The sequence below is a fragment of the Acidithiobacillus sp. TH-A117 genome (genome assembly GCF_057473465.1).
The window spans coordinates 57,672-172,162 of the sequence record NZ_JBYCKQ010000029.1; the positions used below are offsets into that span (position 1 = coordinate 57,672).

Sequence of the window (114,491 nt, forward strand, 5' to 3'; positions counted from 1 at the left end):
GACGTTTTGGGCCGTATTTCCACGCGGATTATCAATGAAGTGGCCGGTATCAACCGGGTGGTTTACGATATTTCTTCCAAGCCACCGGCAACGATCGAATGGGAGTGATTGGGCGACTGGCAATTTCAGCTGCTGCTTGACGGTATGGCGCAACAATTTCATATGTTGACGTCAGGACGATTTCTTCAAAAAACTATGGTATCTTAATAAGATGTTAACTGTTTATTTGGGTAATCATGAAAAATAAATCACCGGAAAAATCACGGAATTTATTACAGATAAAGGCACAGCGCTGGGTTATAAAAATAGGGAGCAGCCTGCTCACGGATGACGGGCGGGGGCTGGACAGGAAGGCAATTCGGGCCTGGGTTCAGCAGATTGTTGCCCTGCGACGTGCGGGTATTGAGGTCATTCTGGTTTCCTCGGGGTCTGTCAGTGCCGGGGTGCAGCGTTTGGGTTGGACACAGCGCCCGGCGAATCTGAAAGAGCGTCAGGCTGCCGCCAGTGTGGGTCAGTCGGCCTTGATTCACACCTATGAAGAACTGCTCCGGGAGGAGGATGTTCCCGCTGAAGTGCCGGTCCATTGCGGTCAGGTACTGTTGACGCATGATGATTTGCGCAGTCGGCGACGCTATTTGAATGCGCGTTCAGCACTGCTGACGCTGCTGGAAATGAATGTTTTACCCATTATCAATGAGAATGACACGGTATCCTACAATGCCATTAATCTGGGTGATAATGACACCCTGGCGGCTGTGGTCAGTAATTTATTGGATGCCGATCTGCTGGTTATTCTGACGGATCAGGATGGCCTGTTTGATGCGGATCCACGCAGTAACCCCGATGCGAAATTGCTCACAGAGGTCAATGCCGGCGCGGCCATGCTGGAAAAAGTAGCGGGTAGTGGTGGCTCCGGAGTCGGGACCGGCGGGATGTTGGCCAAGGTGCGCGCCGCCTCTCGTGCAGCCCGTTCGGGGACCTCTACCATCATTGCCAATGGGCGCTGCCCGGATGTTTTGCTGCGAATTCGGGATGGCGAAGCCCGGGGTACCTTTATTCATGCCCGGCTTCCCAAGCTGGATGCACGTAAGCGTTGGTTGGCTGGACATCTGCGTGCAAGAGGCGTGCTCTATTTGGATGCTGGAGCTGTTCTCGCCTTGAAGCAGGAGGGGGGGAGTCTTTTGCCGGTGGGAGTCACCGCCCTGGAGGGCAATTTTCATCGTGGTGATCTGGTATTGTGCAAAGATCCCGAGGGAAATGAATTCGCCCGAGGGCTGGTCAATTGGGATGCGAGCGTAGCGCAACGCTGTCTGGGCAGGAAAAGCGGTGAAATCGCCGATGATCCGGATGCCGCTGAAGGCATCCTGATACATCGCGATAATTTATTGATTCATTGAGGACCGGATTCCAGAGGATCCTGGGCTTTTCCCGTGGTCCCGTTGATCGGCAGAATCTGGCTGGGAATGATATGCACATCCTGTTGCTGATGGGCCAGGCGGATATGATGACGCAGCAGGCTTTCTACCACGGATGCCCGTAAATCGGTTTGTACATTGAAGCTTTTATTGCAATCATCCAGATAGACGCGCAAATAAAATTGCAGGGCATTTTCACTGACATCCAGTAACAGGGCGGTTGGTGGAATACCACGCGGATCATCCTGCAAAACATCGGGATGATTTTGTCCTTCCTTGACCAGCAGTTCCTTGACCAGCTCAATATCCGCACTGTGCGCCACATTAAAGGGAATCATCAAGCGCAGCACATTGTTGGTGTACATCCAGTTGGTGACCTGTCCGGAAATGAGTTCGGAATTGGGTACAAAGACCTCCGTGCGATCAAAGGTTAGAATCAGGGTGTAGCGAATGCTCATTTTTTGGACATATCCCTGAGTAGTGCCCACCTGAATCCAGTCGCCTACACGGATGGGCCTTTCCAGTAATAAAATCAATCCGGACACAAAATTATTGACGATGTTCTGTAATCCGAAACCAATACCGACTGATAAAGCTCCGGCAATGATGGCGAGATTATGCAGTGCTACCCCTGCGGTGGAGAGGCCGACCAATATGGCGATAATGAAGCCCGTATAGCGAATAATGGAGAGTATGGAGTGTCTTGCACCACTTTCCATGTGACCGATGATGCGAGAATTGTCGGAAAGATATCTTTGTATGAATGCGTTGATGTTAAAGAGCAGTATCAGCAGAGCAATGGCGATAATCCAGCGAAATGGCTGAATGTGAAAAGTGCCAACGGTAAAACCGGTAATAAAATATTTCCAGATCAGGGAAAATCCGGTATGAGTTAATCCCCAGGCATAGAGAACAAATGCCGCAATGCCAAGCCAGACAGCAATATGACTGAGAGCACTGAACCAACCGAGCCAAGGCAGCGGCTGTTCATCATTCAGTCCGAGGCGTTGCTTGAGAGCATGCTGCCAGCGCCCGTTTTTGCGGGCGGTGTAATTCCAGAAATCACTGAGTCCCCAGGAAACAAACAAGCCACAACCGAGGGCCAGCAGGGACATTAAAAGACCAAAAAACAGATAGTCTGTGAGATTGCGATAGCCCATCAGGGTAAACAGCGCGGTAGCCAACAGCGCAATCAGAATGATGATCCGTAAAAATGGATAGGCTCGAAAAGGTTTTTTAGCCCCGGCCACCCATACCAGACGGAAAACGGCAGTCAGCATCAAAAGATGATAAATGGACCAAAAAAACGCTTGTTGTTGCGGGTTGAGATAATCTTGTGGATCGGTTATCAACCATGCTGTGGCAAAGGCAGAAAGCAGGGCGATAAAGCGCAGATTGCGTAAGGTGGAACGCAGGGATTTCGGTCCCCAGGCGAAATGATGAAAAACCATGCCACTGGGGCGTAAAGCCCAGGTGACCAGAATGGCCAGCAAGGCGTAAACACCCCAGGTAAACAGGATGATCCGCACCAGTGGAGAAAATACATCTGTAAGATGTGCAACCAGCATTGTGGTCCCCACTCCCGCTATGATGGGCAGGTAGTGATACAGACTTTTTTGTGCAGCGGATAACTGAGTGCCGTGATCGGCGCTTTCCGGCAGTGATTTGCGCACGATCAATAGCAGTAAGAAAACAAATAACCCCACAGCGATAGCTATTTGCAGATTCTTTTGGACGAGAATAAAATGATCATGATGTTGTAGCCAGTAATTTTTTTCCTGAGTCCAGGTAGCGCTGTTGACGGCTGTCAATGTTGTCAATTGAGCCCAGATATTTTGGTCCTGGCGTAACAAAAATCGCGCGTGGAGGCTTTCGCGGGTACTGTCCACCTCTTGATCAAGATCCGTGCTGGCCACAGCCAGCACCTTGCAGGTGGCTATTTCTCCCTGGAGGTTTTTTTGGCGATTACCCAGCTTTATTCTTAGCGCCGAAAGATTGGCAGGTTCACCGGTAACGGCCGGCCCCAGAATTCCCAGTCCGTTATCAGTTTGTTTGAGCTGTTTGTTTTTGTTATTAATGCAATGTTCCGCATTGTCTTTAATAATATTGATGCTTTTATGCCAGTCGAGAAGTTGCTGCATGGAAGCCGGCTGTTCAAGGCCAGAATGGATTTCCTGCAGAGTCTTGCTGTCCTGGGTAATGATTGCGCTAGTGGACGCATACGCAGTAAATGGTAATATCAATATAAAAAAGAGAATAATTTTGACAAAAACTGAGCGAGCAGATAATGATGAAATATAAGTATTCGGTGAAATCGAAAAAGATATTTTTCGTTTTGCCACAATAACTCCCCTGAAAGAAGAATAAATAATGCATAATGCAATAGTGTTTTCCTTGATAATATACCATAACACGCATGGGGCGACCAATCGTTGCCGATTTACTGCTGCAAGTTTTGGGAATCGCCAAGACGTGAGAGAGCATCTTGAAGGGGCTTGATGTCGCTGTAAGGCGACAATAGGTCAGTGTTTTCAGGGTTTGGTGCAGCTGGTTAGGTGCGAAAGTATCCCACTATTAATATTGAAAACCCCATAAAAAGTAGGTGGTTGTCATGGATTATCCGGCAATGAAGCAGTGCTTCAAAAAATTGGCATGCATATTGCTTAATATACTTAAACCGATTGTGCTGAAAAAAAGGATCTGCCATGAAAAAGTCATTGACCCATATGCTCGTTGCTTTTTTGATTGCTACGCCCTTTTTGGCTTTGGGCAGCTTTGTGCATGCTGTCACCCCCCTCCATGGAGGGGGGGCAGCGGTTCAAGCCCATGCTGCCGTGAAGCCGGGCTTTGCAGCCGTTCGTGATGCTCGCCAGACTGTGGCGCATCTGGAATCGGCCAAATGGTTGCAACTGCGCAAACCCCATTCTGCCATCCGTACCTGGTCTCTCTAACTGGCTAATGCCCGACGGGCACTGCGTTTCAATAAAGGCAGTGCCATTTTTTGCAGGGTGGGGGGGAGTGCTACTGGCTTGAGCAGCATTTTAATCGCCATATCAAAGGGATAATGGCGGCTGACCCAGTCACCCATCCGTTCTCGAAATGCCGCAAAATCCTTGCCGGAAAAGGTCTGCCCCGGGTTTTTCACTTCAAAGGCACTTTTGATGGCGAGATAACTGTCTTCCTGATCTGCTTCAGATACTCTTTTCCAGAGTTCCCGTCCAATGCGCCAACGCGAATTTTTCTCGCGGCGCTGGTATTCCTGAAAAAACTTGTAGAAGTATTTGTAATGATGCACTTCATCGGCACGAATACGTCCTGCCAGCAAGCGGAGCACGGGTTCCGGACTGGCTGCCTGAATCATGGTGTAAAAACTTGCAGTACCTGTTTCGACGACACAGCGGGATGCCATTTCCAGGGCCTGGGTGGGTCCCAGTAAATCCGTCTGGCAGTAAGGCTTATAGGCTTTGACGAAGCGCTGATATGCCCGATCCCAGTCAAAATCCGGCCAGACCTCCAGCACATAAGTTTTCAGAGCCAAACCGTGTTGGACTTCTTCCTGTTCCCACTGTTGGTTGAGCCAAGTGGTGGCGGGAAGATTTTCTTGAAAGTACTCCACCAGGTTACTGGCATAAAGATCAGACAGAGTTTCGACAAAGGAGGCGCCAGCCAGCAGATAAAACCAGTCTGTTTGATCTTTGATGCTGGTTTTCTCGATACCGGCATAGGGAATATCCGCAACCGACCAGGTCGGATGTGTTCTAACAGCGTGCATGGATTGAGTCTGTCTCCTGCGCATGAAATACCATCGGGTCAACCATCATAGCCCATATCCGGGTCATTGACTCCAGCCCGAGCAAAAGCGGCCCTTCTTTTCAGGCATTGTGGGCAGAAACCGCAAGCTGGCGTGCGGCCGAGCAGGCAACTGTAGGTTTTTGCCCAGGGAACCCCCAGATCATTACCGTACTGAATGATAGCGTCTTTGCCAAGATGGATGAGTGGTGTTTCCAGTTGTAGACCCAGGCTGCCCAGGGTATCGCGAATGGCGCTTTGAAACGCCGGTCGGGAGCAGGCATCGACTGCTGCATCATCGGCACTCAGTCCCATGACTATACGCTTGATGTTCATATTGCTGGCTATGGCTGCTACCGCAGCAATGGCTACAAAATTACGATGGGGTAGGGGAACGTGATAACGCGCGGTGCGCAGGGCGCCGACGGCATTCCCGAAGGCCGAAAGGTCATAGCGTTGCGGCAGGATACGCAGCTTTGCACTCAGGGTTTGCACCGCCTGCCACTCTTGCCGGGTGGCACGCTGGGCATAATCCAGAAAAACCGGTTGGGGTTGTTCCTGCCGGGCGAGATGAAACAGCAGGGTACTGCTTTCCACGCCGCCACTCATGAGCAGCAGGCAACGGCTGTCTGGTGACAACGGCTCTGGCTGGCGTATGATCGGTGCGGATTCGGAACGGGTATTCATGGGGGCTAAAGATAACATGAGTTCGTGTATAAGGGTGCATCCGGTGAATCCCCAATTGCGCCTGCTGGAGCCGGCGCTGGATGTTCTCCGAGCGGGAGGATTGATCGTTTTTCCGACAGACACCTGTTACGCCTTGGGGTGTATGGTGGGTGCCCGTGATGCCCAGGAGCGTTTGCGGCGGATCCGGCAACTGGATTTGCAGCATGATCTTTCCCTGCTTTTTTCAGGTATTGCTCAACTGGCTGAATATGCCAAGCTGGATGATCGTGCTTTTGCTCTGCTGCGCAAGGCTCTGCCGGGACCCTACACGTTTATTCTGCCGGCTACCAAAGATGTGCCCCGAAGGCTGGCGGACCCCAAAAAGCGAAGTATCGGCGTACGTATTCCGGCTCATCCCCTGTGTGAAATGCTCCTGGCAGAGCTGGGTGAACCCTTGATGAGTTCGACCTTACAGCTTCCCGATAGGGATTTGCCCCTGACAGATCCGGAAGAAATTTGCACGCTTTTGGGAAATCAGGTGGACACCGTCATTGTGGCGGAGCAGGGCCGTGCCAAGTGCTCGACGGTGATTGATATGTTGCAGTGGCCGCCGCAGTTGCGACGCAAGGGGGTCGGGGATCCGGCGGCTTTAGGTATCGATGCCTAGTGGCAGCCCATGGCAGCATTAGGTAGCCATAGCTCCTGCTGATATACTTCCGGCCATGTTTGATCTCACGCATTTTATCCGTACTCTGGCGATCTGGGCGATTCCGGTATTGTTTGCCATCACGGTGCATGAGGTCGCCCATGGATGGGTGGCCTGGAAGCGCGGCGACCCCACGGCGATGCTCATGGGCCGACTGACGCTGAATCCCATCAAGCACATTGATCCTTTTGGTACCATTTTGTTGCCGGGCATTTTGTTGCTCTTTCATTCCCCGTTTCTGTTTGGTTATGCCAAACCGGTACCAGTCAATTTTGCGGGCCTGAAAAAGCCTAAAAGTGATATGGTCTGGGTGGCGATTGCCGGTCCCGCAGCCAATTTGTTGATGGCTATCTTCTGGACGATGGTGTTGTGGTTGGGCGGACATCTGCCCGGGGCTCTGGCTTATGTGGCCGAGCCCATGCAGTTGATGGGCGAGGCGGGTATCATCATCAATGTCATTCTCATCATTTTCAACCTGATTCCGATTCCGCCGCTGGATGGGGGGCGAGTGGCGGTTGGCCTGTTGCCCGCTTCCGCCAGCATCGCCCTCAGTCGGGTTGAACCCTACGGATTCATCATTCTCATCGTGCTGCTGTTCACCGGCATTTTGTGGTCCGTGTTGGGGCCTTTGTTTTTATGGATTTATCATTTTTTTCTGGCAGTAGGTGGCGGATCATGAAAGAAATCATCGTGTCGGGAATGCGTCCTACCGGACGTCTGCATATTGGCCATTACCACGGTGTGTTGAAAAATTGGGTGCGTTTGCAGGATGAAGGAGAATGCTACTTTTTTGTCGCTGACTGGCATGCCCTGACCACCCATTATGAAACTACGCAGGGCATTTCCATGGCCGTCTGGGATATGCTGGTCGAATGGCTGGCGGTAGGCATAGACCCGGAAAAGGCGGTGCTCTTCATTCAGTCCCAGGTGCCCCAACATGCGGAATTATCCCTGCTGCTGGGGATGCTGACGCCCTTGTCCTGGCTGGAACGGGTGCCGACCTTCAAGGATCAGCAGGAAAAACTCCGGGAACGTGACCTGGCGACTTTCGGTTTTCTGGGATATCCCTTGTTGATGACGGCCGACATCCTCCTCTATGCAGCCCAGCAGGTCCCAGTGGGTGCCGATCAGGTGGCCCATTTGGAAATCAGCAGGGAATTGGCACGGCGTTTCAACAGTTTTTACGGCCGGGATGCAGAAACCCTGGAACTGGTCGATAAGGCTCTGAAAGCTATGGGAAAGAGCGCTGCCAAAACTTTTGCGCGCTTACACAGCGTTTTCAACAAGAGGGTGATGTGTCGGCGGTCACGGAAGCCGCTGATTTTCTCCGGCAGCAGGCGGGATTGAGTCCGGCGATGCAGGCCCAGTTGCTGGCCCATCTGGAGGGAAAAGGGCGGGAGATTCTTCGGGAGCCCCAGGCATTGTTGACCGAAGCCTCCAAATTGCCGGGACTGGATGGTCAGAAAATGAGTAAATCCTACGGCAATACGATTCCGTTGCGGGAGGATCCTGCCGTAATACAGAAAAAAATTCGTACCATGCCCACAGACCCTGCCCGCGTCTTGCGCACCGATCCGGGGACTCCGGAAAAATGTCCGGTATGGGGTTTTCATCAGGTCTATTCCAGTCCGGAAACCAGACAATGGGTCAGGCAGGGCTGTACCAGTGCCGGAATTGGCTGCGTGGATTGCAAGCAGCCGGTGATTGATGCCGTGCTGGCGGAGTTGGCCCCCATGCGCGAGCGGGCGGAATACTGGGCGGCGCGCCCGGAACAACTCCGTGAAATTGTCCATGCCGGTGCTCAACGCGCCCGCCACAAGGCCGAGCAGACCATGGAGAAAGTCCGGGCAGCCATGGGGTTGGCCCATGCGCGAGGAATGGGCTGAGTGTTGCGGGCGTGAGCACCGTCCACGTAAGTGTAGGGCAGGGCGTGCAGGTGCATGGCCAGCCTCTGGATGCTTTGCCCGAGGGATTGTTCATTCCTCCCGATGCTTTGGAGCTGCTGCTCGACAGTTTTTCCGGGCCGCTGGAGTTGCTGCTCTGGCTCATCCGGCGTAATCGCATGGATATCCGCGACATTCCGGTAGCCGAAGTTACCCGTCAGTATTTGCTGTATTTGCAGGAAGCGCGGCGGCGGAATCTGGAGTTGGCGGCAGAGTATTTGCTCATGGCCGCCTGGCTCGCGGAAATCAAGGCGCGTATGTTGCTCCCCTTGCCACCGGCCAGTGATGAAGAAGACATGGATCCTCGTCTGGAACTGGTGCGGCGTCTGGAAGCTTTGGCGCAGGTGCAAGCCCAAGCGGAAAATCTGCAGCAGTTACCCCGCTCCGGTCGGGATTTCTGGATGGCTGTAGCCATTGGTCCCGAGCACTGGCCGCTGCCGCCGCCTTTGTTGGCTTTGCAGGATATAGCCGATGCCTGGTTGCGCATTCAGGCGCGCCCGGAGTCTGTCGATGTGCCGACTCACCAGCTCTCCCAACCGCAAATGGGCTTGCGCCAGCGCATGGTGGATCTGCTGCGGCACTGCCGTCAGGATGCTTCGCGCGCCTGGTATCTTGCCGAATTATTGCCTGATCGGAGTCGCCATACCTTGGCCATATCCTTGTTGGCCATTCTGGAGCTGTTGCGGCAGCATGCCTTGCAACTGCTGCAAGAAGAATCGCCTGAATGGCAGGTACAGATCGCAGTCCAGGAGAGTCCGGTCCATGCGTGAGGCCCTGCTGGCACTGTTATTGTCCACTGCGGAACCCTTGTCCCGCGAACGTCTGGCAGCTATTTTAGGGGATGATCCCGCCTATGCAGGGTGGGAGGCGGCACTGGATATTCTATTGGCAGCGGGAGAGGGGCCCTTGCAACTGGTATCTGTCGCCGGAGGCTATCGTCTGCAAATACATCCCCGGCATCATGATCTTCTGGCTCGTCTGCATGTGGATGCCCCCCGTCCTTTGTCCAAAGCGGCGCTTGAAACTCTGGCAGTCATTGCCTATCAGCAGCCGGTTACCCGGCCGGAAATTGAGCATTGGCGGGGGGTTTCAGTAAATGCCCAAATCATGCAGCAGTTACAGGAACTGGGTTGGATTGCGGTGGTGGGGCATCGGGAAACGCCGGGGCATCCAGCCCTATGGGCAACAACTGCTGAATTCATGCAACATTTTGGTTTGGCCTCATTGGAGGATTTGCCTGCGGTCATTGCGGGTAAATAGAAAGATTATTTTAATATTAGAAAAAACTTATTTGACGACTTGATATTATGGTCGCATATTTTCTGGGAATTCGTAGATGACGGATCTGTAAATCGATGCCGACATCCGCACTGGGTAAGATGTAGTCAATAATGTGACGAGGAGCAGACCAATGGCACATGTAGTGATTTTAGGGGCAGGCACAGGTGGCATGCCCGCAGCGTATGAAATGAAGGATGCTCTGGGTTCCGGGCATGAAGTGACGCTCATCAGCGCCAATGATTATTTTCAGTTTGTGCCATCTAATCCATGGGTAGGCGTGGGTTGGACCAAGCGCGATGATATAGCATTCCCCATTAAGCCCTATGTAGAACGCAAAGGTATTCATTTTATTCCCCAAGCAGCTGAAAAAATTGATGCCGAAGGGCAGGAAATCACTTTGGCGGACGGTAGCAAGGTACATTATGACTATTTATTGATCACTACTGGACCCAAACTGGCATTTGAAAATGTGCCTGGCTCCAATCCCCACGAAGGTCCTGTTCAATCGATTTGCACGGTGGATCACGCGGAAAAGGCCTACCAGGACTATCAGGCGCTGCTGGCCGAACCCGGCCCTATTGTGATTGGTGCCATGGCTGGCGCCAGCTGCTTCGGTCCCGCCTATGAATACGCCATGATTGTCGCTTCTGATCTGAAAAAACGCGGTATGCGCGACAAGATTCCGTCTTTTACTTTTGTTACCAGCGAGCCTTACATCGGCCATCTGGGTATTCAGGGTGTCGGTGATTCTACGGGTATTCTTACCAAGGGCCTGAAGGAAGAGGGTATTGAAACCCATACCAACTGCAAGGTCACAAAGGTCGAAGACGGTAAAATGTTTATTACCCAGGTCAATGACAAAGGTGAGGTTGCCAAGGAGTTTACCCTGCCTGTCAAGTTCGGCATGATGATTCCTGCTTTCAAGGGCGTTCCTGCGGTAGCTGGTGTCGAAGGACTGTGTAATCCCGGCGGTTTTGTGTTGGTAGATGAACATCAACGCAGCAAGAAATACGCAAATATTTTTGCGGCCGGTATTGCCATTGCCATTCCGCCGGTGGAAGCCACCCCCGTACCCACGGGTGCACCCAAGACCGGTTACATGATTGAATCCATGGTGTCTGCTGCAGTGCACAACATCAAAGCCGATCTGGAAGGACGCAAGGGTGAACAGACCATGGGTACCTGGAACGCCGTCTGCTTTGCCGATATGGGTGATCGTGGTGCGGCTTTCGTGGCTCTTCCCCAGTTGCGCCCCCGTACGGTAGATGTATTTGCCTATGGTCGCTGGGTGCATCTGGCCAAGGTGGCCTTTGAAAAATACTTCATCCGCAAGATGAAAATGGGTGTTTCCGAACCTTTCTATGAAAAGGTCTTATTCAAGATGATGGGCATCACCCGCCTGAAGGAAGAAGTACCGCCGCATCGCAAGGCTTCCTAATCCTGGTCTGATCGGTTACATCCTCAAGACCCCGCCCCGTGCGGGGTTTTTTTTAGGGATTGTGCGGCTGACAGGATATGATGGCGCACTCGCCAGACCGTTCACCCAAGGGTCTGGCATGTTTGGAGATGAGGAAGACATGGACGAAAAATTACAAAAAGTACTGGCGCGTTTCGGCCTGGGTTCGCGACGCTTGATGGAACAATGGATAGCCGCAGGCCGCATTCAGGTCAACGGCCAGGTCGCAAAACTGGGTGACCGGGTGACCCCCCAGGATAAAATTGCTGTGGATGGGGAAGCGTTGCGGATACCTTCGTGGGTGCGTCCTCGATTGCGTGTCTTACGTTATCACAAGCCGGCCGGAGAACTGACTACCCGCAAAGATCCGGAGGGTCGTCCGACCGTGTTTGATCGCTTGCCGAAATTGCGGGGAAGTCGGTGGATTGCCGTCGGCCGCCTGGATTACAACACCGAGGGTTTACTGTTGCTGACCAATGACGGTGATCTGGCCAATGCCTTGATGCATCCCCGGGCTGGTATTGAGCGGGTCTATGCCGTGCGGACTCTGGGCGTGCTGACTGCAGAGCAGGAAAATACCCTATTGAAAGGCATTGCCCTGGAAGATGGAGAGGCGCGTTTTCTCGAGATTGAAGATGCTGGTGGAGAGGGAGCCAATCACTGGTATCACGTCACCCTGGCAGAAGGACGCAACCGCGAAGTGCGGCGCATGTTTGAGGCTTTGGGCATGGCGGTCAGCCGCTTGATCCGGATACGCTATGGCGTCGTGGAAATGCCGCGCCTGCTCAAAACCGGTTATTTTGATGAGCTGCCTGATGAGGAAAGGGAGAACCTGCTGGCGAGCGTGCAATGGGTGAATCCGGCATCCCGCTCCTGATTCCAGTCACTTTCATCAGCTGGCTGTTAACTTATTGAAACAGGTGTAATGAATATGATAATTTAGTCTCAGGTTATAGTTCTTGTGGGGGCTGTCAATGACTTTTCTAAATTCATCAGTGAGATCGCGTGTATTTGACCCCAGTAAAAGCAAAGCTGAATGGAGCCGACAGACTTCGGACTATGCAGATGCCCCTGTTTGCAGTGAATCAGATTTGCATGTGTCGTGGTTTACATTATTGATATTTATCGTTGTTTCAGAAATTACTGGATTTGTGATGAAATTACTTTAAAGTCTGGTAATAGTCATTTAGTATTTCCCAAGCTCCAAAAATAATTTTAGTGATGACATAAGCAGAAAACCATAAAACCAAAAAACGCAATATATTCATCAGTAAGGGAACCCATACGGGTAATCCGTCTTGTGCGGATAAGGGTTGCGGTAATAAGCCCCACTCAGCCGCAAAAATAGCCAGTAGCCAGGTAATAGCCCAACTTTTAATCGACGCCATTTTTTGGACGCGATGTTTGGGAGTATTTTCGTTACCCAGAGAGGGTTCCGTTTTTTCCTGTTTTTTGGCCATACGGTTCTGAGTCTGGGCGTATCAGTGACCCATAATATGATCACGTAGTTTGTCGAGTTGCTGTTGCACCATGGTGCTCAAGCTTTTCAGCTGTTCAGCGCCCTTGTGTACGGCAGCATTATCGCCTTTTTTCAAAGCGTTGATGATAGCTATACCCAATTTGTGCACCTGCGGATGTACCTGCTGCACGGCAACAAAAGCTTCGGATTGACCGAGCGGTGTATCCACCATGCTATCCATCCATTGTCCCAGACGGCATTGGTGGTGATCTTTCAGAGTACTGTCATCTATTTGCGCATTATTATTCGCTATGGCTTCCAGTATGTGATTGACCCATAGTACATGATCCGCCTTCACCACCGTTAAGCGGGTAGCCAGTGCAGGTTTTCCTTGTATGGCGGCTTCACTCCCTTCGGCAAGCTCTTTCTGAACCTGATCCAGATTGAGGCGGATGCTCTTAAACTGCTGAGTAAATTGTTGCATGGATTGCTGCAAGGCATGTATATGCGTACCCATGGCTTCTGCAGCGGTAATTTCCTGGATGCTGCCATGCACGATACTTTCAATGTTGCCACGCGTTTTTTGAGCGGACTGATTGGCCATGCCCAGCACTTCAGCTACGGTTTCTAAAGAATCTCCACCCCGACGTAAATGAACGATACTGGCACTCACCCCTGATTCGACCTGTATAGCCCCTTTGTTGATGGTGGTGGCCGAACTCCGAATATCCGCAGCAGCCCGCGCAGAACTCTGGGCCAGTTTTTTCACTTCGTCAGCTACCACTGCAAAGCCACGTCCATGTTCTCCGGCGCGAGCAGCTTCAATGGCGGCATTGAGCGCCAGCAGATTGGTCTGCTTGGCTATTTCCTGGACTTTGGCAGCCAGGGTGGTAATAGTCCGGGTTTGTTGCAGAAAGGCCTGTACCGTTTCACCCATGGCGGTCACAGATTGTTCGACGAGATCCATTTCGCCAATGAGTTCAGATAATCTTTCGTTACCCATTTGCACATCATGCAGGGTGGCTTCGGCCAGCTCCTGATTGGCCCCCACACTCTCAGCCATATTGCGTACCGCAGACACCACTGCCTGAGCCTGATCGACCAATGCTTGACTGTCCTGCTGAGCGTTATGCAGGTTTTTGTCAAAATCCATGCCCAGCAGATGGCTGTCAGCGGTTTTTTCCAATGCGGCCACCTGATGGTCAAGAACGCGACAGCCCTGCCAAAGACGCGCTTTTTGCCAGTCGCAGATGGGCGTAATGGTTTTCGCAAGTTCAGAATCTTCTTGAATCAGCCGGGCTGTTTCAGCGTCTCCGTCCAGACAGGCGGAAAACAGTGAGAGTAGCGTTTGGTTTTCAATAGACATGGGATAGCCTCTTCAAGATGTGATTTTTTAGCGAGGATGAATGACGTTGGTGATAGCGCGGGCAAGATCGTCGGGTAAGAATTTTGCGACATAGCCATCGGCATTGACGCTCCGGGCATGGGCCTCATTGGCGGTGCCCGACAAGGAGGAATGAATCACTACGGGTACATCGTGAAGTGCTTCGTTTTCCTTGATGCGCCTGGTGAGGGTGAAGCCATCCATCTCCGGCATTTCCAGATCGGTCAAAACCATGGCCACTTTGTCATGAAGAGGGATACCGGCAACTTTCGCATCCTGGGCCAACTGTTGCAGCCGCTCCAACGCTTCTTTGCCGGTTTTGGTGCCTATAAAGGCCAAGCCCAGGCTTTTCAGGGTTTTCTCTATCTGATTGCGGGCTACACCAGAATCGTCCGCATAAAGAATTACGGCACCTTTGGGAATTTCTACGGCATGTTGCTGTACCAGCTCATCTCCAGCCTTGAAGCGGGAGGGCAGCACCTGGCGGAGAATATGTTCCACATCCAGTACCAGTGCCAGTCGTGCGTTTTCTTCGTCTTCATCCAGTCTGGCCAAACTGGTGACCAGCCCCCCTACGGAGGCCCCTTCCGCCGAAAGTACCCGACTCCATTCCAATCGGACTATTTCTTCCACATCCTCTACGGCAAAACCTTGCACGGAGCGTTCATACTCCGTGACCAGCAGAATATTCAATCCATCCGCTTTGCAACCGACTACGGCAGGTAAGTCAATGACGGGAATGATTTGTCCACGGATATTGGCCACCCCCATAACATGTTCAGGGGCACCGGGCATGGGCGTGATTTTCGGCATCACCAATGCTTCCCGTACCTTGAATACATTAATCCCGAATAACTCACGACTATGGATACTGGGGTCAGTGCCGAGTCGGAAAACCAGCAGCTCGAACTTGTTGGTGCCTGCCAGTTGGGCACGTTCATCCACTTCTCGTAATAGCTGATTCATGACACTGTCCTCACTGATTTTTTTGAAGGGTGGCGTTTAACGCATCCAGTTGTTGAAAAAACTTGTCTCGACTAAGCAGAACTTGCTGTAGCAATTGCTTGGACCGGTCCTTGTCCCCTGCCTGATGGGCAGCGAGCAGTTCTCGGGTGTTTTGATGGAACTGTCGATGTGGTTCTGCCAGTGACATAAATGCAGCTTCCTTACCCAGTAGTTGCCCACCAATGCCGTCATACCAGTGACCCAGCGTGCAGCTATGATGATCCTTGAGTTCTTCCAGACGCATGTCATGCAGATCGCCAAGTACCTCATCCTGCAAGCGCTGTACAACAATTTCATGACTTTGGCGGACTGCAGTCAGAGTCATGGAAGCGGCCAGTAAGCGTAGATTTATGATTTCCTTTTGCAGGTTTTGCGTCACATCCCTGGATTGTTGAGCCTGTGCCTGATTTTTTTGAGCGGATTCATCAATTTTCTGTGCCGTGTTGGTGACCGCAGTAATGTTGTTTTGTACTTCATCTGTGGCTTCCTGCACACGTTTGGATAAATTGCGAACTTCGTCAGCCACTACAGCAAAACCTCGGCCATGCTCTCCGGCACGCGCCGCTTCAATGGCGGCATTGAGGGCCAGCAAGTTGGTTTGATAGGCTATTTCCCGAATGGTCTGGGCGATGCGACGGATTGCACCCACTTCGTCCATGAGTGATTTGGAGGCCAGGTGATTATCATCAACGGTTTTTGCCAATAAGGTCAGGTTTTTGTTCACGGATTCCATAGCCACATATGCTTCCGTTGAAGTATTGGTGAGAATCTGGGCGTTTTGGGTGGCCTGTTCGTAATTTTCGTTCAGTGTCAATCTATCCATAGAGTTATGGCTCCCTGAAGTTCTAGGCGGTAGCCGAGCCGACATTGAGCTTGTCGAACCAGTCGATAAATCGTTTCACATTGTCGCCACTGTAAATGGCCCCGTGCTGGGGACAAAGATACTGAATATCCAGCTGACTGACTCTTTCTATCCAGTTTTTCTTGGCGGCATTGGAAGGCATCCAGCGTTCGTGAAAATATTTGGCCTTGCTGATATGTTCAGCAAAAGCCCGACCAGTTTTGTCACGCCGATCCACCCATGCGTCATGTCCAGGTGGTAGTAAAGCTGCTCCCACATCGCCGGAAAAAAGGATTTTGGCTTCTGGATCGTATACATGAAAATTTGCCGATGAATGTAAGTAATGCGCTGGAATAAATTCCAGACGCCTTCCACCAATGATGACGCTGCCACCTTCATCATCAATGTTTTGCAGGGGAGCATCCAGCGCCCCGTAGTGGCGGATAAAACCTTCCCAGAGTTTGGGAATATGCCATTCCATTTTTTCGTTACAGGCATGCCAGAGAGGTAAGCTGGAGGCGATATCGGGATCCTGATGGGATACAAAAGCCGCCTTCAGGCTGGAAGGAGGCACAGCTTCAACCAGGGCAGCAAACACCTGTGGGAAAATCTCGAAGCCACCGGGATCCAGGATGATACTTTGCTCATTGGATTCCATCACATACACATTGGAATCAATGACGCGATGTTCATCCTGATCATAAATAATCCACCAGCGATGGCTACCTGCTTCAAAGACGGGTGCTGCTTTCATGTTCCAGACTCTCCAATTGATGACGATAGCTGCGAATGGCTAGTGCGACGGTACGGACGGCTTCACCCATATCCCGGGAAACCCGCATCAGGGGGGCCCCGGTGTTTTCTGCCAGTGCGGCTTCAATGCGGCCATTGGTGACTACGTATTCCTGCTCTTCAATGCTTTCCTGGAGTTGTTGCACCATCTCCAGGAGCTGTTCCAGCACCCTTCCTGCTTCTGCTTCTTCTTCAAGCATAATTTTTTGCCATTTTTTTTGGGTGTTGATGAGGCCGGGACAGTGTTTTTCATGGAGTGAGTTGTGCTCTAGCATCTGTGCAAAGGATGCGGAGAAGCGTTGATGTTGCAAAATGCGCATATAGGCTTCGATCAGGGGGGCGATACGTTCTTGAAGGTGTGCTGCAGACTCCTTAAGGATGGCTGCGCGCTCCCGAAAAGCCTGGGCTACGACTCCGTATCCAGCCAAGGCGTTACCATGACGCTTGACCAGGACCATGGCATTGAGGGCACGTCGGTCAATTTCCCGCAAGGCTTTTTCGATACTTTGACGTGCCTTAAAAGAAGCATCGACGACCCCCATGATATGCTGAATATTCATCAGGCAGCTCCTTTGCGGGCCATGTTACTGTTTGCTTGATCGTCATGATGATCAAGCACATGGTTCACCAGGGCATTGGCATCCAGAATCAGCACTACGTTACCCTTACCGGAAATCGTCGCGCCTTGATACCAGTTTTGTTCGGCGAGAAAATCGATGGGTTTTACGACCGAGTCCTCGTTACCCAGCACTTCGGAGACCATGAACAGCCCATGCTCCGTCAATACCCCTTCAATGGGTTCGGAGCCCAGCCGAAGTGGGCGCTCGTGGAGTAAGGCGCCCAGATCGACGATAGGGACGACCTCAGTACCATCCACCCGATAGACGGTGCGTCCACTCATGCGATGAATGCGATTTTCCTGTAAGTCCAGCAGACTTTCGATGCTGGAAACCGGGAGTGCATAAATTTCCCTACGTAAACGCAGGTAAAGTACCGGGAGAACGGCCATGGTCAGGGGGAATTCCATGGAGATACTGGTTCCCAAGCCCGGACGGGTCTGAATTTCCAGACGACCCCGCAGCTTGCGGACGGTTTCCTTGACCACATCCATACCCACACCGCGTCCGGAAATATCCGTGACTTGATCATTGGTGGAAAATCCGGGTCGGAAAATCAACTCTACCGCTTCCTGTTCCGACAGGCGTGCACCCTGTTCTGCGCTGATGACCCCCTTGTCGATGGCTTTCTGCATGACAAACTGGCTATCAATGCCACGACCATCATCAGCAACTTCAATCCGGACCTTGTCACCCAGATGGACTGCCGCCACCCGGATTTTGGCGCTGCGAGACTTGCCAGCGGCCTGCCGTTCCGCAGGGGTTTCGACACCATGATCGAGACTGTTGCGGAGCAGGTGGGTCATGGGACCGGAGAGGGCATCCACGACTGCTTTGTCGATTTCTACATCTTCGCCGACAATTTCCAGGGTCACTTCCTTGGAAAGTTGTCGGGAAGCATCGCGCACCACTCTGGGTAATTGTTGAAAAAGCCGCTTGCAGGGCTGCATCCGCAGGCGCATGACGGTGCTTTGAATATCATTTACCGTGAGATCCACTTCCCGGGCGATGCGCAGCATGTCTTCATTTTCTTCGCCGAGACTGCCTATGGCCGAACTGAGCCGGTTGCGCAGGAGTACCAGCTCACCGACCTGATTCATTACGGCGTCCAGGCGCGCTGCGTCGACGCGCAAAGTAGCATCCGCAGTCTCCTGAGCACCGGGACTGCTACGCACGGCTGCCGGAGCCGCCGGTTGGGATGGTGGAGAAGGTGGAGCGGCTATTGGATTGTCTGGTGTCGCAGTTACCGGCAGGTCTCCTGTATCTTTGGAGGAGGTTTCTATATCAAAACCGGGAGCTTTGTCACCATAGAGCTGATCCAGTACCTGTTCAAATTCTTCCGGTGAAATTTCGTCACTGGCAGCGCATTGGCTTTCCGGAGGAGGAGCATAACCCGGTGCTTGTGTTCCATAGAGTGCATCGAGTGTGGCTTCAAATTCTTCTGCGGAAATTTCGTCTGATCCTGTTTCAGGATGAGGAGCTGAGTCCGATCGCTCCAGAAACAGGCCCGCATGTCCATCTGCCGTGGCACGCTGGCTGACTTTGAGGGTCGCTTCTGGTGCTGCGCAAGCAGGAAGGATGGGTTGAACGGGATCCGCCGGAGTCGTTCCAGACGCCAGTTGACGAATGATACTGCTCAGATCTTCTGGTCCCGGGGCAGGATTTTCCCCATTAGCGAGTTGCTGCAGCATGTCGTCAATAACATCCAGGCCGCGCAGAATAGCATCAATCATCGGGCCGGTTACGACCAGAGTATGTGAACGCAGTTTATCGAGCAGGTCCTCCAGATGGTGAGTCCAGTTGACCAGGTTCTCGGCTTCGAGAAATCCGGCTCCGCCCTTGAGGGTGTGAAAGGCGCGAAATACCGAGGCCAGGACTTCATCATTGCCGGGGTCTGACTCCAGACGCAGGGTGTCATCCTGCGCTTTTTCCAGCAACTCCCGGGCTTCGGGAAGGTAATCCTGGAGAATGTCCATATCCATGCTATCAGATCCCCAATTCTGCCAGTAAGTTGTCCACTTCATCCTGATTGATGCTGGGGTTACTCTCGACGGAGGCTTCGGGCAGCTTATTCTCGTCGCTATCCAGCCCCGTTTCTGCCAGGGTCAGGCGAATCCGTTCTTCAACTGCCTGCAGCAGGGCGATAGCCTTTTTAAGGCGCTGACCGGCTAGATCCTGCCCTTGCTGGCTGGCAAGAATAACCAGTAGGGCGCTCTCGATCTGTTTCAGCGGTTCATCTATGAAGCTGTTATGGGCATTGCGAATATCCGCGACCGCATCCTGGGCTCTTTCCACGGCGGCCAGAGTGGCCATGGTTTGTTCTTCGGTCAGGCGCAGGGCTTCTTCGAGTGGATTTTGTGCGCCGGAGAGTTTTTCTTCGGCGGTATTGGCAATGCGTTTCAAGCCCTCACGCAGCAGCAGTTCGGCTTCACTCAGCAGGCGATTGGGGTCCAACAGATTCTGGGTGTTCATCCCTGACCTCCCTGAGCGGCCTGCAGTCGTTTGAAGACGCTGTCGAGTTTTTCCTTCAGGGTGTCCGCCGTAAAGGGCTTGACGATGTAACCGTTGACTCCTGCCTGGGCGGCTTCGAGAATATTTTCGCGCTTGGCTTCGGCTGTCACCATCAGTACCGGTATGTGCTTGAGTTGCGGATCGGAGCGGATGGCACGAAGCAGATCGATGCCCTGCATATTGGGCATGTTCCAGTCGGAAACCACAAAATCAAAAGGCCGGCTATGCAGCTTTTGCAGCGCCTGGACACCATCTTCTGCTTCATCAAAATTGCTGAAGCCCAACTCACGCAATAGATTACGCACAATGCGGCGCATGGTTGAGAAATCGTCCACCACTAAAATGTGGATACCCTTGTCGACCTGATCAATGCCCATAAATGATGATCTCCTCCTTGAGTCGAATCCCGCCGCTCAGGATATCGGCAAGCAATTCCTGTACCAAGATGCGACGGGGCTTTTAGCAATGTCATATGCTTGCTAACGGCACGTTCACCCCATAACTAAAGGGTGTCTGTTCCAGAATCTTTACAATTCCGGATCAACCGCGCTGACTGATACTCCCGGCCATGATGGGGTCGGTACCGGCCTTGCTGGGGTTTTGCGGCGCTACCACCACAATACTGACGCGCCTGTTCATGATCAGCCCCTTGGCGGTGTTATTGGAAGCTACGGGATGATATTTGCCATAACCGGCGGCCACCAGATGATGAGGGTTGACGCCGTGCTGGATGAATAATTCGACGACCGATACGGCGCGTGCCGCAGACAGCGCCCAGTTGGAACTGAATTGTGCCGTACGAATGGGCAGATCATTGGTGAAGCCATTCACCTGAATCTGATAGGGAATCTGTGCCAGAACCTGGGCAATTTTAGCGAGGGTGCTGGTGGCGTTGACACTGAGCTGGGCGGCGGCCGATGGAAAAAGAATTTTGGCATTCAAGTCGATGACAACGCCCAGATTACTTCTATGAATTGCCACACTCCCCTGTTCAATCAGCGGTTTCAGCAAGGTGCGCATCTGCGCTTCAATTTTTTGCATTTCCGGATTGGCAGGACTGTGAGGATTTTGTGCTCTAGGCGAAACCTGTCCCTGCTGCACATGGGGTACCGGTGCCATAGTGGTCACTTTGGGTAATGCAGGTAGAGCAACCGGCGTTTGGGTGAGGCTGTTGGTGTCGGAGCGAATAGGTACCGGCGACCAGGGCTGGCCACTGAACGCAGACACCAGGGTTTGAGATAATACCTTGTATTTACCTTCGTTGACCGAGGAGATAGCGTACATAACCACAAAAAAGGCAAAGAGCAGGGTGATGAAGTCGGCATAGGAAACCAGCCAGCGCTCATGATTTTCCCATTCTTCTTCTTTCTTCTTACGTGCCATCGGGGATTCTCCTCTTCAGTTGTTCGCAGTTCATCTCTTTAAGTAGTCGGGATATTGCAGTTTGCAGGCGATCAGTGCTTTCCAAGCGAGATTTGTGCCGGACTCATGCCTGTTGTTGGTTCGGCACGATTCCTGCTGGGTTTGCAGGTGTGATCAAAATTTTCCGGCTGTCAAAAGTTTGACAACCGCTGTGCCTCTAAGGGAAACGGGTATGACTCAAAGTGAAACTCTCGTGGATCGATTATTTGCAGACGCCAATCGTTTGACGTTACCGACAGCTGTTGAGCGCTTGCTACAGTCCCTCGTCGCTGTGCAGCAAAATATGCAGGTGCTGGTGGGGCAGCGCAATACGGTGCTGGGCCACACCAGTTTGCTGGATAAAGATGATCAGGAAGAAAGCCTGATTATGGATGCTTTGATGCCGGAAGCGGCCAATATCCATTTGCAGCCCGGAGAGGACTTGCTGCTCTGGACTGTCGATGCCTTACCCATTGGCTTCCAGACGGTAGTCATGGAACAGCTCACCTGGCAACGTTTTGCCGCTATCCGGATTCGGCGGCCAGAAGTGGTTTTTCAGTGGCAGAGACGGGGGAATTTGCGTGCGGTGCTTGATGCTGCTGACAAAACGACCGTGTTGTTACGCCGTTTTGGCGCTCGTGCTGTGGAAGGGGAATGCGTGAATATCGGGGCGGGTGGGATGCGGGTCCGGATTACCGCACCCCATGACTATCCGCTGGCCTCGGGAGAGCTGCTGGCCCAGATACAGTTTCGATTCCAGAATCAGCCGTATTCGCTCGCCGCCAAAGTCTGTTATTCGGGAAATGGAAGACGTCTTCAAGGGGGGGTGCAAGAGCTGGGCTTGCGTTTTATGGATATTCCGACCGCACTGGAAGATAAAATCATGCAGTGCGCTCTGCGTTATGATCGCGAGCGCCTACGCCGTGCCAGTCGGTAAGGGCTGGTGTGGCTGTGTCTTGGAGCCTGGTGCTTCCTGAACAGGAACCACCATCTGGGCACCCAATGCTGCAGGGGGTTCGGGACTGGTCAGTAAAGGTTCAGGGGCTATTTCCTGATGTTCGACAATCCACTGCCCAAACTGCTTTTTGTCGGGCAGAAAATAAAGCGGCGCCAATGCATTACTCTGCAGTTGGCCGTTGTCCTTCTGTGGAAGGATAACCATGACCATGGTAATTCCTTCTTTTTCGGTTTTGGCAAAATGCGGAGTTTGTGAATAGTGCAGATTAAAGTGCTCAGGGGCTATCAACAGAAAGGTGATCAGTGGGTCATCCAGAGACTGAAGCCAGACAAAAGGGCCTTGGCTGTGCAGGTGTAACAAGGCGAACTGACGTAGTTCCGTGAAACCGGGCATGGGGGCAATGCAATGCCAAATATCGTTGGCAGCGATGGTCAAGGGTCCGAAACGGGTATTGTATGTGCTCATCAGGATTCATCCTCAGGATGACCGCTGCCATCCGTATGGTGTTGCTGTTTCAACCAGTGTTCAAAATCGTTTGGCGCCAGGGTCCGGGCGGATTGATTGGCTTGCTTGACGGTTTCCAGTAATTCTTCGCGTAAAATCGTGAGGTTTTCGCTGCTTTCTATGCCTAGCCTTACCTGACCGTCATCAATGCGGGTGACGACAATGCGAATATTATCGCCTATGCAAATGGCCTGACCACGACGCCGGGTAAGTACCAGCACGCTTCAGGCGCTCCCGATCAGATGGCTTGCCGGAGCTGATTGGGCGGTACCAAGATCCGTATAGAGGGGCTGAGTGTGCGCAAAGAAAATATCCCAGGCACCTTGATTGAAACGCATCAAAGCCTGGATGATTTGCCCGTTTAATTGGTTCTTGCGCAGGATTTCTTCCAGCAATGCACGCCCCGTATCAGACCTGAGCGTATTGCGGAGGGTCGGGCTGGCAGATTTCATTTGCTCAACCTGAGCAAAGCAGCGCATCTTTTGGGTGGCGATGTGCTGAAGATCCTGCATTTGCCCTGCTTTCAGGCAGGCAGTCTCATTTTCCAGCAGTAAATGTAGTTGTTCCAACAGCTGAAGAGCTTGAGAAAGTTCGTGCGCGTCCATGGGCATTTTGCTTTCAGACCGAGCGGTTGGGAGGGGCAGGCATGAACTGTTGGTTATCCTGAGTCAGTCCCTGCCCGATTTTTAATGGAGAGATCTGATAGCTTTTATTGCTAATGCTGGAGCGGATGGCCGTCAGCCTTTCGCTGCTGGCAGAACCCTCATTTTGCGCAGCCATCAACTGTCTGGCTTGGGGCGACAGGGTCAGGTGGTCCTGAGGAACCGGTTTGCCAGCACTCGGCTGAGGAGTATTTTTTTCTGCTCCGGCATTATTCACAGATTGCTCCGGATTGCTGCGGGTATCTTTGGATGATATTCCGGAAATTAATCCATTGTAGGGATTGATGGGATTCATGAACGTAGCTCCTGCCTGACTGTGTTCTCTTTGACATTAACGACACAAAAAAGCGTCAACTGAAGGTGTTTGAGCGATTTAATTTTCATTCTACGCCTTAAAAGTTTACCACGACATGACCCTGGGGGGTTACCGTGCCCCGTACTACCCGACCGGACTGCAGATTTCTGACCATGATGCTTTGTCCGGGACGACCGTTTTCGATGGCGTCGGCAATGGTGGCAATGCGAATCCCATCTCCTTGTGCGTAAAGGGTAACTTGCTCACCCGCATGAACGACATCGGGGGCGTTGAGCATGCTGGTGGTGATGGGCTGTCCGGCCAGAGTGCCGAAACGTAAAATTTTGCCGATAGCCGCCTGAGGTGAGCGAATCGTGCTACTGCTCAGGCCACTGGTATTTCTGCGCACGACTGCCAGATCTCCGGCCTCGATGATGGAACCAGCGGTCAAGGGACGGGCGGCAATGACCACCGCTTGATCCACCTGGATTTGCACGGGCAGATATAACTGCCAGGTGGCGGGTGCCTGGCAGAGAACCTGTACGGTCTGGTTTCCATAAGGGTTGCTATAACCGAAGTAACTGACCTCGAGCTTGGCACAGGCCGGAAAATGAACGCCCGGAGCAGGGCCATCCAGGTGAATATGCATACCAGACGACCGGGCAGGTAAATGGGCACGTATAAAATTCAGGGCTGCGCTGCGGATGGTTTCGGGATTTTCCACGTTATCCTGCGCCCAAACGGCAATACTCGTCATGCAAAGCGCGAGGATCAGAAGGATATTCCAGAGTTTTATGATCCTGCAAGAGCCATATTTCATTAATGCCAATGCCCCGTGTGCGATGTCTGTATTCATCCGGGAAGAGTTAAAGCAAATAACGCGCCATAAATCATAGTCAGCAGGTGCTTCATTTCCCAATGTTTGTAAGTCTGCCGGTTGCGAGTGTAAGCGGCATTTTTTTGCCGATGGTCCTGAATAAACAGTAACAGGCGGCGCATGTCTGCCGCTGAAGGCAGGTGGGCAGGGCGCAATCACTCACAAATCAATCCTGAAGGTTGACAGGAGCCGAGCTTGTATTAGTGGCATATTTGTTGCTTTTGAATCGTCGTACAGGTTATGCAGGGGAGGTCGAGCAGATGTCAGATTTATTGGGTCAAGCACTGGATCCTTTGGCGGATGCCCTGAAAGTCACCGGCTATCGGCAACAACTGCTGGCCGCCAATATTGCCAATGCCAATACACCGAATTATCGCGCCGTGGATATTCCTTTTCATCAGACCCTGGCAGCGGTGCAGTCGGGAGATCGTGGAGGGCTTTCGCTGAAAACCAACCAGAACAGACAGTTTACCGCTACTGGTAATGACGCGAGTATGGCAGCTTTTGTGCGATATCAGCGCGGTAGTCAGGTGGGTCTGGATAATAACTCGGTTGATATGAATCGTGAGCAGTCCAGTTTTTTGCAAAATAGCGTGCGTTATCAGGCAGACCTCACTTTTCTGACAGGAAAAATCAAAACGCTGATCTCGGCCATTACGGGAACCACCGCTTAACTGCTGCAGGAGTAAATAATATGTCATTGTTTTCAGTTTTGGATGTGGCGAGTTCCGCCCTGACCGCCCAGGGATACCGACTGAATGTGGTGGCCAGTAACATGGCTAATGCCAATTCGGCCACCAGTTCTGATGGCCAGCCCTACAGGGCGCGCGAAGTGGTGTTTGCGGCGCAGCCCTTTGCGGGTGCGGGCGCTCCGGCAGGAGTGAACGGTGTGCGTGTGGCTGAAGTCGTCAGCAAGCCGGGGCCCTTCAAAATGGTGTATCAGCCTGGCAACCCTCTGGCCGATAAAGAGGGCTACGTCAAAATGCCCAATGTGAATCCGGTAGATGAAATGGTGAACATGATTTCGGCCTCACGCGCTTATCAGGCCAACGTCAATGTCATGAACACCACCAAAGCCTTGCTGCAGAAAACCCTTACCCTGGGAGCCTGAATATGAGCGTCAATTCTCTGACATCCAGTGTCAATCCTTTTTATCAGTCCTTGCAGACCAGTTCGGCAAGCAGTTCGGGGACAGCCAGTAGTGGCGCCAGCGGTCTCGCCAGCGAGAGCACTTTTTATAATTTGCTGGTTACCCAATTAACCAATCAGGATCCGCTCAATCCCCTCAGTAATCAGGATTTGTCCTCACAGTTGGCGCAATTCAGCATGGCCAACGGCGTGCAGGCCATTCAGGGTTCACTCAGTTCGCTGATGGCCCAGATCAACCAGAACCAGGGTTTGCAGGCAGCTTCGTTAATAGGCAAGTCGGTGACCACTTCCGGAAACCAGCTCACTTTGAGTGGAAGCAGCGCCACCGGTGCTTATGATCTTGGCAGTGATGCCGCCGCTGTCAATGTCCTGGTCCAAAACAGCGCTGGACAGACGCTGGCGATTTTGCCGCAGGGTCCACAGTCTTCGGGAATGCAGAGCTTTTCCTGGAATGGTGAGGCAGCCAACGGGAGCGCCCTGCCAGCGGGTAATTACCAGTTTTCCGTACAAGCTGCCGGCGCCAATGGTGATGCGGTGACGAGTACGCCGTATATGTTTGGGCTGGTGAATGGCGTTACCTTGGGAAGTGCCGGTCCCACCCTGCAATTACAAGGTCAGGAAGGCTCCGTGCCTTTTAGCTCCGTGCAGAATATTATTTAAGGAGTTGGTAAAATGGGTGCATTCAATACAGCATTAAGTGGTTTACAGGCGGCCAATTCCGATTTACAGGTGTTGGGTAATAATATTTCCAATGCGAATACCGTGGGCTTCAAAAGCTCCAATGCCGAGTTTGCCGATGCCTATGCTTCGGCCATGGCCAATACTGCGCCCACAGACGGACAGGTAGGTATTGGTACAACGGTACAGACCATTGCCCAACAATTTACCCAGGGCAATATCCAGACAACCAGCAACCCTCTGGATGTGGCGATCAACGGCAATGGTTTTTTTCAATTCAATTATAATGGCTCCACCGTTTATGGTCGCAATGGCCAGTTTCAGCTCAATAAAAATGGCGTCATTGTGGACGCCAACGGCGGCGAACTGATCGGTATTCAGGCGCAGAATGGCAAGTTGACCGGAGCCAGCGGCCCATTGACCATCAACCAGAATGCCATTGCCCCACAGGCTACTTCGGGATTGAGTCTGGGCCTGAATCTGGACTCCACCAATACACCGCTGAGTGGCGCGATTAATATCAATGAACCAAGCACTTATAATTATTCTACGACGACAACGGTTTACGACAGTCTGGGAACCCCACAGTTATTGACCACTTATTATCAATTGCAACCCAGCACTTCCGGTACGAGCAGTTCTGGACAGACCTGGAATGTGGACTACTCTGTTACCGGCACCAATGGCGCCAGCGGGATCACTTCAGGCAGTGTAGGCACCTTGCAGTTTAACAGCTATGGACAGGAAACCAGTTCAACTTCCACTCCTATATCCGGTATTTCCTGGGCAGACGGCGCAGCCTCTACCACCATCAATGTCAGTTTTAGTGGCAGTACCAATTACAACTCCCCGAATTCGGTGATTACCAATAATAGTAATGGCTATAGTGCCGGTCAGTTGTCGGGACTTTCCATCGATTCCGGCGGCAATATTTTCGGGCGTTACAGTAATGGTGAATCGCATCTCATGGGGCAAATCAGTCTGACCCGCTTCCCGGACAATAACGGCCTGCAAAATCTGGGCAACAATTACTGGGCGGAAACCTATGTATCCGGACAACCCCTGTCCGGTCAGCCGGGCAGTTCCAATCTCGGGGTTTTGCAGGCGGGTGCCGTGGAGCAGTCCAATGTGAATATTTCAAAAGATCTCGTCAATCTGATTGTGGCGCAGCAAGCCTATCAGGCCAATGCCCAGACCATTAAGACCCAGAATACCGTGGTACAGACGCTCTTGAGTTTGTAAAGAGGATAAGTCATGGATACCCTTTATATTGCTATGAGCGGTGCCAACGCCATTCTGCAGAAGCAGACGGTCACCGCCAATAATCTGGCCAATGCCAATACCACTGGATACCGCGCCGACGAAGCCCAGTTCAGTGCTTTGCCCGTCTATGGTCAGGGTTTGCCGACCCGCGCCTATACGGCCACGGAAACTCCCAGTGTGGATTTCCAGTCGGGACCCATTGTCCACACCGGCCGACCGCTGGACGTGGCAGTGAATGGCCAGGGCTGGTTGACCGTGCAGGGTCCCGATGGTCAGGAAGCCTATACCCGGGATGGTAACCTGCAGCTCAACGGCCAGGGCATCCTCATGACGGCTACCGGGCATCCGGTGCTGGGGGTCAATGGCTCGCCCATTTCCCTGCCCCCCATGCAGTCGCTGGTCATTGGCAGTGACGGGGTGATCTCCGGGGTTCCGGTTGGCAGTCAGCCCAATGCCATCGTCACCATCAACCAGATCAAGCTGGTGAATCCTTCGGAAAAAGGCTTGCAGAAAAATCCCGATGGGCTTTTTCAGAACAGCGACGGCAAACCCGCCCCCGAAGATGGCAATGTGGTACTGGAACCGGGAGCCTTGGAAGGCAGTAACGTCAATCCGGTCAATGCCATGATCCAGATGCTTGAAGATACACGGCAATTCGACATGCAGACCAAGTTGATGCAGACCGTATCCCAGGACCGGCAAAGTGCCAATCAATTGCTGGTTCTGTCATAATCTATCAGGAGTAATCCATCATGATGCGTTCTCTTTACGTGGCAGCAACCGGGCTGGAAGGTGAGCAGACCAAAATGGACGTGATCGCCAATAATCTGGCGAACGTCAATACCACCGGATTCAAGCAATCCCGGGCCGTGTTTCAGGACCTGCTCTATCAAAACCTGCGCCAGCCCGGCGCCCAATCTTCCCAGACCACCCAATATCCCTCGGGACTGCAGTTAGGGACTGGTGTACGGGTAGTGTCCACAGAGCGACTGATGACCCAGGGTAACTTGACCCAGACGGGCAATGCCCTGGATGTGGGGATCAATGGTCAGGGGTTTTTTCAGATCATGCAGCCCAATGGCACCATTGCCTATAGCCGGGATGGCACTTTCCAGATGAATAATCAGGGGCAACTGGTGACCTCCAATGGGTATCTGCTCCAACCGCCGGTGACTATTCCGCCCAATGCCCAGTCCATCACCATCGGCAGCGATGGTACGGTGTCGGTGGTGTTGCCGGGGCAGGCCCAGCCCCAGCAGGTCGGTACCATTCAGCTCGCCAATTTCATCAATCCCACAGGTTTGCAGAGTATTGGCGATAACCTCTACTTGCAGACCGGTTCTTCCGGAGCTCCGCAAACAGGGCAACCCACCCTCAACGGGCTGGGCTCCGTACAGCAGGGTTATCTGGAATCCTCCAATGTCAATGTGGTGTCGGAACTGGTGGACATGATTGCCACCCAGCGCGCCTACGAAATCAACAGCAAGGCGGTATCCACATCGGATTCCATGCTGGGCTATCTCACCCAGAATCTGTGAGGCTAAGATCATGCGCACTCCAGCCGTAGGTAACCATCGCACTGAATTTCCGGCACCTGCGGGATCCATCGGAATGACCTGGCTGCTTCTGGGGCTGCGTCTGGTGCTGCTGCTGATCTTCGCCATGGGCTTGAGTGCCTGCGCCACCCTGCAGGGGCACCATGATCTCAAACCCCTGAAGCCCTTGCCCATTCCGGCAGAACCCGAGTCTCTGGCGGCCCATGCCCCCAATGGTTCCATCTGGCAGGCGGGCACCAATGTGTCCTTGTTCAGTGATAATCGCGCCAATCGGGTTGGAGATCTGATTACCGTCCTGATCCAGGAAAACTCCAGCGCCAGCAACAACACCAACACGGCCATCAATACTTCGGATTCTCTGAGTGCGGCACTGACCAATTTCTTTGGCATAGTTCCTGCTTTTGGAAGTGTGGCGGGAACACCCTTCAGTCCGAGTATGGGGGCCAATAGTGCCCAGAAATATGGCGGAACGGGAGCGACGACCCAGAGTAATACTTTTACGGCGACCCTGGAGGTGACCGTGGTGCGCGTGCAAGGCAATGGTAATCTGGTGATTGAAGGCTCCAAGGAGGTGCTGCTCAATGGCGGTCATGAATACATCCGGGTCGCGGGTGTTGTCAGGCCCGCAGACGTGACGCCGCAGAATACGATACTTTCTACCCAGATTGCTGATGCCCGCGTCGAATATAGTGGCAATGGCACGATATATTCGGCAGCACGGATGCCCTGGCTGGCACGTTTCTTCCTCTCGCTATGGCCTTTCTGAGGAATGTGATGATGAGCAGGAACTTTCGATCCCTCCTCGCGCTATGCATGATACTAGGTCTGACCATTCTGGTGGGCTTGGAGACTGCTCAGGCGGAAACCATCCGCAATCTGGTCGCCGTAGGTGGGGTGCGGAGTAACCAGTTAGTGGGTTATGGCCTGGTGGTCGGACTCAATGGTACGGGCGATCAGGCCACCCAGGTGCCCTATACCACGCAATCCCTGCTGAACATGTTCCAGCGCCTCGGCATCAACTTGCCCGCTTCTGTAGCCACGAACCTGCAACCCAAGGATGTGGCCGCCGTGATTGTGACCGCCCATCTGCCGCCTTTTGCACAGCCTGGACAGACCATCAATGTCACGGTTTCGGCGGTGGGTAATGCCAGCAGTCTGGCCGGGGGAACCCTGCTCATGACCCCGCTGAAGGGTGCCGACGGGCAAACCTATGCCGTGGCCCAGGGTAATCTGATTGTCAGTGGTTTCGGGGCCAGCAGTAACGGCTCTTCGGCGCAAGTTAACATTACCACCGCAGGGACCATTCCCAATGGTGCCAATGTGGAACGTTCTGTATCCTCCGGCTTCGACCAGGCCGGACCCATGCTGCTGGAATTGCATCAGCCAAGTTTTACCACGGCGGCACGGATTGCCAATGTCATTAATCAGCAGATGGGCTACGGGGTGGCAGAAGCCCTGAATGCCGGTGAGGTCCGGGTGAATGCCCCCGGCACCCCCGGTGCCCGCGTCAATTTTCTGTCACAAATCGAAAATCTGGATGTTAGCCCCGAAACGCCACTGGCCAAAGTGGTGATAGATGCGCGCAGTGGGACGGTCGTGCTCGGGCAGAATGTGACCCTAGGTGCCTGCGCTGTTGCTCACGGTAATCTGTCGGTGACCATTTCCCAAAAGTATCTGATCAGTCAGCCGAATCCTCTGGGTGCCGGGCAGACGGTGGTTGCCCCCCAGGCCAATGTGAAGGTCACTCAGCCCCAGGCTAAGCTCTTGATGTTTGAACCGGGAGTCAGTCTGGAGGCAGTAGTGCGGGCGCTGAACGCGGTGGGGGCGACACCGACTGATCTGATCGCCATTCTGCAGGCCATGAAAGCCGCAGGTGCCCTGCATGCGCAACTGGAAGTGATATGAGTGGCACTGGAATACATTTGACGGCAAACACCACGGCCACTGCCGTCAGCCCGCAGGCGGCCGCCGCGACGGCCAGTGATGCCCTGAATTTTTCCGGGCTGAGTCAGCTGCGCAGTGATGCCGATGCCCATGATCCCAAGACCATTCTGGCGGTAGCCAAGCAATTTGAGGCGGTGTTACTGCAGGAAATGCTCTCGGCCATGTCGGCGACTTCCTTTGGTTCGGATTTGACTGGGAAAAATTCCGGGCCGCTGATGAAATCTCTTTTTAATCAGCAAATCGCCCAAACGGTCAGCCAGGGGCAGGGGATAGGTATTGCCCAAACACTGGCTAAAGAAATTGCGACCCGCTATCACTTGCATTGGGGGCAGCAGAATGGTGTGCAGGGCCAGGACAAGCACCTGAGTATGCCCGCAAGAAATGCCGGCTTGTCGGCACCTGTCATGCCTTCGGAAAGCTGGGCGAAACCTTCACAGTCTTTGCTGGAGCAGGCTAAATCCTTTGTCCAATCCATTTTGCCGGCGGTGCGGGAAGCCGCACAAAAGCTCGGGGTCGCGCCTACCGCTATCATTGCCCAGGCCGCTCTGGAAACGGGCTGGGGCAGTCATGTGGCCGGCAATAATCTGTTTGGCATTAAAGGCGGTGGGGGCTGGCTGGGTGCATCCGTTCATAGTCTGACCCATGAATTTGAAAATGGCGTCAATGAAGTCGAAAACGCCGCTTTTCGCGCCTATCAGAGTGTGGGGCAAAGTGTGCAGAATTATGCCCAGTTGCTGATGCATAATCCCCGTTATCGACAGGCTTTGGGGCAAGGCAACAATATTGCCGGATTTGCTGAAGCTCTGCAGCAAGGGGGGTATGCCACAGACCCGCACTATGCCAGTAAGCTGGTGGCAGTGGCGGATAGTCCACTCATGCAGGCCGTCATGGGAGATTTATCGGATGAAAATGCCGCCGGTTAAACTTTATGGCATTTGTGCCGTTAATCGAATAGGGCCTGATTTGAAGGCGGGAGATTCACGATGAGCGATGCATCCATGCAGCAGGAACTGGAAACCGTTCTCCAGTTGACCCGGGTTCTGGAAAACCAGAAACAGTGGCTGGCGCAGGGTGACTGGACGCAGTCTATGCCCGAAGCCGATATGGCGGAGCGGCTGGGCAAGCGTTTACTGAGCATGCGTAGCAAACACGCATCGCTTATCCCTTCAAATGAGCTGAAAGAAGCGGTATTGGCACTACAGGAGCACTACAGTGCCCTGGACCATGCCTTGCGGGTGGCCGGTTCCGGTTTGGGGGAGGCGCTGACCATGTTGCGAGAACAGACGGGTCTGGTATATGGCAGTGCAGAATCCACCGGTCGCTCTTTGGGGAGTGCTTAACCATGTCGGGTATCAGTGGGTTGGTCAATAATGCCCTGACGGGTCTGCAGGCTGCGCAATCTGCCCTGCAGGTGACCGGTGACAATATTGCCAACGTCAATACCCCCGGTTACAGCCAGCAGAACATCGTGCAGTCCACGGCCGTGCCCACTCTTTTGGGAGGGCAGTATTACGGCAACGGTACTCAGGTCGAATCAGTACAGCGCAGTTACAGCAGTTTTTTACAGGGCCAGGTTTGGACAGCCAGCGCCAGCGCCAGTGGGCAGGCCAGTCTTTCCAGTTCTCTCCAGAATATTCTGGGGATCCTTAATAACGGGGGCATCAGTTCCCAGGTCAGCCAGTTTTTTTCCGGGGTGGCTCAGGTGGCTGCCAGTCCCACGGATATTCCGGCGCGCCAGAGTATGCTCAGTAACGCCCAGACTCTCAGTCAGACCTTTCAGTCTTTGGGACAGCAGCTCGCCAGTGTAGATAGCGGCGTCAATCAGCAAATCTCCGAGTCTGTCAGCCAGATCAATACATTGAGCAAACAGATAGCACAACTGAATGTGCAGATTTCCGCCTCGCAAAGCGGGGTCAATGCCTCTCCCAATGATTTGCTGGACCAGAGGGATCATCTCATCACCGAATTGAACGGCCAGGTAGGTGTGCAGGTCCTGAAGCAGAACAACAATCAGCTGAGCGTGTATCTCAGCAATGGCCAGGTATTGGTAGCGGGCAGCCAGTCCTTTGCCCTGCAAACCCAGCCCAGCCCTTACAATCAGCAAACCCTCAATGTAGGCTATGCCAGCAATGGCGCGGACCTGACGAAAAATCTGACCGGTGGAACCCTGGGTGGCCTGCTGCAATTTCGCAGCCAGTCTCTGGATCCTGCGGAAAATGGACTGGGCTTACTTGCAGACGGCATTGCTTCCGCATTGAACGCGCAGCAGGCCCAGGGCTTGAATCTGAATGGCAGCAGCGGTTCGGCCCTGTTCAGCACTGGGCCGGTCAGTGTGTATGCCAATACCCATAACAGCAGTGGCAGTGTCTCTGTTGTCGGGACCATCACCAATGCCGGTAATCTCAGCGCCAGCCAGTATATTCTGAGCAAAAGCTCCGGCTCGGTATGGAATCTGGAGAACAGCAGCACCGGTGCTGTCGTGGCGAGTACTTCTGGTTCTACGGCGAGCGGGACGACGACCCTGAGTTTTTCGGGCCAAGGTTTTCAATTGCAGGTGTCCGGCAGTGCCGCAGCGGGCGATAGCTTTCTGGTTGAACCCACCCGTCTGGGGGCGATGGACATGCAGACGGTCATGACAGACCCTGCGGGTATTGCGGCTGCCAGTCCTTATGTCAGCAGCCCCGGTCAGCTGGTAAGCGGCAGTCTGGTGAATACCAATCTCGGCAATCTGACTCTCTCGGCCGGGCAATATGTGAGCAGTAGTGGTTCGGGCGCCATTGTAGTTTCCGGTCTGTCTGATTTCCCAACACCTTTACAAATTACCATCACCAGCGGTGCCAGCCAGGAGGGCGGCACGGCCAGCTTCCAGATCAGTTCTGGCGCGGGAACCGGATCTGTAGTGGGTACAGGAACGGTCAGTCTGGGTGGTTCCGGTACCGTCATTGATATACTAAACCCCCATGCGCCGGGAGGATATTGGCAAGTGAATCTCAGCGGTACCCTGGCGGCCTCCGGGGATGCTTTCACCCTGAGTCCGGGGGGGGCAGACAGCAATGGTAATGCCCAATTGATGGCCGGGTTGTCCACCAGCAAGATTTTGAACAGTGGAACCGCGACTTTTAATGACAACGCCGCTCAGTTGATTACCCAGGTGACCAATCAGGCTGCGCAGGCCCAGAATAATGCCCAGGCTCAACTGACAGTACTGCAGTCTGCTCAGGCTGCCCAGCAATCCGTATCCGGCGTCAATCTGGACCAGGAGGCCGCCAGTCTGATTCAATACCAGCAAGCCTACCAAGCGGCCGCCAAAGCCATTTCCGTGGGGAATACCCTGTTTCAGTCCCTGATTCAGGCCTTATAAGGAGCAGATCATGCGCGTCAGCACCCAGGAATTTTATCAGAGCAGCCTGTATTCGCTCTTGAACCAGCAGAGCACGCTGAATAATCTCTCTCAGCAGCTTTCTACGGGTAATGCCCTGATTAATCCCACCAGCAATCCGGTGGCCAATGCCCAGGTGCTGGATCTCAGCAGCAAAATTGCCAATCTCGGCAGCTATCAGCAAAGTAATACCTATGCACAGCAGGATCTGGGCATGAGTTCCAGCACGCTGCAAAGTGTCGGGACCCTCATGAATCAGGTTCAGCAACTGGCGGTGCAGATGAATAATGCCACCGTCAATGCCAGTGATCTGCAAAATGCCGTGACTACCATGCAGGGCAATTTGCAGCAACTGGTGCAACTGGCCAACACCCAGGACGCCAATGGTACTTATATTTATGGCGGTTCCCAGGCCAACACTCCACCATTTCAGCTGCAAAGTGATGGAACGGTGCAGTATCTGGGTGATTCCAGTCAGAAAACCCTGGAAATTGGTCCGGGGCTCACGACACCCATTTCTCAGGCAGGAAACGCCGTTTTCATGAACACCCTGGCGGGCAACGGGACGTTTACCGTCAGCGCCTCTGGCAGCAATTATCAGATTCCTGCGGGCAGTTCCGGGACGTCAGTCAATGCAGTGGGAAACACCACCCTGGGTCCGGGCAGTGTACTGAATTCTGCAACCGCCAACTCGGAATTTGTGGCGAATGGTACGCAATTTGAGGTCACCATCAGCAATGGTGCCAGTGGATTGATTTATAATGTCACCAGCGGGACGGGGGCGGTGGGTAGTGGTGAATGGACGGCCAGCTCCGGCAGTGTTGTCAGTGGAACGTATACCCCAGGGCAAAGTATTGCCATTCCTGCCACAGAGGGAGGAAGTCCTTTCATCACGGTTTCGACCAATGGCGAACCGACCTCCGGACAAACTGTCTCTTTTACCTTGGCCGCCTCCAAACCCCAGAGCCTGTTCCAGACTTTCAGTGACCTGATCACGGCTTTTTCGGAAGGCTCCGGTTCACCCGGCGCCAACACCCGCCGTGCTCAGGACATCAGCAATGCCCTGGCGAATCTCAATCAGTTTCAGACCAGCCTGCTCAGCACCCAGGCACAAATAGGCTCCCAATTGCAGCAAGCCCAAAGTGTGCAGTCGCTCAACACTAACCTGACCCAGCAGTTTCAGACTGCCCAGGGAAATCTCGCGGATGTGAGCTATCCCCAGGTCATCACCCAGTTCCAGGAAAGCTCGACGGCCCTGCAAGCGGCACAGAAGGCGTTTGTGCAGGTGCAGGGGTTGAGTTTGTTTCAATACCTTTGATTGAGTGTAACCATTGAAAATATCAACACAAAACTTCGCATTTGATGCAGATCTCGACTCTCGTCAACTCCATGGTAAGCAAACAATGGCAGTGCTGGCTCGGCAACGTATTGAACTTTGCTCAGCGAGATTTGATGTGCTCTATGAAAAGGATAACCATTCCCCGCATGTAGACTTATATTTTCATCTGCCAGACATTCACCGTTTAATCCCAGCGTTAGCTCTACCACTTGACGCTGGATCTAATCGTGTCATTTGGCCAGAGACTTTTTCAATATGGTCCGATGCACTGTTAGATCAGATCAGCCTGCGCCTCTTAAATCTATGGGGTAATAATCCTGCTTCTGGCCAATTGTTTATGGCCAGTGGTTCCTCAGATATTTTTGGAGAGAATCCAGAGCAACGTCTTTCTGAATTTCCTATTCCCGGGTATCAGAACTACTGGACCACTGTGCAAATGCTGAATCGTTACCGCTGGATAACAGAACGAGTAACCGCAGGCCGCGTGCTGGAAGTTGCAGTCGGCAGCGGTTTTGGAGCTGCTTGGTTGATGGAGAGACGGCCAGATATTGCGGAATATGTTGGTGTTGATATCGATAGTGCGGCTATTAAGCTCGCTAAACAGCTCAACGAACGGCGAGTACACTTCCATCTGGGAGAACTGGAGGGTCTCCCAGATAACAATTTCGACTGGGTTCTGTCGCTAGAGACCATTGAGCACACACCAGACCCGGAGTTGTTCTTGCTTGAGCTTAAGAAGCGGCTTTCTCCTAGTGGGAAAATGCTCGTGTCATTACCTTGTGAACGGTGGCACGGTACCCATTGTAACCCGCACCACTGGAGTGCATGGAACTACAGGCGTATTCGTCAATTCTTGGAACAACACTTCAATCACCTTGAGTTTTATCGCTATTCTCGCCCCACTTTTCTTGAACATGTGTTCAAAACTGCCGTGATCAGCCGCTTGGAGAAAGTTGATCCCGACTGGGACGAGGACTACCTCGTGGTGCTGTCTGCCCCTCGCAATTCCCCGTTGCGTTCCCGCGTGGTTGTCCAACGCCGCTATGCCCGGGGCGACGTGCTCCAAGCGACGCCCATTGTGAGGGCCGTTCGGGAAAAGTTTCCCGACCATACTTTGGTAGTCTCTACTGATGTCAATGAGGTGTTCGCAGGTAATCCCAATGTTGATTTACTGATGGCGACATCGTCTGGATTCCGGCCACGGTCCAATGATGTGCTGATCAATCTTGACGAGGCATACGAGAAGCGCCCGAAACAGCACATCCTGACTGCTTATGCAGAAGAGGCTGGTATCGCGCTGCCCAATCCAGCGCTTGAGCTGCATCTCGACCGGCGCGACTACGCAACTGTCGGCGGACTGCTGGCATCGGCCGGCGAAGCTTGGCAAACAGTGAACCGCATCGTCGCGGTACATATGGGGGCGACACCTGATCGGTCATGGCCAGCAGGTTATTGGCAGACACTGCTTGCCGCTTTGCAGACCGATCCACAATTGGGGGTGATCGCCGTTGGCGCAGGTGCCGACTTTCAGCCACCCGAGGCGGTACGTGTTTTAAATTGGGTGAATCGTTTGGACTTGCGAGAAAGCGCAGCGGCGATTGCTATTAGCGACCTGTTGGTCGGTCCTGACTCGGCGCTGCTTCACATAGGCGCAGCTGTGGGCACCCCAGCTGTCGGCCTTTATGGCATGGCTGATCCGAAGTACCGTGTTCCGTTTGGCGCGGAACAAACGGCACTATGCTCGCCAGTTGAATGCGCTGGCTGTTTACATGATATGCCTGCACCGAATACCAACCCCCGCTGCAAGTTTGGTAAGTCATTCTGTATGGAGGCAATCTCGCCATCGCGAGTCGTCACTGCTGTCATTGAGCAACTCAATCGGCGGCCTGCTGATGTCTGGCGCACGCGCCTGCGTTTGGGCGGTTGCAATGAGTTGCGGGTGCAATCGCAATCACCGTCCTGGGCAGAAACGGCGGGAGGGGCATCTCCTCTAGGGGGACATGCAGGCGTGACTGCGCCGTCAACCAGCCCCACAGCAGAACCTCTGGTATCACTGTCCCAGAACGTCCCCTGGCTTTCCGAAGCCCGTTGGCTGCCGCAGGAAAGCAATTGGGCGCAGGAGACACTGCAGGCGTGGAAACAGCAAGGCTGGACGCCCCCCCGCTTCGCCCTGGCGCAGGTCACAGCAAGCGACGAGCGCACGCAAGCTACGAGGCAAAGCCTGGATGCGCAATGGCTGAGCGGCGATGCAATGACCGTGGAGGACAAAGGTGAGGAGCTGCTGGCCGCCATCAATCTCTGGGTGCTGGATGCTAATGCCGACTGGCTGGGCTTCATCGACACCGGCGACCAACTCGCCCCCGATGCCTTGTTCCGGGTGGCCCACGCCTTGCGGGAGCATCCCGAATGGCAATTGGTCTACACGGACGAGGACTCACTGACTCCCGATGGGCAGCACGTCAACCCTCACTGCAAGCCTGACTTCAATATCGATTATTTGCGCAGTCTGCCCTATATTGGCGGCTTGCTGCTCATCAAGAAGGAATTGTTTGCAGAGCTGGGTGGGTTTGACCCGGCAGCCGACGGGGCAGAGGACTACGATCTGATTTTGCGGGCCTGGGAAAAAATCGGGGACGCTGGCATCGGCCATATACCCGAAGTCCTCTATCACCGCTTGCAGGGGGGCGGCCATTGCAGCAAGTCCGTGGAAGAGATCATTCAGGTCAGCCAGACGGTGCTGCAACAGCATTTGCAGCGCCTGGGCATTGCCGCAGAAGTGTCGCCTGGGCCTTTCCCACCGTCCACGCGAGTGCGTTACCCGCTGCACGAAAAGCCTCTGGTCTCCATCCTCATTCCGACACGCAATCAATTGGGCTATCTGCAGCGCTGCGTGGAATCGCTCATCGAAAAAACCCAGTATCCCGCTTACGAAATCCTCATCATCGACAATGATAGTGACGATGCCGAGGCGCGAACCTATCTGGACATGCTGGCCGCCCAGGAAGAACAGCTTGCAGGTCGCTTGCGCGTGCTGCGCCATCCCGGCCCCTTCAATTTCTCGGCCATGAACAACCGTGCCGTGGAGCAGGCGCGGGGCGACTATCTCCTGCTGCTCAACAACGATACGGCGGCCTTGCACGAAGATTGGCTGGATGAAATGGTGAGCCATGCCCTGCGCCCCGAGGTGGGAGTGGTAGGGGCTAAGTTGCTTTTTCCCGATGGCAAAATCCAGCACGCAGGTGTCATTCTTGGAATGCGCGGGCCGGCAGAACATCCCTTCATCGGCCAGCCGCCGGAATATCGCGGCTATTTCGGTCGGGCCATGTTGACCCAGAATCTGTCGGCGGTGACGGGCGCCTGTCTGCTCATCAGTAAAGCCCTGTATCAAGAACTGGGCGGCCTGGATGAACAGCGGTTTAAGGTGTCCTATAACGACATCGATCTTTGTCTGAAGGTGCGGGAAGCCGGACACAAAATCGTGTTTACCCCCTGGGCCATGCTCCTGCATGAGGGCTCCGCCAGCCAACGCGGCGAGGTGGAGAAAAAGCCCAGCGCCGAAAAAGAGCAGCGCTTTGCCGGTGAAAAAATGGCCTTTTACCAGAAATGGCTGCCACAACTGGCCTTTGACCCGGCCTATAACCGTCATTTGAGCCTGGCCAGCACGGATTTCCTGCTGGAGGATCAGGCGGCCCTGACCTGGGATCCAGAATGGCGTCCGCGCCCCCGTATTCTGGTGCATCCCGCCGACCGGGAGGGTTGCGGAGAGTACCGGATCATCTCGCCCATGCGCGCCTTGCAAAAGGCAGGGAGAGCCCAGGGCTGGGAAACCATGCGCATCTTCGAACCCGCCGAAATGGCGCGCTTTTCGCCCGAAAGCATCGTCTTGCAACGACAAATGGAATGGCCGCAGATCGAAGCCCTGGAACGGCACAAAAAGCTGCTCAAGACCTTCCGGATTTTTGAGATCGACGACCTGATCACCAATTTGCCGGTCAAAAGTCTGCATAAGGCGCAAATCCATAAGGACATCGCCAAGCGTTTCCGCAAGGCCGCAGGTTTGTGCAACCGCCTGGTGGTGGCGACGGAGCCTTTGGCCCAAGCCTACAGAGGCTTCAGCGACGAAGTGCGGGTCCAGCCCAATTGCATCGAAGACGCCATCTGGGGTGCTCTGCAGCCCAAGCGACGCGGCCTAGCCAAGCCCAGGGTGGGATGGGCCGGCGGGGTAGGGCACACCGGCGATCTGGAAATGATCGCCGATGTGGTCCGCGACCTGGCCGATGAAGTGGACTGGGTATTTTTTGGCCTTTGCCCCGATGCCTTGCGCCCCTATGTGAGGGAATTCCACACGGGGGTACCACTACCCCAGTATCCCGCCAAACTGGCCAGCCTGGACCTGGATCTGGCCCTGGCACCGCTGGAAAATAATGCCTTCAATGAGGCCAAGAGTCATCTGCGGATTCTGGAATACGGGATTCTGGGCTACCCGGTGATTGCTTCGGATATTTTCCCCTATCAGGGAAATTTCCCCATTACCCGGGTGGCCAATCGCTATCGCGACTGGGTGCGGGCCATCCGCGAGCAGATTGCCGACCGGCAGGCCCTGGCGGTGGCGGGCGACCGCTTGCGGGAGCATGTACGCGCCCACTGGCTGCTGGAGGAGCATCTGGACGACTGGCTGGCAGCGTGGCTGCCCTGATGGGGATGATGCTACCCGTCGGTCAGCTCCAAACGGCGCTGATTCTTTCCAGGCGCTCCCGGATGCGGTCCATGATATGTCGATCCTGGATAATCTCAGCAAAATTGGCCGCTTCGTCCCTGCCTATGCGACTGATTACTGCCTCTATGCCACTTAGCCGGTTCAGAATTTCACGATCCCTATCACGGGCAGCATCCAGCTCCGCTCTGATCTTCCGAAGCTGCTCCAATACCAGATTGTCTTCTGCCATATCGACCTCCTCATATGCCCTTGCAGTTGTTCTCAGCTTCCCGCAGTTCGCACCTGCGGAGCCAGCAGCAGGAGAATCTGGTCCAGCTTGTTGTCTTGACGATCCAACCGGGATTCGAGCCGATACATCCTTGACTCCAGCCGCGACTCGCTTTCCTGAATAGATGCCTTCAGTTCCTGCCGCTGCGTGTCAATCCTCCGGGAAATTTCCAGGATTTGGGCAGCCTGCTCACTCAGGCGCTCATTCATCTGTGTGGATTGCTCGCTGAGGCGCTCGCTCATCTGCCTGGCGTGCTCACTCATGCGCTCGCTCATCTGTCTGGCATGTTCACTCAGGCGTTCGTTCATCTGAGTGGATTGTTCGCTGAGGCGTTCGCTCATCTGCGACTGCACCCCGCGAAGCTCGGCGATTTGCGCCTTGATGGCGTCCAGTTCGGGAACCAGAAATGACTGGATGGCCTGCTTTACGTCATCTGTCACGCTCACAACACCCGCCTCCAGTTCACGAATACACCCTTTCATGTTCTGAATTGTAATCTGTTTGCAAAGTGCCTTCCATACAGCCCAGAGAAGCAATGCCTCTTCGCGGGTCATTCAAGTTTTTTGCTGAAGTGCCGTTATAGGAAGTGTGGAAGGGATTCCACACTGGCAAGGATGCCATCTCAACCCTAAGAAAGGAGTCTTATCATGGCAATTTCAGGAATTATCAATACCAATACTTCAGCGTTGAGCACGCTGGATGCCCTCAATGGTACCCAGGGTAGCCTCAATACCTATCTGCAACAGTTGTCCACGGGCAAGAGTATCAATGGCCCGGCAGACAACCCGGCGGGCTACGCCATCGCTCAGCGGTTTCAAACCCAGATCAATGGCTTGAACCAGGCGGTTTCCAATGGTAATCAGGGGGTTTCCCTGGTGCAGACGGCCACCGGTGCCATCCAGAACCAGACCAGCTTGCTGCAGCAGATCCGCACCACGGCGGTGCAGGCGGCCAACGCCTCCAACACCACCTCCGACCGGCAGGCCCTGCAGGGCGTGGTAAGCCAGTTGCTGGCCCAGGTGCAGACCATCGCCACCCAGACTCAGTTCAACGGTCAGAATCTTTTGGACGGTACTTTTGCCGGTGCTGCTTTCCAGGTGGGTGCCAACTCCAACCAGATCATCAATGTGGCGGTGGGGGATACCAAAACCAATGCCATGGGGAACTACAGTTTGACCAATCAAACCGGTGGTGCTTACTCAAGCAGTTCTGGTGCATTTATTGATGGTGGCTATGCGGCGGGTGGTGCATTTACGGTCAGTAGTGGAGCGGCGTCGGGGGCGGGTGGTGCAGGAAACTTTACAACTACCGACGCCTTGGGGATTTCCGGATCGGTGGGTAGCGCAGCGGTCAAGGTTAATAGCACTGACGAATCTGCCTATAATTTGGCGCAGAGTGTCAATGCTGTGTCAGCTCAGACAGGGGTGAGTGCACAAGCGTATACCAGTGTGGCCTTTCAGGTCACTGCGACGGGCAGTATAAGTTTTAGCCTCGGAAATGGTTCCAGCGGAAGTGTTTCAAATAAAGTTAATATTTCCGCCACGATTAGTAGTGGTTCTGGTGGGCAGATCGATCTCAGTTCCTTGGTTACGGCGGTTAACAATCAGGCGGCAATCACTGGTGTTTCCGCCAGCACACAGACGGTCAATGGCACGCAGGAACTGGTGCTGACCCAAAGTCAGGGTCGAAATATTGTCATGCAAGCTGGGGCTAGTAGTAGTCCTTCTGGCATGACTGCCGGTTCGACAGCCCAGTTGCAGGCGATGAGCAATCCGAGTTCGGGTAGCGGAAGCCCCACTCCCGTCGGCGGTATCTTCAGCTCGGGTAGCGGCGGCCTCCTCATTCAGGGTGCCGTACAGTTTCAATCAGCCTCTTCCTACGCCATTGGCAATGCCAGCGAGATCGGCTTCAGTTCCCAGGCGGCCAGTCTGACTTCTGGGTCTGGTGGTTCGGAAGTCGCGAGCATCAATGTCACCACCGCAGCCGGTGCCCAGCAGGCCATCGGGATTGTCGATCAGGCTATCAACTACCTGAACCAGCAGAACGGTGCCTTGGGGGCCATCCAGAACCGGATTCAGGCCTCGGTTTCCAATGACCAGACTACGGCGACCAATCTGCAGTCGGCCCAGTCGGTGGTGCAGGATGCGAATATCGCCCAGGCGACCTCGCAGTTGACCAAGTACCAGATCCTGCAACAGGCGGGTATCTCGACCCTGGCCCAGGAAAACGCCCTGCAGCAGAGCTACCTCAAGCTGCTGCCGTAAGGAATACAGTAGGGAATAGCTTTCTCTCCCGCTCAGCAAGCCCCTTTGCCGGTACGCGTTGCAGGGTGGGAGGGTTTTAAAAGTGAGGTATACCCATGGATACTTTACCAGTGACCCATAGTCGCTTAAGTGCACAGGTTGGTACGACGCCAGAGTCTCCGCCAACTCGGCCACCCACCGGTCAGGCAGAAACTGCGATCAAAAAAACAGTTTCGACACCCAGTGTTCCACCCGAAAAATTACAGCAGGCTATTCAAAAATTACAGGATAAAATACCCGCCAGTGCTTCTGTGACCTTAGAGGCGGGGCTGGACCCGAACGGAGATCATCCCGGACAGGTATTGATTAAACTCAGTGACAAAGTGACCAAACAGACATTTTTTCAATATTACGTGCCCGCCGAGCAGGTGGTAAAAAGCGCAGATTCCGGAGATATCTTGAATCCGGGTAGTTTGATGCGTAGCAAGGCGTGAATTTTTGCGTATTTTTGCACAGGAGTATGGTTTATGACGGCTTCATTATCCGGTTTGGTGAGTGGTATTGATGTCCAATCCCTGATCAGTAACCTGAGTGCCGCTTATCAGGCGCCCATCACCCTGCTCCAGAACCAGCAGCAATCCTATCAGACCACCTTGAGTGCCTGGGGTACTTTGCAAAGCAGTCTGTCCGGTTTGCAGTCGGCCATGAGCAGCCTGCAGAATCTGGGTAGCACGAACAATCGCAGTGTGAGTCTTTCCAATAACAATGTCGCGACCGCCACGGCTGCAGCCAATGCCCCTCAGGGGAGTTACAGTCTCAGTAATATTGTACTGGCCCAATCCCAAAGTATTTATTCCAGTAATTTTTCGAGTGCGACGAATAATTCTGTAGGTACTGGCACCCTCCAGATTCAGGTGGGCAGCGGTGCGGTGAAAAATGTCAGCATCAATGGGTCCAATGACAGCCTGGATGGTATTGCCAGTGCCATTAACCAGGCCAATACCGGCGTGAATGCTGCCGTGGTCTATGATGGTACCGGCTACCGGCTGACCCTGACGGGTAATGGTACGGGGGCCAGCAGTGCTTTTACGGTCAGCACCAGCGGCGCCACCGGCAGCCTGGCTTCCCTGAGTTATAGCAGCGGGGTGTCGGGGTCCATGACCTTGAGTCAGCAGGCCCAAAATGCCGGGGTCAGTATTAACGGATTACCGGTGACCAGCACGAGCAATACCATATCTGGCGCCATTCCGGGGGTCACTCTGAATTTGCTGCAGGCCAGCGGTAGCGCCACATTGCAGGTTTCCAGCAGTAACGCGTCTTTCGTGACGGGGGTGCAGAGTTTCGTCACGGCCTTTAACAAAACCATGGGTACCATCAACCAGTTGACCGCCTACAACGCCCAGGCGGGTTCGGGTGGACCCTTGTTGGGCGATGCCTCGGTACAGGGCTTGCGCACTCAGTTGCTGGACATGATTTCCGGGCAGGGGATAGGGATATCCTCGGGGAGTGCCTACAATTCATTGGGTAGTGTCGGGCTAGGGCTGACCAGCAGTGGCACCATCAGTCTGAATACCGGAACCCTGGGTACGGCGCTTTCTGCGGACTTCAATACGGTAGTGGGTTTGTTTGGCCAGGCAGGCAGTACCAGCAACAGTAATGTGCAATATCTGACCGCCAGCAGCGCGACCCAGGCGGGCACTTACGCCATTAACGTGAGTCAGGCAGCCACCCAGGCCACCACGTCTGGATCTGCAGCCATTCCTTCCGGGGGGATTCTCCAGAGTGAAAGTCTGACTTTCGGATCGGGAGGCAGTTCCGTGGTGGTGTCCCTGAGTTCGGGCAGCACCCTGACCGATATTGTCAACACTATCAACGATACTCTCCAGCAATCAGGCATGACGGGAATTACTGCGAGTGCCAACAATGGGTATCTGGAATTGCAATCCAATGCCTACGGGAGCGCCCAGTCTTTCACCGTGCAGTCCAATGTGGCTGCGGGTTCGGGAGGGACCGGGATTGGCACCAGCCTGGTCACCGCCACGGGGACCGATGTGGCAGGCACCATCAATGGTCAGGCCACCAGCGGTTCCGGCCAGACCTTGACCGTGACGGGGCCCGGCAATGCGGCGGGCTTGCAAGTGAAAATCACGGGTAACAGTACCGGAAACCTGGGTGCGGTCACTCTCAGTCAGGGTCTTTACCAGCAGATGAGCACCTTGCTGAGTTCCGCCCTGAATACCCAGAGTGGTTTTGTGACGGCTGCACAAAACGGCATTACCTCTTCCATCAATGGACTGGGGGCGCAGATCACCACCTTGCAGCAATCCGCCTCCAATCAGACCGCTCTGCTGACCCAGCAGTTTGCGGCCATGCAGTCACAACTGGCTTCGCTGCAATCTACCGGGCAGTATCTCAACGCATTTTATGCTGCCGGTAATTCCAGTTCATCCAGTTCGAGTTCCAATGGTTAAGCGAGGATCATAAACCATGAGTTATGCTACAGCAGCAGCCATGCAGGCCTACAAGCAGGTAGGCAATCAGGGGATATCCAGCGATCGTCTGGTTCTGTTGGGGCTGGAGGGGATTCTGGAACATATCCGCCGCGCCCGGCTGGCCATTGTGTCCCATGACATCAGCAGCAAGGCCGAATCCATGGATAAGGCCTATCAACTCACTGCCCATCTTCTGGCCAGTGTCAATTTTGAGCAGGGTGGCGAAATTGCCAAAAATCTCGACAGTCTTTACCGTTTCCTGTTAAATCAGTTGGCACAAGCCAATATTTTTGATGATCTGCAGGCGCTGGATGCCTGCCAGCCGGTGCTGGAAGACTTGCGCGATGCATGGAGAGGATTGCTGGGACAATCATAAGGCAACTTCTCCGCTTTCAAGGGAGAGGAAATGAGTGAACAGCACGCCGTTGTCCTGGAAGATATTCTGCCCCTGAGCCTGGAGAAAGGCGAGTTAGACTCCCTGCGACGCAGTCGTCTGATGCGGGATAATCTGGCGCTGCTCAAGGCGCTGCTGGTGATGGACGATCATCTGCTGGCGGAAGATGAAAACCGCGATGCGACCAGTAGCCTCGAAACCAAAATCGATTTATTGCTGTTGTTGGTGGGAAAAGGCATACAGGGGTTGGATCCCTTGCCGCCGGCCTATTCCTGTGCGCTGGGCGCGGAAAATCTGTACTGGGACGCGCCCTTTTCCGAAGATTTTCCCGGGGCTGGGAATCCTGTCTGCGTATCGCTGTTTCTCCGCCCGGGAATTGCCATGCCCTTGTTTTTGCCCGGTGTTCTTGAGAGTGATGCGAATAGATCAGGAGCAGCTACAGATACGCTGTTGCGTCATCATTTGCATTTTCAGGTGGATACCCGTGTGCAAGAATCACTGGATCGACTAATATTCCGTCATCATCGGCGTGCCGTTGCGCGCAGAAAGGATCATCACCCTCTATCCGCTGATTGACAGGTTGTCGTTATGTACACTGAGGTAAACACAGAAATCGAGGCAGGCAGGGAGAGACGCAGTCTGTCGCGAGAAAGCTGTGGACTGGTGGGCGGCAGTCAGCCGATTCAACGCATGACCGCCATGCTCGCCAAGGTGGCGGCAACCGATTGCACGGTGTTGATACTGGGAGAATCAGGAACGGGAAAGGAAGTGATCGCCCGTTGCCTGCATCAGCATTCCCTGCGACGCCAAGGGCCCTTTGTGGCCGTTAATTGTGGGGCGATTCCCGAAGATCTCATGGAAAGTGAGTTGTTCGGTCATGAAAAAGGGGCTTTTACGGGCGCCCTGGCGGCGCGCAAAGGGCGCTTTGAGCTGGCCGAGGGGGGGACGCTTTTTCTCGATGAAATCGCCGAAATGAGTCCGCAAATGCAGGTCAAGCTGCTGCGGGTGCTGCAGGAAAAACAGTTCGAGCGGGTCGGTGGCTCACGCTTGCTGACCAGTAATGTGCGGGTGCTGGCTGCTACCCATCGTAATCTGGAAGCGCGCATTGACGAAGGCTGTTTTCGTGAAGATTTATATTACCGTTTGAATGTGTTCCCGGTGGATGTACCTCCCTTGCGCGAACGCCCCGGCGATATCCACTTGCTGTTTCGCTATTTTATCGACAGATTGGTGGGGGAGGGGCATCTTCCGGTGCAACTGGAGGAGAGCGCCCTCCGGGCCATGGATGCCTATCACTGGCCCGGTAATGTCCGCGAGTTGCGGAATCTTGCCGAAAGACTGGTGATTCTCCATGGTGGCGAAACCCTTTCTGACGAACAGCTGCCAGCCCGTATTCGCAAAATCGAAAATCCGGAAATGGCAGATGAGCGGCAAAGTCTTGCCGCCGTATGGGCCGAACCGGTATCGTGCCTACCTGATGAGCCCTTCGACCTCAAGCAGCATCTGGAAGAAATCGAGAAGGATTTTCTGCTGCAGGCTCTGGCCGTGTGTGACCAGGTCGTGGCCAGGGCTGCGGACCGCCTGGGTTTACGGCGCACGACCATGGTAGAAAAACTCAAAAAGTATGGATTGAATACGCTTCGGGATCAGGATAATTGATGTCTGAAGACATTGCCGCATCTGCCCCTGATGCTTCCCGCCTCATGGAGGCATTTCGCCTTTTCAATCAAACTTCACAGGAACTAACCGAAGCCTACGGCACTCTCCAACAGGAGGTGCAGCGTCTTTCTGCTGAGCTGGCCGAGGCCAATGTCCGCCTGCGGGCGGAGCTGGAAGCCAAGCAAACAATGGGAGAACGTCTGGCCCTGCTGCTGGAGATGTTGCCGGGCGCTGTATTGGTGATTGACCATGGGGCATTGATTGTCGACATGAATCCCGAAGCCATTCGCTTGCTGGGCGCAGACTTGCGGGGTGCGGATTGGCAATCCCTGCAACCCCGGCCCATGCCCGGTGCCCGGGATGAATGGTGCTTGTTGCGTGGAGATGCCACGGGTCAACCCGTGCAGGTGACCATGGCCGTGAATGCCCTGCCCGGTGAAGGGGGGCAGGTCATTCTGCTGCAGGATGTCACTGCGGCCCGGGCCCGGGAGGAGGCCGCACAACGGCGCGAACGCCTGGCAGCCATGGGCGAAACCATGGCGGGTCTGGCCCATCAGTTACGCACCCCACTGGCCACAGCCTTGTTGTCAGTGTCGCAAATGCGTTATGAACGCGGGGCAGAGTCCTTTGCACGGCAGCAACTGCGCGCGCAGGAAAGACTGCAACATCTGGACGCGACCATTGATGCCATGCTGCGTTTTTTGCGGGGAGCGGATCAGGAAGGGGGGTCGGTGTCCTTGCGAGAGATCCTTGCTGCCTTGCAAAGAGAGTGGGAGCCGCATTTTCGTCAAAAAAATGTCGTTCTGCAGATAGGGGCTGCGGAGGATGACTGGTTTTTGACAGGAACCCTGGCGGCCTGGGTGAGTGTGCTGGCGAATGTGCTCCATAATGCCCTTATTTTCAGTCCTGCGGAGCAGCCGGTACAACTCACCTTGCAAAAAAACCCGGATAATACCTTGCGCCTTGCCATCCGCGATTTTGGTCCGGGTATTGCTGAAGCAGATCAGGAAAGGATTTTTACGCCTTTTTATACCAGTCGTCGGGACGGGACGGGATTGGGTCTTGCCATCACCCGCAATTTTGTGGTCGCCATGGGCGGCAGTATAACCCTCGAAAATGTCTGTCCCGGGGCCTGTATCGTGCTCAATGTACCGCTGTGGCAGGTGACTCAGCCACTTTCCAGCGGCGCCGTGAATCAGGAGTTGTAAGCATATGGGGTCTAATCCAACGCGAATCTTGCTGGTCGAAGATGATGTGCATCTGGCGGAAGTCTTGCAGGAAACTTTGGAAGATCAGGGCTATCAGGTGCAATGGGCGGAAGATGGGACAGCGGCTTTGCGTTTGCTGACCGGGGCCGGATTTGATCTGGTACTCAGTGATGTGCAAATGCGCCCCATGGATGGTTATACCCTCCTGAAGACTCTGAGCACCCGGCATGACGCGCCGCCGGTACTGATGATGACGGCCTGGGGGACCATCGTCGAAGCGGTCCAGGCCTTACAGAATGGGGCTGTGGATTATCTGGTCAAACCCTTCACAGCCGATGTGCTGCTGGAAAAGATGCGGAAGTATGCGGTGCCGCATTGCGCCCCCGATGCCCGGGGGCCCATCGCCCAATCCGAAGCGATGCAGGCTACCCTGGAAATGGCCATAAAGGTCGCGCCTACAGATGCCAGTGTCCTGTTGATGGGAGAAAGCGGCGTCGGCAAGGAGGTGCTGGCACGCTTTATTCATCAGCAGAGCCGACGTCAGGCGAAGCCTTTTGTGGCGGTCAATTGTGCGGCCATTCCCGAAACCCTGTTGGAGGCCACCTTGTTTGGTCACGAAAAGGGCGCTTTTACCGGCGCTACCCAGAGTAGTGCTGGAAAATTTGAACAGGCTCAGGGAGGGACGCTGCTTCTGGATGAAGTCACCGAAATGCCCATTCAGTTGCAGGCCAAATTGCTGCGCGTTTTGCAGGAGCGTGAATTGGAGCGGGTGGGCGGTAAACAGACGGTTACCCTCGACATTCGCCTGATTGCCACCAGCAATCGGGATTTGCGCCAGGCGGTGGCGGAGGGCGTATTACGTGAGGATCTGTATTATCGTCTGCAGGTTTTTCCGCTACAGATTCCACCGTTGCGCGAACGCCAGGCGGACATTCTGCCATTGGCGGAGTATTTGCTGCGCCGTCATTGTCAGCAGATGGGCCTACCCCTCAAACGACTCAGCATGTCAGCCAAGCAGCAGCTCTATTTTTATGATTGGCCCGGCAATGTCCGGGAACTGGAAAATGCCTTGCAAAGAGCTCTCATTCTTGCTCAGGGTGATGACATTCATGCGGAAGATTTGGGGTTGCCAGTAGGGTTGCCGGCTCAACTTCCGGTGTCTGCTGTGCCATCATCAGGCTTGGCAGGACTTGTGCCCGGGGAGTCAGAAGGGGACACTGAGGTGGATGCCGAGGCTAATCTGGCCTTGGATGATCTGCGCGCCCATCATGAACGTGAGGCGATTGCTTTGGCTTTACGCCAGAGTCAAGGCTCCAAGGCCCAGGCGGCAGAGCGTTTGGGTATCAGTCCAAGGACCCTGCGTCATAAAATCCAGCGCTTTCGTGAAGCGGGATATGAACTGGGTTGAGATTGGCCTGTAAATTGCATGTATTTCGGCAAAAATGAACTATAGGTGCGACCATGAGTAGTGTAGATTCTCTGGATTCCTTGATGACGCAATTACGCGCTCTGGCTGAACAGGCGCAAGGGGTGAAAGTCCCGGAAAAATCCCCTACGGGTCCGGATAGCTTTGCCAACACCCTCAAAGATATGGTGGGTTCTGTAAACCATCAGCAAAGTCAGGCCAATACCTTACAGTCTGATTTTGCGGGCGGTGACAAATCGGTCAGTCTCAGTCAGGTGATGGTGGCCTCACAAAAAGCCGATCTTTCTTTCCAGACCATGCTTCAGGTACGCAATAAACTGGTTTCCGCGTATCAGGACATCATGAATATCCAGGCATAGTCGTGATCATCTTTCAGCCCTGGCGTAGAGACTGCTGATGGCCACGGAAACTGCGACCAATTTCAATCTGTCGGGGGGGGCTGCAGAAGTCCAGCGCCGCTGGCAGGAAATGCCGCCCAATCGGCGTTTGGGTGTGCTGGTGGCTCTGGCGGCAGTGGTGGCCGTATTGATTGCCGCTATTTTCATGGGCGGAAATTCCTCTTACAAGGTGCTGTACACCAATCTTTCTGATCGCGATGGCGGGCAGGTGATTGCAGAATTACAAAAACTGAATGTGCCCTATCAGATCAGTGATGGTGGTGCGGTCATTTCTGTACCCGCCAATAATGTCTATGCCACCCGCATGAAGCTGGCTGCCGATGGTTTGCCCAAGGGTGCCGGAGTGGGCTTTGCCCTGCTCGACCATGAGCCCATGGGGACCAGTGATTTTGTCGAGCATGTCAATTATCAACGGGCGCTGGAAGGTTCTCTGGAAAGAACCATCGCTTCACTGAGTTCCGTGCAGGGTGCCAAAGTCCATCTGGCTATGCCCAAGCCTTCAGTCTTTCTCAGTGAACAGGAAAAACCCACGGCTTCGGTCATGCTGGATTTATATCCCGGTCGCGAACTGAGCGCCGCTCAGGTGGCGGGCATTGTCCATCTGGTCGCGGCCAGTGTTCCGGGCTTGCAGGATAAAAACGTCACCGTGGTTGACCAGCATGGTCATTTACTGAGTAGTCAGGCCAATGCGGATACCGGTTTACAGCCTTCCCAGCTGGCTTATCAGCGTGCCGTGGATCAGCAATATGAAAAGCGCATTCAGGCGATTCTGACCCCGATTGTGGGGGCCAAAGGTGTCCGCGTTGCGGTATCTGCAGATATTGATTTTTCTAAAAGTGAAAGCAGCTCGGTAAGCTACGGTAAGGGTCAGATTCTCAGTCAGCAAACCCAAACCAGTTCCGGTACGGGCGGGTCGGGCCCTTATGGTGTTCCGGGGGCGCTGTCCAATACTCCACCCGGAGTGGCGGTGGCGCCATTGGTGGCTCCCGTGGCTTCCAATCTTTCTCCGGCCGCGCTGATTGCTCTGGCGCCTACTCTGAAAATGCTGGCACCGACGCAAAGCAGTGCAGGCACGACGACCAACTATGATGTCGATAAAACGATCGTGCATACGGTGCAGCCGGTCGGCATCGTCAAGCGCCTTTCCGTGGCCGTGCTGGTGGATGATCAGGTGACGGAAAGCACCCTCGGTGCCGTCAAGGCTAAACCCTTGTCCACGGCGCAACTGGCGCAGATTCAGCAGCTGGTGGAAGATGCCATTGGCTATAGTGCCAAACGCGGCGATACGGTCAAAGTGGTGAATATGCCCTTTACTACCCAGTCAGCGGCCAGCACCCTGCCCTGGTGGCAACAGTCCTGGTTTTTGAATCTCATGAATAGTGGACTGCGTTATCTGGTCATTCTTTTTGTCGCTTTTTTGCTCTATTTCGGGGTGGTGCGGCCACTCCTGAAGCGCCGCCTGCGTCAGGAACCGGCCATGGATGCGGCCAACACGGCCGCAGAGCAGGAGAAAGTCGCTGAAACTTCTCAACCGTCGGCGGCAACCATGGCCAATGCAGAGGCGATTCGCGAGCAGGTCAGTATCCCGGGCAATCCTCTGGAGACGGACTTGTATGTGTCCCGGCAGTTGGTGATGCAGGATCCCGCCAGGGCAGCCCAGGTAGTCAAGGAATGGTTGTCCAATGAGCACGAGTGAAGATCTTACGGGTATTGACCGTAGTGCCATCCTGCTGCTCAGCCTCGGCGAGGATGAAGCCGCTGAAGTGATGCGTCATTTGGGGCCGCGCGAAGTCCAGAAGCTCGGCGCGGCTATGGCACGTTTATCCCACATCTCTACCGATCAGGTACAGGTGGTGCTTTCGGATTTTCGCTCGCGTCTCGAACGACAGACTTCTCTGGGGGTCGGTAGCGACCAGTATATCAGGGCGATGTTGACCAAAGCATTGGGTGCAGATAAAGCGGGCAGCCTGATCGACCGGATTCTCCATGGCGGAGATGCCAGTGGTCTGGAAAACCTGAAATGGATGGATGCCCGCTCCATTGCCGATTTGATCAAGCTGGAGCACCCCCAGGTGATCGCTATGATTTTTGCCTATATGGAGCCGGAGCAGGCCGGAGAAGTCATTCATCATCTTCCCGAGCGGCTGGTCAGTGAGGCGATGATGCGCCTCGCCAGTCTGGAAACGGTGCAACCGGCCGCCATCAGAGAGTTGAATGAAATTCTCGAAGAGCAGATTTCCGGCGAAGCCCAGAGTTTGCAGGTGGCCAGCCTGGGAGGCGCCAAAGCCGCTGCCGATGTGCTCAACCGCCTGGAAACCAGTCTTTCCACCAGCATTCTCGATAATATGCGCGAAACCGATGATGAACTGGCCGATAAGGTCCAGGAAAAAATGTTTGTCTTTGATGATCTGATCAAGCTGGATGATCGGAGCATGCAGGTTTTGCTGCGGGAGATTCCCTCGGACGGTTTCGTGACTGCTCTGAAAGGGGCCAACACGGCCCTGCGCGAAAAATTCTTTGCGAATATGTCCAAGCGTGCCGCTGAAATGATGCGTGATGATCTGGAAGCCAAAGGACCCGTGCGGGTGAGCGAGGTAGAAAGCAGTCAAAAAGCGATTTTACAAATTGCCACGCGATTGGATGCGGCAGGACAGTTGAGTCTGGGTGGTGGCAGTAGTGAGGCCATGCTGTGAGCAGGCTGAAACCATGAGGGATCGTGCGGATATCATTTCCGGAGAGAGTGCCGCCCGTATAGAACGCTGGCAGTTACCCGAGGTAAGAGGGACTTTCGATAAAGCGGCCACTCAGGATGTCGTCCCGGAAAATGGTGAAACCCTGAGTGTGGTAGCAGTAAATTTGCCGACTACGGAGCAACTGCAAGCCCTCTATGCAGAAAGTGAGAAGTCCGGTTGGGAGCAGGGCTATCGTCATGGGCAGCAGAAGGGCAGGGAGGAGGGTTATGCCGAAGGCTTGGCCCGGGCAGAAGCGGAAAGGCGGGCGCTGCAAAATATCCTGGCCGGTTTTTTTTCGCCCTTGCAGGCTCTGGATAGCAGCGTGGAGCAGTCTTTATTGTCCCTGTCCCTGGAAATAGCCCGTCAGGTACTTCGCCACGAGTTGCGGCTACGCCCGGAAATCCTCTTGCCGGTATTGCGTGAAGCCCTGCGGGCAGTCCCTTTGCGCAGTGTCAGGCCGGATTTGCATATGCATCCCGATGATGTGGAGATGCTGCAGCGCCTTATGCCGGAACTGGTCGATCAGGGAGTCACCCTGATTGCTGATGCCCAGATTGAACGCGGTGGTGCCGTTTTGTCTGCTGGCCTCGATGATAATACCGCCAGACCTGACCGGCGCTGGCAGGATCGCGAACTGGATCATGCTGCCACGCAACTGGATTTACGTCTGGAAACCCGTTGGCGTCTGGTCCTGGAGCGGTTGTTTGGAGAGATGTCGGCATGATGCTGCGTTTTGCTGATCGCCAGAAACTCTGGGGTAATAACCTGGATACTTACGCCCAACGTTTACCGCAAGCTTTTCCAGATTTGTTGCCCAGTGGCAGGCTGGTACGCATGGTCGGTCTGGTTTTGGAAGCCGAAGGTTTTGATGCTAGCGTGGGGACACGCTGCCGTGTCGAAGCCGCACATCAACGCGGCATTGATGCAGAAGTGGTGGGTTTCCAAAATGAAAAGCTCCAGTTGATGGCTGCGGGCGACTTGCACGGCGTCCGGCCTGGCGCTCGCGTCCAGCCCCTGTCTGGAGAAGCCCAGGCCAGTGTCAGCGAACGCTTGCTGGGCCGGGTTCTGGATGGTCAGGGGCAGTTTCTCGATGATCTGGGGCCAGTGTCGGGACAAACCCGGGTTCCTCTTTTGGGCGTTACCATCAATCCCATGCAGCGCGCTCCGGTAACCCGTACGCTGGATGTGGGAGTGCGGGCCATCAATGCCCTGTTTACCATTGGTCGTGGCGCGCGCATGGGTCTGTTTGCCGGTAGTGGAGTGGGTAAAAGCGTATTGCTGGGCATGATGGCACGCAACACCGAAGCCGATGTCATCGTCGTCGGGTTGATTGGCGAACGTGGCCGGGAAGTGAAGGAGTTTATTGAGGATATTCTGGGTGCCCAGGGTTTGAGTCGGGCTGTGGTGGTGGCTGCCCCAGCCGATGTTCCCGCCTTGACACGCATTCGTGGCGCCCATCTGGCCACGGCCATTGCCGAATATTTCCGCAATCAGGGCAAGCATGTGTTGTTGCTCATGGATTCACTGACCCGCTATGCCATGGCCCAGCGTGAAATTGCCCTCGCAGTGGGGGAACCTCCCGCCGTGCGCGGCTATCCGCCCTCTGTCTTCGCACGCTTGCCGGCCCTGGTGGAAAGGGCCGGTAACGGGCCGGTGGGTGGTGGCAGTATTACGGCGTTTTATACGGTACTGATGGAGGGGGATGATCAGCAGGACCCCATTGCTGATAACGCCCGGGCGGTGCTCGACGGTCATCTGGTCTTGTCGCGGAGTCTGGCTGAACAGGGACATTATCCGGCTATTGATCTGGAGGCCTCCATCAGTCGGGTTATGCCGAACATTGTTTCCCAGCCCCAGATTCAACAGTTGCATCGCTTGAAGCGTCTCTATAACCGGTATCGGGAACACCAGGACCTGATGGCCGTGGGGGCTTATACGCCGGGCATGGATCCCGTTCTGGATCAGGCGGTGCGTGCTTATCCCGCTATTTTGGGATTTCTCCGGCAGAATCAGCAGCAGTCAGTAGCCTTGGCGGATAGCCAGGCACAGCTGGCGCAATTGATGTTGCCTTACATGGAAGAAGGTTAGATTGATGATGAGTCGTCAGAATGTCCTGTCGTTTTTGCGGGAGGACGCCGACAAAAAGCAAAAAGAGTTGGCCATTCGCCTCGGAAAACAGCGCAAATTGCTTCAGGAAATTGAGCAGAAAATGCAGTTGCTGGATAATTATCTGCTCCAGTACCGCAGTCAGGCGATAGCAGCAGAAGCCTCCGGTATTTTGGGGTCCCAGGCCCTGGATACCCGGAATTTCATTCGGCAACTGGAACAGGTGCTGCACATTCAAAGAGACAATGTGTTGCGCCAGCAGCAGAGTGTTGCCCAGTTGCACGCAGAATGGGCATCGGCCCGGGTTCGGGAAAAGGGCTTTGCAGCCTTGGCAAAAAGGCTGGAAGTAGAACAGCATGATCAAGAACTGCGCAAGATTCAGAAAGAGCTGGATGAATGGGCACAGCGTCGCCCCGTTCTTCGATGATCTGGTGTGAAATTTGCTAGCTTGTCTGCTGAGGTTCATATACTGAGGATTGATCCGGATGACTGCCGTCAGCATTGTTAGCCCTATGCCTTCAACAAATGCCATACCCGGTCCGGGAAGCCAGTCTTCCCGTAGTGTGGCCCAATCTGCGGCTCAGCCCGCTGCCCCGTCTGCTACCCAAGCGCTTGCCGGCTTTACAAGTCAGGAAAACCAGGGGCATGGTGCGTTTGCGGTGGTCATGGCCAGACAGCAAACCCGGGAAGCGCAGCACCAAAATACGCCAGGCAGGGCCGCTGGTCCTGATGCGCGCCCTGCAGGGTCCACCAAGCTTCAGCCTGCTGCTGACGCGTTGCCCAGCGATGCAGCTGCAGCAATGCCTTCAGCCGGCGGCAAAAACATGCCGCAAGCAGTGCTGAGTAAATCGGAACAGAATCAAAGCAAAACACACTCTGACAGCGCCAAGAAAACGGATATCTCCGCACATACGCCGGTAGGCCTGGTCAGCAGTCTGCTTCCCGGGCTAGCCATACCCTTGCCGGCTCCTGTGCCGGTGAATGTGGTAACGAATCCACCGGTCAATCCTGGTCTTACTCCGTCCCCAGAATCTCCGGCATTGTCTAAAGGTTCTTTGGTAACATACGGGAGTGCTGAAAAGCCGGTATCCCCAAATAGCCCGCTGCTCCATCTCCAAACGGATGTCATGGCGCATGATGGAAAGGCGTCGGATGCGGCGGCGCACGCAAGCAGGCAGGGTGGCCTGTCACCCAGGGATACGGGACACCTGCCGCAAAATCTGCTGCATGATCTGGTCACCGCAGTGTCCGCAAAGCAGAGCAGCGTCCCAGCTACGATCAACAATAACTTATTGCTTGATGCAAACATTGGACTGCCTAAAAATGTTGCTGAGTCCGTCAGCAATCTATCACAAAATAACTCTCCAACCTTGCTGGCAGGAATGCTCCCCAATAATGTCACACCCAGTAGCTCCGGGCAGGTGCTTGCGACTCCGGTAGGAGCAAATCCACAATGGGGAGAAGCGCTCGGACAGCAGGTCCAATGGCTGCTTGGGCAGGACATTCAGCAGGCCAGGCTGCAACTGAATCCTCCCCATCTGGGTCCGCTGGAAGTGCATCTGGACATCCAGGCAAACGGGCAAGCGAATGCGACTTTTCTTTCTCCCCATCCTGAGGTGTTGCAGGCCATTAGTAACGCCATTCCCCAGTTGCAACAGAGTTTTGCTGCGGCCGGAATGAGCCTCGGGCAGACCAATGTCGGTGCCGATGGAGGGGGGCGCTATTTTTCAAAAAATAAGCCCGCTTCGACGACATCCGTCAAAACGCTGACGGAAGCCGGGGACAGTCCCGCTGCTGTAGCCATGCTCAGGGTGCAGCTCGGTCTGATCAACGCTTTTGCATGATTCTTGCAATGTCCTGATACTCCCTATACGGTGACCCTATGGCACAGGATATTCTTTCTCAGGATGAAGTGGATGCTCTTTTCAAGGGCATGGCGGATGGTGATGTCGACACTCAGCCGGAACCGGAACCTGAGTCTGGTGGTGTGCGTCCTTATGATCTGGCCAATCAGGATCGTATTGTGCGGGGGCGTATGCCGACCCTGGAAGTGGTCAATGAGCGCTTTGCCCGGCTATTTCGGGTCAGCCTGTTCAATTTTTTGCGGCGCACCGCAGAAATATCGGTGGGTCCCGTGCGTCTCATCAAATATAGTGAATTTATCCGTCGGCTGGTGGTTCCCAGTAATATCAATATTGTCCAAATCAAACCGCTGCGTGGGTCGGGATTATTTGTATTTGATCCGCGCCTGATTTTTGCTGTGGTGGACAACTATTTCGGAGGAGATGGACGTTTTCATGCGCGGATTGAAGGGCGAGAATTTACCCCCTTGGAACAGCGCATCATCAAAAGGCTTCTGGATCTGGCTTTCAAGGATTTCAAAAATGCCTGGACACCCGTGATAGAATTACAACCTGAGTTGACCCGTTCAGAAGTCAACCCGCAATTTGTCAGTATTGCTACACCGACAGAAGTGGTGATTGTCAGCACCTTCAATGTGGAACTGGAATCAGGGAGCGGTACTTTCGAGATTTGTCTGCCTTATGGCATGGTAGAACCGGTGCGTGATCAGTTGACTGCCGGAACCACCGCTGATCGTTCGGAAATTGACCGTCGTTGGGTGCAGTCCTTGCAGGATGAAATGCAGGAGGCGTCACTGGCTGTGGAAGTACAATTCCTGCAAACCCAACTCACGCTCCGGCAATTATTGGCTTTGCGTGATGGCGACATCATTCCGGTGGAAATGCCCGAAGCGGTTTATGCCCAGGTGGATGGTATTCCGGTGTTTTCAGGAAAATACGGCGTTTCAAACGGCAAGGTGGCCGTGCAGGTCGAAAAACAATTATGTCCGGAAATGCTCGCCGGGCAGGCGGCCATGGCGGCCATGGAGAACTGAATGATGGTCGAAGAACAGGAAGTTTCAACAGAGAGTGGCGCAGCGCCTGTAGATATCGAGCAGGCCGATGACATTATGGCTGATTGGGCAGCCGCAATGAGTGAGCAGGAAGCTGCTGAAGCGCCACAGCCTCAGGATAAAATGTCCAAGCCCGAAGTGGGCCAGTCTACTGATGCGGAACAGGCTGCCGGACTTTCTGAAGCGCCTTCAGGAAAGCCTACACCGGTACCCATGCCAGAGTTACAGGTTTCTCGATCGGTCGGTACCCAGGCACAAAATCTCGACATGATTCTGGATATTCCGGTGACGCTGTCAGTGGAATTAGGCAAAACCAAAATCCAGATTCGCAATCTGCTGCAGTTGGCCCAGGGCTCGGTGGTCGAATTGGAGCGGCTCGCTGGCGAACCCATGGATGTACTGGTCAACGGTTATCTGATTGCGCAAGGCGAAGTGGTTCTGGTCAATGATAAATTTGGTATTCGCTTGACCGACATTGTCAGCCCTGCAGAGCGCGCCAAAAAATTGCGATGAGCGATTCAGGTATCCCATCCAGTCGCCAATTCTCCCCGATAGCGGCGCCAAAATTTTGGCTGCTTGGCGGGTTATTGGCGATGGTCAGCCCTTTTGCTTGTGCCGCTACTTCCCCGGCTATGGAAACGGGCAGTCCCTTTTCCTGGATGGCCATCATGCAGTTATTTGCGGCGTTAGTGTTTGTTTTGGCCATATTTTTCGTGGTGATCTGGATGTTGAAACGCTTCCAGCCGGGTTCTCTGGGTAGTACTGCCGGTGGGCTGCGAGTGATCAGTTCCCTGCCATTGGGTGCGCGGGAACGCCTTTTGCTAGTACAGGTTGGCGAGCAGCAATTGCTCCTTGGGGTGACCCCGACAGGTATCCACCTGTTGCACACTTTGGAGACACCGCTGCCCGAAACCACCAGTCAATCAGCGACGGCTTTTGCCAGCTGGTTGCGTACAGCGATGGAGAGGCGCAAGCAAGGATCATGGAGCCCCAATACCCCACCCAATCCCGCAGGGGATATCAAGGCCGGCGTACAAAATACGTCGGAATCCTCCTCGCTGGACTAGCTACCTTACCCGGGAAAGCCCTGGCAGCAGGTTTGCCAGCACTGACCGCTACTCCCCAGGCGGGTGGTGGCACGGAGTACAGCCTCAGCATTCAAACCTTGATATTCATGACCGTGCTGGTGTTTTTGCCGGCCATGCTGCTGATGATGACGGCTTTCACCCGCATAATCATTGTCTTGTCCCTGTTAAAACAGGCTCTGGGTTCCACCCAGATGCCGCCCAGTCAAATTATTGTCGGTCTTTCCCTGTTTTTGACTTTTTTTGTGATGGCCCCGGTTTTTCAACAACTCAATACCCAGGCCCTGCAACCGCTCACCAAAAACCAGATCAATCTGACCGAGGCAATGTCGCGGGCCGAAGGGCCATTGCGCACTTTCATGCTTTCCCAGACCCGGCCCGATGATCTGGCTCTGTTTGTGAAGCTTTCCGGGCATAAACAATTGCAGGCACCAGCCGATACGCCCATGACCCTGCTGATTCCGGCTTTTGTGACTTCGGAGCTGAAAACCGGCTTTCAGATCGGGTTTTTGATTTTTATTCCTTTTGTCATTATCGATCTGGTGGTGGCGGCGGTACTGATGTCCATGGGGATGATGATGCTGTCACCGGTCACCATTTCCTTCCCGTTCAAGCTGATGTTGTTTGTACTGGTGAATGGCTGGGATCTGGTCATCGGTTCGCTGGTGCAGAGCTTTATCCATTAGGAGAATGTCATGACCCCCGAAAGCGTCATCGATATCGGGCAACAGGCCATCTGGACGACCCTGCTGTTATCCGCCCCTTTGTTGGGTATCGCCCTGGTGGTCGGGGTGCTGGTCAGCATTTTTCAGGCGGCCACGCAAATCAACGAAATGACCTTGAGTTTTGTGCCGAAGGTGATCGCCATGGGGCTGGTCATGGTGATTCTGGGGCCCTGGATGCTGCATTTGATGATGGATTACACCATCCAGCTTTTTCATGATATCCCCCATCTCATCGACCAATGATTCATTTCAGCAGCCTGCAATTGGAACACTGGATCGGTCTGGTCTTCTGGCCCTTCGTGCGGGTGCTGGCTTTGCTGACTACGGCGCCGGTATTCAGTGCTACCCAGGTCCCTGTCCAGGTGCGGGTCGGGCTGGCTCTGCTCATCAGTGTGGCGATTGCACCGGCGCTTCCGGCCATGCCGGCCGTGCATTTTCTCAGTGGGGAAGGGCTGGTATTGCTGATTCAGCAGTTATTGATCGGCTTTGCTCTGGGTTTTGCCATTACTCTGATTTTCAGCGTGATTCAGTTTTCTGGTTCAGTCATCAGCTTGCAGATGGGCCTGGGTTTCAGTAGTTTTTTTGATCCCACGACCGGGGTACAAGTGCCGACCTTATCCAATTTTCTCAATTTGCTGGTCTTGCTGCTTTTTATGGGCATGAATGGGCAATTATTGGTGCTGGCTACCTTGATGCGCAGCTTTACGGTATTACCAGTCAGCACTCACCTCAGCCTGAATCCCTCGGCCTGGCACTTGCTGGTCAGCGAGGGAGCGGTCATATTTTCTCTGGGGCTGGCGATTTCCACCCCGGTACTGGGTACTTTGATTTTGGTGAATATTGCCCTGGGGATATTGGGCAAACTCGCTCCACAACTGAACATTTTCGTGATTGGTTTTCCGCTGTTATTGGGCCTGGGACTCCTGGCCATATATATATTCATGCCGGCCATGCAGATACTCGTGGAACATCTGCTCAACTTGTCCATGACCGTTGCCGGAAAGACTCTGCTTATGGCGGCGCGACCATGAGCATCTGTATTCGGGGGGCTTTCTGATGGCAGAAGAAAACGCCCAGGAACGAACAGAAGCGGCGACGCCGAAGCGCCAGGAGGATGCCCGTAAAAAAGGGCAGGTGGCGCGCTCCCGGGAATTATCTACCAGTGTCTTGCTGCTGGTTTCCGCAAGTCTGTTTTATGGCTTTGCTGATCATATATATCAGAATCTTGTGGCTTTTTTATATGCCGGCCTGCATTTGTCTACGCCGGAAATGACGGATACCAGCGATTTACTCCGGCATTTTGCACGCATGTTGATGATGGCCACCTGGATGGCCTTGCCGTATTTCCTGATTTTGATGGTGGCGGTGCTGGCAGCAGGATTGATGGTGGGTGGTTGGGTGTTCAGTACCCAGACTTTGATACCGGATTTTACTAAGCTGGACCCCATCAGTGGCCTGCAAAAAATCATCTCCAAACATGGTGCCTTGGAACTCGTCAAAGCGGTACTGAAAACGGTAGTTATCGGCGGTTTTGGCGTGACCTTGCTGTGGGCTCAGCGCCATGCGCTGTTCGGGTTGTTACAGGAAACGCCCGATCAGGCGCTTTTGCAGTTGATGCATATGAGCGGACTGATATTTTTGATTCTTTCTGCGACCACCCTGCTGATTGTGGTATTTGATGTGCCTTTCCAGATCTGGACACTGAATCAAAAGTTGAAAATGTCCCATCAGGAAATCAAGGATGAAATGAAAGAATCCGATGGTAATCCCGAAATCAAATCCAAGGTACGCGCCATGCAGCGCGAGATGGCGCGGCGGCGGATGATGGCGGCCATTCCCAAAGCGGATGTGATTGTGACCAATCCGACCCATTATGCGGTGGCTTTGCGCTATAAGGAGGGAGAGCAACGCGCCCCGCTGCTGCTCGCCAAGGGTATGGATCACGTTGCCACCAGAATTCGGGAAATTGCCGCTGAGCATCATATTCCGATAGTCGAGGCCCCGCCGCTGGCCCGCGCGCTCTATCACCATGTCGAGCTGGAACAGGAAATTCCTGCCAGCTTGTATCGTGCAGTCGCAGAACTTCTCGCCTATTTATATCAACTGCGGGTTGCTACCCCGCAGCAGTATCCCTCATTGCCGGAAACCTGGTCGGTGCCGGCAGAACTGGATCAACGAGAATAAACGATGAACTTGCTCAATCGCCTGCTCCAGAAACTGAACTGGCATACCTTGGCCGCGCCGATACTGGTCATCATGGTGCTGGCCATGTTGATCATTCCGCTGCCCACCTTTCTCCTCGATATACTTTTTACCTTCAATATCACCTTGGGGTTGATTATTCTGCTGGTCAGCCTCTATATGAAGCGTCCCCTGGAGTTTGCGGCTTTCCCGACGGCGTTGCTGTTGACGACCCTGTTGCGCTTGTCCCTGAATGTGGCTGCCGCCCGCATTATTTTGCTGCATGGCCAAAATGGTCCGGGGGCCGCCGGGCAGGTCATTGAATCCTTTGGACAGTTTGTGGTGGGCGGTGACTATGTGGTGGGCATTATTGTTTTTGCCATTCTGGTCATCATTAACTTTGTGGTGATCACCAAAGGTGCCGGCCGCATTGCGGAAGTCAGCGCACGTTTTACTCTGGATGCTATGCCCGGCAAACAGATGGCCATTGATGCGGATTTGAACGCCGGAATTATCGACCAGGAAGAAGCCCATCGGCGCCGCAGTGAAATTGCCCAGGAAGCGGATTTTTTTGGATCCATGGATGGCGCCAGCAAGTTTGTGCGTGGTGATGCTGTCGCTGCTATATTGATATTATTCATCAATTTGATCGGTGGCCTGATTATAGGTATCTGGCAACATGGCCTGAGTCTAAGTACGGCCGCCCACGATTACACCCTGTTGAGTATTGGTGATGCCCTGGTCGCACAAATCCCAGCGCTGGTGATCTCCATTGCCGCCGGTATTGTGGTGAGTACCGTCAATACCGGTCAGGATCTGGGCAAGCAGTTGATCGGCCAGGTATTTCAAAACAAGGAAGTGCTGACTATCGTGGCGGTAATCCTCGCCATCCTGGGACTGATTCCGGGAATGCCCCATTTACCCTTTTTAGGAGCTGCTGCTTTGCTGGGGGGTATCGTCTGGTATGGTAAACAACCTAAAGCGCCGGAAAAGGCTCCCGAAGTTCCCAGCAGCAATGAGCCCGAGGAAGTCACCTGGGCCAGTGTCGAACCCCTGGATCCCCTGGGTCTGGAAGTGGGCTACCGCCTGATTCCTCTGGTGGATAAAGGTCAGGGTGGCGAATTGCTGGCACGGATTCGCGGTGTTCGTAAAAAATTCGCTCAGGATTTCGGGTTTCTGGTACCGGCGGTACATGTTCGGGATAATCTGGAACTGCGACCCACGGCTTACCGGATCAATGTCAAAGGGGTGGAAGCCGGTGGAGGCGAGGTGTTCCCCGATTTGCTTCTGGCCATTGATCCGGGAAATGTGCTGGGCAAAGTCGCCGGTACGCCGACCACCGATCCTTCCTTTGGCCTGCCGGCAGTCTGGATCAATAAGGAAGATCGCGATAAGAGCGTCGCTCTGGGTTATACCGTTGTTGATCCGGCGACGGTCATCGCCACACAGCTGCACCAGATCCTGCAAAGGCATGGCGCAGAATTGCTGGGTCGGGAAGAAGTGGAGGGCCTGCTGTCTCATCTGGCCAGTCGTTCTCCCAAGCTGGTCGAAGATGTGATTCCGAAAATGCTGTCCCCGGACAAACTCAAAAAAGTGCTGCAAAATCTTTTGAATGAAAGCGTTCCTATTCGCGATATGCGCACCATTGTCGAGATTTTGGCGGAGCATGCACCACAAAGTCAGGATGTTGACGAGTTGACGGCGGCTGTGCGTACAGCGCTTGGGCCTTATATTGTTCAGGGACTGTTTCCCGGACAGTCGGAACTGCCGGTGGCGGTGCTGGACGGACAACTGGAACACTTATTGCAAGAGAGCCTGCGTAATAGTAATGGCGAAGCGCTGGAGCCGGGACTGGCCCAGCGGGTACTGGAAAAAGCGGGGGACTTGATGCAGCAGATGGAGGCGGGGGGCATGCAACCGGTATTGTTGGCGATGGCACCCATGCGCGCATTTCTAGCCCGTTTTCTGGCAAGAAGCGCGCCCCGGATGCGGGTGCTTTCTTATGCCGAAATTCCCGAGAGCAAGAAAATCAGGGTAGTCGCCACACTGGGTGCGTGAACCCGCTGGGTGGCAACCGCGAGAGTCTTTACAGGAGACAGCATGTATGAAAATCAAACGGTTTAGTGGCGCGAATACCCGGGATGTTCTCCAGCAGATTCGGCTTACCCTGGGGCCGGAAGCGGTCATTTTGTCCAATCGCGAAGCCGATGGCGAAGTTGAGATTGTTGCCGCCATTGATTTTGATGAAAAACAATGGAGCGAAACCCAGTCTGTACCGGCATGGCCGGAACCCTTGCGTAATCTGCCGGAAAATTCGCAAAAGTATCCAGTATCCGATGCAGCGATGTTGGCCGGCATGCATTCCCCAGAAATGCAAGCAACGCCGAAGCGTGAAAATACACATTCACAGGAGAAATCTGCGAATTTGCACAGCGAGTTACAGGCCCTGAAACAGTTGGTTGAAAGACGCTGGGGTCCGCAACCTGCACAAAAATCTGCTCAGGAGTTTTTGACGGAAATGGGTTTTTCCGACTCGTGGATTGGCCGTTTTCTGGAGCAGGGCGAGCCCCGAAACTGGAAGGAAAGTTTGCGCAAAACCCTTGAAGAACAGGTGGGTATCAGTCAAAGCACGCTGGATAAGCCGGGATTGTTTGTATTGTTAGGGCCAACGGGTTCCGGCAAAACGACCAGTATAGCCAAGCTGGCGGCCGCCCAGGTTTTGCGCCATGGTCCTCATTCCGTGGCGCTCCTGACGACAGATACCTACCGGATTGCCGGAGTGGAGCAACTGGATATTTATGCGCGAATTCTGGGTGTACCACTGGATGTGATCAAAGGGCCGGATGATCTTTTGAAATCGCTGGAAAAACATCGTGACCGCTCCTGGATATTCATCGATACCATTGGCATGGGTCCCAAAGATCCGCGTCTCAATGAACAATTGCAGTGGTTTGCCGCCTTGGGCGCGGATGCCCAGCGTTATCTGCTGATCCCGGCCAGCCTCAGTGGCCGGAATATGTCCACGGTTTTGCAGCCTTATACGCATATACCGCTCAATGGTGCCATTTTGTCGAAAGTGGATGAAACTCCCGCTTTTGCCGCAGTACTGGAATGGTTGTCTACTCAGCATCTACCCGTTGCCTGGTATAGTGATGGCCAGAAGGTGCCGGAAGACATGCACGAAGCTCCCTGGGAGCAGCTACTGTCCTTGTTGGAAACCAGCCTTGAGCATCACCCGGATGTACTGGCACCGGACTCCGGGAATCGCTACCATGGCAGCCGCTATGAATGAATCCCGTGGAAATATGGCTATTCAGGGTGAATATAAATTGGATCAGGCAGAAGGATTACGGCGCATGCGGGCTAGGAAGCCGGTAAAAGTCATTGCCATAGCTAGCGGTAAGGGTGGTGTGGGAAAAACCAATGTGGCAGTGAATCTGGCCGTTGCCCTGGCCCAGCAAGGCGCCAAGCCCTTGCTGTTTGATGCAGACCTGGGGTTGGGTAATGTGGATGTGCTGTTGGGGTTGAGTCCGCGCTATAACCTGTCCCATGTGATTTCCGGTGAAAAAAGCATGGCTGAGGTGTTGATTACCGGTCCCTGGAACATGCGTATTTTACCTGCGGCCAGCGGTGTGGCACGGATGGCCAATCTGGACGCTCAGTCCCAATCCAACCTGATTCAGGGTATCGGTGATCTGAGTCTCGATATGGATTATCTGCTGATTGACCTGCCTGCCGGTATTGCCGGTGATGTGCTGACCTTCAGTCAGGCTGCTCAGGAGGTATTGGTCGTGCTTTCCAATGAGCCTGCGTCTATTACCGATGCCTATGCCTTGATCAAGGTACTCAGCCGCAATCATGGTGTACGACGCTTCAAGGTGCTGCCGAATATGGTCAGGGATCAGAAAGAAGGCGAAGCATTGTTTCAGCGCATTGCCAAAGTCGCTGACGGTTATCTGGACGTCACTTTGGAACAGGTGGGTACCTTGCCTCTGGATCCCGCCTTGCGGGCTGCGGTGCGTGCCCAGAAAGCGGTGGTGGAATTGTATCCGGAATCATCCGTTGCCAGGGCATTGCGTGATGTAGCCATGACCATTGAGCGCTGGCCCCACTCCTTTAATGCCGCAGGGCATATGGCGTTTTTTATGGAGCGTCTGCTGATGGCCAGTCCCGAGTCTGCGATCTGATGAGTGCCCGGCGCGCTACCGATCCATCGGTGGAAATAAGCGCAGCTGTGGCGCGTTTTTCCCCTCTGGTGCAACGTATTGCACAACGGATCCGTGCCCGGTTACCCGCCAATATCGAACTGGCAGATTTGGTTCAGGCGGGTTTAATGGGTTTGATGGACGCGCTTTCCGGACAGGAAAACACCAGCGATGCGGCTTTTGTGGCCTACGCCAGCCTGCGGATTCGCGGCAGTATCATGGATGAGCTGCGCAATCAGGATTGGCTGCCACGCCGGGCCCGGGCCAAAGAGCAATCCATTCGCAAAGCGATCAGCTGCCTGGAACAGCAACTGGGTCGCTCACCCGAAGAAGAAGAAATTGCCAGCATGCTCGGTTGGGATCTCAAAACCTATCATGCGGCTTTGCAGAATACGGGCGGGCAAATCGTTTATCTGGAAGATTTGAGCGTGGATAATGATGTGTTTGCCGGTCGATTTTTGCGCGATCCATCGGCAGATATGGCGGCTGTTCTCAGCTCCGAGGAGTTTGCCCGAGCCTTGCAGAGCAACATCCGGTGCCTGCCGGAGCGTGAGCAACTGGTTTTGGCCCTGTATTACCAGGATGAACTGACATTGAAGGAAATCGCTGTGGTACTGGAGGTTACGGAATCCCGGGTGAGTCAGATCATGCGCCAGGCTGTTTTACGCTTGCGCAGTCAGCTTGGAGACTGGAACGATGCGCCATAAGGAAAGAATCTCATGGATTTTCTGACCGTTGCAGGATTGTTGGTTGCTTTTGGTGGAATCTTTCTGGGGCAATTACTGGAGGGAGGTAAACTCAGCTCTATTCTGCAACTGACGGCCTTTATCATCGTGATTGGCGGTACTACTGGTGCGGTGATGGTGCAGTACCGTTTGCCGGTATTTGTACGTTCCCTGAAAATGCTGCCGTGGATTATCCTGCCGCCGAAAACCGACCCGCAACCGGTTATTCAGGAGCTGCTGGAATGGAGCAATACGGCTAGGAAAAATGGCTTGCTGGCTCTAGAAGGATTGCTCGAAACCGTCAATGATCCTTTCATGCGTAAGGGGTTACAGATGCTGGTGGATGGCTCAGAACCGGCTAAAATCCGCGCTACATTGGAAGTAGACATGGATTCACGTTCGGAAGTGGAGCGTCAAGGAGCCCGGGTATTTGAATCGGCGGGCGGCTATTCGCCTACCATTGGCATTCTCGGTGCCGTTTTGGGTTTGATTCATGTGATGGAAAATCTGGCGGATCCCGCCAAATTGGGCGCCGGCATTGCCACGGCTTTTGTCGCAACCATTTATGGCGTTGGCTCAGCCAACCTGCTTTTCCTGCCGATTTCCAATAAGCTCAAGGGCGTGGTTCATCAGCAGAATTATTTGCGGGAAATGATCATTGAAGGATTGGTGAGTATTGCGGAAGGGGAGAACCCGAAGCTCATTGAAGGACGTTTGCAAAGTTTCTATGCTGAGTAAGTGGGCGTATAGTCAAGAGCAGTTGTCTTTTGTGTTAAAGGAGGGTCAACATGGCAGATACCCCTTTTCGCCCCGTCGAAACCGGTACGCAGCCCGTGCAGCCTTTGCGCCCTGTGTACAGGGAGCAGAATCCCAAGTCATCGCATAAAAAAAAGCCCGAGCCAAGGAAGGATGATTCCGGGCATCAAGTGGATGAGTTTGCCTGATCAGCCAGGTAGATGCGTTTGCGTCCCGCTTTTTTCGCCTGATACATGGCCTGATCGGCTAGCGCGATAATCTGATCCTGACTGCTGTTCTTCTGCCAACGCGCCACGCCGGCGCTGAAACTTACTTGCAAAGCTTTATCGCGAGTCTCGAAATGCTGTTGACCAAGACGCAGTTGTAAGCGCTCCAGAATGTGCTTGGCCCCTTCAGCTGAAGTTTCGGGCATCAGCAGCACAAACTCCTCGCCGCCATAACGGGTGATGACATCATTGGCGCGCAGGGTATTCTGCAGAATCCTGGCCATCTCCTGTAAAACCCGATCACCCAGATCGTGTCCATACTGGTCATTGACCTGCTTGAAATGATCCAGATCGACAATAGCAACTGCCAGAGGCTGATTCAGACGTTGAGCTCTGGCGGTTTCTCGGGCAAAAGCCGCATTCAAACCCCGGCGATTCAATAAGCCGGTCAGGGGGTCTACATGTACCAGTTGACTGATGGATTCCAGCTCATTTTCCAGTGTGCGAATTTTTTCCTGGGCACTTTGCAGGCGGTTTTTGGCCTGCAACAAGGCGTTCCTGGTTTCTACAGATTGTGTGGTGATGTTTTTGCTCGTGCTGACGACTGCGCTGACAATTTGACGGATATGCTGCCAATCTTTGGCGCTTTCCAGCTCGGTGGCAAGAATTTCCAGTTGCTGGTGGTTGCGACCATTTTCACCCGCCATGCTTTCCACAGAAATCAGTACCAGATTTACGAGGTCCCGAATGGCCTTGCGAGCCTCACGCACTTCAGATTTCAGTTTCCCCTGCTGAAAAATAACTTCTTTGACTCCGCTGATGGCTAACTCAAGTTCCTGATCATTTTGAGCCGACTGGACGGCGCGTTGCACGATATCCATCTGTCCGGATAAAAACGCATCGTTTTCGACAAGGTCAGCAACATTGCGCAGAAGGAGTTGCAGGAGCTCCTGCAATCCCTGGCGCATTTTTTCTGCCTTGGCGTCCAGGTCGCGTTGATGGGACCACAGGGATCTGGCCAAAGGCGCCAAATGTTCCGGGTTGGTGTTGGGGGCATGGAGAAGATCGTCTATTTGCGCCAGGACACCCGAGCTGATCGCGTCTTCGTGGCGTAAGCCAAGTTGGATGCTGGTCTTCCACAATCGTTGCCAGTCACTGCAATGAGTGTCTGCACTGTTGTCGTCACGGATTTCAATGGCCTCGGAGTTAACCTGGCGGGTAGGTAGTTTTTCCCACTGCTCCAAAAGGTTGTTGAGCTTTATGGATAAAGCCGGTGCATCCTTTACCGTGAACAGCTGATTTTTAGCCAGCATTTTCTGCAGGTGTGACAATCCTGATTGGGATCTTTCCCATTCGGTACAAAGCCTTTGAAGGAGGTCGGGCCAGTCGGCAGTCACTGGAGACTTTTCTCCGGAAATGTCCCGGTAAAAGCGGGTGTATATTTCAGGGGTGGGTGACAGGCCCTGTTCCATGAGACTTTTCAGGGCTTCTCGGGCAATTTCCGGAGGAGATTTGGGGGGCACGCTGCGAACCTCAGTGTTATGATTATCCTGCCGTTATCCTAATGGTTATCCTGAAAAAGAAAAAGAGAGGGGTGTGATCAGGGTAATAGCCGGGCCTGATTGCGGCCTTCATGCTTGGCCTGATAGAGAGCCGCATCAGCGATGATGACCCGCTCTCTGGCTGGAACCTGCGCGAGCAAGGTGGTTATTCCAATGGAAATTGTGACTTGTATAGTCCGCCCCTGGTCAATCTGGAAAGGCTCACTGGCAATTTTTTGACAGAGCCTTTGCGCGGTGAGCAGGGCACAATTTTTTTGCATTCGCGGAAACAGGGCAAAAAACTCCTCACCGCCATAACGGTATAGGCCGTCATAAGGGCGTAACTGCGCGCGAAGGCGGTCTGCCAGTTCTTTGAGAACGCGGTCCCCACTGATATGACCGAATTGGTCATTGAGTTTTTTGAAATGATCCACATCCAGCATGGCAATATAGGCAAATGCCCCGCGATCCACCAAAGACTGCTCGCGAGCCAGGTCTTGTTCCATGCGGCGGCGATTGAGCAGGCTGGTAAGGGGATCCACTTCCCCCATGTTTTTGCTGAACGCGACTATCTCGTCAAAACATTGTCGCTCCAGCGCTTCGGCCGCAGGCATCACCGTCAGTAAAGCGGCTTTGCAATCAGACTTGGCCCGGATTTCCTGCAGCTGATGCATAATACGATGATAGTTTTCCTGTAGATCCCGCCAAAATAAGCGATAAATCTCCGGAATCCGCGATTCAGGGTCATGCAAGGCTTGCAGCACACTCTGTTCAGCTTGTCTGGGCAGTGAGCGTCCCTGTAAGTATTCGCGCAGCCACAGTTGCCAGTAGCTTTTCCAGGCCTCGTAAAAGTTCACGAGATCTTCCAGATAAGTGCCATTATCTGGGATCTGGTCAACATGCTGTGAAGTGTACATTTCTGAATGTGCAGTCATGGCTTACCTCCCGTCTTTAGAGGTAATTAAGCAAGCATCATGCCACTTATTCTGGTTATGGTTGTTGTCACGACAAGGATGGCTACTTCAGTTTTTTGCAGGATGTGTCGTTTAGACAATTCAGAAGCCGCAGGAGAGTAGCCATGCCTCAACCATCACAGCCATACATGCATTATCCAGAGCCGGAATCCTCTCAGGAAAACGCTACACCGCTGATGCAACTCGGTTTGGAGGGCGTGGAGGCCTATTTGCTGCGTATCAGGAATGCTCTGGAGCGTCGCGACTATGGGGCCAAGCGAGTGGCCATAGAACGTGCCGAACAGTTGGTGCAACATCTGCTCCTGCATCTGGAAGAACAGCTGACCAAAGAGCGGGTGATTCGCCTCGATCGCTTATATCGCTATTTATTGTTGAAGCTGGCTTATTGCAATATGTTCAATGACTTGAATGCCCTTCAGTGCTGTGATCCGGTAATCCAGGACTTGCGCTTGGAGTGGTCTTGCGTATACGGCAAAATCCAGGGCAGCCAGACTCCCAGGATGATAGACTTTAATGATATGCTGGTCGGATAATTATTCATTTATTCTGAAATATTACAGGCAAGGAAGCCATGGCGGAAGAAGCGGGAAAAAGCAAGCTGGTAGTTATTCTGATGGCTGTTATCGTATTGCTGGTAGTAGTCGGCGGTGCAGCGGTATGGTGGTTCATGCTGCGCTCTACGGCAGCCCCGACCCCGGCAGAAGTAGCTCAGCAAAAACTGCAGAACACCAAGTTTATTGATCTGGGCTCACTCGTGACCAACCTCCAAAGCACTGATGGGAGTACCCATTATATTCAGGTGCAAATCCAGTTAAAAACTTATGATCCATCAGTCGAGGCATCGGTGAAGTCTTTTATGCCCGAGATTCGCAATGGCATTCTGCTCTTGTTGAGTGCTCAGAATGCCGACACGGTGAGCCAGCCAGCGGTGCGTGATCAACTCCTGCAAAAAATAAAAGCGCAGGTAAATAAAATACTCGAAACCGATGGTGGGGCGCTTAAAAAACCCCAACCCGATAAAACACCACCCATAGCGGCTGTATATTTTGCCAGTTTTGTTGTTCAATAACGGGATTTAATCCATGTTTCTGATTATCGGCTATATCATTGCTCTGGGCGCTATATTTGGTGGCTTCATGCTTGAAGGCGGGGCCATTACAGCCCTGCTTCAGCCCTATGAACTGCTGATGATCGCTGGTGGTGCTTTTGGTGCATTTTTTGCGGCAACATTCCCGCGCACATTCAAAGCCGTTATTAAAGCTCTGCCGCTGGCTTTTAAGGGTTCGAAATATAACAAAGCCATTTATATGGAGTTGCTTAGTCTGCTGAATGAGCTTTTTGCTAAAATTCGTCAGGGTGGTCTGATGTCCATTGAGGGCGACGTGGACGATCCTGCTGCCAGCGAAATGTTCAAAAAATACCCACGTATTCTCGCAGATCATCATGTGATGGAATTTTTGACTGATTATTTGCGACTGATGGTGGGTGGCAATCTGGGAGCCTTTGAAATGGAAAATCTCATGGATGTGGATATTGATACCCATCATCGTGAAATGGAAATTCCCATCCATGCTTTAACCCGCACCGCCGATGGTATGCCCGCTTTTGGTATTGTGGCCGCAGTGATGGGAGTGGTGAACACCATGGGTTCAGTGGATAAACCACCCTCAGTTCTCGGCGAGTTGATTGCGGCGGCATTGGTGGGGACATTTCTGGGTATTCTTCTGGGATACGCCGTATTGTCTCCTTTGGCATCACGGATGGAAGATCGGGCGGCAGAAAGCAGTAAAATTTTTGAATGTATTAAAGTGGCTTTGCTGGCCACGATGAATGCTTATCCTCCTCAGGTGGCTGTAGAATTTGGTCGTAAGGTTCTGTTCTCCACCGAACGTCCCAGTTTTCAGGAGTTGGATAATCATCTACGGGAAAGCAAGGGAAAGTGATCAATCATGGCTGACGATGGAAAAAACAAGCCAATTGTCATAAAGCGTATCAAAAAGGTTGGCGGTGGCGGGCACGGTGGTGCCTGGAAAATTGCCTACGCCGATTTTATTACCGCCATGATGGCTTTCTTTTTATTGATGTGGTTGCTGGGCTCCACGACCAAAGCGCAATTACAGGGTATTGCCCAGTGGTTCAAAAACCCTGAACGGGTTTCTTTAATGGGCGGTCCCGGCAGCGGTTCATCCAACTCCATTTTGCCTGGTGGCGGCAAAAATTTGACAAAGACCGTCGGTGAGATTCAACGCGGTGAAAAGCGGCAAAATCTTGCCAGTAATCCCACTCTGACGGTTGCAAGTGAACAGGTAGACCATGAAAATCTGGAGCATCTGAAAAAAGTTCTGGACGCACAAATTGCCGGTAACCCCGCTCTGGCCGCTTTTCGGCATCAGTTACTCATCAATATCACCCCGGAGGGACTGCGTATTCAGGTGGTGGATAGCGCGAAACGCTCCATGTTTCCCAATGGCAGTACCGTTCTGGAACCCTATGCCCGGGTGATTTTCAAGGCCATAGCGCCAACCTTGAACCAGCTACCCATCAGATCAGCATTACCGGGCATACCGATGCCTTGCGCTATGCCAATGGCGGCAAGGGTTACAGTAATTTCAATTTGTCAGCAGGACGGGCCAATGCCGTGCGTCAGATTCTGGTGCAGAGTGGCCTGGATGAAAGTAAAATTCTGCGGGTGGTGGGTATGGGCTCTGCCGTGCTGTATGTGCCGAAAGAGCCCGACTCACCCTTGAACAGGCGCGTCAGTATCGTAGTGCTCAGTCAAAAGGCAGCATTACGCATTGTCGGTAATCAAAAAACGGAAAGAAGTGTGAATGATGCCTTAACGGCAAAAACGATCATCGGCGGAGCGCCTAGTCATTCATCGGCTCCTGGGGATGGTTCTGCAGCCATTCCATGAGGACGTCTTTTGCCATCGGCCTCCCCCGAAAAAAGCCCTGGGTAATATTGACGCCGGACTGAAGTAGAAACTGTTCTTCTTCCAGGGTTTCGACACCCTCTGCGATAATATATAAGTTCAGTGCCTTGCCTATAGCGATGATGGATTGGACCAGGGAGCAGGTAGAATGCTCGGTGAGCATCCGCCGAATAAAACTTTGATCAATTTTCAGTGTACTGAAGGGTAACTGGTTCAGCATACTGAGTGAAGAATAACCTGTACCGAAATCATCCAGTGCAAGCTTGTATCCCTGAGCGCGTAATTTTTCCAATCGCTCGCGTAAAGCGGTGTTTACATCAAGCCAGTTGGATTCTACGAGTTCTATGCATAGATGCTGCGGATGTAAATCATGACGATCAATAGTGCTTTCCAGCAGATCCTCAAATTGAGGGTGATGTAATTGTTCAGCCTCAAAATTTACAGAAACATAAGTTTGCTTGTGAATGATGCCTTGTTTGATGAGCGTGGAAATGATGTGTAGAGCTTGGTCAAGAATGGTTTTGGTAAGAGTGAACAATTGTCCGGTTTCTTCAGCCAGAGGTAAAAAATCGGCGGGATGGATCCTGCCAAGTTCTGCGTCTTCCCAGCGTGCTAAGGCTTCAAATCCTATGAGTGTCTTTCCATTCATAATAATGGGTTGCAACCACGGTTGAATATGCTCGTGAGTAATTGCTTCGGGTATTTTTTGAATAATGGTTAATCTGTTATTGTAAGCATTCTGCATTTTCTCATCAAAATTCTGTATATATAGCATATTTTTGCGAGCATGCTCAGCTGCGGCGATAACTGCTGCAAAGGGATCCTTCAAATGCCCTGAGCGTTTATCTGTGCGCAGAGATCCGCAGTTATAAGTTATAGTTAGTGTGTTTTGATACTTGTGAATGATTTCATCCACGAGAGAGCAGATGTTTTCTTCAATTTCAGATGGCAATTTATTTTCTGAATAGCTTTCATCGATAAATACCAGTAGATGGTTTGGATCTTTGCCTGTACCCAGTTGTACAACTGATGGTGTTGTGTTTTGAATTAATTGGGTAAGTTCGGTAATAAAAGCTCGATAGTTGCTGCGATTTTCTGGGATTAAATCATTATGATCAAGCAGAATGGCAAATAGTGTGATTGATTTTTCGGGCATCATCGACTGTATGCTCATCCAGTAATCCGATAAGTATTCGAGATTTGCCAGGCCGGTGACGCGATTTTGATAGCGATCTTTGCTGATATCGGTATGGGTTCCAGCAATATAAGTGAGATGTCCCTCCGGGTTTGACTCTGCCGCCCCGCGCGTATGTATCCATAAATAATGACCATCTTCCCGTCGAATCCGATAGTCAAGACTGAGGGTGTCTGAGTTGCGATTGGCGAGGAAATCATTAATGATTTTTTCCACATATTGCCGATCCTGAGGATGAACTCGTTCAATCCACTGGGTTATACTCGTGTTTTTTTGACTTATGTGACATTGTAATAATTCCAGCCAACGTTGTGAATGGCGCAATTGCTGTGACTGGACATCTAACTCCCAGATACCATCATTGGCACCGCGCAAGATCAGTTCTTGCCGCGCCTGCAGGTTGCTGAGCCGTTGACTTGTCGCAGATAAATCCAAATGAGCTATTAATCGTGCTTTTAATATGGTGAAGTCTACGGGCTTGTTGACAAAGTCGTTCGCTCCTTCTGCCAATGCTTGAACAAGATAATCCTTTTCATCAAAGGCTGTTACCATGATAACAGGGAGGCTGAGTGCAGTATGAGTTTTGCGAATCTCTTGTAATACCTCCAAACCATTCATGCCTGGCAGGCCCATATCCAGGAGAATGGCAGAGGGTGTTTGTTGCGCCATTATTGCCAAAGCCGAAGGACCATCTGCTGCTTCCATAACTGACCAACCACTATTCCTGAGCCGCCGCAGCATGAGCTGCCGGCTGGGAATGTCATCTTCAATTACAAGAATATAGCGCGGCTGATGGTTAGATTCTATATTGTTCAATGGTTTTTAATAACCTCTCGAAATCGATAGGTTTTGACAGGTAAGCAACGGCACCAGCTGTAATGGCGCGGCGTTGGTCGTCAACCATGGAGTGTGCCGAAAGTATGATTACTGGAATTTCGGGGTATAAACGATAGATTTGCTCAAGAGCATCCCAGCCATTGACATCGGGCATGGCAATATCCATTAAAATGATGTCCGGCTTGTTCGCTCTGGCTTGTTCAATGGCTTGCATACCGTTTTCTGCTTCAATGACAATGTAATCACGACGCATCAGGCGACGGACCAGCATGTCCCGATTACGCAGGTCATCTTCTGCCACCAGGATCATCATGCTGTTTCTCCAGATTCCCGGTAATGGATGGGCAACGAGATGGTAAATATGGATCCTTTTCCTGGTGTGCTCTCTACTCGGATACTTCCCCCCAACATGCGGCACAAGGTGGCGGAAAGGGCTAAACCCAGACCCGTCCCGCCATAGCGGCGATTGATAGAGCTATCTGCCTGTGTGAAAGCTTCAAAAATTTTTTCTTTTTGGTCTGCGGCTATCCCCGGGCCGGTATCACGGACCCACCACTCGCCATAGCCAATCTGATCGGATGCCATTATTTCTTGGTAACCCAGAATGATGTGACCATTTTCGGTAAATTTTGCCGCATTGCCGAGAATGTTGATTAAACATTGACGTATTTTGCTCAAATCGCTGAATACATGATTAGCCTGATCCGGTAATACATATTCAAGAGTATTCCCCTTTTTTTTAATGAGAGAATGCAAAGTGGCGGCTGTAGAGCGCGCAAACTCCAAGGGATCGAAGTATTCTGGAAAAATGTCAGTCTGCCCGGCTTCTATTCGACTCAGGTCAAGGACATCATTAATCAGGCTGAGCAAATGTCTGCCAGCATCACGGATAGTGATCAGATCAGCCTCGGTATTTGCTCCCGTTACGCCATCTTCCATTTCCTCCAGAATCAATTCACTGTAGCCAATGACGGCATTCAAGGGGGTGCGAAGCTCGTGACTCATGCTGGCCAGAAACTGGCTTTTAGCATGTGAGGCAGCTTCTGCAGCTTCTTTTGCTTCAGTGAGCATAGCCGTACGCTCCGCCACAATGATATCGAGATTGGCCGTCTGCTGTTCACGTTGATCGATGGCGCGGGCAGCGGCACTCAAGACGAAATTGACCAATAAAGTTAATTTTTCAGCTTCTTCGTCAGCTGTAGAACAGCGCACTACAAAATTGAAATCACCATTAACAGCCTGGCAGAGTTGATCAGAAATCTCTTGCATGGCGCTGTGAAGTTGTTTAATGGTGGTTTGCATAGTAACGGATGAACCTTTAGAGATTTTTTTCAGACAGAATGTTTGCTTTTGACCAATGGATAAGAAAAGTACAATGCTCATCGCCACGTTTGCGGCATTGAATCGTAGTAAGTGCGATCTTCTCCTGGTACAAGCGGGCTACTCCTTCAGCAAGCTTACGATAAAGTGTACACCATTGATTGGGCGAGCGATAGATGACCTCAAGATCTCCATTTTCTAGCTCTTTCACGATGAATTTATCATTGATGGCTTTCAGTTTTTCCGCATTTCTCAAACCAGAACCTAGCATGTTGTGGATTGTGGTCTGGTGAATAAGCAATTCTCTTCCCGAATGCGCTTGGGCAATAAAGACCGGAAATCGCGATTGTGCATCGCGCAGAAAATAATCTGCAAAGGCAGTCAGGGCAGTATCTTCACTGATTTGCAGGACTGTGCAGGCATTATCAAGAATTTGCCGCATTTGCTGGTTGTCATAATCCGTATCAATACGAAATTCAAAGTCATCGGGAAGCCCAGTAAGTCGTTTGACTTCCAGTAATGCATCACGCCCACCTATTTCCTCTACCATCTGCAATACCAATTTTTGTATCAGGCCGATCATGATGGACTATCTCCCAGGTTTTGATCTGCACAAACTACCCGGTTGCGGCCTTGGCGTTTAGCGACCAGTAATGCCTGGTCGGCGGCACGCATCAAAGCTTCACTGTTCACCATATCTGCATGCATTTCGGCAACTCCCGCGCTGATCGTGACGGGTGGAAGTTTCTTGTCGAGTTGGGCCATGCTTTGTCGAAGTCGTTCGGCAAGAGAGGCAGCATTTTGCAGGTTGCACTGAAGGCAGAGGATCATGAACTCCTCTCCACCCACGCGGGCGATAAGATCCCCGATACGCGAAACTTCTAGCAGTATTCTGCCCACCGCCTCAAGTACGCGATCGCCCAGATCGTGGCCATACTGATCATTGATTTTCTTGAAGTGATCAATATCGATCATGATGCAACTCAGGGTATTTTGCGGATGAAAGGTGTCTGGCCAATATTGATGAAGAAATTCATCAGCTCCACGGCGATTGGCTAGTCCAGTTAACGCATCTTTCATGGCCATGGATTGCAATGAATTATTCTGATGAATAAGCTGTTCACATTGACTCTCAAGCGAGGCAATGAACTCAACTATCTGTTGTCCAACAGTAAGTTTGGCCAATAAAGTCTTACGTTCTATGGGCTTGCTTAAATAGTCGTTGGCGCCTGCTTCCAATGCTTCTACTGCATAACTTTGATTGTAGTGGGCAGTGAGAATAATAATATAAAGTCGAGGGCCAAACTCCCGGCGAAGGCGACGGCATAAATCCAGTCCGTTAATTTCCGGCATGACCCAATCCAATAATATAATTCGGGGGGCATTTTTATAGATGATAGTAAAAGCTTCTTCGGCACTGGAAGCCTGAAGGGTCTGGTATCCAGCTGGCTCCAGAGTGCGTTGTAAGAGGGCACGATCGCTGGCTTGGTCATCGACCAGTAGTAATGTGTTGTTATTTTCGGTTTCAAGGTGCTTGTTTACATTCAGTAATGCTTGACGCACAGAAGCCAATTTGTCTTGGCCAGGAATGGATTGGGGCATCTCAAAAATATCTGCAACCTCCGCCCAATCCGTAAGTATTTGGTGAAGCATGGTAGAAAGGTGTGGGGTATTGATCCACCAGCCTCTGGCATTTTTCTGGAGACGTTCCAGGTCACGATCTGAAGATGACAGGGCCCATTCGCTAATACTTCTTCCTGCGTCCAGAATATTGATAAGTATTTGCAGTCTGTCGTTATTAGGGTTGTTGAGGCCTTCGATATGATTCTGATAGGGGGCGGTGTGACCTTCAATGGCCAATATCATGGTCTCCGGAAAGCGCCACTGACGCATAAGCATTGCTGTCAGTTCGTGCCGACTGAAACCGAAATGTTCTTCATCCAAGGCTTTTTGTTGGGCAAAACTTAAATCTGAATGATTGAGGATCGCACATTTTTCAGGCGCGGTGCAGACCATCATCAGACTGCCGATTTCACTTAATAAACCAAAAGTAAACACTTCTCCGGCAGGCCAGTTTCCTGTTGTTTTGGCTAAAGATTGCATGGCCAAAGCGCGTAACAAACTGCCCGACCAGAAATGCTGCCAATCAAAAACGGATGTGGGTACCTGTTTGCTATTGATCAGAGCGAGGCCCAGTGCCATGCGTACTACTACTTGTAAACCGATACGCATCAGGGCTTCATCCAATGAGATAATCGGTCTGATAGGACGATAAAAGGGAGAATTAGCCAGCTTGACAATTTTAGCGGTTAAAATGGGATCAAGACGAATCAGCTTGGCAGCCTCATCAAGCCCGGCATTATCTTTTTGCAGCAGCTCCAGGAGTGCTAATGTACTTTGGGATGGTGAAGGACAATTGCCTTTCTCCAGCTGGGGTAAAAAAGCATCCATATGCATTGTCTTCTCTTCCTTTATCATGTTCGAGCACGCAATGCGTTCATTTCAAATTCGCTGCCCAGTTCATGGCTTCCAATGATGCAGCAGTAATTTCTGCCAGTGATAGTCTCCATTGCGGCCCCATTTGTTTCACGGTGTCAAGATCGCCGTGCTCCACAGCATCCATCATACTGAGTAGTCCGCCATCTTCGCCTTCCTTGTACAGGAGTGCCTGGCGCATTTCTTCAGGGATTTTCAGCTCATTGAGGAGGGCAGACATAGGTTGCTGCAAATACACATCCAGGAGAGACAGCATCCCGGTGAGAAAGCTACGATTCAAGATCGCTGGCTCTTTGCTCAGGATCGGAGATTTTTCTCTGAGAAGTTCGGCAAATTTGGCACGAGTAGCCGCCATGATCAGGATGGGTGATTTCTGGGCTCCCCGACTGGCAAATAAAAGCAGTGTCAGCCAGCGCTGCAAAGGTTCACGCCCCAATAAAATAAGAGCCTGGCGGATACTATCCACTTCTTTGCCACGGGTCATGCCGGCCGAATTGAGATAGCGTAACAGTTGATAGGAAAGTCCTGGATCCCGGCGAAAGGCTTCTTCAATGTCGGAGACGGGGTTTTCTTCGAGTAATAAATTCAGCAGATTGAATATAGTATGCTGATTGGAGGTCAAGGGCTTGCCCTTGATGATCTCGGGCTGCATGTAATAAAAACCCTGACTGTAATCTACTCCCGCTTCAAAGCAGCGACGCGCCAATTCTACAGTCTCCACGCGCGTTGCAATGATCGCCGGTTGTTGTGGCAGCTTATAACTTTTGATGAGCTTGACCCATTGTTCCCATTGTTCCGGATTATTGCTGAAGCAATCGATTTTGACAAAATCCACAATTTTGAGCAGGGCTATGTGCCAGGGTTTGGCTTCGAAGCGGTCCAGTGCCAGTCGAAATCCCAGTTTCTGGAGCTGAAGAAGTTGCCCCAAAAACTCGCGACTGGGTGCCTCAGCAATAGTAAACTCGGGAATCACCTGGCGTGGCGGGAAAAGTGCCAGACTTTTTTCATCAAACTGACTGTTGGTGAAATTGATGAACGCCGGTTTCCCGCCCAGAAGGTTTTCCGGATTGAAGACGCTGAAAGTTTTGATCAAAACCCGGGCAGAGCAGAGAAAAGGGTCTTCCAGAGGGCCGCTGTTTTCGTTGCGGGCAAATAGCTCATAGCCGATGATTTCGTCCTGGCGCCCGAGAATGGCCTGGCGAGCAACCAGCTCATCCTCTTCACTGGAGGGCGGCAGATGATCAATTACAGGGTTCATTTTTTATGTAACCTTATGATTCAAAGATGCTTGTTCAATAAATAACGTGTTTGACGACGGATACCAAGTCAATTAGGCGTTTTTCAATAATTTGCCTATTGGAGCAAGGCGGAGTGGCGTTTGCAAGAACTGCATCAGTTTCCCCTAAAGTTTTTGCGGCAGCGTGCCGTAGTTCATTCTGACTGTACCAGATTTGAGACAAACTACCAGGATGGATCAGTAATATGACATCAGATTCACTCGTCAGCGCCCTCGGTCAAGCCATAAGCGTACTGAGCTCTCAGGTACGTTCCGGACGTACCCAGATGGAATCGGCTATAGCGGATATCATGTCTCGCTTCGTCAATCTGCACCAACGCCTGGGTAATGCCGTTCAGGCATCCCGAGGCGATACCCATGGCGGTTCACCTCAGGATCTAGCGACACTTTTTCAGAACAGTGAAAATGAACTTTTGAGTGTACTCAAACATATTGCGGCGGTTACCGCACAGCATGAAACCCAGCAAAGCGTCATATCTGCCTTGCTGAAACAAGTCAGTGTGCTGGAAACCATGGCCAGGGATGTTGGCGAAATTGCTTCTCAGACGACCTTGCTCGCTCTCAATGCAGCCATCGAGGCGGCACGCGCCGGGGAGCAGGGACGAGGTTTTGCGGTTGTGGCCGATGAGGTTCGCAAGCTATCCACCCGCTCGAAGGAAACCAGTCAGCAGATGGGCGAGAGCGTCAAGGAAATCACCAGTTCTATCCGGGGCGTCGTCAATCAGTCTGCAAGCACTATTCAGCAAGAGCGTCAGTTTTTGGGCAATGCTGAACGTTCCATACGGGATGTGCTGCAGCGCTTACAAGAGATGACCCGGCATTTGAGCGCTTCTGCGGAAACCCTGCAGCAGGAAGCGGAAGGAATCAGTGCAGAAATGGATCAGTTACTCGTGGCATTGCAGTTTCAGGATCGTGTCAGTCAGACCCTGAGTCATGCCGAAGAGGGTATGGAGGAGCTGCCCGGACATCTGCAGTCCGATAGCGGGCAGGGGCTGGAAAAATGGTTGCAGTCCTTATCGGGCAAATATACCACCTCGGAAGAACGGTCTATTCACCGTGGAGAGGCTACGACAGCCGCTTCCGGGGACCAGGAGATTACCTTTTTTTAACAAGGAAATTGAGTCATGGCGAAAAATATATTGGTAGTGGATGATTCTGCTTCACTGCGACAAGTGGTCAGTATTGCCCTGAAAGGCGGGGGTTATAACGTGATTGAAGCCTGTGATGGTGTGGATGGTCTTGCCAAATTGGCGGCCGCAGAAAAGATCCACCTCATCATCAGTGACGTGAATATGCCCAATATGGATGGCATCACTTTTGTAAAAACCCTTAAACAGAAACCGGAATACAAATTCACTCCTGTTATTATGCTGACCACGGAAGCCGAAGAAGAAAAAAAACGCGAGGGACAGGCTGCCGGCGCAAAAGCCTGGGTCATCAAGCCTTTTCAGCCGCAGCAAATGCTGGCAGCTGTCAGTAAACTGGTTTTACCCTGACATGAGCCTGGATATTCAGCAGGAAAGCAGCTCAGGTAAACTGCAAATGCGTCTACTCGGTGATCTGGATATATATGCGGTAGCAGCACTACGCGAAGCCCTGCTAAAGGCTATCACCCAGTTTCACGAGGTAGAACTCATCCTGGAAGATATCTGTGAAATTGATGGTGCGGGTCTTCAGGTTCTGATTGCCGCCAAAACCGAAGCCTTGTGTCGGGGGTCCCGTTTATTTCTGAGTGCGCATTCTGTTGCCGTAGTCCAGGCCTTGCAATTGTGCCGCCTTGACAGCTTTTTTGGCGATCCCATTGTATTGACCAAGGAGATGCCCGGATGATGGATATGGATCCGCAGATGGCTGCTGCGCTACAGACTTTTTTTGAAGAAAGTCGCGATTTATTGCAAGAAATGGAAAGTGCTTTATTATTTATGGAAGAGCAGGGGGCTGACCTGGAGCGCATTAATGCCGTTTTTCGTGCTGCGCATACCATCAAGGGCTCTGCAGGTTTGTTTGGTCTGGAAGAGGTGGTGCGCTTTACTCACCGCCTCGAAAACCTGCTCGACCAGATCCGTTCCGGCAGTAAAACACTCAGCCCGGGCAATATTACCTTGTTACTTTCCTGTGGTGATCACATTAATGATTATCTGGACCGTCTGGTATCTGCCACACCTTTAGACCAGCATTTTCTTTCTGAGGATCTCCGCCTGCTGGCCGCTTTACAGGCTGCCTTAGGAGGAAATAGTATCGCCGCTCATCCATCTTTAACAGAGCGGTCCTTGACGGTTTATGATGAAGCGGAAATCCGTACTGAGTTTATCCATGAAGTATCTTCAGACGCTCCCGTAAAATCTGCAGCCAATTGGCATATCTCACTCCGTTTTGGTCAAGATACATTTCGTGATGGTATGGATCCTTTGTCTTTTTTGCGCTATTTGCAGCAAATTGGCGAAATTACCGGTCTGGTCACTTTGACGGATGCTTTGCCGGCCTTGTCGGTGATGGATGCGGAAACTTGCTATCTAGGTTATGAAATTGCTTTTCGTAGTGTTGCCGATAAAGCCAGCATTCTTGATGTGTTTGATTTTGTAAAAGACAATAGCATCATTCATGTGTTGCCGGCGCACGGACAGATAGCGGCATATCTGAAAATGATTCAGCAGCTACCCGAGGGAGATCAGCATCTGGGAGAAATTCTCGTGGCGGTGGGTTCGCTGACGCCAGAGGAATTACAGAAAGCACTCGCGCTGCAGGAAGGTTCAGATCAAACCGGACAACATCTACCGCTGGGAGAAATTCTGGTGGACCAAAAAATGGTCCAGGAACCTGTGGTGCAAAGCGCGCTGGAAAAACAGCAGCAACAACGTGAGTCCAAAAATGCCGAGCGGCAATTGTTGCGGGTGCGTGCCCATGATCTGGATCATCTGGTGGATCTCGTTGGGGAGTTGGTGATTGCCAGTGCTGCTAATCGTCTGTTTGCCGGCCGGGAAGATTTGGAGTCCCGGCTGGAGTCTTCCAGTCAAGTGGCCAGACTGGTGGAAGAAATTCGGGATGGTGCCTTGCGTTTAAGAATGATTGATGTGGCGGAGTTATTTCAGCGGTTTCCACGGGTAGTGCGGGATACGGCGCGTACTCTGAATAAGGATATCCGTCTGGAAATCAGCGGCGAAGGTACCGAACTCGACAAAAGTATGGCTGAAAAAATTTCAGATCCGTTGATGCATCTGGTGCGCAATGCTATGGATCATGGTATTGAACCAGCCGAACAGCGCCTGGCGGCTGGAAAACCTGCCCAGGGCAGTATCATCTTGCATGCGCGCCATGATTCCGGAGGGATTGTGATTGAAGTCAGCGATGATGGCGGTGGCTTGAATCGGGAAAAAATCCGCCGAAAAGCTCTGGAAAAAGGATTGATTTCTGTAGATCAGTTACTTACTGATCCTGAAATATATGCCCTGATTTTTGCTCCGGGATTTTCTACCGCCGATACCATCAGTGATATTTCCGGCCGGGGTGTGGGTATGGATGTTGTCCGCCAGAATATAGAATCCGTGCGGGGTCGCATTGACATAGATTCCACCCCCGGTCGGGGGACGACCATGCGCATTCATCTGCCCCTGACACTGTCTATTATTGATGGTTTTCTGGTGCGTTTGGCCCAGGACACCTATGTCATTCCTGCGGAAGCCGTAGAAGAATGTCTGGAGTATCCTCAAACCGTCGGTTCGGTAGGTTATATGGAGTTACGCGATCAGCCCCTACCATTGCTGGACTTGAGTGCTGTCTTCAAAAAAGCAGAGTTATCTGAAACCCGCCGGAATGTCGTGGTGGTACGCCATGGAATGGAGCGTATTGGTGTGGTGGTAAGCGGGATTCTCGGCAATCAACAGACCGTTATCAAACCGCTGGGAAAATTGTTTGAGCGGGTTCCCGGTGTTTCAGCGGCGACCATTTTAGGTAATGGCGATGTCGCTCCAATACTGGATATACCTACTTTGATTCAACGTCATTATGCCATCAGCGCAAAATCTGCGCTTGTCCATTAAAGGGGAAAATCATGTTTGGGAATATGCGTATCGGACTGCGCCTGGGCCTCGCTTTTGCGCTGGTTATTTTGTTGCTGATACTGGTGGGTGCGGCAGGCTGGTGGGGGGCAGGGAAACTGCAACAAGACCTGGAAACGGCAACGGGACGTGTTTCGGATAATGTGCATAAAATTGACAGTATGATGTTGGCTACAGCAAAACTTAAAACTGCATTTGCTTTTAGTTACGGACTACCCGATCAGGCCAGGCAGACAGCGCAAATCATTGCATCAACCAGCACAAAAATTATGCCCTATTATGCTTTTCTGGGAAGTAGCCTGGTAGATCCAAAGGCTAAAATACTTTTGCCCGAGTCCAGAGCAGCTTTCTCGGGTTTTCTTCAATCGTCACAACAGTATTTGAGTATGCTGGCAGCCATCAATACCCAGAGTAAAAATGCCGCACAGCAGATTCATGTTGCTAATCAATATTACCATAGCACTACGTTACCAGCTGAAAATCATTTGCAAACTATTAATCAGCAGTTGCGTCAAGATGCCTTACTGACCATGTCCGTCCTCAAAAAGAAAGGCGCCAGTGATGTAAATTTGGTGATTAATGCTATTGTGATTATTGCCCTGATCTCCATCCTTTTGGGGATTCTCATTGCCTGGGGTCTGTCCCGTTCCATTACCCGGCCTCTGGCGGAAGCGGTCAGTATTTCCGAACGGGTGGCCGACGGAGATTTGAGTATGCAGGTGGTCGCCCGCACCCGGGATGAAACCGGGCGCCTGATGGCGGCCATGGCGCAGATGGTCGAAAAGCTCACTCTGACCATTGGTGAGGTGCGCAGTGCTGCGGATAATCTGTCCAGTGCTTCTGAGGAAGTCAGTGCCACCTCCCAATCCTTGTCTCAGGCGGCATCAGAGCAGGCGGCGAGCGTGGAAGAAACCTCGGCAACCCTGGAGGAAGCTGCTGCCTCGATCAAGCAAAACGCGGAAAATGCCCGGATTACCGATGATATTGCCACGGGTGCGGCCAAGGAAGCCCAACTCGGCGGTGAGGCCGTCACGAATACGGTTCAGGCGATGAAAAACATTGCCGAAAAAATCGGGATTATTGATGATATTGCCTATCAAACCAACATGCTGGCACTCAATGCCGCCATTGAGGCGGCGCGGGCAGGAGAGCATGGCAAGGGATTCGCGGTGGTGGCTGCAGAAGTGCGTAAGCTGGCAGAACGCAGTCAGGTGGCCGCCCAGGAAATCGGCACACTGGCCAGTAACAGCGTCAAAGTAGCTGAGCAGGCCGGTAGTGCGCTCAATGCACTGGTTCCGGCAATTGGCAAGACCTCTGATCTGGTTCAGGAAATCAATGCCGCTTCCAATGAGCAGGCTACCGGTATTGATCAGATCAACATGGCGGTGGGGCAACTGAATCAGGTGACCCAGCAAAATGCTTCTGCCTCTGAAGAGCTTGCCGCGACTGCAGAAGAAATGAGTGGGCAAGCTGAGCAGTTGCAGCAACTCATGGCGGCTTTCCGCCTGCGTTCAGCAGGAGCGGCTGCCAAGTCCGGGGCAAAGGATTTTTCTTCAGAGCGTAAGGGAGTGAGTGCAGTTGCCCACCTGAAAAATGCGCCAGCGGAAGCCAGTCATAACGATCACCAAGAATTTGTCCGCTTCTGAGGAGGCTGTCATGGAAATGATTGCAGTCGGCGGTGCTTCGACAGAGCCGCGATCCAGGTCCGGACAGTATCTGATCGTACAGTTACAGGGTGAAGCTTTTGGTCTGGATATAACCGACGTACGCGAGATTATTGCCTATATGGTGCCTACCCAGATTCCAATGATGCCGGATTTTGTGGTTGGCGTGATCAATTTGCGCGGGCAGGTGGTGCCGGTCATTGATATGGCCAGGCGTTTTGGCCGCCCGGCCACACAAATCCATAAACGTAGTTGTATTATCATTCTCGATCTGCAGGATGGCCATTCCCGGCAACGTCTGGGAGTGGTCGTCGATGCGGTCAATGAAGTACTGGAATTTGGTACCGAGCAAGTTGAACCTGCCCCGCAATTTGGGGCAGGATTACGCACTGAGTTCATCCGGGGCATGGGCAAAGTAGAAGGAAACTTTATGATTTTACTGGAAATGGGACGGGTGCTGTCACTGGAAGAAATGTCGGCGCTTTCCGCCATTGCCGCAGAGGACGGTACAATAGGTACTGCGGATTATGGTGTCTGAAGATGACGGCTCCTTCGGGTGATATACCCCTGACCCTGGCTGAATACCAGCGTATTCAAAAATTTCTGAACCATGAAGCGGGTATTTCACTGGGGCCATCCAAACAAACTCTGGTCATGGGACGTTTGGGTAAGCGTTTGCGTGCCAGAAATTGTCTGAATTACGATGCTTATCTGCATTTGCTTCATCAAGACAGTGCAGAGCGTCAGCAAGCCATAGATTTGCTGACGACCAATGAAACCTATTTTTTTCGGGAGCCCAAACATTTCGCCTTTCTTGGTGAACAAGCCATACCTTCCTGGAACTCGCGAGATCAGGTGCGCATCTGGAGTGCGGCCAGTTCATCGGGTGAAGAGGCCTACAGTATTGCCATGGTTCTTGCAGAAAGACGCCGTAAAAAATGGGAGATTTTTGGTTCGGATTTGAGTAGCAAGGTGTTATTGGCCGCAGAGCGCGCCATTTACCCGATGGCACGCGCGGAAAAAATACCTAAAGCCTACTTAAAATCTTATTGTTTAAGAGGTACTGGGCAGCAGGAAGGCTTTTTTTCTATCGCTCCGGAAATTCGTCGTTTCGTCAAGTTTGCGCAAATCAATCTTAACAAGACATTGCCAGATGTGGGGGAATTCGATATGATTTTTTTGCGCAATGTTTTGATCTATTTTGATGTTCCTGAAAAAAAAGCCATTTGTCAGCGCTTATTGCAACAATTACGTCCGGGAGGATTTTTTCTGGTCGGGCATTCAGAAAGCCTCAATGGCATTGTAGATGATTTGCAGTTGTTGCAACCAGCGGTCTACAAAAAGGAATAGATTTATATGGCCATTATGGAGATTTTTCTCCAGCCCGGAGACTGGTACTTCGGGGATAAACAAACACGTATCAGAACCCTGCTGGGCTCATGTATTGCCATCACCATCTGGCATCCACGTTTATTGGTGGGTGGTATGTGTCATTTCCTGTTACCTGAGCGCGGTAACTGCGCAGCGACCCCGGGGCTCGACGGAAAATATGGTGATGAAGCCGTGGCGGTCTTGCTGCAGGAAGTACGCAAACAACGCACGCAGCCCGGCGAATATGTGTGTAAAATTTTTGGAGGCGGCAACATGTTTCAGTCTCTGGCCGCACGTCATTCCCTCAGAGAGCAGCGCTTTTCCTCTGGCAGCGTAAGCGAATGCAGCGATGTTCCCTGCAAAAATGTGCGGGCGGCCCGAAGCCTGGTTAGCCAGGCGGGTTTTCGGGTGGCGGCCTCCCATCTGGGTGGGCACGGGCATCGCAATTTGTATTTTGAGATATGGTCAGGGGACGTTTTTCTGAAATTTACGGGGCACGGAGCAGACGTCTCAGCAGCAGACGTACAGGCAGGCCATGCATGAAAATAATAAAGAGCTAATATGAGCATACAGGTTTTTATTGTCGATGACTCGGCAGTCGTGCGTCAGGTACTACAGGCCGCATTAAGTCAGGACCCGGAAATTGCGATTCTGGCCACGGCCCAGGACCCCGTGTTTGCCTGGGACCGCATGCAGCGGCAATGGCCCGATGTGGTTATTCTGGATATCGAAATGCCGCGCATGGACGGAGTGACTTTCCTGCGGAAAATCATGAGAGAACATCCGTTACCGGTGATTATTTGCTCCAGTCTTGCGGAATCTGGCGCGCAGATCACTCTGGATGCCCTGACTGCCGGTGCCGTACAGATCATCCAGAAGCCCCAGAGTGGTCTTCGTGACTTTTTGCAAAAAGATGCCCCGGAAATCATTCGTGCAGTCAAGTCTGCTGCTCGCGCCAATTTACGCAACATGCGCCCGCAGCCGGTTTCAGCGGCCTTGCCTGTTGCGGCGCATCTGCTCCTGCAGAAAAGTACCGAAAAAGTCATTGCGGTGGGCACCAGTACGGGGGGTACCCAGGCGCTGGAAGTGCTGTTACGCGCCTTGCCGGTCACGGTGCCGGGCATTGTGGTGGTCCAGCATATGCCCGAAAAATTTACGGCCGCTTTTGCGGCACGCCTGAATAGCGTCAGCGCCTTGGAAGTGCGTGAAGCCATGGACGGCGATCGGGTTTTGCCGGGTCGCGTCCTGATTGCGCCGGGCGGTAAGCACATGCGCCTGATACGCAATGGCGCCCAATTTGCTGTGCAGGTCTTTGATGGACCTTTGGTCAAGCATCACTGTCCTTCCGTAGACGTGCTGTTTCGCTCGGTAGCTCAGGTTGCAGGGCGCAATGCCTGGGGAGTGATCATGACCGGAATGGGTGATGATGGCGCCCAAGGCTTACTGGAAATGCATGGAGCAGGAGCGCACACCATCGCCCAGGATGAATCCAGTTGTGTGGTTTTTGGTATGCCCAAAGAAGCTATCAAGCTCGGGGGAGTGGATGAAGTGCTGCCCCTGCAGCAAATTGCCAGCCGTCTGCCAAGAACCGTTGAAGGGGTGCGCTGATGCCGCAAGATGATGCCACCCTGCATACTGAAAGTGCCGCAACATCCGAACTCCTTAATAAATTGATGCATGTTTCGCAGCAGATTCAGCGTCGCCAGCGTATTTTTACCTTCGGTATCATGCTGGTTTTTGTGATTCTGGCTGCGTTGACAGTTTTCAGCATTGGCAGCTGGCAGGCACATCTGCTGGAGCGTTCCCATGACCGGACAAAAGAAACGGCGATCCATCTGGTCGAAAGCTTTTCCAGTAACCTTTCCGCCATGATCGAAATGCATATGCGCGATCTCCAATTCATGGCGAGCCTGCCGGCCAGTGAGCTGAGCCACGATCTGGTGCAGCACTTCAATAAAGTCCACCCCTGGCTCGAAAAGGTGTCCTGCAATCTGAAAGGACAAAAATCATCTTCCCCTGAGGTGGGCTACCCTCAGAATTTTCAGAATGACCCAGATTTTACTTGGCAGGGTGGGGTCAATCAGCCATTTGTGGACCACAAAGGTTTATTACATATTCCGTTGCGTCTTTTAGCCATTCCCTTGCGGCCATCTCTGCAGCGAGGCCCAAAGGCTTACCGCAGTTGCCATGCGGAGCTGTTGTTTGGCAATCAGCATGCCAGTGCCAGCCTGGAACCTGCGCATATGTTGCTACTTCTGGATAATCATCACCGGGTGCTGGCACAATGGCAGAATGGATACTGGCAGCAGGGAAAGCCTGTTCCGGCAGACTGGACCGCAGATCTGGACCTGCCGGTAAAACACACTCCCTGGATAATCAGTGCGCGCTGGAATCCTCAACCAAATTCATACTTGCAGCACCAGTTAAAACGCCTGGACACCTGGGCGTTGCTGCTGCTAACCGCAGAGGCCACGCTGGCTGTTGCGGCACTCATATGGATGTATCGTCGCTTTGTGGAGAGCCGTTATCAACGGGCCCATCAGACCCTCCATGAAATGGTGGCAAAAGCCGCAAATGCCCGGGAAATATACACTGGTCTGGTGCGGTTAAGTGTATTGGGGACGGGGGCGTTGGCTGCCTATGTAGCCATTCCCGGCGGAGAACGGGACAGTTTATCGGTGATTGCCGCCTGCGCTCGCAAACCCGGACTGGTCGATATTCTCCGGCAGTTACCCTTAAGCATAGATCCCGAAAACTCTCCCTGGGGACAACTGTTACCTGCTCTCGCGTGGCGTTTGCGGCAGCGCGTTGATCCGCGCACCCCCCATGTTTCCGGTGAAATGGCGAAAGTCATCGCCCTGTATCCAGACCTGCAAGACTTCCGTGAGGTGATTGCATGGCCGGTTATTCCGGAAAATGCGCGTCATCCAGAAGCGGTTTTCGTGCTGGAAATTACCCGTCTCAGTCGTTGGTTGTTTGGATATCATCTCATTGCTCATTGGGAAGCTCTACTGCATGATCTGGAACGTTATCTTGAGCGATTGCAGGATCTTCGAGAAAAAGAGCATTTATTGCAAACCGATACTTTGACAGAATTACCAAACCGTTCACATTTTACAGATCTGGTTTCAGAACGGTTGCAGTCTGCGTCCTCAGCCACGGAGATGCTGGGCCTGGGTTTAATGGACCTCGATTTGTTCAATGAGATCAATACATCTTTTAGTTCCCTTGCGGCGGATCAGTGTTTGCAGGAAATTGCCAGGCAGTTAAAGACCACGCTGCAGTTTTCTGATGCGGTGCTGGCAAGGGTGGGGGGAGATGAATTCGGATTGCTCATCCCTATCTCCAGCGAAGCACAGCTGGAACAATATAGCCGGGATGTACTCCAGGCAGTGCAGGCTGCGGCGCAAAAAACCCTGGAAGCCCATCTGACCACCTCATTAGGCTGGTCGTTGTTTCCGGCAGATAGCCGCGATGTATGTATGCTGATGGCTCAAGCAGATGAAGCGCTGTCTGAAGCCAAGCGACAGGGTGGAAACAATTTCCGGCTTTATGGTGGCGAGGTCGCGCGGCGCGCCCGCCAACGTTTGTGGGTAAGACGCGATTTTCCAGGGGCTGTGCAGAGGGGCGAGATTCGGTTTTTTCTTCAACCCAAGGCGGATATGCAGAAAAACTGCTTGAGCGGCGTAGAAATGTTGGCACGCTGGTGCCCTCCTCAAGGCCACTGGATTGGGCCTGGCAAGTTCATGCCCTATGTGGAAGAAAATGCTCACCTGATTCGCATCCTTGGTCGTTGGGCGCTCCAGGAGGCGGTGCGTCTGCGTCAACGGATACAGAGTGAAGGCCTTGCTTTACAGGTTTCTCTGAATATTGGCGCCAAACATTTTCTGGATCCTGCTTTTAAGGAAGATGTAGAAAGTTTGTGCCCGGATGGCCATGGGCTTACCCTCGAAATCACTGAAACCGCTTCTGTCATGGGACGCAAATCCGTGTTACCGATGATGGCCTGGTGTCAAAGTTGTGGCTTCAAGTTATCTATGGACGATTTCGGGACCGGATATTCTTCATTGCTTTCGGTAGCCCGCTTGAACTTTGATGAGCTGAAGCTGGATCAGAGTTTTATTCGTGCTTTTCGTCAGGATAAGGCCAGTTTCGGCGTGGCAGGCGCCAGCCACATGCTCAGTCGTCTGACCGCCTGTGAACTGGTAGCAGAGGGGATTTCCACCCCCGAAGAATTGCATTTATGGTTGCTCCTGGGTGGTCGATATATTCAGGGCTATTTGCTTTCTCCACCGCTTCCGGAGAACGCTTTTTTCCTCTGGAAAAATTATTTGCTGCCCCCTGTTATCCATCCGCTCGATCCCGCTGGTGCCCGGGATCTCCTGGAGCTCTGGCAACAAATACATCCTGAGCCAAGCAGATCCGTTTAGGAAATATGTGGCGCGTATAGAGACGACAGCCGGCATGGGTATTGGTAATATTCCATGATCTTTGGAAAAGGGCAGGTACAATGTCGGAACCCATTCATGAAATGCGTCACCATTTGTTTTCCGAACGGTATCGGGTGACCGCTTCGGTCAAGGCCTCGGGCTTATTGGAAAATCTCTGGCGGGAGCATGTTTTTTGCACCCTCTGGCTGGATGATCAAGTGCAGAGCTACAACACCCTGCTGCTGGATGTTCAGTCTGAGCCTGAGTTACTGATTGACCTTCCCCTGCATTTCCCGAAACAGATAGAAATTGGCACAGTCATCACTCTGCTTTCCCGGGTGGATGGGGTCATTTGTGGTTTTCGCAGTACCATTATTCGCCATGATGCTGAGGGTATCGTCCTGCAGTATCCTGAAGAAATCTATCAGTTGCAGCGCCGCCAGCTTTTTCGGGTACCGCCCACCGTGCAGGATCCCGATGAAGTGGAAATCTACCGTCAAGGTGCCTTGATGGTTGGTGGAAGAATGCAGGATATCAGTGCGGGTGGCATCCGGATTATGAGTCGCTGCCCCAAGGATCATCCCTTTCAACCGAACGAAATTCTCACCCAGTTGGTGTTCAGGATTCGTGATAGTGAACCCTTGCATATGCCGGCTGTGATCCGTTTCGTCGATAATCATGTAGCCGGTGCTACCGGAGTGGTATTAGGCGTCGAATTCCAGGATCCTCCTGCTGCTGATCAGGAAAAAGTAGCGCAATATGTGCAGACCCGTGACCGGGAAATACTGCGCATGTTGGGTATTGGTTTGCGCAGTTCGGCAAAACCGTCAGATAACTCCTTACGCAGCAAACTGAAGCGCTGGTGGTCGCATTGACGCTTGACGCCATGAAAGCAGAACGAGGATAGGCGGTTTATGAACCCCGCAATACTGGCAGGTGCTTATACGGTCAGAGTGCTTGAAAGTGTGCTCAATCAGAGCACCGCAACAGCACTTTCACAGACCTTGACACCAGGCGCTACCTTCAGCGCCAAAGTGCTGCAAAGCGCTCCGCAACAGACTATGCTGAGTGTGGCTGGCAAGGCAATGGCTTTTGATTTGCCGGGACAATGGTCAGTCGGTCAGGAACTGCAGCTGACTTATTTAGGGGGTGACAAGCAACCCAAATTTTTAATGATGGGGCAACCTGCTGCCGCACCATCAGAGCAGTTGGCCTTGTCGAATACTGCCCAAACTTTACGTGATCTGGCCAGTTTGCCGAATGCTGTGGCCTCTGCGCTGCGGCCCACCGCGACTTTCCCTGAAAATGCCGGATCTGCGTCACAAATGGCCACGTTTCTGCAAAATACCCTCGAATTTAGCGGCGTTTTTTATGAAAGTCATCTGGCAAGCTGGAGTCATGGCCAATGGTCCGTACAAAATCTCCTCGCTGAACCACAAAATGCGGGAAAGAACCCCGCTCCGGGAAAGACCGGCATTGTCGAGATGCACTATACCCCGGCATCTTCCAGTCCTGCTTCGGTAGCGTCTTCGCCGTCCTTGGATGGGGCTCAAAACTCCAAGCAAGGAGTTACAACCTATACGCAAATCGCCGATTTAACGGCAGGTAGAAGTGCATCGGTAATCAGTACGTTAAACCCTGGTTCCCTGCAGACTTTGGGGCAGCAGATACAGACGCTGAATCAGCAGCAGTTTGTCTGGACCGGGCCTGTCTGGCCTGGTCAGCAGGCAACCTGGATGGTGAAACGCCGCGAAGAGGATAGTCCCGAATCTCAGCAGAAAGGCGAAAAACCCTCCGGGCAGCGCTGGGAGAGCGCACTGGCTCTGGATTTGCCGCATCTGGGGCATGTCGAAGCCCGTTTGCAGTTGCGGCAATCCACATTGCGTTTGCTGCTGACTACCGAGCAGGAGGCTTTGTTACGCGCACATTGGGAAGAATTGACGCAGAGCTTGCAGCACTTGGGCTTGCAAGTAGCCGCTGCGCAGATTCGTAGCTCTGATGAATCCGCCCAAGGATAAGCCTAAAAGCGCCGTGGCACTGCGCTATCATAGTGGTGACACTGTGCCTGTGCTGGTTGCCAAAGGGCAAGGTCTGGTTGCCGAGCAGATTATTGCCAGAGCTAAAGAAGCGGGTATATTTGTACACGAATCCAAGGAATTGGTGGGTTTGCTCATGCAGCTGGATCTGGACCAGCAAATTCCACCCCAATTATATCAGGCTGTTGCAGAAGTGCTGGCATGGATATACAGGATTGAACATAGCATGTAATCCATTTTGTTGTTACAGTTGGCCCACAAAAATCCCGGTAAGGATGCGCATGTCATCGCAGATATTTCGTCAAATCTTCGGCCGAATCACAAAATTCAGTCTCCTGGTCCTTGTTTCTCTGAGCCTTGCCGCCTGTATGGATGAAAACAGTTCCTATGCCGTCAAGCCGCGTCCCGAAAATCTTCCGGCTCCTGCCAGAACAGCCGCCGTTGCTGCTCCTCAAAAGCCAGAGCGTTATCTGGATCAAATGGCCATCATTGATGCCCACAAGGATTTTTCCCAATCTCCCAATCCCGATTATGTGCTGGATGCCCGTTCCGTTCTGCGTTTTCCCAAAACCTATCCCATCGGGGTCATTATTATCGGAGATAGTATTCTGACTGGCTGGTCGGGCTACTTTGCCCATGTATTTCCCAATGCGCTCATCAGTGGCCGGGTGGGCAGGCAGTTTTCCAGTGCCATTCCCATCTGGAAGACCATGCAGCAAACCCGTATTACCCAAGGCGTTGGTGATGTGGTCATCGAATTGGGCACCAACGGTGAGGTACTCCCCTCCGATATGCAGGAATTGTTGCAGATGGTTGGTCATCGTCAGGTATTTCTGGTGATGCCGGAAATGCCCCGTTCCTGGGAACACGAAGTACAGCAATTATACCTGCAAACCGCTGCCACCCATCCCAATGTCCATCTGGTACGCTGGGACTTGCTCAGCCGTGATCATCCCCAGTATTTCTGGACTGATCTGGTCCATCCCAATTGGCAGGGCATTCAGGTGATGGTCCATGCCATAGCCAGTGATATTCAAAAAACTGAATCAAAAAACTAACCCTATATTTTTATTGGCAGGTCTGCTGGTATGCTCTATCTGGATTATCTGAAATTTCTCGCCATGCTGGGCGTTATCGGCTTTCATGTTCATGAAACCATCACTTTTAGCAGTCCGTGGTTTTCGGGTGGCTACCTCGGGGTCGATGTATTTCTGTTCGTGTCCGGATATCTGATAGAAAAATCCATTCGTAACAGCAGTAATGCAGGTTTTTGGCAGAGCCTGGGATTATTTTTCAAGAAACGGCTTTCCCGCATTATGATCCCCATGCTGGTGGTCACCTGGATAGTCGCCATTCTGGGGGTTGCTCTGCATCTTGTCAGCTGGCAGCCCGCCATTTATTCATCGCTTTTTATTTATAACTTTTATCTGGTTTTTCATCATATACCGTATTTTCAGACATTTGCTATGCCTCATCCCTTTATTGGTATGTGGTTCATATCACTGCTGGTGCAATTATACGTTCTGCATTTTTTAATACGGAGCGTCATCCGCAATCAGCGGCTGTATTTTCTGCTCATGCTGGTCTTGATGCTGGTTGCTGTTGCTGGTGCTTTCTGGCTGGGTATCCATCATCATCTGAATGCATCCTATATGCTACCCTGGCATGGGTTTTCCTATGTTGCCGGCATTCTGGGATACATGATTCTCCATGGCCGGGAGATAAAAAAACCATCCCTGCTCTATGATTTCGGAGCTCTTATGGCAGGGCTGGGTATTCTTGCCTTGTTGTTGCTGGCGCCCTATCTGAATTATGTAGTGTATTCTCTGCCTGTTTTGTTACTGACTGCTTTGTATATTTTTGCGGCAGAAAGATCTGCGGTTTTCGCGCAGATAAAATGGCAACTGGCTGGCGCTTTGGGAGAAATGTCCTATTCCCTGTATTTATGGAATTTTCCGGTCATCTCTCTGTTGTATTATTTTTATCATGGCGCGGCTGATTATGCGCTGGTCGTGCTTTCGGTATTGATTATTCTGCTCTTGTCGGTGCTGACCTATGCTTTTGTGGAGGTCAGCATCCAGAAAGCTTTTGGCAAACAGTCGCGGCATCCATTTTCCATGCAAAGTGCGCTTACCGTGGCTTTCATTCTGGGTTTGGGTATTGCCGGTTGGTTTAATTCGGTGGTGGTCAATCGCCAGTTTATTCATGAACGTGAAAAAAACTTACATTTTGAATTATACAAACATTATCAGGCGGAAAAAATCGCCCAGCTGCAGAAGGCGTTGCAGGCATTACGGCATTCCGGAAATGTCGCTCCGTCAGCAGGGACAGCCAGTATCCTCAATGCATCGGATGGGCTTTCTGGAGCGCCGGCGGCCGGTTCTTTTGCCTGGCAACCCAATCCGCAGCCGGGTTATTTGTACAACGGTCAGGAGATTCGCCAGAATCCGGCTTATCCCCAAAAGCAGGTATTGGTGGTGACTGACTCCATCCTCTTGGGCTGGTCGGGTTTTGTCATTCATCAGCTGCCCAACGCGATTCTGGATGGTAAAGTCGGTCGCCAGTTTTCGCGGGCGCCGGGGGTGTTACAACAGGAATTGGCAGAACCGCAAAACGCCCATATTCAATATATTGTTCTGGAATTGGGCAGTAATGGGGATGTATTCACTCCGGATCTGGATCGGGTGATGCACGAGGCCGGAGATCGCAAGGTGTTACTGATCATTCCCAACGTGCCCCGGGTTTGGGAAGATGAGGTGAAAAGTCAGTATTTACGCGCCAAGGCAGAATATCCCAACGTCTATTTATTGCATTGGGATCGGATCAGCCATGACCAATACAACTATTTTGATCCTGATCAGGTCCACTTGACCTGGGACGGTGCGCAGGCCCTCGTGAATGCCGTGCTTGCCAAGCTCTATTCCATGGGTTATCAGCAACCTCAGCCGGTTTCCGGGACAACTGCGCCGGTATCCGTATCAGCAGGTCGTCATCTGTCCGGGCGCCTTGCGACGCAGTTCACCGCAAGCACCGCAAGCACCGCAAGCACCGCAAGCACCGCAAGCACCGCAAGCACCTATCCGGTGCCCGGCGCCGGGCGGTCAACGCCGCGTCCTCCGGCAAACATGGTTATGCCCACAACCCATATCCAGGGCTTCGCCATCGCGCCGTTGAGGAGTGCAGGAGGTGACACGGCTCCTGCCGTCAGCAATGCTCCAGGATTAAGCCTGCAAGGTTTGAACGGCGCTTTACCCGACGCGCATTAAGCACGAGAGGATCAACCGGTATGGGCGAGCAGCTCTTCTGCTTCCTGACAAAGGCTGCGTCGTTCAAGCAGGCTCCCTGGAATATGACCGCCCGCCTGTCGCCAAAGGACTGCAGCACGAATCCCGCTGAGCAATAGGGTACGAATGCGGGCGGCATCATCGGGGTCACTTAAAAAGCGGCTATCGCCACTGACGATGATGCGCGGCCGCAAAGTTCCTATGGCCTCGGTGTAGGTTTGCGCCAGACCGGCAATGACGCTGCTCTGGGTATTGTCACCAAAATGCTGGACCTGACGCTGGGCTTGCTGGATACCTTCCTGTACCCGCTGCACTGCTGCTACATTTTTTACCAGTCGTTTACTGAGACTGTTCATGGCCATGGCATAGCGCAGCAGCTCCGCCTCCTGGGCATTGGCCGGGCCGCGTTGCAGGAGCGGACAGAGCAGGGCCAGAGGTTGGCGCAAGCTCTGGATATTGCCCAGAGCCTCGCGGATATCCGGACTTTCCAGGGCGAGAATGCTGTGAATGCAGGGGGCCAGCAAGTCTCCGGGTTGTTCACCGTTGCGGGCTATATTTTGGACCAGCAAAGCACTGCGCAGGATGCCCGCCAGTGCCAGGGTCCGATCACGACGGCGGGCCGGCCCGGGAATCATAAAATGCCACATGCTCATGCTGTCTTGCTCTCGGGATAGGGAAACATGGATTAGCGTGGTGTTTCGTTGAGCATGGATTGTAGAGTTTGTGTCAGCGTTTTTCTTTGGTTTTCAGTCAATTGCCGTCCCCTTTCGTTGAGGATGAAAAAAGTGTCTTCCACTCGCTCGCCAAAAGTGGATACCTTGGCACCATGGATATTCAGCTGCAGGGAGCGCAAGACTTCACCGACGCGATAGAGGAGCCCGAGCTGATCGGCTGCCCGCACTTCCAGGAGGGTATAACGGGGCAGGGCATGGTTATCGATGAGGATTTCGGCAGGGCGCTGGGCAAAAAAGCGGTGGCGTGGATCACGATGGCGCAGCCCGAAATGAGGTTTGCTTTCGCTTTCCCCTTCAATAATGGCCCGCAGGCGGGTGGCCAGATCCTGATTGGCCTGCGCCGTTTGCGCAAAGGCGTGACTGTTGTCGATTACTAGGAAGGTATCGATAGCGCGACCATCTTCGCTGGTGTCGATGCGCGCGTCGATGATGTTCAGGGATTGCCGGTCCAGGGCCCCGGTAATCTGCTGGAACAGACCGGGGCGGTCGGGTCCGTAAATCAGGATTTCACTACCTTCCGGTTGGTGCGGGCGCACTGCAACCAGAGTTTTTCGCGTGTTATGGGCCAGAATTTGCTGCGTGTGCCAGAGCAGTTCATGGTCGTTATAACGTAAAAAATAAGACCCGGATAAATGCTGCCAAAGGACTTTGGCGCGGGTCTGTTCCTCTTCGCTCAGAGTATGCAGCACACTTTCCTGCCGATCACGGACGATCTGGGGAATGCCCTGCCGGTTGCGGTCTTCCTGCTGCAGTTCACGGGCGGTGGCGCGATACAGGGTACTGAGTAACAGGCCCTTCCAGTCATTCCAGAGATCCGGATTGGTGGCACGCATATCGGCGACGGTTAATAGCAACAGGTAAGCCAGATGTCTTTCATCGCCCACAGTTCTGGCGAAATCCTGAATGACCCGGGGGTCTTCCAGATCCCGCCGTTGCGATACGGTGCTCATTTGCAGGTGCTGCTCCACCAGCCAGATGATCAACTCGCTGTCGCGCTGTGATAAATGCAGACGCTGGGCAAACCGTCGGGCTTCCTGGGCGCCAATTTGCGAATGATCACCACCCCGACCTTTGCCGATATCATGAAACAACCCTGCCAGTATCAGTAATTCTGGTTTATCCACCTGTATCCAGGCCTGTTTCAGAACAGACATCTGCTGTTCTTCCCGGCGATGCAGCTGACCGATGTTCCTAATCAGAAAGAGGGTATGCTGATCAACGGTGTAAACATGAAACAAGTCATGCTGAATACGTCCGGTAATGCGCGCAAAAGCGGGAATCAGGCGGCCAAGAATACCGCATTGCTGCATGATTTTCAGGCTGTGATAGGCGCCTTCCGGCTGCGCCAGCAGGCTCAGCAGTTCACTTCTGGCAATCGGATCCTGTTCCAGATCATGGGGATGCACCTGCGCACGTAAGTTGTAGAGTTGTCGCTGGGTGAGGGCATCCAGGGGGGTGCCCAGAGGGTTTTCGGCCAGCTCCCGGAACAGCCGCAGGATTTTCTGCAATAACTGCGGATCATCAGCCCGCAAAGCGGTTGCTGCTTGAGGCGTATTCAACGGGCTTACAGAATTTTTGCCTCCGGCAGCCAGATGCAGGGCAATATTTTCCTGGGCGATGGCGGAAATACGCAGAATATCCGCAAAAGCCCGGTAAAGTTTTTGCATGAGCTGCTCTACCGGACTGCGTCCAGGGCGTTCCAAATAACCTAATTGAGCAGCCAGTGGCCGTTGCTGGTCGAGACGCAGCCGGTCTTCATGGCGGGCAGTGGCTTCATGCAGGGCAATGCGCAGCCGGGTCAGAAATGCCTGGGCCCGCAACAGCTGCCGATATTCGTCGGGGCTGACCAGATTTTCGCGGCGCAGACAGGACAGGCTGATATCTCCAAAAATCGCAGCGGTCAACCATTGCAGTTGATGAATATCCCGGAGGCCGCCCGGGCCATCCTTGAGGTTGGGCTCCAGATGAAAAGCCGTATCACTGCAGCGCGCATGACGGCTCTCCTGCTCGGCCAGTTTGGCTGCAAAAAACACAGCGGGTTTCCAGGGAGGGTTGGCGCGAAGGGCTTCTTCCAGCTCTTCATAGTGTTCAAGAGAACCACAGAGATAGCGGGTTTCCAGTAGGGTGCTGGCAATACTGAGGTCCTCACGCGCCTGCTCCAGACATTCCGGTATGGAACGGACGCTGGCGCCTACGGTCATTTGTAAATCCCACAGCGCCGTCAGAAACTGATGCAAAAAGTCTTCGACAGGTTTGCTGAGCCGGGCCGGGGTGAGAATCAGCAGGTCGAGATCCGAGCCGGGAAACAGGGCACCACGTCCATACCCGCCAACGGCTATCAGACTGAGCGCAGAGTCCTGCAGGGTAAGCCGGGATTCCATGTGCTTCCAGAGTCGGCATAGGATTTTATCCACCAGGGCCGCATGCTGGCGCAAAAAGGCGCGGCCATTGCTCCGGGGAGAAAACCCGGCGAGCAGGAGCGCCCTTTCCTGGCGCAGGTTTTCCAGGATAGTCGGCAGGGCGTCAGCAGCCCCGGATGCGGACATGTTCAGATGGGATCGCCGGGGAGTTGGGTCAGTACTTCATACCCGTCATCAGTCACCAGAATGGTGTGTTCCCACTGCGCCGAGGCGCTGTGATCCTTGGTCACAATGGTCCAGCCATCCGGCAGCGCCTTGATGTGGCGTTTGCCCGCGTTGATCATGGGCTCAATGGTAAAGGTCATGCCCGGTACCAATTCAACTCCCTCACCGGGATTACCGTAATGCAGTACCTGGGGTTCATCGTGAAATACCCGCCCGATACCATGACCGCAAAACTCCCGCACCACCGAACAATGCTGGGCTTCTGCAAATACCTGAATGGCGTGGCCGACATCCCCCAGTGTGGCGCCGGGACGGACCTGCTGAATACCCCGGACCATGGCTTCGTGGGCGACTTCCATTACTCGACGGGAGCGCAGGGGGACTTCACCGACGGTGAACATCTTGCTGCTGTCACCGTGATAGCCATCCTTGATGACCGTTACATCAATATTGAGCATGTCACCATCTTTCAGGACCCGATCTCCGGGAATGCCATGGCAGATGACATGATTGAGGGAGATGCAAACGGATTTGGGAAAGGGCGGATATTCCGGACTGGGCTGATAGTTCAGCGGAGCGGGGATGCCTTGCAGATCGTTGACGATGTAATCGTGGCAAATCCGGTCCAGTTCTCCGGTGGTGATGCCTGCTTTGACATGGGGGCGGATCATATTGAGCACCATGGCGGTCAAGTGCCCGGCAGTCCGCATTTTTTCGATTTCTTCGGGAGTTTTGATATTACCCTGGGGAGGGCTCTTGCGACGTTGTAACATGGGGATTCTCCTGGGCGATAGAATGAGAGAGGCTAAAACAGCAGCTCCTCTGCCGCGTCAATCTCTATTTTATCAGGACTGACCCGGCTCCGGTAGGCCAGAATTTCCACACCGCTTCGGCGTGCCTCGCGGAGGGCTTGGCCATAGGCCGGGTCTATCCGGTCGGCGGGGGCAAAACCCCGACCATCTTCCCGTCCTATCAGAAAAAACATCACCGCGCGCCCGCCATTTTTCACCACTGCGCGCAGCGCCGTCAGATGTCGCAGGGCGCGGGTGCTGACCGCATCAGGAAAGCGGATAACGCCATCGGCTTCCAGCAAGGTGCAGGATTTGACCTCCACGTAGCAGGGCGCACGCCCGGGCTCCTGGAGCAGGATATCCACCCGCTCATGTTGACCATATGGTACTTCCCGGCGCAGCTCACTATAACCGTTCAGGACGGGTATCTGGCCGCTGCTAATGGCTTCGGCGACGATGGCATTGGGTCGCTGCGTATTGATGCAGACCCAGCTGTGCCCACTCCAGTATAACTCCCAGGTCCAGGCGAGCTTGCGGCGGGGATTGTCGCTGTGGGAAACGAGAATGGGCTGTCCGGGTTCCGCACAGCTGGTCATGCTCCCCGAATTGGGGCAATGAATGGTGATTTCTTCCCCGGATGCCAGCTGGCAGTCAGCCAGAAAGCGTTTATAACGGCGGAGCAGGGTGGCAGGAATCAGTTCGGGTAGCTGCATGGGGGCAGCTTAATGCTTGTGGCGCTGACATGCCAGGATATGGACCGGGACTTGTCTTGCAGTTCCGACAATGCCCAGTTTCGCCATACGCCAGCGGGCGCGCCGTGGAGGCTGGCCGGGGTGGTCCAGCCTAAGCATTTCAGAGTCTCCTCCCAGGCGTAGCCGGGATCTCCCGCCCAGGCAGGGCTGTGCTGACTTTTGGATAATTTGCGGCCATCGCCATGACAGATTAAAGGCAGATGACCATAGTCAGGATGGGGCAGACCCAGAAGGCTTTGCAGGTAGCGCTGCACGCCGGTAAATGGACGTAAATCGCCGCCGCGAATGATTTCAGTGACGCCCTGAACGCCATCATCCACCACACAAGCCAGTAAATAGGCAAAATACGCATCGGCACGCCGCAAAACAGGATCACCCTGTTCAGGAGGGGTATTCTGCCAGCCAAGAAAGCGGTCTTCCCATAGGGGTAACTCCCCGGACACCCGCAGCCGCCAGGATCGTGGGATGCGCCCGGGTGGGAGGCCATTGCGGCAAGTGCCCGGATAACGTCCCCCGTGCAACCGGATTTCCTGACGGCTACAGGCGCAAGGATAGGCGTGACCAGCCTGGATCAATGTTTCGAGAGCCTCCTGATAAGCTTCATGGCGAGAGGATTGTTGCCAGACCGGGCCATCCCACTCCAGCCCCAGGGCTTCCAGTTGCCGAAGAATCTGATCGGCGGCACCCGGGCGCACCCGATCCCCATCCACGTCTTCCAGACGCAGGAGCCAGCTTCCGTCCTGACAGCGGGCACTGAGATAGCTGCCAATCGCGGCGACCAGCGAGCCGGCATGAAGAGGACCGCTGGGGGAGGGGGCAAAGCGACCGATGACAGGCCTGTCCTGGCCCCTCGTCGGGGAGAATGCTAAAACAGTATGCACACGCTGCTCAGTTCGGCCTCTGTTCAGAACCGCTTTATACGGACTATGGTTTACCCTGGATTACTGTACAATTCCTCACAATCTAGCACAGGGAAGCAAGTACATATATGCCGGTGATTTTTCGCGTCGAAGGCTATGCCTTCTATTCTAACGAGGGTAATCCCCGTGAGCCCTTGCAACATGAAACTGCGTTTTGAGCGCGGCGGGAAGGAATATGGCAAACGCAGAATTTGCACTCATCAAGCAGTTACAGCAGGCTCTGGAGCATGCCGGGCGAGGCGTGCGGCTGGGTATTGGGGATGACGCAGCCTGGCTGGATAGCGAAGGACGGACTTTGGTGAGCAGCATGGATACGCTGGTGGCGGGTCGCCATTTTTTTGCGGATGTCCATCCCGCCGACCTGGGCTGGAAGGCTCTGGCCGTCAATTTGAGTGATCTGGCGGCGATGGGTGCCATTCCCCGCTGGTGTCTGCTCAGTCTGGCATTGCCGCCACTGGCCGAGGGCTATGGGCAGTGGCTGCAGGATTTTGCAGCAGGATGGCGGGCTTTGGCTGAGCGCGCAGATGTGGCATTGGTGGGTGGTGACACGGTGGCTACCGATGGTCCCCTGACCCTGTCCATCACCGCGCTGGGAGTGGTGGAGCAGGGCGTGATGCGTCGGGATGCTGCCCGTGTCGGTGATCAGATCTGGGTAACCGGCACTCTGGGCGATGCTGCAGCCGCCCTGGACCGGGCTTTCGTGTCACGCGGACTGCCCGGCTGGGGTATAGACTGTTCGGAGGCTAACTCCTGGTTTCTGGAAAACCGGCGTTTGCGTCCGCAGCCGCGTCTGGATTTTGCCCGGGCGGCACTGTCGGCCGGGGTGACGTGCGCCCTGGATTGTTCCGATGGTTTTCTGGCGGATCTCGGTCATATTCTCCAGGCTTCCGGGCTGCGGGCCAGGATCGACCTTGAGCATCTTCCCCTCAGTTCAGCTTTGCGCGAATGTATTGATGGAGATCTGCAGCGCCTGCTACGCTGGCCTCTGACCGGCGGAGATGATTATGAGCTGATTTTCTGCGCGCCGCTGGCCCTGAGCCGTATCCTCATGGAGTTGGGAGAAAACTGTGCCTTGCCGGTCACGGCGGTGGGGGAGGTTTTGTCCGCCGATCCTCATGCTGCCGAGGATGTCGACTTGTACTGGCAGGGGCAGTCCCTGTCTTTGCCCATGAACCGGGGGCACCAGCATGTTTTCTAGGCCTTGGTACCACTGGTTGGCATTCGGGGGTGGCAGCGGTCTGGCGCCCGTTCTGCCCGGCACCATGGGGACCATTGCCGCCATTCCCCTCTATTTGTTGCTGGTTTTGCTTGTGCAGAATCTCTGGATATATACGGCCGTGCTATTTTGCATGATAGTTGCCGGTCCCTGGCTCTGTGGCCGGACAGCAGAGGATTTACGCCGGGGGGCTAGCGGAAAACGGGCTCTGGACCCGCCCGCCATTGTCTGGGATGAATGGGTGGGTTTACTGCTGACTTTGTACTGGTTTCCCTTTACCTGGTGGACGCTGCTCGCCGGTTTTCTGCTCTTCCGGTTTTTCGATATGCTCAAGCCCTGGCCTATATCCTGGCTCGATCGACATATTCATGGCGGAACAGGCATCATGCTGGATGATATGGCAGCGGCGCTTCCAGCCTGGTTGATTTTGCTGGGAATGCGCGGAATGGGATGGTTATGACAGCAGCAGATATTCTGCGAATTTATTTACCTCTGCGCCCGGCAGCTCTGGCGGATGCCCAGCGCTTGCAGGCCTGGGCTCAACGCGCCGGTGTCGAGGCGCGTATTGAACTGGTTACCGTGCTGCCGGATCAGGATGACGTAGCCTTGGCCATCGGTGATTTTCCCAACGGTGATATCTGGAAAAAGCTTCCGGAACACGCGCTGATTCCGGCCGGGGACTGGCAGGCCGTGCAGGACTGGGCAAAGTCCTCACTGCCCGCCTGCCCGCAAAGCTTCAGTCGCTTTACCGATCAGGGACGCGGTCGCGAAATTCTGCCCGGTGAGTTCTGGCTGGACGATATCACCCAGGATACTTTTGATCTGGCCATGGCACCTCCCGAATGGGCCTTGCTGCAGCAATGTCCCAAAGCCGGCGGCCCGCGTCTGGCGTTGGCCGAATCCTGTACCGGTGGGGGACTGGCGGCTCGCATTACCGCCTTGTCCGGGTCTTCGGCACTCTTGCAGCAGGGACTGGTGACTTACAGCAATACGGCCAAACGTCACTATCTGGGCGTACAGGCCAAAACCCTGATGCGCTATGGGGCTGTTTCTGAGGAAACCGCCCTGGAAATGCTCCATGGATTATTGCGGGAAGCTGACCTGGGTGCTGCCATTACCGGCATTGCCGGCCCCGGCGGAGCTGTCCCCGGCAAGCCGGTAGGCACGGTCTGTATTGCCTGGGGGCGACGCGACGGCCCGCAACAGGTGCGCACCTGTCATTTTCCAGGCGATCGCTGGACGGTGCAGTTTGCCTCCGGTTCAGTGGCTTTGGGCGGTTTGCTGGGTCTGCTGCTTTGCTGAGACAGATTCCCGGGCCGGATTTCAGGGCCGGATTTCAGGCCGGGTGTCTTTGCCCATTGCCCGCGCTCAGGTAGAATGCCCGAAAGTCGATTGGATAACCGGGTGAGGATTGCCCGGACACCCGGAGCAGGCCGCTGCAGGGCAAAGCCTGAGTGGAAAATCTTCATATTATTCAGAAAAGGACAGCATGATGGATGATCAACGCAGCAAGGCCCTTGCGGCCGCTTTGTCCCAGATTGACAAGCAGTTCGGCAAGGGCGCGGTAATGCGCCTTGGCGACCACGATGCCATCAAGGATATCGCCGTCTATTCCACCGGCTCCCTGGGTCTGGATCTGGCCCTGGGTGTCGGAGGATTGCCGCGCGGTCGAGTTGTGGAAATATACGGGCCGGAATCTTCAGGTAAAACCACGCTCACCCTGCACGCCATTGCCAGTTGTCAGCAGGCTGGAGGCACCGCCGCCTTTATCGACGCTGAACACGCGCTGGATCCCGGATATGCCCACAAGCTGGGGGTGGATCTGGAAAATCTGCTGGTTTCCCAGCCGGACACCGGCGAGCAGGCGCTGGAGATTGCCGATATGCTGGTGCGTTCCGGCGCGGTGGACCTGATCGTGGTGGACTCGGTAGCCGCTCTGACCCCCAAGGCGGAAATCGAAGGCGACATGGGTGACTCCCATGTGGGTTTACAGGCGCGCTTGATGAGCCAGGCGCTGCGCAAGCTGACCGCCAATATCTCCCGGACCAATACCCTGGTCATTTTCATCAACCAGATTCGCATGAAAATCGGTGTCATGTACGGGAGCCCGGAAACCACGACAGGCGGTAATGCCCTCAAATTCTATGCCTCGGTGCGCCTGGATATCCGCCGGATTGGCGCAATCAAGAAGGGTGACGAGGTCATGGGTAATGACACCCGGGTGAAAGTGGTCAAAAACAAGGTCGCTCCGCCATTCCGCGAGGCCGAATTTGCCATTTACTATGGCGAGGGTATTTCCCGTCTTTCCGAACTGGTGGACCTGGGTGTCAAGTTCGAGATCGTTGAAAAAAGCGGGGCCTGGTATTCCTATCAGGGCGAGCGGATTGGTCAGGGTAAGGATAATGCCCGGCAATACCTCAAGGAACATCCGGAGCTGGCTGCGCGGATTGAGCAACAGGTGCGTGCGGCTGCCGCCGGAAATCCACTGGCTTTCACCGATGATGTGGCGGAGCCTGCGGTAGCGGAATAATTGGCCAAAAACGCCTCCCCCGACCCCATGACCCTGGCATTGCGCCTGCTGGCACGACGCGAATACAGTCGCAAGGAGCTGCAGGATAAACTGCTGCATGCCGGTTTTGCGGCGCCGCAGGTGCAGACGGTGCTCGATAGTCTGCAAACCGCCGGGTATCAGGACGACCGGCGCTATGCGGAAATGCTGACGCGCACCCGCCTGCGTCAGGGGCACGGCCCCTTGCGTCTGCGTCAGGATTTGCACCGTGCCGGAGTGGAAATCGAAGCGGGTGCAGGGCAGGAGCAAGCCCTGGACTGGCAGGCTCAGGCCCAGGCGACCTATCGCAAGCGTTTTGGTGATAGTGTACCTGAAGATGCGCGGGATTATGCCCGACGTGCCAGGTTTTTGGCGGGAAGGGGCTTTTTGCCTGAACAGATTCGCCGGGTGCTGGCGGATGCGGGTAAAAATCCGGATGATTTTAACGATTAGTTTTTAATGGACGACGAAAGACCGATGCAAGCGCAAGCCATTCGCCAAGCTTTTCTGGATTATTTTGTAGAACAGGGTCATCAGATTGTACCCTCCAGCTCCCTGATTCCCCGTAATGACCCGACCCTGCTCTTTACCAACGCCGGCATGGTCCCTTTCAAGGACGTTTTTCTGGGACTTGAGCAGCGTCCCTATCAGCGGGCGGTGTCTTCCCAGCGCTGCATGCGTGCCGGTGGCAAGCACAATGACCTGGAAAATGTCGGCTACACGGCCCGGCATCACACTTTTTTTGAAATGCTCGGCAATTTTTCATTTGGCGATTATTTCAAGCGGGAAGTCATCGGTTTCGCCTGGCGCTTTTTGACCGGGAAGCTGGGGTTACCTGCCGGCAAACTCTGGATTACGGTCTATGAGGAAGACGACGAAGCAGCGCAGATCTGGATCAATGACATAGGCATCGATCCCGCGCGTATTTCCCGGTGCGGGGCGAAGGACAACTTCTGGAGCATGGGCGATACCGGGCCCTGTGGTCCCTGTTCGGAAATTTTTTATGATCATGGTCCTGATGTTCCCGGTGGCCCTCCCGGTAGTCCGGAAGAAGATGGCGATCGATACATCGAAATCTGGAATCTGGTTTTTATGCAGTTTGACCGCGACAGCAGCGGCACACTGACGCCACTTCCCAAACCTTCCGTGGATACGGGCATGGGTCTGGAGCGGCTGGCGGCGGTGCTGCAAGGCGTCCATAACAACTACGATACGGATCTTTTCAAGCCTCTGATTGCCGCAGCCGCAGACCTTTCCGGCAAAAAATACGGAGAGGATGCGGCCACCGACACCAGCCTGCGAGTGTTGGCAGACCATATTCGCGCCTGCAGTTTTTTGATTACCGATGGCGTCCTGCCCGCCAATGAGGGGCGTGGTTATGTCCTGCGCCGGATCATTCGCCGGGCGGTACGCCATGGCCGCAAACTCGGCATGGAAAATGTATTTTTTCACAAACTGGTCGCTCCCCTGGTGCAGGAGATGGGCGGCGCCTTTCCCGAACTAGCCAAGGCTCAGCGCGATGTGGAACGGGCTCTGGAACGTGAAGAAACCCGTTTCCGGGAAACCCTCGAACGCGGTCTGAATCTGCTGGAAAATGCCATTTCCGGACTGGCTGGCGATGCGGCCATTCCCGGCGAGATCATTTTCCGTCTCGCCGATACCTATGGTTTTCCGGTGGATTTGACCGCTGATATTGCCCGGGAAAGAGCCCTGCGCATGGATATGGAGGGTTATGAAGCCGCCATGACGGCGCAGCGCAATCGCTCCCGTGCGGCCTGGAGTGGTAGTGGCGAGGTCAAAATCGAACGGGTTTATCATGATCTGGCCATGCGTCTATCCCCTACGGCATTTACGGGTTATGCCCAGTGCGCCGGCGAAGGTCAGGTGCTGGCCCTGCTGCGCGATGGCGAAGAGGTGGCTTTTCTCGATGCGGGAGATCAGGGCGCAGTGATTCTCGACCAGACGCCTTTTTATGGGGAGTCAGGTGGGCAGGCTGGTGATCGCGGCGAATTGCAGTCAGAAAATGCGCTTTTTCAGGTGCGCGATACTCAGAAGCCCATGGGCAGTTTGCATGTGCATCTGGGGACGCTGCAATCCGGGCGTTTGCAACGGGGCGACAGCGTACTGGCCAGCGTCGATGAAGTCGCCCGCCGGGCAACGGCGGCTCATCATTCCGCCACCCATTTGCTGCATGCCGCTTTGCGCAATACTCTCGGTGCCCATGTGCAGCAGAAAGGCTCACTGGTCAATGCCGAGCGTCTGCGTTTTGATTTCAGTCATCCTGAAGCGCTGACAGCGGAACAGTTACGCCATATTGAGCGGGATGTAAATGCCGTGGTTCGGGAAAATCATGCCGCCCATACCCAGGTACTGCCCATTGCCGAGGCGCAGGCCATGGGTGCCATGGCCCTCTTTGGTGAAAAATATGGGGACGAGGTGCGCGTGGTGCAGATGGGCGACTTCTCGCTGGAGCTTTGCGGAGGAACTCACGTTCAGGCCCTGGGAGATATGGGCGTTTTCAAGATTCTCAGTGAAACTGGAGTAGCCGCTGGCATTCGCCGGATTGAGGCGGTAGCGGGGGCAAGTGCACTGGACATCATCCAGCGTGATGAACAGCGTCTACAAGCTGCCGCAGGCATGCTCAAGGTGGCCCCGGCTGAGCTGGATCAGCGTCTGGGTCAGACGCTGGAACGTTTACGGCAATTGGAAAAAGAACTGGAAAAAATCAAACGGGATGAAGCCGCCCGTGCGGGTGCCGACCTCGCGGCCCAAAAAGAAGACATGTCAGGGGTACCGGTACTCATCAGCCGTCTGGAAGGCATGGATGGCAAGGCCCTGCGTGACGCCCTCGATCGCTTGCGCAGCCAGTTACCCGAAGCGGTGATTGTGCTGGCGGGGGTTGACGGAGAAAAGGTCGCCCTGCTCGCCAGTGTGACGAAAAGTCTTTCTGCGCGTATTCATGCCGGTGAGCTGGTCAATGTGGTCGCCCAGCCCCTGGGAGGAAAAGGGGGTGGACGCCCGGATATGGCGCAGGCTGGTGCAGGCAACCCGGAGGCGCTGGATACAGCTCTTCAGGCCGCCCGCGACTGGGTCAGAAGCCGGCTGGTCTAGTTATCATTCTGCCAGGGACGACCATGTCCATGGCCTCCCTGTCCCCGGTCCGGTCTTTGCCATTGGGGTCCGTGACCATGGTCAGGACGGAAATGTCGCCAATGGGGGTCCCGGGAATGCCGTTCTGCGTCTTTTTGAATACGTTGCCAGTCGCGGTGGTTCCAGTGCCGCAAGGCTGGAGGCGGCGCAGCGATGGGTCGCCAGGGACCACGATAGCCCGGACCCGACCACCAGCGATTCCCGTAATAATAGTAGTAATTGGAGCCCTGATAAAAAATGGGCTGAGAAGCGCCATAGGCGGCATAAACCCCCAGATTGCTGAGCCAGACCATCAGGGGTGGCGCCGAAAGAATGGCTGGCGGATAAACTGGTGCAGTATATACCGGCGCTGCATATACCGGTTGGGTGCCCACATTCAATTGAATGTCCACGGGGGCAGCAAGGGCGGTGGCACTCAAGCCCAATGTGCCGATCAATAGCGGCAGCAGCATCTTGTTTTTCATGTGGGTGGTTTTCATCATTTTCTCCTCTCCGAAAATTGTTCACTATTTTATACATGGTCATGCTCCAGGCTTTTGCGCTATGCTCATGACAATGAAAGACAGCATAAACGGTACGATCCCATGAATCGAGCAGCAGTCTGTGAATTTCTGTTTATCAGGTATCGGTGATAAGCAGTGCCTGAAATTGCCGAACTGGAAAAACTCCTGCAGAAAATAGCACTGGCGGATCAGCAGGCGTTTCGGGATTTTTACGATGCGACGGCTGCGCATCTGTATCCGGTGGCCTTGCGTATATTAAGAGAAGAAGGACGGGCGGCCGAGTGTTTACAGGATGCATTTGTGAAAATCTGGTTAAAGGCGAGTGAATATCAAATAGGTCGTGGCGCGCCACTGGCCTGGGCAGCAGCCATTGTCCGTTATCAGGCCATTGATGATCTGCGGCGCCTGCCCAAGGATCAGCCCGGCTGGGAAGAAGAAGACTGGGAACACTGGGGAGGGCAGGAATCCTCTCCCGATGCTCCCATGTCTTCCGAAAGGCAACGCTTGCAGGACTGTCTGGGACGACTGCCCAGTGATCAGCGCCAGGCCATTTCCCAGGCCTTTTATCGGGCGGCTAGTTATGAAGAAGTAGCGCGCTTTGCGGGTGAGGCCCTGGGTACGGTGAAAAGCTGGATTCGCCGGGGGTTATTGAGTTTGCGAGATTGTTTACATCATGCATCTGAATAAGTGGCCAAAGCTTGCTGACAGTCTCGCAGGGGCCTATGTGTTGGGTACTTTGCGGGGCAGGGCACGCCTGCGTTTTACCCGCATGCTACGCGCCTATCCCTGGTTGGCGGCGCGAGTAGCGGAATGGGAAGACCTCTTGATGCCTTATACGCTCCCGCAAACGCCGCTGGCACCGCCGCGTTCCGTCTGGCATGGTGTAGCTGCCCAGTTGCCGAAGCGGCCGTCACCAGTGCTCAGCTGGTGGCAGAAAGCAGGGCTATGGCGTGCCCTGTCCGCAGGTCTGGCCCTGGCAGTGGTGCTGCTGCTGGTCTGGCCAGCGCCGCCTGCCATGCCTTATATGGCAGTATTGAATAATACGGCGGGCCAGCCGGTGTGGATGTTGCGGGCCAATCGCCATCATATGGCCCTGGTGACCATGCGCAGCATGCCGGTGCCGGCAGACAAATCCCTGCAGCTCTGGGCCATTGTTCCGGGTAAAAAACCCATATCCATGGGCTTGTTACCCACCCGCCCGGGACGCACTCCCATATTGCTGACTCCGGACCATCTGAATATGCATAAGGTGGCCCTGATTGCAGTGACCCTGGAACCGGCAGGAGGATCACCGACGGGGCAGCCTACTACGGCGGTGCTATACAAGGCCGATATCCTTTCCACACAACTCAGCAGTTGAATCGAACATATCACCGGAATGCATCCGTAGCACAGGCAACTGCGTAATCATCAATGACGGCGGCAATAGGGCCGCTGCATTCTCAGGAGAACATCATGAAAGAAATGGAAAATGCTGGTCTGGATCGTCGCGATTTTTTCAAGAAAAGTGCCTTGTTCGGTTTGGGAATGGCCGCAGTCGGCAGTCTGACCATGCCGGCGCTTGCGGAAGCTGCCGCCATGCCCAAAGGTCCCAAACATGATTTGTATTTGTTGAATTTTGCGCTGAATGCCGAGCATCAGGCCATTGCTGCTTATCAGGTCGGTGCCGAAAGTAAACTGCTGGACCCGGCATTACTCAAGGTGGCTCTGTCCTTTCAGGCCGATCATGAGGCCCATGCCGCCATTCTTGCAGAAACCATCAAAAAACTGGGAGGGACACCGGTGGCCCCGAAAGTTTCTTTGAAAGCACCCATCACTAAACTCGCCAGCACCTGGGGATTCCCGCTGGATAAGCTCAAGACCCAAAATGATGTTCTGCATTTTGCGGCTGGCCTGGAAGTCGGCGCGGCCAAGGCCTACCTGGGCACCGTACCCGAATTCAGTAACCCCGAACTGGCGCATGCGGCTGCCAATATTGAAGGCGATGAAGCCATGCATTTTGCTGTACTGCGGAGCGCTCTGGGTGAGTTCCCGGTGCCAGCCGCCTTTATTTCTGCCATGCCCAGTTAATTTTTACTGGGTACCTGGGTTATCTACAGATATGGTTTCCGCATGAAACCATATCTTTTTGTTGTGGGCGCTTCTTGAAAATATCCGGAAAACTGGTTAAAAGTATTTAGTCAACTCTAATGGATAACTTAGACCCATGCCCCAAGCCGGCGAAAAAAACTTAGCATCACAAGCCTATAGCAGCAGGTTACTAAGAGTTTTTGCATGGGCTTTTATTATTATTTTGGTAGTTTCCTGGTTTTTGGTAGGTATTTATACCTGGAATAAGGTGTATGCTGAGGAAAGTGGTGACCTGCGAATTCTGGCGGTCGCCCTAGCCCGGAGCACTGCCCTGGATATTTCCGGTATTCAGTCTTCTACAGATCTTCTGGCAGATGCTCTGGCTGCTTTATCCACCAAGCAACATCCAGATTATAAACACTTATTAAATAAGTATCTAATAGCACAGCCAGAGATTCAATCGATTTATCTGGAAATTCCCGGGGGGCCACTGCTCGTTGAAGAGCATGCTATGGATCACGATCCTGGTCCATTGCTGAGAAATTCAGCGTATGAAAATAAACACTTCTATAAATTATCCAGGAATTTTTATATCGGATCTTTGATTCCGGATATCAGCAACAATGAGTGGTTTATTCCTTTCAAACGACGCGTGTTTCTGGATAATCATCTGGTTCTCTGTGTTACATTATTGATGCCATTGGCTGATGGCGGCTTGAAAGCGTGGTCAGGTTATCCCTTGCAGACTCATACCGGCTTGTTTTTAATCCGGCGGGATGGATATCTGGTTGCCCGTAATCCGCCACCGAATAAAACTTCCTTTGCGGTACGTCAAACGGGTATAGCGGCACGTTATGTAGCTTCCCACGTCCACTCTACTGGCGGAGTCTATCTGGGGTATTCCAAAGCCGTAGGGCAGTGGCGGCTGGGAGCGGTGGAGGATACTCCCCATTATCCGCTGGTTGCCGGTGCGAGTGTGCTGCGGAGTAGTTTATGGGGGATGTGGGGCCGCAGTATGTCAGGCCCTTCTGTGGTCATTGTCCTGTTGGGATTATTGGGCTGGGTGATTTATCACTATTTGCGCCGCTCAACAGAGTTACAGGAACAGTTACGTTATGAGTCAGAGACGGCTATTTGGGAGGCCAAGGAGCGTGCAGAGGTTACGCTGGCTTCCATCGGTGATGCCGTCATTACTACAGATACTCAGGCGCGAGTAACCGGTGCCAATGCCGTGGCGGAAAATATGCTGGGTAAAAAAATTGCCCAAATACAAGGACAACCCTTAGACACGGTGTTTCAGATAATCAATGAAACAACGCGAGAGACAGTCGCTAATCCCGTCCGTCGAGTGCTGGACGAAGGTCGGGTTGTAGGCTTGGCCAATCACACCACGCTGATCAGTGCCGATGGATCAGAGTATGCTATTGAAGACTCGGCTGCGCCGATCCGTTCGCGCAGTGGAGAAATACTCGGGGTAGTT

At 53.4% G+C, this 114,491-nt stretch carries 116 protein-coding genes and 4 pseudogenes (2 of these 120 cut by a window edge); 84 read left to right on the forward strand and 36 right to left on the reverse strand.

The window, feature by feature from the left end; all coding sequences use genetic code 11:
• Both guaA and proB read left to right on the forward strand, forming a co-directional pair.
• Positions 1-108: the 3' portion of a glutamine-hydrolyzing GMP synthase gene (guaA, locus tag AC2VLR_RS06615; protein WP_486881413.1), read on the forward strand. 1,437 nt of this gene lie to the left of the window's left edge; 108 of the gene's 1,545 nt are visible here — the last part of the coding sequence; its start codon lies beyond the left edge, outside the window; it ends in the stop codon at positions 106-108.
• 128 nt (positions 109-236) lie between these two features.
• Complete coding sequence (proB, locus tag AC2VLR_RS06620) at positions 237-1,397, forward strand: glutamate 5-kinase (protein ID WP_486881414.1); 1,161 nt, start codon at positions 237-239, stop codon at positions 1,395-1,397.
• On the opposite strand, the gene AC2VLR_RS06625 is transcribed toward proB, so the two are convergent.
• Entirely contained in the window at positions 1,391-3,556 is a 2,166-nt protein-coding gene (locus AC2VLR_RS06625; RefSeq protein ID WP_486881415.1) for a mechanosensitive ion channel family protein, read from the reverse strand. The genes proB and AC2VLR_RS06625 overlap by 7 nt on opposite strands.
• A 564-nt stretch (positions 3,557-4,120) precedes the next feature.
• On the opposite strand from AC2VLR_RS06625, the gene AC2VLR_RS06630 reads away from it, so the two are divergent.
• A complete protein-coding gene (locus AC2VLR_RS06630; RefSeq protein WP_486881416.1) occupies positions 4,121-4,366 on the forward strand; it encodes a hypothetical protein in 246 nt (81 codons plus the stop codon).
• Here the strand turns inward: AC2VLR_RS06630 and AC2VLR_RS06635 are convergent.
• Positions 4,363-5,187, reverse strand: a complete 825-nt coding sequence (locus AC2VLR_RS06635) for a ferritin-like domain-containing protein (RefSeq protein ID WP_486881417.1) — start codon at positions 5,185-5,187, stop codon at positions 4,363-4,365. The genes AC2VLR_RS06630 and AC2VLR_RS06635 overlap by 4 nt on opposite strands.
• 38 nt (positions 5,188-5,225) lie before the next feature.
• Positions 5,226-5,909, reverse strand: coding sequence for a 7-cyano-7-deazaguanine synthase (locus AC2VLR_RS06640; RefSeq protein ID WP_486881418.1), 684 nt, complete (start codon positions 5,907-5,909; stop codon positions 5,226-5,228).
• Positions 5,910-5,934: 25 nt separating this feature from the next.
• On the opposite strand from AC2VLR_RS06640, the gene AC2VLR_RS06645 reads away from it, so the two are divergent.
• The 8 genes from AC2VLR_RS06645 (at position 5,935) to rluB (ending at position 12,133) form a co-directional block, all read left to right on the forward strand.
• Positions 5,935-6,537 (forward strand): L-threonylcarbamoyladenylate synthase, encoded by a 603-nt coding sequence (locus tag AC2VLR_RS06645; protein WP_486881419.1) that lies wholly within the window; start codon positions 5,935-5,937, stop codon positions 6,535-6,537.
• A 55-nt stretch (positions 6,538-6,592) separates the two neighbouring features.
• Positions 6,593-7,255: a site-2 protease family protein gene (locus tag AC2VLR_RS06650; RefSeq protein ID WP_215842579.1), complete on the forward strand. Its 663-nt coding sequence runs from the start codon at positions 6,593-6,595 to the stop codon at positions 7,253-7,255.
• Positions 7,252-7,923, forward strand: a complete 672-nt coding sequence (trpS, locus tag AC2VLR_RS06655) for a tryptophan--tRNA ligase (RefSeq protein WP_486881420.1) — start codon at positions 7,252-7,254, stop codon at positions 7,921-7,923. The genes AC2VLR_RS06650 and trpS overlap by 4 nt, the downstream gene beginning before the upstream one ends.
• Entirely contained in the window at positions 7,872-8,462 is a 591-nt protein-coding gene (locus tag AC2VLR_RS06660; protein ID WP_486881421.1) for a nucleotidyl transferase family protein, read from the forward strand. Before trpS ends, AC2VLR_RS06660 begins: the two co-directional genes overlap by 52 nt.
• Before the next feature lie 11 nt (positions 8,463-8,473).
• Complete coding sequence (locus AC2VLR_RS06665) at positions 8,474-9,289, forward strand: segregation and condensation protein A (protein ID WP_486881422.1); 816 nt, start codon at positions 8,474-8,476, stop codon at positions 9,287-9,289.
• The gene (gene scpB / locus AC2VLR_RS06670) at positions 9,282-9,779 is read left to right on the forward strand and encodes an SMC-Scp complex subunit ScpB (RefSeq protein WP_486881423.1); all 498 of its coding nucleotides are present in this window, start codon (positions 9,282-9,284) and stop codon (positions 9,777-9,779) included. The genes AC2VLR_RS06665 and scpB overlap by 8 nt, the downstream gene beginning before the upstream one ends.
• A gap of 151 nt (positions 9,780-9,930) precedes the next feature.
• Positions 9,931-11,238, forward strand: a complete 1,308-nt coding sequence (locus tag AC2VLR_RS06675) for a sulfide:quinone oxidoreductase (RefSeq protein WP_215842576.1) — start codon at positions 9,931-9,933, stop codon at positions 11,236-11,238.
• Positions 11,239-11,377: 139 nt separating this feature from the next.
• Entirely contained in the window at positions 11,378-12,133 is a 756-nt protein-coding gene (gene rluB, locus AC2VLR_RS06680) for a 23S rRNA pseudouridine(2605) synthase RluB (RefSeq protein WP_486881424.1), read from the forward strand.
• Between the two features lie 283 nt (positions 12,134-12,416).
• Here rluB and AC2VLR_RS06685 read toward each other — a convergent pair whose 3' ends face one another.
• The 12 genes and pseudogenes from AC2VLR_RS06685 to motD all read right to left on the reverse strand — a co-directional run bounded on the left by AC2VLR_RS06685 (position 12,417) and on the right by motD (position 21,248).
• Complete coding sequence (locus tag AC2VLR_RS06685) at positions 12,417-12,716, reverse strand: hypothetical protein (protein ID WP_486881425.1); 300 nt, start codon at positions 12,714-12,716, stop codon at positions 12,417-12,419.
• A 21-nt stretch (positions 12,717-12,737) separates the two neighbouring features.
• Positions 12,738-13,232, reverse strand: a complete 495-nt coding sequence (locus tag AC2VLR_RS06690) for a CZB domain-containing protein (protein WP_486881593.1) — start codon at positions 13,230-13,232, stop codon at positions 12,738-12,740.
• A 36-nt stretch (positions 13,233-13,268) separates the two neighbouring features.
• A pseudogene (locus AC2VLR_RS06695) lies at positions 13,269-14,081 on the reverse strand (methyl-accepting chemotaxis protein); the annotation flags it as partial.
• 27 nt (positions 14,082-14,108) lie between these two features.
• Entirely contained in the window at positions 14,109-15,065 is a 957-nt protein-coding gene (locus tag AC2VLR_RS06700; protein WP_215842573.1) for a chemotaxis protein, read from the reverse strand.
• Positions 15,066-15,075: 10 nt separating this feature from the next.
• Positions 15,076-15,429 carry a CZB domain-containing protein gene (locus tag AC2VLR_RS06705; protein WP_486881594.1) on the reverse strand — a complete coding sequence of 118 codons (354 nt, stop codon included), beginning with the start codon at positions 15,427-15,429 and terminating at the stop codon, positions 15,076-15,078.
• A gap of 87 nt (positions 15,430-15,516) precedes the next feature.
• Positions 15,517-15,972: pseudogene (locus AC2VLR_RS06710) on the reverse strand (methyl-accepting chemotaxis protein); the annotation flags it as partial.
• On the reverse strand, positions 15,950-16,699 hold the full coding sequence (locus AC2VLR_RS06715; RefSeq protein ID WP_215842571.1) for an oxygen-binding di-iron domain-containing protein: 750 nt from the start codon (positions 16,697-16,699) through the stop codon (positions 15,950-15,952). The pseudogene AC2VLR_RS06710 and the gene AC2VLR_RS06715, both read right to left, overlap by 23 nt.
• Positions 16,677-17,297 carry a hypothetical protein gene (locus AC2VLR_RS06720; RefSeq protein WP_215842570.1) on the reverse strand — a complete coding sequence of 207 codons (621 nt, stop codon included), beginning with the start codon at positions 17,295-17,297 and terminating at the stop codon, positions 16,677-16,679. Before AC2VLR_RS06720 ends, AC2VLR_RS06715 begins: the two co-directional genes overlap by 23 nt.
• A complete protein-coding gene (locus tag AC2VLR_RS06725; protein ID WP_486881426.1) occupies positions 17,297-19,336 on the reverse strand; it encodes a chemotaxis protein CheA in 2,040 nt (679 codons plus the stop codon). The genes AC2VLR_RS06720 and AC2VLR_RS06725 overlap by 1 nt, the downstream gene beginning before the upstream one ends.
• A gap of 4 nt (positions 19,337-19,340) precedes the next feature.
• Positions 19,341-19,826, reverse strand: coding sequence for a protein phosphatase CheZ (locus AC2VLR_RS06730; protein WP_215842568.1), 486 nt, complete (start codon positions 19,824-19,826; stop codon positions 19,341-19,343).
• Positions 19,823-20,242, reverse strand: coding sequence for a chemotaxis response regulator CheY (gene cheY, locus AC2VLR_RS06735; RefSeq protein WP_486881427.1), 420 nt, complete (start codon positions 20,240-20,242; stop codon positions 19,823-19,825). Before cheY ends, AC2VLR_RS06730 begins: the two co-directional genes overlap by 4 nt.
• Positions 20,243-20,405: 163 nt before the next feature.
• A complete protein-coding gene (gene motD, locus AC2VLR_RS06740) occupies positions 20,406-21,248 on the reverse strand; it encodes a flagellar motor protein MotD (protein ID WP_486881428.1) in 843 nt (280 codons plus the stop codon).
• Positions 21,249-21,459: 211 nt separating this feature from the next.
• On the opposite strand from motD, the gene AC2VLR_RS06745 reads away from it, so the two are divergent.
• The gene (locus tag AC2VLR_RS06745; RefSeq protein ID WP_486881429.1) at positions 21,460-22,203 is read left to right on the forward strand and encodes a flagellar brake protein; all 744 of its coding nucleotides are present in this window, start codon (positions 21,460-21,462) and stop codon (positions 22,201-22,203) included.
• Here the strand turns inward: AC2VLR_RS06745 and fliW are convergent.
• From fliW to flgA, 5 genes are all read right to left on the reverse strand, one after another.
• Positions 22,183-22,689, reverse strand: a complete 507-nt coding sequence (gene fliW / locus AC2VLR_RS06750; protein WP_486881430.1) for a flagellar assembly protein FliW — start codon at positions 22,687-22,689, stop codon at positions 22,183-22,185. The two genes, AC2VLR_RS06745 and fliW, sit on opposite strands and share 21 nt — an antisense overlap.
• A complete protein-coding gene (locus AC2VLR_RS06755) occupies positions 22,689-22,949 on the reverse strand; it encodes a carbon storage regulator (RefSeq protein WP_486881431.1) in 261 nt (86 codons plus the stop codon). Before AC2VLR_RS06755 ends, fliW begins: the two co-directional genes overlap by 1 nt.
• Before the next feature lie 3 nt (positions 22,950-22,952).
• Complete coding sequence (locus AC2VLR_RS06760; RefSeq protein WP_486881432.1) at positions 22,953-23,333, reverse strand: hypothetical protein; 381 nt, start codon at positions 23,331-23,333, stop codon at positions 22,953-22,955.
• 13 nt (positions 23,334-23,346) lie between these two features.
• A complete protein-coding gene (locus tag AC2VLR_RS06765; protein ID WP_486881433.1) occupies positions 23,347-23,685 on the reverse strand; it encodes a flagellar biosynthesis anti-sigma factor FlgM in 339 nt (112 codons plus the stop codon).
• 97 nt (positions 23,686-23,782) lie between these two features.
• Complete coding sequence (gene flgA / locus AC2VLR_RS06770) at positions 23,783-24,442, reverse strand: flagellar basal body P-ring formation chaperone FlgA (RefSeq protein ID WP_486881434.1); 660 nt, start codon at positions 24,440-24,442, stop codon at positions 23,783-23,785.
• Positions 24,443-24,822: 380 nt separating this feature from the next.
• Between flgA and flgB the strand changes: the two genes are divergently transcribed.
• The 14 genes and pseudogenes from flgB to AC2VLR_RS06840 all read left to right on the forward strand — a co-directional run bounded on the left by flgB (position 24,823) and on the right by AC2VLR_RS06840 (position 40,566).
• Positions 24,823-25,236 (forward strand): flagellar basal body rod protein FlgB, encoded by a 414-nt coding sequence (gene flgB, locus AC2VLR_RS06775; RefSeq protein ID WP_486881435.1) that lies wholly within the window; start codon positions 24,823-24,825, stop codon positions 25,234-25,236.
• A gap of 20 nt (positions 25,237-25,256) precedes the next feature.
• Positions 25,257-25,673, forward strand: coding sequence for a flagellar basal body rod protein FlgC (gene flgC, locus AC2VLR_RS06780; protein WP_101537357.1), 417 nt, complete (start codon positions 25,257-25,259; stop codon positions 25,671-25,673).
• Positions 25,674-25,675: 2 nt separating this feature from the next.
• Positions 25,676-26,371 (forward strand): flagellar hook assembly protein FlgD, encoded by a 696-nt coding sequence (locus tag AC2VLR_RS06785; RefSeq protein WP_486881436.1) that lies wholly within the window; start codon positions 25,676-25,678, stop codon positions 26,369-26,371.
• A 12-nt stretch (positions 26,372-26,383) separates the two neighbouring features.
• Positions 26,384-27,631, forward strand: coding sequence for a flagellar hook protein FlgE (gene flgE, locus AC2VLR_RS06790; protein WP_486881438.1), 1,248 nt, complete (start codon positions 26,384-26,386; stop codon positions 27,629-27,631).
• A gap of 12 nt (positions 27,632-27,643) precedes the next feature.
• Positions 27,644-28,384 carry a flagellar basal-body rod protein FlgF gene (flgF, locus tag AC2VLR_RS06795; protein ID WP_215842556.1) on the forward strand — a complete coding sequence of 247 codons (741 nt, stop codon included), beginning with the start codon at positions 27,644-27,646 and terminating at the stop codon, positions 28,382-28,384.
• Between the two features lie 20 nt (positions 28,385-28,404).
• The gene (gene flgG / locus AC2VLR_RS06800) at positions 28,405-29,190 is read left to right on the forward strand and encodes a flagellar basal-body rod protein FlgG (protein ID WP_075322618.1); all 786 of its coding nucleotides are present in this window, start codon (positions 28,405-28,407) and stop codon (positions 29,188-29,190) included.
• A gap of 73 nt (positions 29,191-29,263) precedes the next feature.
• Entirely contained in the window at positions 29,264-29,974 is a 711-nt protein-coding gene (locus AC2VLR_RS06805; RefSeq protein WP_486881440.1) for a flagellar basal body L-ring protein FlgH, read from the forward strand.
• Positions 29,975-30,021: 47 nt separating this feature from the next.
• Complete coding sequence (locus AC2VLR_RS06810) at positions 30,022-31,113, forward strand: flagellar basal body P-ring protein FlgI (RefSeq protein ID WP_215842555.1); 1,092 nt, start codon at positions 30,022-30,024, stop codon at positions 31,111-31,113.
• Positions 31,110-32,075: a flagellar assembly peptidoglycan hydrolase FlgJ gene (gene flgJ / locus AC2VLR_RS06815; protein ID WP_486881441.1), complete on the forward strand. Its 966-nt coding sequence runs from the start codon at positions 31,110-31,112 to the stop codon at positions 32,073-32,075. Before AC2VLR_RS06810 ends, flgJ begins: the two co-directional genes overlap by 4 nt.
• A gap of 60 nt (positions 32,076-32,135) precedes the next feature.
• Entirely contained in the window at positions 32,136-32,492 is a 357-nt protein-coding gene (locus tag AC2VLR_RS06820) for a hypothetical protein (protein ID WP_486881442.1), read from the forward strand.
• A gap of 2 nt (positions 32,493-32,494) precedes the next feature.
• Positions 32,495-34,513 (forward strand): flagellar hook-associated protein FlgK, encoded by a 2,019-nt coding sequence (gene flgK, locus AC2VLR_RS06825; RefSeq protein ID WP_486881443.1) that lies wholly within the window; start codon positions 32,495-32,497, stop codon positions 34,511-34,513.
• A gap of 10 nt (positions 34,514-34,523) precedes the next feature.
• The gene (flgL, locus tag AC2VLR_RS06830) at positions 34,524-35,849 is read left to right on the forward strand and encodes a flagellar hook-associated protein FlgL (protein WP_486881444.1); all 1,326 of its coding nucleotides are present in this window, start codon (positions 34,524-34,526) and stop codon (positions 35,847-35,849) included.
• 457 nt (positions 35,850-36,306) lie between these two features.
• Positions 36,307-36,729: pseudogene (locus tag AC2VLR_RS06835) on the forward strand (class I SAM-dependent methyltransferase); the annotation flags it as partial.
• Positions 36,730-36,813: 84 nt separating this feature from the next.
• A complete protein-coding gene (locus AC2VLR_RS06840) occupies positions 36,814-40,566 on the forward strand; it encodes a glycosyltransferase (protein WP_486881595.1) in 3,753 nt (1,250 codons plus the stop codon).
• A gap of 22 nt (positions 40,567-40,588) precedes the next feature.
• Here the strand turns inward: AC2VLR_RS06840 and AC2VLR_RS06845 are convergent, their stop codons facing one another.
• The gene (locus tag AC2VLR_RS06845; protein WP_486881445.1) at positions 40,589-40,816 is read right to left on the reverse strand and encodes a hypothetical protein; all 228 of its coding nucleotides are present in this window, start codon (positions 40,814-40,816) and stop codon (positions 40,589-40,591) included.
• Between the two features lie 32 nt (positions 40,817-40,848).
• Positions 40,849-41,301 (reverse strand): hypothetical protein, encoded by a 453-nt coding sequence (locus AC2VLR_RS06850; RefSeq protein WP_368356271.1) that lies wholly within the window; start codon positions 41,299-41,301, stop codon positions 40,849-40,851.
• A gap of 201 nt (positions 41,302-41,502) precedes the next feature.
• Here AC2VLR_RS06850 and AC2VLR_RS06855 point away from each other — a divergent pair, with 201 nt between their 5' ends.
• The 28 genes from AC2VLR_RS06855 to AC2VLR_RS06990 all read left to right on the forward strand — a co-directional run bounded on the left by AC2VLR_RS06855 (position 41,503) and on the right by AC2VLR_RS06990 (position 68,292).
• Positions 41,503-43,119 (forward strand): flagellin N-terminal helical domain-containing protein, encoded by a 1,617-nt coding sequence (locus tag AC2VLR_RS06855; protein ID WP_486881446.1) that lies wholly within the window; start codon positions 41,503-41,505, stop codon positions 43,117-43,119.
• Between the two features lie 95 nt (positions 43,120-43,214).
• Complete coding sequence (locus AC2VLR_RS06860) at positions 43,215-43,592, forward strand: hypothetical protein (RefSeq protein ID WP_486881447.1); 378 nt, start codon at positions 43,215-43,217, stop codon at positions 43,590-43,592.
• A 33-nt stretch (positions 43,593-43,625) separates the two neighbouring features.
• The gene (fliD, locus tag AC2VLR_RS06865; RefSeq protein ID WP_486881448.1) at positions 43,626-45,569 is read left to right on the forward strand and encodes a flagellar filament capping protein FliD; all 1,944 of its coding nucleotides are present in this window, start codon (positions 43,626-43,628) and stop codon (positions 45,567-45,569) included.
• A 16-nt stretch (positions 45,570-45,585) separates the two neighbouring features.
• A complete protein-coding gene (gene fliS / locus AC2VLR_RS06870; RefSeq protein WP_486881449.1) occupies positions 45,586-45,966 on the forward strand; it encodes a flagellar export chaperone FliS in 381 nt (126 codons plus the stop codon).
• Between the two features lie 30 nt (positions 45,967-45,996).
• Positions 45,997-46,560: a PilZ domain-containing protein gene (locus tag AC2VLR_RS06875; RefSeq protein ID WP_486881450.1), complete on the forward strand. Its 564-nt coding sequence runs from the start codon at positions 45,997-45,999 to the stop codon at positions 46,558-46,560.
• Between the two features lie 12 nt (positions 46,561-46,572).
• Positions 46,573-47,643: a sigma-54 interaction domain-containing protein gene (locus AC2VLR_RS06880; RefSeq protein WP_486881451.1), complete on the forward strand. Its 1,071-nt coding sequence runs from the start codon at positions 46,573-46,575 to the stop codon at positions 47,641-47,643.
• Positions 47,643-48,851, forward strand: coding sequence for a sensor histidine kinase (locus AC2VLR_RS06885; RefSeq protein WP_486881452.1), 1,209 nt, complete (start codon positions 47,643-47,645; stop codon positions 48,849-48,851). Before AC2VLR_RS06880 ends, AC2VLR_RS06885 begins: the two co-directional genes overlap by 1 nt.
• Before the next feature lie 4 nt (positions 48,852-48,855).
• A complete protein-coding gene (locus tag AC2VLR_RS06890) occupies positions 48,856-50,259 on the forward strand; it encodes a sigma-54-dependent transcriptional regulator (protein ID WP_486881453.1) in 1,404 nt (467 codons plus the stop codon).
• Positions 50,260-50,312: 53 nt separating this feature from the next.
• Positions 50,313-50,636 (forward strand): flagellar hook-basal body complex protein FliE, encoded by a 324-nt coding sequence (gene fliE / locus AC2VLR_RS06895; protein ID WP_215843223.1) that lies wholly within the window; start codon positions 50,313-50,315, stop codon positions 50,634-50,636.
• 37 nt (positions 50,637-50,673) lie between these two features.
• Positions 50,674-52,371 (forward strand): flagellar basal-body MS-ring/collar protein FliF, encoded by a 1,698-nt coding sequence (gene fliF, locus AC2VLR_RS06900; RefSeq protein ID WP_486881454.1) that lies wholly within the window; start codon positions 50,674-50,676, stop codon positions 52,369-52,371.
• Positions 52,358-53,368 (forward strand): flagellar motor switch protein FliG, encoded by a 1,011-nt coding sequence (gene fliG, locus AC2VLR_RS06905; protein ID WP_486881455.1) that lies wholly within the window; start codon positions 52,358-52,360, stop codon positions 53,366-53,368. The genes fliF and fliG overlap by 14 nt, the downstream gene beginning before the upstream one ends.
• A gap of 13 nt (positions 53,369-53,381) precedes the next feature.
• On the forward strand, positions 53,382-54,131 hold the full coding sequence (locus AC2VLR_RS06910) for a flagellar assembly protein FliH (protein WP_486881456.1): 750 nt from the start codon (positions 53,382-53,384) through the stop codon (positions 54,129-54,131).
• Entirely contained in the window at positions 54,128-55,495 is a 1,368-nt protein-coding gene (gene fliI, locus AC2VLR_RS06915) for a flagellar protein export ATPase FliI (protein WP_486881457.1), read from the forward strand. Before AC2VLR_RS06910 ends, fliI begins: the two co-directional genes overlap by 4 nt.
• 4 nt (positions 55,496-55,499) lie before the next feature.
• Positions 55,500-55,940 (forward strand): flagellar export protein FliJ, encoded by a 441-nt coding sequence (gene fliJ, locus AC2VLR_RS06920; RefSeq protein WP_486881458.1) that lies wholly within the window; start codon positions 55,500-55,502, stop codon positions 55,938-55,940.
• A gap of 85 nt (positions 55,941-56,025) precedes the next feature.
• Positions 56,026-57,357 (forward strand): flagellar hook-length control protein FliK, encoded by a 1,332-nt coding sequence (locus AC2VLR_RS06925; protein WP_486881459.1) that lies wholly within the window; start codon positions 56,026-56,028, stop codon positions 57,355-57,357.
• Positions 57,358-57,395: 38 nt separating this feature from the next.
• Positions 57,396-58,409, forward strand: a complete 1,014-nt coding sequence (gene fliM, locus AC2VLR_RS06930; RefSeq protein WP_486881460.1) for a flagellar motor switch protein FliM — start codon at positions 57,396-57,398, stop codon at positions 58,407-58,409.
• Positions 58,410-58,940, forward strand: a complete 531-nt coding sequence (fliN, locus tag AC2VLR_RS06935; protein WP_486881461.1) for a flagellar motor switch protein FliN — start codon at positions 58,410-58,412, stop codon at positions 58,938-58,940.
• An 80-nt stretch (positions 58,941-59,020) separates the two neighbouring features.
• Positions 59,021-59,494, forward strand: a complete 474-nt coding sequence (gene fliO, locus AC2VLR_RS06940) for a flagellar biosynthetic protein FliO (RefSeq protein ID WP_486881462.1) — start codon at positions 59,021-59,023, stop codon at positions 59,492-59,494.
• A gap of 32 nt (positions 59,495-59,526) precedes the next feature.
• Positions 59,527-60,198, forward strand: a complete 672-nt coding sequence (fliP, locus tag AC2VLR_RS06945; protein ID WP_303646326.1) for a flagellar type III secretion system pore protein FliP — start codon at positions 59,527-59,529, stop codon at positions 60,196-60,198.
• Positions 60,199-60,207: 9 nt separating this feature from the next.
• Positions 60,208-60,480: a flagellar biosynthesis protein FliQ gene (gene fliQ / locus AC2VLR_RS06950; RefSeq protein ID WP_486881463.1), complete on the forward strand. Its 273-nt coding sequence runs from the start codon at positions 60,208-60,210 to the stop codon at positions 60,478-60,480.
• A gap of 20 nt (positions 60,481-60,500) precedes the next feature.
• Positions 60,501-61,268, forward strand: a complete 768-nt coding sequence (fliR, locus tag AC2VLR_RS06955) for a flagellar biosynthetic protein FliR (RefSeq protein WP_486881464.1) — start codon at positions 60,501-60,503, stop codon at positions 61,266-61,268.
• A 25-nt stretch (positions 61,269-61,293) separates the two neighbouring features.
• The gene (gene flhB / locus AC2VLR_RS06960; RefSeq protein WP_486881465.1) at positions 61,294-62,421 is read left to right on the forward strand and encodes a flagellar biosynthesis protein FlhB; all 1,128 of its coding nucleotides are present in this window, start codon (positions 61,294-61,296) and stop codon (positions 62,419-62,421) included.
• A gap of 3 nt (positions 62,422-62,424) precedes the next feature.
• Entirely contained in the window at positions 62,425-64,476 is a 2,052-nt protein-coding gene (gene flhA, locus AC2VLR_RS06965) for a flagellar biosynthesis protein FlhA (protein ID WP_486881466.1), read from the forward strand.
• Positions 64,477-64,522: 46 nt separating this feature from the next.
• Positions 64,523-65,710, forward strand: coding sequence for a flagellar biosynthesis GTPase FlhF (gene flhF, locus AC2VLR_RS06970; protein WP_486881467.1), 1,188 nt, complete (start codon positions 64,523-64,525; stop codon positions 65,708-65,710).
• Entirely contained in the window at positions 65,691-66,605 is a 915-nt protein-coding gene (locus tag AC2VLR_RS06975) for a MinD/ParA family protein (protein ID WP_486881468.1), read from the forward strand. Before flhF ends, AC2VLR_RS06975 begins: the two co-directional genes overlap by 20 nt.
• The gene (fliA, locus tag AC2VLR_RS06980; protein ID WP_486881469.1) at positions 66,605-67,330 is read left to right on the forward strand and encodes an RNA polymerase sigma factor FliA; all 726 of its coding nucleotides are present in this window, start codon (positions 66,605-66,607) and stop codon (positions 67,328-67,330) included. The genes AC2VLR_RS06975 and fliA overlap by 1 nt, the downstream gene beginning before the upstream one ends.
• Positions 67,331-67,342: 12 nt before the next feature.
• Positions 67,343-68,086, forward strand: coding sequence for a flagellar motor protein (locus AC2VLR_RS06985; protein ID WP_215843208.1), 744 nt, complete (start codon positions 67,343-67,345; stop codon positions 68,084-68,086).
• A gap of 50 nt (positions 68,087-68,136) precedes the next feature.
• Entirely contained in the window at positions 68,137-68,292 is a 156-nt protein-coding gene (locus AC2VLR_RS06990) for a hypothetical protein (protein ID WP_486881470.1), read from the forward strand.
• Here AC2VLR_RS06990 and AC2VLR_RS06995 read toward each other — a convergent pair.
• Both AC2VLR_RS06995 and AC2VLR_RS07000 read right to left on the reverse strand, forming a co-directional pair.
• Positions 68,271-69,833, reverse strand: a complete 1,563-nt coding sequence (locus tag AC2VLR_RS06995; RefSeq protein ID WP_486881471.1) for a GGDEF domain-containing protein — start codon at positions 69,831-69,833, stop codon at positions 68,271-68,273. The genes AC2VLR_RS06990 and AC2VLR_RS06995 overlap by 22 nt on opposite strands.
• A 77-nt stretch (positions 69,834-69,910) precedes the next feature.
• Complete coding sequence (locus AC2VLR_RS07000) at positions 69,911-70,786, reverse strand: GGDEF domain-containing protein (RefSeq protein WP_486881472.1); 876 nt, start codon at positions 70,784-70,786, stop codon at positions 69,911-69,913.
• Positions 70,787-70,929: 143 nt separating this feature from the next.
• On the opposite strand from AC2VLR_RS07000, the gene AC2VLR_RS07005 reads away from it, so the two are divergent.
• From AC2VLR_RS07005 to AC2VLR_RS07025, 5 genes and pseudogenes are all read left to right on the forward strand, one after another.
• Positions 70,930-71,358 (forward strand): flagellar protein FliS, encoded by a 429-nt coding sequence (locus tag AC2VLR_RS07005; protein ID WP_486881473.1) that lies wholly within the window; start codon positions 70,930-70,932, stop codon positions 71,356-71,358.
• A 38-nt stretch (positions 71,359-71,396) separates the two neighbouring features.
• Entirely contained in the window at positions 71,397-71,894 is a 498-nt protein-coding gene (locus AC2VLR_RS07010; RefSeq protein ID WP_486881474.1) for a flagellar basal body-associated FliL family protein, read from the forward strand.
• Between the two features lie 13 nt (positions 71,895-71,907).
• A complete protein-coding gene (gene motA, locus AC2VLR_RS07015; RefSeq protein WP_486881475.1) occupies positions 71,908-72,768 on the forward strand; it encodes a flagellar motor stator protein MotA in 861 nt (286 codons plus the stop codon).
• A 6-nt stretch (positions 72,769-72,774) separates the two neighbouring features.
• Positions 72,775-72,912 (forward strand): annotated as a pseudogene (locus AC2VLR_RS07020) (flagellar motor protein MotB); the annotation flags it as partial.
• Positions 72,913-73,397: 485 nt separating this feature from the next.
• Positions 73,398-73,739 (forward strand): OmpA family protein, encoded by a 342-nt coding sequence (locus AC2VLR_RS07025; protein ID WP_486881476.1) that lies wholly within the window; start codon positions 73,398-73,400, stop codon positions 73,737-73,739.
• Here the strand turns inward: AC2VLR_RS07025 and AC2VLR_RS07030 are convergent.
• Genes AC2VLR_RS07030 through AC2VLR_RS07055 form a run of 6 tightly spaced genes read right to left on the reverse strand, consistent with a single transcriptional unit; the run spans position 73,693 to position 80,863 of the window.
• Complete coding sequence (locus AC2VLR_RS07030; RefSeq protein WP_486881477.1) at positions 73,693-75,768, reverse strand: EAL domain-containing protein; 2,076 nt, start codon at positions 75,766-75,768, stop codon at positions 73,693-73,695. The two genes, AC2VLR_RS07025 and AC2VLR_RS07030, sit on opposite strands and share 47 nt — an antisense overlap.
• Complete coding sequence (locus tag AC2VLR_RS07035) at positions 75,749-76,102, reverse strand: response regulator (protein ID WP_486881478.1); 354 nt, start codon at positions 76,100-76,102, stop codon at positions 75,749-75,751. The genes AC2VLR_RS07030 and AC2VLR_RS07035 overlap by 20 nt, the downstream gene beginning before the upstream one ends.
• Positions 76,099-77,172 carry a sensor histidine kinase gene (locus tag AC2VLR_RS07040; protein ID WP_486881479.1) on the reverse strand — a complete coding sequence of 358 codons (1,074 nt, stop codon included), beginning with the start codon at positions 77,170-77,172 and terminating at the stop codon, positions 76,099-76,101. Before AC2VLR_RS07040 ends, AC2VLR_RS07035 begins: the two co-directional genes overlap by 4 nt.
• Positions 77,108-77,692, reverse strand: a complete 585-nt coding sequence (locus tag AC2VLR_RS07045; protein ID WP_486881480.1) for a heme NO-binding domain-containing protein — start codon at positions 77,690-77,692, stop codon at positions 77,108-77,110. The genes AC2VLR_RS07040 and AC2VLR_RS07045 overlap by 65 nt, the downstream gene beginning before the upstream one ends.
• Entirely contained in the window at positions 77,689-79,566 is a 1,878-nt protein-coding gene (locus AC2VLR_RS07050; RefSeq protein ID WP_486881481.1) for a diguanylate cyclase, read from the reverse strand. The genes AC2VLR_RS07045 and AC2VLR_RS07050 overlap by 4 nt, the downstream gene beginning before the upstream one ends.
• Positions 79,567-79,606: 40 nt before the next feature.
• Positions 79,607-80,863 (reverse strand): EAL and HDOD domain-containing protein, encoded by a 1,257-nt coding sequence (locus AC2VLR_RS07055; protein ID WP_486881482.1) that lies wholly within the window; start codon positions 80,861-80,863, stop codon positions 79,607-79,609.
• Between the two features lie 224 nt (positions 80,864-81,087).
• Here AC2VLR_RS07055 and AC2VLR_RS07060 point away from each other — a divergent pair, with 224 nt between their 5' ends.
• From AC2VLR_RS07060 to AC2VLR_RS07130, 15 genes are all read left to right on the forward strand, one after another.
• A complete protein-coding gene (locus tag AC2VLR_RS07060) occupies positions 81,088-82,011 on the forward strand; it encodes a methyl-accepting chemotaxis protein (RefSeq protein WP_486881483.1) in 924 nt (307 codons plus the stop codon).
• A gap of 15 nt (positions 82,012-82,026) precedes the next feature.
• On the forward strand, positions 82,027-82,398 hold the full coding sequence (locus tag AC2VLR_RS07065) for a response regulator (RefSeq protein ID WP_486881484.1): 372 nt from the start codon (positions 82,027-82,029) through the stop codon (positions 82,396-82,398).
• 1 nt (position 82,399) lies between these two features.
• The gene (locus tag AC2VLR_RS07070; RefSeq protein WP_486881485.1) at positions 82,400-82,732 is read left to right on the forward strand and encodes an STAS domain-containing protein; all 333 of its coding nucleotides are present in this window, start codon (positions 82,400-82,402) and stop codon (positions 82,730-82,732) included.
• Positions 82,729-84,939 carry a chemotaxis protein CheA gene (locus tag AC2VLR_RS07075; protein WP_486881486.1) on the forward strand — a complete coding sequence of 737 codons (2,211 nt, stop codon included), beginning with the start codon at positions 82,729-82,731 and terminating at the stop codon, positions 84,937-84,939. Before AC2VLR_RS07070 ends, AC2VLR_RS07075 begins: the two co-directional genes overlap by 4 nt.
• Positions 84,940-84,950: 11 nt before the next feature.
• Positions 84,951-86,603: a methyl-accepting chemotaxis protein gene (locus AC2VLR_RS07080; protein WP_486881487.1), complete on the forward strand. Its 1,653-nt coding sequence runs from the start codon at positions 84,951-84,953 to the stop codon at positions 86,601-86,603.
• Positions 86,604-86,613: 10 nt separating this feature from the next.
• On the forward strand, positions 86,614-87,159 hold the full coding sequence (locus AC2VLR_RS07085; RefSeq protein WP_215843193.1) for a chemotaxis protein CheW: 546 nt from the start codon (positions 86,614-86,616) through the stop codon (positions 87,157-87,159).
• Positions 87,160-87,161: 2 nt separating this feature from the next.
• The gene (locus AC2VLR_RS07090) at positions 87,162-87,971 is read left to right on the forward strand and encodes a CheR family methyltransferase (protein ID WP_486881488.1); all 810 of its coding nucleotides are present in this window, start codon (positions 87,162-87,164) and stop codon (positions 87,969-87,971) included.
• Between the two features lie 6 nt (positions 87,972-87,977).
• The gene (locus AC2VLR_RS07095) at positions 87,978-88,535 is read left to right on the forward strand and encodes a chemotaxis protein CheD (protein ID WP_486881489.1); all 558 of its coding nucleotides are present in this window, start codon (positions 87,978-87,980) and stop codon (positions 88,533-88,535) included.
• 18 nt (positions 88,536-88,553) lie between these two features.
• Complete coding sequence (locus AC2VLR_RS07100) at positions 88,554-89,600, forward strand: protein-glutamate methylesterase/protein-glutamine glutaminase (protein WP_486881490.1); 1,047 nt, start codon at positions 88,554-88,556, stop codon at positions 89,598-89,600.
• A complete protein-coding gene (locus AC2VLR_RS07105; protein ID WP_486881491.1) occupies positions 89,600-92,422 on the forward strand; it encodes a putative bifunctional diguanylate cyclase/phosphodiesterase in 2,823 nt (940 codons plus the stop codon). Before AC2VLR_RS07100 ends, AC2VLR_RS07105 begins: the two co-directional genes overlap by 1 nt.
• Before the next feature lie 80 nt (positions 92,423-92,502).
• Complete coding sequence (locus tag AC2VLR_RS07110; protein WP_486881492.1) at positions 92,503-93,297, forward strand: flagellar brake protein; 795 nt, start codon at positions 92,503-92,505, stop codon at positions 93,295-93,297.
• Positions 93,298-93,336: 39 nt separating this feature from the next.
• On the forward strand, positions 93,337-94,440 hold the full coding sequence (gene fliK / locus AC2VLR_RS07115; protein WP_486881493.1) for a flagellar hook-length control protein FliK: 1,104 nt from the start codon (positions 93,337-93,339) through the stop codon (positions 94,438-94,440).
• Entirely contained in the window at positions 94,421-94,690 is a 270-nt protein-coding gene (locus AC2VLR_RS07120; protein WP_486881494.1) for an EscU/YscU/HrcU family type III secretion system export apparatus switch protein, read from the forward strand. Before fliK ends, AC2VLR_RS07120 begins: the two co-directional genes overlap by 20 nt.
• 49 nt (positions 94,691-94,739) lie before the next feature.
• Positions 94,740-95,516, forward strand: coding sequence for an SGNH/GDSL hydrolase family protein (locus tag AC2VLR_RS07125; protein ID WP_486881495.1), 777 nt, complete (start codon positions 94,740-94,742; stop codon positions 95,514-95,516).
• A gap of 30 nt (positions 95,517-95,546) precedes the next feature.
• A complete protein-coding gene (locus AC2VLR_RS07130) occupies positions 95,547-97,724 on the forward strand; it encodes an acyltransferase family protein (protein WP_486881496.1) in 2,178 nt (725 codons plus the stop codon).
• Between the two features lie 11 nt (positions 97,725-97,735).
• Here AC2VLR_RS07130 and hflD read toward each other — a convergent pair whose 3' ends face one another.
• From hflD to gluQRS, 5 genes are read right to left on the reverse strand one after another with little or no spacing between them, the layout of a single operon-like run.
• The gene (hflD, locus tag AC2VLR_RS07135) at positions 97,736-98,389 is read right to left on the reverse strand and encodes a high frequency lysogenization protein HflD (RefSeq protein ID WP_486881596.1); all 654 of its coding nucleotides are present in this window, start codon (positions 98,387-98,389) and stop codon (positions 97,736-97,738) included.
• A 38-nt stretch (positions 98,390-98,427) separates the two neighbouring features.
• Positions 98,428-101,022 (reverse strand): [protein-PII] uridylyltransferase, encoded by a 2,595-nt coding sequence (gene glnD, locus AC2VLR_RS07140; protein ID WP_486881497.1) that lies wholly within the window; start codon positions 101,020-101,022, stop codon positions 98,428-98,430.
• Positions 101,023-101,024: 2 nt separating this feature from the next.
• A complete protein-coding gene (map, locus tag AC2VLR_RS07145; protein WP_215843181.1) occupies positions 101,025-101,834 on the reverse strand; it encodes a type I methionyl aminopeptidase in 810 nt (269 codons plus the stop codon).
• A 32-nt stretch (positions 101,835-101,866) separates the two neighbouring features.
• Complete coding sequence (gene sfsA / locus AC2VLR_RS07150) at positions 101,867-102,565, reverse strand: DNA/RNA nuclease SfsA (protein ID WP_486881498.1); 699 nt, start codon at positions 102,563-102,565, stop codon at positions 101,867-101,869.
• Positions 102,547-103,485, reverse strand: coding sequence for a tRNA glutamyl-Q(34) synthetase GluQRS (gene gluQRS / locus AC2VLR_RS07155; protein WP_486881499.1), 939 nt, complete (start codon positions 103,483-103,485; stop codon positions 102,547-102,549). The genes sfsA and gluQRS overlap by 19 nt, the downstream gene beginning before the upstream one ends.
• Before the next feature lie 214 nt (positions 103,486-103,699).
• Here gluQRS and thiL point away from each other — a divergent pair, with 214 nt between their 5' ends.
• The 6 genes from thiL to alaS all read left to right on the forward strand — a co-directional run bounded on the left by thiL (position 103,700) and on the right by alaS (position 110,399).
• The gene (gene thiL, locus AC2VLR_RS07160; protein WP_486881500.1) at positions 103,700-104,722 is read left to right on the forward strand and encodes a thiamine-phosphate kinase; all 1,023 of its coding nucleotides are present in this window, start codon (positions 103,700-103,702) and stop codon (positions 104,720-104,722) included.
• Positions 104,712-105,200, forward strand: a complete 489-nt coding sequence (locus AC2VLR_RS07165; RefSeq protein WP_486881501.1) for a phosphatidylglycerophosphatase A family protein — start codon at positions 104,712-104,714, stop codon at positions 105,198-105,200. The genes thiL and AC2VLR_RS07165 overlap by 11 nt, the downstream gene beginning before the upstream one ends.
• Entirely contained in the window at positions 105,197-106,042 is an 846-nt protein-coding gene (locus AC2VLR_RS07170) for a CinA family protein (RefSeq protein WP_486881502.1), read from the forward strand. The genes AC2VLR_RS07165 and AC2VLR_RS07170 overlap by 4 nt, the downstream gene beginning before the upstream one ends.
• Before the next feature lie 190 nt (positions 106,043-106,232).
• Complete coding sequence (gene recA / locus AC2VLR_RS07175; protein ID WP_486881597.1) at positions 106,233-107,270, forward strand: recombinase RecA; 1,038 nt, start codon at positions 106,233-106,235, stop codon at positions 107,268-107,270.
• A gap of 27 nt (positions 107,271-107,297) precedes the next feature.
• On the forward strand, positions 107,298-107,741 hold the full coding sequence (locus AC2VLR_RS07180) for a regulatory protein RecX (RefSeq protein WP_486881598.1): 444 nt from the start codon (positions 107,298-107,300) through the stop codon (positions 107,739-107,741).
• Positions 107,742-107,765: 24 nt separating this feature from the next.
• Entirely contained in the window at positions 107,766-110,399 is a 2,634-nt protein-coding gene (gene alaS, locus AC2VLR_RS07185) for an alanine--tRNA ligase (RefSeq protein WP_486881503.1), read from the forward strand.
• Here the strand turns inward: alaS and AC2VLR_RS07190 are convergent.
• Entirely contained in the window at positions 110,396-110,920 is a 525-nt protein-coding gene (locus tag AC2VLR_RS07190; RefSeq protein WP_486881504.1) for a hypothetical protein, read from the reverse strand. The genes alaS and AC2VLR_RS07190 overlap by 4 nt on opposite strands.
• Before the next feature lie 156 nt (positions 110,921-111,076).
• On the opposite strand from AC2VLR_RS07190, the gene AC2VLR_RS07195 reads away from it, so the two are divergent.
• From AC2VLR_RS07195 to AC2VLR_RS07210, 4 genes are all read left to right on the forward strand, one after another.
• Entirely contained in the window at positions 111,077-111,628 is a 552-nt protein-coding gene (locus AC2VLR_RS07195) for a sigma-70 family RNA polymerase sigma factor (RefSeq protein ID WP_486881505.1), read from the forward strand.
• Positions 111,615-112,301: an anti-sigma factor gene (locus tag AC2VLR_RS07200; protein WP_486881507.1), complete on the forward strand. Its 687-nt coding sequence runs from the start codon at positions 111,615-111,617 to the stop codon at positions 112,299-112,301. The genes AC2VLR_RS07195 and AC2VLR_RS07200 overlap by 14 nt, the downstream gene beginning before the upstream one ends.
• 95 nt (positions 112,302-112,396) lie before the next feature.
• On the forward strand, positions 112,397-113,011 hold the full coding sequence (locus AC2VLR_RS07205) for a ferritin-like domain-containing protein (protein ID WP_486881508.1): 615 nt from the start codon (positions 112,397-112,399) through the stop codon (positions 113,009-113,011).
• A 268-nt stretch (positions 113,012-113,279) separates the two neighbouring features.
• Positions 113,280-114,491, forward strand: partial view of a putative bifunctional diguanylate cyclase/phosphodiesterase gene (locus AC2VLR_RS07210; RefSeq protein WP_486881509.1) — the start only. Its footprint extends 1,356 nt past the window's final position; only the first 1,212 of its 2,568 coding nucleotides appear in the window; it begins with the start codon at positions 113,280-113,282; its stop codon lies off the right edge, out of view.

Coding starts and splice junctions, on each gene's coding strand:
- proB (WP_486881414.1), top strand. CDS start 237: ATGAAAAATAAATCACCGGAAAAATCACGGAATTTATTACAGATAAAG.
- AC2VLR_RS06625 (WP_486881415.1), bottom strand. CDS start 3,556: ATGCAGCAACTTCTCGACTGGCATAAAAGCATCAATATTATTAAAGAC.
- AC2VLR_RS06630 (WP_486881416.1), top strand. CDS start 4,121: ATGAAAAAGTCATTGACCCATATGCTCGTTGCTTTTTTGATTGCTACG.
- AC2VLR_RS06635 (WP_486881417.1), bottom strand. CDS start 5,187: ATGCACGCTGTTAGAACACATCCGACCTGGTCGGTTGCGGATATTCCC.
- AC2VLR_RS06640 (WP_486881418.1), bottom strand. CDS start 5,909: ATGTTATCTTTAGCCCCCATGAATACCCGTTCCGAATCCGCACCGATC.
- AC2VLR_RS06650 (WP_215842579.1), top strand. CDS start 6,593: ATGTTTGATCTCACGCATTTTATCCGTACTCTGGCGATCTGGGCGATT.
- trpS (WP_486881420.1), top strand. CDS start 7,252: ATGAAAGAAATCATCGTGTCGGGAATGCGTCCTACCGGACGTCTGCAT.
- scpB (WP_486881423.1), top strand. CDS start 9,282: ATGCGTGAGGCCCTGCTGGCACTGTTATTGTCCACTGCGGAACCCTTG.
- AC2VLR_RS06675 (WP_215842576.1), top strand. CDS start 9,931: ATGGCACATGTAGTGATTTTAGGGGCAGGCACAGGTGGCATGCCCGCA.
- rluB (WP_486881424.1), top strand. CDS start 11,378: ATGGACGAAAAATTACAAAAAGTACTGGCGCGTTTCGGCCTGGGTTCG.
- AC2VLR_RS06685 (WP_486881425.1), bottom strand. CDS start 12,716: ATGGCCAAAAAACAGGAAAAAACGGAACCCTCTCTGGGTAACGAAAAT.
- AC2VLR_RS06690 (WP_486881593.1), bottom strand. CDS start 13,232: ATGGGTACGCATATACATGCCTTGCAGCAATCCATGCAACAATTTACT.
- AC2VLR_RS06700 (WP_215842573.1), bottom strand. CDS start 15,065: ATGAATCAGCTATTACGAGAAGTGGATGAACGTGCCCAACTGGCAGGC.
- AC2VLR_RS06705 (WP_486881594.1), bottom strand. CDS start 15,429: ATGACTCTGACTGCAGTCCGCCAAAGTCATGAAATTGTTGTACAGCGC.
- AC2VLR_RS06715 (WP_215842571.1), bottom strand. CDS start 16,699: ATGAAAGCAGCACCCGTCTTTGAAGCAGGTAGCCATCGCTGGTGGATT.
- AC2VLR_RS06720 (WP_215842570.1), bottom strand. CDS start 17,297: ATGAATATTCAGCATATCATGGGGGTCGTCGATGCTTCTTTTAAGGCA.
- AC2VLR_RS06725 (WP_486881426.1), bottom strand. CDS start 19,336: ATGGATATGGACATTCTCCAGGATTACCTTCCCGAAGCCCGGGAGTTG.
- AC2VLR_RS06730 (WP_215842568.1), bottom strand. CDS start 19,826: ATGAACACCCAGAATCTGTTGGACCCCAATCGCCTGCTGAGTGAAGCC.
- cheY (WP_486881427.1), bottom strand. CDS start 20,242: ATGGGCATTGATCAGGTCGACAAGGGTATCCACATTTTAGTGGTGGAC.
- motD (WP_486881428.1), bottom strand. CDS start 21,248: ATGGCACGTAAGAAGAAAGAAGAAGAATGGGAAAATCATGAGCGCTGG.
- AC2VLR_RS06745 (WP_486881429.1), top strand. CDS start 21,460: ATGACTCAAAGTGAAACTCTCGTGGATCGATTATTTGCAGACGCCAAT.
- fliW (WP_486881430.1), bottom strand. CDS start 22,689: ATGAGCACATACAATACCCGTTTCGGACCCTTGACCATCGCTGCCAAC.
- AC2VLR_RS06760 (WP_486881432.1), bottom strand. CDS start 23,333: ATGGACGCGCACGAACTTTCTCAAGCTCTTCAGCTGTTGGAACAACTA.
- AC2VLR_RS06765 (WP_486881433.1), bottom strand. CDS start 23,685: ATGAATCCCATCAATCCCTACAATGGATTAATTTCCGGAATATCATCC.
- flgA (WP_486881434.1), bottom strand. CDS start 24,442: ATGACGAGTATTGCCGTTTGGGCGCAGGATAACGTGGAAAATCCCGAA.
- flgB (WP_486881435.1), top strand. CDS start 24,823: ATGTCAGATTTATTGGGTCAAGCACTGGATCCTTTGGCGGATGCCCTG.
- flgC (WP_101537357.1), top strand. CDS start 25,257: ATGTCATTGTTTTCAGTTTTGGATGTGGCGAGTTCCGCCCTGACCGCC.
- AC2VLR_RS06785 (WP_486881436.1), top strand. CDS start 25,676: ATGAGCGTCAATTCTCTGACATCCAGTGTCAATCCTTTTTATCAGTCC.
- flgE (WP_486881438.1), top strand. CDS start 26,384: ATGGGTGCATTCAATACAGCATTAAGTGGTTTACAGGCGGCCAATTCC.
- flgF (WP_215842556.1), top strand. CDS start 27,644: ATGGATACCCTTTATATTGCTATGAGCGGTGCCAACGCCATTCTGCAG.
- flgG (WP_075322618.1), top strand. CDS start 28,405: ATGATGCGTTCTCTTTACGTGGCAGCAACCGGGCTGGAAGGTGAGCAG.
- AC2VLR_RS06805 (WP_486881440.1), top strand. CDS start 29,264: ATGACCTGGCTGCTTCTGGGGCTGCGTCTGGTGCTGCTGCTGATCTTC.
- AC2VLR_RS06810 (WP_215842555.1), top strand. CDS start 30,022: ATGATACTAGGTCTGACCATTCTGGTGGGCTTGGAGACTGCTCAGGCG.
- flgJ (WP_486881441.1), top strand. CDS start 31,110: ATGAGTGGCACTGGAATACATTTGACGGCAAACACCACGGCCACTGCC.
- AC2VLR_RS06820 (WP_486881442.1), top strand. CDS start 32,136: ATGAGCGATGCATCCATGCAGCAGGAACTGGAAACCGTTCTCCAGTTG.
- flgK (WP_486881443.1), top strand. CDS start 32,495: ATGTCGGGTATCAGTGGGTTGGTCAATAATGCCCTGACGGGTCTGCAG.
- flgL (WP_486881444.1), top strand. CDS start 34,524: ATGCGCGTCAGCACCCAGGAATTTTATCAGAGCAGCCTGTATTCGCTC.
- AC2VLR_RS06845 (WP_486881445.1), bottom strand. CDS start 40,816: ATGGCAGAAGACAATCTGGTATTGGAGCAGCTTCGGAAGATCAGAGCG.
- AC2VLR_RS06855 (WP_486881446.1), top strand. CDS start 41,503: ATGGCAATTTCAGGAATTATCAATACCAATACTTCAGCGTTGAGCACG.
- AC2VLR_RS06860 (WP_486881447.1), top strand. CDS start 43,215: ATGGATACTTTACCAGTGACCCATAGTCGCTTAAGTGCACAGGTTGGT.
- fliD (WP_486881448.1), top strand. CDS start 43,626: ATGACGGCTTCATTATCCGGTTTGGTGAGTGGTATTGATGTCCAATCC.
- fliS (WP_486881449.1), top strand. CDS start 45,586: ATGAGTTATGCTACAGCAGCAGCCATGCAGGCCTACAAGCAGGTAGGC.
- AC2VLR_RS06875 (WP_486881450.1), top strand. CDS start 45,997: ATGAGTGAACAGCACGCCGTTGTCCTGGAAGATATTCTGCCCCTGAGC.
- AC2VLR_RS06880 (WP_486881451.1), top strand. CDS start 46,573: ATGTACACTGAGGTAAACACAGAAATCGAGGCAGGCAGGGAGAGACGC.
- AC2VLR_RS06885 (WP_486881452.1), top strand. CDS start 47,643: ATGTCTGAAGACATTGCCGCATCTGCCCCTGATGCTTCCCGCCTCATG.
- AC2VLR_RS06890 (WP_486881453.1), top strand. CDS start 48,856: ATGGGGTCTAATCCAACGCGAATCTTGCTGGTCGAAGATGATGTGCAT.
- fliE (WP_215843223.1), top strand. CDS start 50,313: ATGAGTAGTGTAGATTCTCTGGATTCCTTGATGACGCAATTACGCGCT.
- fliF (WP_486881454.1), top strand. CDS start 50,674: ATGGCCACGGAAACTGCGACCAATTTCAATCTGTCGGGGGGGGCTGCA.
- fliG (WP_486881455.1), top strand. CDS start 52,358: ATGAGCACGAGTGAAGATCTTACGGGTATTGACCGTAGTGCCATCCTG.
- AC2VLR_RS06910 (WP_486881456.1), top strand. CDS start 53,382: ATGAGGGATCGTGCGGATATCATTTCCGGAGAGAGTGCCGCCCGTATA.
- fliI (WP_486881457.1), top strand. CDS start 54,128: ATGATGCTGCGTTTTGCTGATCGCCAGAAACTCTGGGGTAATAACCTG.
- fliJ (WP_486881458.1), top strand. CDS start 55,500: ATGATGAGTCGTCAGAATGTCCTGTCGTTTTTGCGGGAGGACGCCGAC.
- AC2VLR_RS06925 (WP_486881459.1), top strand. CDS start 56,026: ATGCCTTCAACAAATGCCATACCCGGTCCGGGAAGCCAGTCTTCCCGT.
- fliM (WP_486881460.1), top strand. CDS start 57,396: ATGGCACAGGATATTCTTTCTCAGGATGAAGTGGATGCTCTTTTCAAG.
- fliN (WP_486881461.1), top strand. CDS start 58,410: ATGATGGTCGAAGAACAGGAAGTTTCAACAGAGAGTGGCGCAGCGCCT.
- fliO (WP_486881462.1), top strand. CDS start 59,021: ATGGTCAGCCCTTTTGCTTGTGCCGCTACTTCCCCGGCTATGGAAACG.
- fliQ (WP_486881463.1), top strand. CDS start 60,208: ATGACCCCCGAAAGCGTCATCGATATCGGGCAACAGGCCATCTGGACG.
- flhB (WP_486881465.1), top strand. CDS start 61,294: ATGGCAGAAGAAAACGCCCAGGAACGAACAGAAGCGGCGACGCCGAAG.
- flhA (WP_486881466.1), top strand. CDS start 62,425: ATGAACTTGCTCAATCGCCTGCTCCAGAAACTGAACTGGCATACCTTG.
- flhF (WP_486881467.1), top strand. CDS start 64,523: ATGAAAATCAAACGGTTTAGTGGCGCGAATACCCGGGATGTTCTCCAG.
- AC2VLR_RS06975 (WP_486881468.1), top strand. CDS start 65,691: ATGGCAGCCGCTATGAATGAATCCCGTGGAAATATGGCTATTCAGGGT.
- fliA (WP_486881469.1), top strand. CDS start 66,605: ATGAGTGCCCGGCGCGCTACCGATCCATCGGTGGAAATAAGCGCAGCT.
- AC2VLR_RS06985 (WP_215843208.1), top strand. CDS start 67,343: ATGGATTTTCTGACCGTTGCAGGATTGTTGGTTGCTTTTGGTGGAATC.
- AC2VLR_RS06990 (WP_486881470.1), top strand. CDS start 68,137: ATGGCAGATACCCCTTTTCGCCCCGTCGAAACCGGTACGCAGCCCGTG.
- AC2VLR_RS07000 (WP_486881472.1), bottom strand. CDS start 70,786: ATGACTGCACATTCAGAAATGTACACTTCACAGCATGTTGACCAGATC.
- AC2VLR_RS07005 (WP_486881473.1), top strand. CDS start 70,930: ATGCCTCAACCATCACAGCCATACATGCATTATCCAGAGCCGGAATCC.
- AC2VLR_RS07010 (WP_486881474.1), top strand. CDS start 71,397: ATGGCGGAAGAAGCGGGAAAAAGCAAGCTGGTAGTTATTCTGATGGCT.
- motA (WP_486881475.1), top strand. CDS start 71,908: ATGTTTCTGATTATCGGCTATATCATTGCTCTGGGCGCTATATTTGGT.
- AC2VLR_RS07035 (WP_486881478.1), bottom strand. CDS start 76,102: ATGATGATCCTGGTGGCAGAAGATGACCTGCGTAATCGGGACATGCTG.
- AC2VLR_RS07040 (WP_486881479.1), bottom strand. CDS start 77,172: ATGAGCATTGTACTTTTCTTATCCATTGGTCAAAAGCAAACATTCTGT.
- AC2VLR_RS07045 (WP_486881480.1), bottom strand. CDS start 77,692: ATGATCGGCCTGATACAAAAATTGGTATTGCAGATGGTAGAGGAAATA.
- AC2VLR_RS07050 (WP_486881481.1), bottom strand. CDS start 79,566: ATGCATATGGATGCTTTTTTACCCCAGCTGGAGAAAGGCAATTGTCCT.
- AC2VLR_RS07055 (WP_486881482.1), bottom strand. CDS start 80,863: ATGAACCCTGTAATTGATCATCTGCCGCCCTCCAGTGAAGAGGATGAG.
- AC2VLR_RS07060 (WP_486881483.1), top strand. CDS start 81,088: ATGACATCAGATTCACTCGTCAGCGCCCTCGGTCAAGCCATAAGCGTA.
- AC2VLR_RS07065 (WP_486881484.1), top strand. CDS start 82,027: ATGGCGAAAAATATATTGGTAGTGGATGATTCTGCTTCACTGCGACAA.
- AC2VLR_RS07070 (WP_486881485.1), top strand. CDS start 82,400: ATGAGCCTGGATATTCAGCAGGAAAGCAGCTCAGGTAAACTGCAAATG.
- AC2VLR_RS07075 (WP_486881486.1), top strand. CDS start 82,729: ATGATGGATATGGATCCGCAGATGGCTGCTGCGCTACAGACTTTTTTT.
- AC2VLR_RS07080 (WP_486881487.1), top strand. CDS start 84,951: ATGTTTGGGAATATGCGTATCGGACTGCGCCTGGGCCTCGCTTTTGCG.
- AC2VLR_RS07085 (WP_215843193.1), top strand. CDS start 86,614: ATGGAAATGATTGCAGTCGGCGGTGCTTCGACAGAGCCGCGATCCAGG.
- AC2VLR_RS07090 (WP_486881488.1), top strand. CDS start 87,162: ATGACGGCTCCTTCGGGTGATATACCCCTGACCCTGGCTGAATACCAG.
- AC2VLR_RS07095 (WP_486881489.1), top strand. CDS start 87,978: ATGGCCATTATGGAGATTTTTCTCCAGCCCGGAGACTGGTACTTCGGG.
- AC2VLR_RS07100 (WP_486881490.1), top strand. CDS start 88,554: ATGAGCATACAGGTTTTTATTGTCGATGACTCGGCAGTCGTGCGTCAG.
- AC2VLR_RS07105 (WP_486881491.1), top strand. CDS start 89,600: ATGCCGCAAGATGATGCCACCCTGCATACTGAAAGTGCCGCAACATCC.
- AC2VLR_RS07110 (WP_486881492.1), top strand. CDS start 92,503: ATGTCGGAACCCATTCATGAAATGCGTCACCATTTGTTTTCCGAACGG.
- fliK (WP_486881493.1), top strand. CDS start 93,337: ATGAACCCCGCAATACTGGCAGGTGCTTATACGGTCAGAGTGCTTGAA.
- AC2VLR_RS07120 (WP_486881494.1), top strand. CDS start 94,421: ATGAATCCGCCCAAGGATAAGCCTAAAAGCGCCGTGGCACTGCGCTAT.
- AC2VLR_RS07125 (WP_486881495.1), top strand. CDS start 94,740: ATGTCATCGCAGATATTTCGTCAAATCTTCGGCCGAATCACAAAATTC.
- AC2VLR_RS07130 (WP_486881496.1), top strand. CDS start 95,547: ATGCTCTATCTGGATTATCTGAAATTTCTCGCCATGCTGGGCGTTATC.
- hflD (WP_486881596.1), bottom strand. CDS start 98,389: ATGTGGCATTTTATGATTCCCGGGCCGGCCCGCCGTCGTGATCGGACC.
- glnD (WP_486881497.1), bottom strand. CDS start 101,022: ATGTCCGCATCCGGGGCTGCTGACGCCCTGCCGACTATCCTGGAAAAC.
- map (WP_215843181.1), bottom strand. CDS start 101,834: ATGTTACAACGTCGCAAGAGCCCTCCCCAGGGTAATATCAAAACTCCC.
- sfsA (WP_486881498.1), bottom strand. CDS start 102,565: ATGCAGCTACCCGAACTGATTCCTGCCACCCTGCTCCGCCGTTATAAA.
- thiL (WP_486881500.1), top strand. CDS start 103,700: ATGGCAAACGCAGAATTTGCACTCATCAAGCAGTTACAGCAGGCTCTG.
- AC2VLR_RS07165 (WP_486881501.1), top strand. CDS start 104,712: ATGTTTTCTAGGCCTTGGTACCACTGGTTGGCATTCGGGGGTGGCAGC.
- AC2VLR_RS07170 (WP_486881502.1), top strand. CDS start 105,197: ATGACAGCAGCAGATATTCTGCGAATTTATTTACCTCTGCGCCCGGCA.
- recA (WP_486881597.1), top strand. CDS start 106,233: ATGGATGATCAACGCAGCAAGGCCCTTGCGGCCGCTTTGTCCCAGATT.
- AC2VLR_RS07180 (WP_486881598.1), top strand. CDS start 107,298: ATGACCCTGGCATTGCGCCTGCTGGCACGACGCGAATACAGTCGCAAG.
- alaS (WP_486881503.1), top strand. CDS start 107,766: ATGCAAGCGCAAGCCATTCGCCAAGCTTTTCTGGATTATTTTGTAGAA.
- AC2VLR_RS07190 (WP_486881504.1), bottom strand. CDS start 110,920: ATGATGAAAACCACCCACATGAAAAACAAGATGCTGCTGCCGCTATTG.
- AC2VLR_RS07200 (WP_486881507.1), top strand. CDS start 111,615: ATGCATCTGAATAAGTGGCCAAAGCTTGCTGACAGTCTCGCAGGGGCC.
- AC2VLR_RS07205 (WP_486881508.1), top strand. CDS start 112,397: ATGAAAGAAATGGAAAATGCTGGTCTGGATCGTCGCGATTTTTTCAAG.